A 92278-nucleotide genomic window follows, 5' to 3' on the forward strand; every position below is an offset into this window, starting at 1 on the left:
GCCGGCGCCGGGGCGGCGGCCGCCTGCGGAGCGGCGGCGGGCGCCGAGCCGATGCGCGCGGTACCCGCGGCGGCGGCCTGCTTGACGTCGTTCATCGTCACCGCGCCCTCGGCGCCGGTGGCGCGCACCAGCGCCAGGTCCACGCCCAGCTTGCGCGCCATCGCGCGCACCGCCGGCACGGCCTTGACGCCGCCCACGGCCACGGCCTGTTCGGTATGCACGGCGTTGGAGCTGACCATCGCGCCGACCACGGTGCCTTCGTCGGCGCGTTCGGCCGCTGCCGTGGCTGCCGGTGCAGGTGCAGCGGCAGGTGCCGGCGCGGCTTCGGCCGGCGCGCCATGGTGGTGGCCGGTGTCCTGGCCTTCGGCGCGCTGCGGCAGGTTGGGGTCGATCTCGAACTGGGCCAGCATGTGCCCGGTCACCACGATGTCGCCGGCCGCGCCAGCCAGCTTCAGTACCTTGCCGGAGACCGGCGAGGGCACTTCCACCACGGCCTTGGCGGTCTCCATCGACACCAGCGGCTCGTCCAGCTTGATCACGTCGCCTTCCTTGACGAACCACTCCACGATGGTCGCGTCCGGCAGGCCTTCGCCCAGGTCGGGCAGATTGAAGTTCTTGGTCTGGCTCATTTCAGGGGGTTTCTTCCAGTAGTTCCAGGTCGCGTGCCGGCAGCCAGCCGAGCGCGCCGTTGGCGCGTTCGGCCCACCACCAGCCACCGTGTTCGTGATGCAGTCGCACCAGTTCGCCGCTGTCCACGTCCAGCTCCTGCGCGGTGTAGTCGCGCAGCGCCTCGGCGCGGCCGTCGCCGAGCACGCGCAGCCACGCCACCGGCGCCCAGCCGGCGCGGTTGTCGGCGGTGCGTACCCAGGCGAAGTCCGGCCATTCCTCGTCGCGCACGCCGAGCTGGACGATCTCGCCAGCCCGGAAACGCAGCGGCACCGGATACTGGCTGCGGTAGGCGCTGAGCAGTCGCGCGCGCATGTCAGCCCGCCGCCACCGCGCGCCTGGCTGCGGCCACGATCCGCTCCACGCTCGGCAGGTACTTCATTTCCAGGCGGAACAGCGGGATGTGGGTGTCGTAGCCGGTGACGCGTTCGACCGGCGCCAGCAGGTCGTACATCGATTCCTCGGCCAGGCGCGCGGCGATCTCGGCACCAAAACCGGCGGTCTTGGGCGCTTCCTGCACGATCACGCAGCGGCCGGTCTTGGCCACCGACTCGGCGATGGTGGTGAAATCCAGCGGGCGCAGCGTGGCCACGTCGATGACTTCGGCGCTGATGCCTTCGCCGGCCAGCTTGTCGGCCGCTTCCAGCGCTTCCTTGACCTGCGCGCCCCAGGTCACCAGGGTCACGTCGGTGCCGTCGCGCAGTACGAAGCACACGTCCAGCGGCAGCGCCTCGCCGTCGTTGGCGACCACTTCCTTGTACTGGCGGTAGATGCGCTTGGGCTCCATGTAGATCACCGGATCCGGCTCGCGGATCGCGGCCAGCAGCAGGCCGTAGGCGCGCTGCGGGCTGGACGGCAGCACCACGCGCAGGCCCGGCACGTTGGTGAAGATGGCCTCGTTGGCTTCGCTGTGGTGTTCCGGTGCGCGGATGCCGCCACCCCACGGCACGCGCAGCACCATCGGGCAGTGCAGGCGGCCGCGGGTGCGGTTACGCAGGCGTGCGGCGTGGCAGACGATGTGGTCGACCATCGGGTAGACGAAGCCGTCGAACTGGGCCTCGGCCACCGGCTTCATGCCCTGCGCGGCCAAGCCGACGGTGAGGCCGGCGATGGTGGTCTCGTCCAGCGGGGTGTCGAGCACGCGCTGCGCGCCGAACTGCTGCTGCAGGCCGGCGGTGGCGCGGAACACGCCGCCGTTGACGCCCACGTCCTCGCCCAGCACCAGCACCGACGGGTCGTGCTCCATCTCCCAGGCCAGCGCCTGGGTCACGGCTTCGATCAGGGTGATGGGAGTGGCGGTCATGGTGGTTTCTCCGCTGGCGCCTGCGGCGCCGTGGTCGCTGACGGGGTCGTGGCCGGCGTGCGCGCCAGCGCTGCGCTTCATGTCATCCATGGCGCTGCTCCAGGGCGATGGCGGCGGCGCGCTGGGCCAGCAGGTCCGGCGGCGGATCGGCGTACAGGTAGTCGAACATGGCTTCCACCGGCTGCACCGGGCAGTTGAGGTAGGCATTGACCTCCTCGTCCACGCGCGCGCCGCATTCGGCGATCCAGTTCTTCTCTTCTTCCTCGCTCCACACGCCCTGCGCGGTCAGGTATTTGCGCAGGCGGATCAGCGGCTCCTTCAGCCACGCGGCCTTGACCTCGGCATCGTCGCGGTAGCGGCGCGCGTCGTCGGCGGTGGTGTGGTCGGACAAACGATAGGTGAGGAATTCCAGCACCGTGCCGCCCTGGCCGGACAGGGCGCGCTCGCGCGCCTGCTCCATCGCCGCCAGCACCGCGATCAGGTCGTTGCCGTCCACCTGCAGGCAGAACAGGCCGCCGGCCAGGCCCTTCTGGGCCAGGGTTTCGGCGCCGGTCTGGGCCGCACGCGGCACCGAGATCGCCCAACCGTTGTTGACCACGCACAGGATCAGCGGCAGCTGGTAGGCGCCGGCCGAGTTCACCGCGGCGTAGAAGTCGGTCTTGGAACTGCCGCCGTCGCCGCACACGGTCACCGCCACCTGCGGCTTGCCCTGCAGCTTGAACGACAGCGCCGAGCCGGCCGCATGCAGGCACTGGGTGGAGATCGGCACGCAGATCGGGAAATCGCGCACCGCATCGCTGTTGCGGTCGTAGTCGCTGCCGCGCTCGTCGCCGCCCCAGTACATCAGTACGTCGCGCGGACGCACGCCGCGCATGAACATGGCGCCGTACTCGCGGTAGCTAGGGGCGAACACGTCGCCGGGCTTCATCGCCGCGCCGATGCCGACGTGGGCCGCTTCATGGCCCAGGCAGGAGGCGAAGGTGCCGAGCTTGCCGGTGCGCTGCAGCGCCACGGCCTTGGTGTCGAACACCCGGGTGGCCAGCATCTGCCGGAACATCGGCAGCAGCGCGCGGGGATCGCGCAGCGAGGGTGGCAGGTCGTCGCGTACCAGGGCGCCGTCGGCATCCAGGTACTGCAGGTATTCGATTTGGAACTGGGCGGAAACCGTCATTGCAGCAACACCTTGGACAGATGGTTTCAAATGATAGGAATTGCGCATGGTAAGGAATCGGACCGGAAAAGCCGTCCTGCGCCGCAGCACGAATTTCCGCACGCCAGCCCATGCACGGTCCCGACAGCACATGGATGCTGCGCATTCAGCCTGTCGCGGCGACCGCGGACGGATTGTCGCGCCGGTTGCGGTTGCAAGTGTTGGCATTCCGTTTGCGCGCCGGCGGCGGCCGGCCGCCGCGCTGCGTTACCCTTTGCGCCCCGCGCAGATGGCAAGGCCGATGACCGTAGAACAGAACCAGCGTGAGCTCGAAGCCGGTATCCATACCGACCTGCACGGCCGGCTCACCTATGGCGGCTACCTGTGCCTGGACCGGCTGCTGTCGGCGCAGCAGCCGCTGTCGAACCCGGCGCACCACGACGAGATGCTGTTCATCATCCAGCACCAGACCTCGGAGCTGTGGCTGAAGCTGCTCGACCACGAACTGCGCGCGGCCATGGGCTTCCTGCAGCGCGACCAGGTCTGGCAGTGCCGCAAGGTGCTGGCGCGCGGCAAACAGGTGCTGCGCCAGCTGACCGAGCAGTGGTCGGTGCTGGAGACCCTGACCCCGTCGGAGTACATGGGCTTCCGCGACGTGCTCGGGCCGTCCTCGGGCTTCCAGTCGCTGCAGTACCGCTGCATCGAGTTCCTGCTGGGCAACAAGAACGCGGACATGCTGCTGGTGTTCGGGCACGACCCGGACGGGCAGGCCAGGCTGCGCCAGGCGCTGGAGGCGCCGAGCCTGTACGAGGAATTCCTGCGCTACCTGGCGCGCTTCGGCCACGCCGTCCCGCCCGCCTACGAAGGCCATGACTGGACCCTGCCGCATGTCAGTGATCCGGCGCTGCGCCCGGTCTTCGAGAACATCTACCAGGACACCGACCGCTACTGGCGCGAGTATTCGCTGTGCGAGGACCTGGTGGACCTGGAGAGCCAGTTCCAGCTGTGGCGCTTCCGCCACATGCGCACGGTGATGCGGATCATCGGCTTCAAGCGCGGCACCGGCGGGTCCAGTGGGGTGGGTTTCCTCAAGCAGGCGCTGGAGCTGACCTTCTTCCCCGAGCTGTTCGAGGTGCGCACCAGCATCGGCGGGGAACCGGCGGCCCCGGCGGGGGCCTGAAAGGCCTGCGTATTCAGCGCGGCGGGGACGGCCGCCGGCTGCTTCCGGCCGCCAACGCCGGGCTGGCGGCGGCGATCTGGCCGTTGCGCTGTGGATTTGACGTGAAGCCGGCGCTTCGGTGATCCTCGCCCGTCGTGCCGATTCCGGCCGACTTCATTTGCCTTTTTTGCCCAACGAAACATTCAGGGGGAACCCCGCATGAGCGCTGCCGCGCCGAATTCCGCAACGACCCCGGCGCCCGTGCCGGAGTTCAAGAACCTCCTCGGTCACCCGCGTCCGCTGTGGATGCTGTTCATGACCGAGTTCTTCGAGCGCTTCGCGTTCTACGGCATCCGCTGGGCGCTGACGCTGTACATCGTCGCCCAGTTCTCCGAAAGCCAGGCCGGGGCCAGCAAGCTCTATGGCGCCTACCTGGCGCTGGTCTACGCCGCGGCGCTGTTCGGCGGCTTCGTCGCCGACCGCATCATCGGTTACCAGCGCTCGATCCTGATCGGCGCGGCGGTGATGTCGCTGGGGCTGTTCCTGATCGCCATTCCCGACGACCAGGTGTTCCGCCTCGGCCTGGCTACGGTCATCGCCGGCAACGGCCTGTTCAAGCCCAACATCTCCAGCATGGTCGGGCAGTTGTACGGGATCAACGATTCCCGCCGCGACTCGGGCTTCACCATCTTCTACATGGGCATCAACGCCGGCGCGCTGGTCGCCCCGGTGCTGACCGGCATCCTCGCCGAGAACGTGTTCGGCACCGAGGCCATGCCGGCCTACAAGTACGTGTTCATCGCCTCGGGCATCGGCATGCTGGTCAGCCTGGTGTGGTTCTGGATCGGCCGTCGCCAGCTCGGCACCATCGGCGCCGCCCCGGCCGGGGCCGGCATCGGCCGCACCATCGCCGTGCTGATCGGCGCGTTGGTCGCCGTGCCGGTGGCCTACGGCCTGCTGTCGATCGACGCCGGCATCCTCGGCTGGATCCTCGGCGCGCTGTTCACCGTGCTGTGCGTGATGATCCTGGTCGAGGGCGTGCGCGAGGGCAGGGTCGCGCGCGACCGCTCCATCGCCATGCTGATCATCTTCGTGTTCAACGTGCTGTTCTTCATGTTCTTCGAACAGGCCGGCAGCTCGTTCAACTTCCTGGCGCAGAACATCGTCAACCGCGACCTGTCCGGCTGGATGTTCCCGGTGGGCTGGTTCCAGTCGGTGAACTCGGTGGCCATCCTGGCGCTGGGCCCGATCTTCGTATGGCTGTGGACCGCGCTGGGCTCGCGCAACCCGTCGATCCCGCGCAAGTTCGGCCTGGGCCTGATCTTCAACGGCCTGGCCTTCCTGCTGCTGATGTACGCGCTGTCCTCGCTGGTCGACGGCGCCGGCAAGATCCCGTTCTGGACCCTGTTCATGGTCTACGTGATCCAGACCGTCGGCGAGCTGTGCCTGTCGCCGATCGGCCTGTCGATGACCACCAAGCTGGCCCCGCTCAAGGTCGTCGGCCTGGCGATGGGCGGCTGGTTCCTGTCCACCGCCATCGGCAACAACCTGTCGGGCATCTTCGCCGCGGTGGTCAGTGGTGAAAGCGGCATGACCGTCGAATCGGCCCTGAAGGGGTATACCTTCGGTTTCTGGTCGCTGCTCGGCGCCGGCGTGCTGCTGTTCCTGATCGCGCCGCTGGTGCAGAAGCTGATGCACGGCGTGAAGTGAGGAAGCAACGATGAAGCGGATGTCCGGCGGAATCTCCCTGCTGCTGGCCGCGGCGCTGGGCGGCTGTTCGCAGCCGCCGGCGCAGCCGGCGGAGAAGGTGCAGCCGCTGGACACTTCCGAGCAGAAGGCGCCGGTGGCCGATACCAGCCAGCCGGTCGCCTCCGGCAATACCCCGGCCGCGGCCGACATCGCCGCGGTGGCCGCGCTCAACGCGCGGTTCGATCCGGCGCGGGATCCGGTCGCCGACCTGGAGACCGCCAAGGTCGAGGCCCAGCGCGGCGGCAAGCGGATCGTGCTGGACGTGGGCGGCGAGTGGTGCTCCTGGTGCCACCTGATGGACGCCTTCATGGAGGGCGACTCGGAGATCCGCCGTTTCCGCGATGCCCACTACGTGTGGATGAAGGTCAACTACAGCGAGGACAACGAGAACGCGGCGTTCCTGTCGCGCTTCCCGGCCATCACCGGCTACCCGCACCTGTTCGTGCTCGATGCCGAGGGCCGGCTGCTGCACTCGCAGTTCACCGGCGAACTGGAAAAGGGTAAGGGCTACGACCGCGGCAAGTTCTTCGCTTTCCTCAAGGAATGGGCGCCGCCGGCAGCGCCCTGACGGAGCGGGGGATGAAGGGAAAGACGGCGCCGCAGGGCGCCGTTTTCCTTGCGGGCTTCATTTCGGCGCGGGCCTGCCGTTAACGGGAGCATTCCCTTGCTCGCCGGGGCCGACTCCCCATGCCGTTTCCTTCCGATGCCACTCCTGAAGCCGCCGTCCCGGCCGCCACCGATGCGGCCGGCACGGGCCTGCCCACGGTGGATGCGCTGATGGACGAGCAGCCGCCGGCCGATGGCGACGCGGCGCCGCCGCACTACCGCCTGCCGCAGGCGGCGGTGCCGCCGAACATCATGTTGCAGGCCGCGGTGGCGCGGCTGGTGGAGCAGAAGGAGCGGATCGACCTTCTGGCCCGCGAAGGGCTGCTCGATGGCCTCTTCCCCGCCGAATGGAGCGCGATGCCGGGCAACGAACTGCGCGCCTTCGTGGCCTCGGTGGTGCCGTTCGCCTCGGACAGCGTGCGCGGCGAGACCGTCGCCGCGCGTGCGCCACTGAAGTACCTGCTGGGGCAGTCGCACCGCTGGGGCAAGGCCGACGTCGCCGAGCCGCGTTCGCTGGGCGCGTTCCTGGCCAGCGACGAGCGCGCCGGCGCGGGCGCGGCCGACGCGGCCGAGGTGATGCTGCTGGGGCCGCTGGGGCTGGGCTGGGCGCAGGTGGGGCGCAGCCGGGTCGGGTTCCTGCGCGCGATGGGCGTCGAATCGCTGGCCGCGCGGGTCACCGCCTTGCCGTATCCGGCACCCGAGCAGCTGGCGCTGTACCACGTGACCGTGGCCGGGGTGGCGCAGGTGTGGTGCGTGCTGGACAGCCGCAGGCTGCGCGCGCTGTCCGCTCCTTCATTGACGGTCCCGTTGTTGACCGCCTATGGCGTGGCCGCACCGCAGGCATGGCCGGCGCAATGGCCGGATCCGGTCGAGGTGGAGGCCGAGATCGGCCTGGCGCGGGCCGGAAATGGCGCCCACGAGGTCGACCTGGTCCGGCTGGTGGACAAGATCCAGCGCAGCCGCGCCGGCGAGGCCTGGAGCAGCGCCAGCCTGATGCAGCTGCATACCTGGGTGCCGCGCTGGCGCTTCTTCCTGACCTCGTTCATCGGCCTGCCGGCGGCGCTGCTGCTGATCGCGGCGCTGGCCCTGCCCGGCCGCGTCGAGGCGGCCGCGGTGGCCGTGGCGCTGGGCTTCGCCGGCGGCGCCATCGCCGCGCTGGCCGCGCCGTGGATCTACGCGCGGCGCAAGTTCCTGAGCTGAGCCGGCCGCAGCGGGTCCGGCCCGATGCCGGGGCCAGCCCGGGGACGGGCGTGCGTCAGTCGATGCTCATCTGCGCAAGGCCGGCGTCGGCCAGCCGGGTGATGAGCCGCTCCAGCACCTGCTCCTCTTCCTCGGTCAGTACCGACATCAGCTTGCGGGTGATTTCCATCACCATCGGCGCCACGGTCTCGTAGACCTCGAAGCCCGCCGCCGACAGGGCCAGCACCGAGCGGCGGCGATCGTCGCCATGGGTCTCGCGCCGGATGAAGCCGCGCTCCAGCAGGCGCGCCACCGCGCGGCTGACCGCCACCTTGTCCATCGCCGTGCGATCGGACACCTCGCTCGCCGACGAGCCCGGGTACAGCGCCAGGATGGTGATCACGCGCCATTCCGGAATCGACAGGCCGTAGCGCTCGCCGTACAGCCGCGCGATGTTGCCGCTGACCCGGTTGGACAGGACGCTGATGCGATAGGGCAGGAACTGTTCGAGATCGAGCAGCACGTGCGAGGAGCGGAAGCTGGTGGACTTGCTGTAGTCGGAAGAGCTCATGTTGCAGTGCACCTTGATGGTGGTTTCATGTGAAACTATAACCTTCAGTCTCGACCCGCGTTCGCCGCGCGTCTTCCTGTATCCCGCCGCCGGCATCGGCGACGGCCCCACTTCCGGAGGCAAGCCATGAATACCCAAGTCCACGCCGCATCCAACGCGCCCAACCTGGGCATGCAGGTCACCACCTTCGAAAACCCGATGGGCATCGATGGCTTCGAGTTCGTCGAGTTCGCCGCGCCGGCAGGGCAGGCCGCCCAGCTGCACGACTACTTCCGGAACATGGGGTTCACTGCCGTGCTCCGCCACCGGCAGCGTGCTATTACCGTCTACCGTCAAGGCGGCGTCAACTTCCTCGTGAACGAGGAGCCGGACTCCTTCGCCGCCGACTTCGCCGCCAAGCACGGCCCCTGCGCCTGCGGTTTCGCCATCCGTTTCCAGAAGCCGGCCGCCGACGTGCTCGCCGCCGCGCTGGGCAATGGCGCCGAGGAAGTGAGCCTGCTGGCCGACACCCGCGCGGTGCCGGCGCCGGTGATCAAGGGCATCGGCGACTGCATGCTGTACCTGGTGGACCGCTACGGCGAGGCCGGCAGCATCTACGACGCCGACTACGTGCCGGTGGACGGCGCCGAGCAGGACCCGAAGGGCTTCGGCCTTACCTTCATCGACCACCTGACCCACAACCTGTACCTGGGCAACATGCAGCAGTGGTCGGACTACTACGAGCGCCTGTTCAACTTCCGCGAGATCCGCTACTTCGACATCAAGGGCGCCAAGACCGGCCTGGTGTCCAAGGCGATGACCGCGCCGGACGGCATCGTGCGCATTCCGCTCAACGAATCCTCCGACCCGAAGAGCCAGATCAACGAATACCTGGACGCGTACAAGGGCGAGGGCATCCAGCACATCGCCTGCTTCACCGACAACATCTACGACACCGTCGAGGCGATGCGCAAACATGGCATCGAGTTTCTGGACACCCCGGATACCTACTTCGACGTGGTCGACCTGCGCATCCCGGACAATGGCGAGGACGTGCCGCGCCTGCGCCGGAACAAGATCCTGATCGACGCCGACCCGGAGACCAAGCAGCGCAAGCTGCTGCAGATCTTCACCCAGAACTGCATCGGCCCGATCTTCTTCGAGATCATCCAGCGCAAGGGCAACGAGGGTTTCGGCGAAGGCAACTTCCAGGCGTTGTTCGAGAGCATCGAGCGCGACCAGATCAAGCGCGGCGTGCTGTAACGTTGGCGGTCCACTCCCCGAGGAACACGCGATGCTGACCGAACTGATCACCCTGTTGACCTGCGATGGCCTGGAAGGCGACGACCTGGCCGACTGCGTGGCCAGGATCGAGGCATCGCCGGCGGACCCGGAACTGGAGTGGATCGAAGGCGACGGCCCGGCGGCGTTCATGCAGTTCGCGATCCTCGCCGAGCTGGGCGATTTCGTCGCCATCGGCGACAAGGTCGACGAACTGCACGAAGAGATCAGCGAGCAGTTCGCCGACCCGCTGCCGGCGTTTCCGGGACAGGAAATGCCGGCGGCGGAGTACTTCCAGTGGCTGGACGGGCAGCTGGCCGCCCGGCCGACGCCCTACGAAATCCTGCTGTGGGGCAATCACTTCGATGACAACCTCTATGCCTTCATCGTCCGCCGCAAGGACACCGCACGCGTCCTCGACCTTGCCGGCGGGCTGGGGCTGCTGGCCGAGCGCGCGACCCGGCGCCAGCTGACCTGAAACCGCCTGCCCGTCAGGGCACATCCACGCGAGCGCAGCCATGTCCCAGAGCAACAACGCCTATCAATCCGGTTTCGGCAACGAGTTCGCCACCGAGGCGGTGCCCGGCACCCTGCCGGTGGGACGCAATTCGCCGCAGCGCGTGGCCCACGGGCTGTATGCCGAGCAGTTGACCGGCACCGCTTTCACCGCGCCGCGCGGCAGCAACCGCCGCAGCTGGCTGTACCGCATCCGCCCGGCGGCGATGCATGGCAGGTTCACGCCGTTCGAGCAGCCGCGCCTGCACGGCGACTTCAGCCATGGCGCGGTGTCGCCGGACCAGCTGCGCTGGAATCCGCTGCCGCTGCCGGAGGCGCCCACCGATTTCGTCGAGGGGCTGTACACCATGGGCGGCAACGGCTCCCCCGAGGCGCACGCCGGCGCCGGCATCCACCTGTACGCCGCCAACGCCGACATGCGTGGCCGGTACTTCTATGACGCCGACGCCGAACTGCTGATCGTGCCGCAGCTCGGCCGGCTGCGCCTGCGCACCGAGCTGGGCGTGATCGAGATCGAGCCGCAGCAGATCGCGGTGATCCCGCGCGGCGTGCGCTTCGCGGTGGACCTGCCGGACGGGCAGGCGCGCGGCTATGTCTGCGAGAACTTCGGCGCGCTGCTGAAGCTGCCCGACCTCGGCCCGATCGGCAGCAACGGCCTGGCCAACCCGCGCGATTTCGAAACGCCGGTGGCCGCGTACGAGAACGTGGAGGGCGATTTCGAACTGGTCGCCAAGTTCCAGGGCCGGCTGTGGCGCGCGGACATCGGCCACAGTCCGCTGGACGTGGTCGGCTGGCACGGCAACTACGCGCCGTACCGCTACGACCTGCGCCGCTTCAATACCATCGGCTCGATCAGCCACGATCACCCCGATCCGTCGATCTTCCTGGTGCTGCATTCGGCCAGCGACACGCCCGGCACCAGCAACCTGGACTTCGTGATCTTCCCGCCGCGCTGGCTGGTGGCGCAGGACACGTTCCGCCCGCCGTGGTTCCACCGCAACATCGCCAGCGAGTTCATGGGCCTGGTCCACGGCGCCTACGACGCCAAGGCCGAGGGCTTCGTCCCCGGCGGCTGCTCGATCCACAACTGCATGACCGGCCACGGCCCGGACGCGGCCACCTTCGACAAGGCCTCCAGTGCCGACCTGTCGCGCCCGGACGTCATCGTCGACACCATGGCCTTCATGTTCGAGACCCGTGGCGTGATCCGCCCGACCGAGCAGGCCATCGCCGCCGGGCACCGCCAGCGCGACTACCAGGCCTGCTGGAGCGGGCTCGCGAAGCACTTCCAGGGTTGAGCGGGGCGCCCTGGCACTTTCCGCCAGGGCCGGTCGAGCGTTTGGATGCACATGAGCTGTCGAGGCCCGCGAAAGCGGGAGGTGCAGTCGTGCCCGCTTCCCGATCTTTGCCTATTCTGGCCGTTTGCGTCAAATAGTGACTTATGTCACTGGCGCGAGGTGGGCTGGTTCTATCGATGGAGTGATGTTAGCTTTCCGTTGGGCTGCGGACATGGGGGCTTTGATGCTGCAACGGCATCAATAGGTGGGAGCCGCCATGCGTTGCCTGACACGGTGGCCTGGGGAAAGTCCGCCGCCGACGACCGTCACATCCATTTCAGCGCTTTTAGGGGAGTTTCATGAAGACAAGCAAATTGCGTGATGCGATTCTGGTTGCATTGGTCGGTTCCATGGGTCTTGCCGGCACGGCAATGGCGCAGGATGCGGCCAAGTCCGAGTCCGACGCTGCCACCAATCTCGATGCCATCACTGTCACCGGCAGCCGCATCAAGAGCCAGACCTTCACCGCATCCTCGCCGGTCACGGAAATCACCGCCGAGGAGTTCACGCAGGTTGGCGCCACCAAGGTCGAGGATCTGGTCAACCAGTTCCCGCAGGTCGATCTGAGCTTCGACAACTTCGCCAACAACGGTTCCTACGGTCATGCGACCATTTCCATGCGTGGCCTCGGCCCCGAGCGCACGCTGACCCTCGTCAACGGCCGTCGTCTTCCGGCCAGCCGCAATGAGATCGCCGACCCGTCGATCATTCCGGTGGCAGCGATCAAGCGGGTGGACATCCTTTCCGGTGGCGCTTCGGCCGTGTATGGCGCCGACGCCGTGGCCGGCGTGGTCAATTTCGTGCTGGACGACAAGTTCGAGGGCGTGAGCCTCAACCTCGGCTATTCGGCTTTCCAGCACAACAACGACGACAAGACGGTCCAGCAGCTCAACAAGGACAGGGGCTTTCCCTACCCGACCGGCAATTCGGGCCTGGATGGCACGAGTCATAGTGCCGAGCTGGTGCTGGGCAGCAGCTTTGCCGACAACAAGGGTCACGCCATGGGCTGGCTGACCTGGCGTGAAAACGAAGCGCTTTACCAGGCCGAGCGTGACTACTCCGCCTGCTCGGTATCGGCCACCTCAGCGGCCTGCGGCGGTTCCGGCACGGCCAACCCGGGCCGTTTCACGGTCAATCAATATGCAAACGGCGGCGTGGTCAATTGGCCGACCGGAAAGAACGCCAACTACGTCTGGAACGGCAAGAACTACCAGAACGGCACTTACCTGTACAACTACGCGCCGATCAACTTCTACCAGCGTCCGGACAATCGCGTCACCGCAGGCTTCATGGCCAGCTATGACATCAACGACTACGCCACGCCGTATGTCGAGGCCATGTTCCTTGAGCGCCGTTCCAGCACGCAGATCGCCGAATCCGGCGCTTTCGGCGTGCCGATCGTCGTGGACTGCAACAACCCGCTGATCGGCACCATGTGCGCCGATGCCGGCGTCGCCACCAGCCAGGCGCAGGTCACCCTGTGGAAGCGCAACGTGGAAGGCGGTCCGCGCATCTCCTCCAGTGATGACAGCACCTACCGCATCACGGCGGGCATGAGGGGTGGTTTGTTCGGCTCGTCCTGGACCTATGACGCTTCGGCGACCTTCGGCCGGACCAAAACCATCGATATCGGCAAGAACGACTTCCTCAACACCAATATCGCCGCTGCCGCGCTGGGTTGTACCGATCCTGTTTACGGCACCTTCCCGGGTTGCTCGCTGTACGACATCTGGACCGACAAGATCTCCAAGGAAGCGGCCGATGCGATGGCCGGCACCAGCTTCAGCATCTACAAGACCAGCTACAGTTCGCTGTCGGCCGTTGCCGACGGTTTCCTCGGCTGGGGTTTCCCGACCGCAGGCGGCGAGGAAATCGGTCTGGCGGTAGGTGCCGAGCGCCGCCATTACACCTACACCAGCGATTACGATGGCGATTCGGCCGCGGGCAACTTCGCCGGCGCCGGTGCCGCCAGCCTGCCGGTGGACGCGGGCAATACCGTGAACGACTTCTTCTTCGAAGCGGCGTTGCCGGTCTACGTGGGTGACGGCCTGTTCAACCGCTTCGACGTTTCGCTGGGTTATCGCTATTCGGATGACGAGACCTCGGGCAACTACGACACCTACAAGCTCGGCCTGAGCAGCGCGCTGTGGGACAGCAAGCTGCTGCTGCGCGGCGGCTACAACCGTGCCGTGCGCGCGCCGAGCCTGAACGACCTGTACTACTCGCAGCGCATCGCCCTGGATGGCGAAGAGGATCTGTGCGCCGGACCGAAGCCGGCCTACACCGCGGCGCAATGCGAGCGCGCCGGCGTGCCGACCTCGGCCTACGGCAACGTGCCGGTCAATCCTGCCGAGCAGTATTTCGGCCTGGTCGGCGGCAATCCCAACCTGGCGCCGGAAATTGCCGACACCTACACCGTTGGCTTCGCGGTCGAACCCCTCGAGAATCTGAACATTTCCCTGGATTGGTACGACATCAAGATCGAAGGGGCGATCGCCGGCATCGGCCACGAAACCATCCAGCGGCTCTGCCTGGAGAATGGCCTGTATTGCGACCGGATCAAGCGCGACGCGCGTGCGGGCAACTACGACCTGTGGATCGGCCAGGCGTCGGATCCGAAGTCCGGCTACGTCATCAACCTGCCCGACAACATCGGCGTCTACAAGCGTTCGGGCCTCGACCTGGCCACGAGCTATTCGTTCCAGTTCGGCCCCGGCCGCTTGAGCGCAAGCCTTGTGGCCAACTACGTCCTGAAGCAGTTCACCCAGTCGCTTGCTTCCGAACCGAGCACGGCCTTCGAGTGCAAGGGGCTGATCAACAACGACTGCGGAAACTCGCCGAAGTGGCGTCATATCGCCTCGGCGAACTATGCCTGGGACCGCTACACCGTGGGCATGCGCTGGCGCCATATCGGCGGCACCAGCTACAAGGACGTGAACGGCAACAAGCTGAGCAGCAACATCTGGCTGGGTAGCGGTGTTTCCACCTACAACTACCTCGATCTGAATGCCAGCATGAGCATCGGCCCGGCATTGATCTCCCTGGGCGTGAACAACGTGTTCGACAAGGAGCCGCCGTTCGTGGGTTCCGCCAGCTTCGCGGCCAATGCCAACGCCGTGGGTGGCTACGATCAGGCCGGCCGTTACATCTTCGGCAGCTTCAGCCTGAAGTTCTGATCGAAGCGTTACGTTTCATGGCAAGAAGAAGGCGGCGGGCTTGGGCCCGCCGCCTTTTTTTTGGTCCCTTCCGTGGCGACCGTCCGTGCGGTCGCGGCTGTTTCAGCCTTCGTCACCGTCCTTCGCCACCGGCTTTGCATCCAGTTCGCGGGTGAAATCCTTTGCCGCTTTCTGGCGCGCTTCCCATTGTTCCGGTGTAAGGCAAATCCGCTTCTTCATGCGGCTGCCGGTGATGTCTTCGTACTCGCAGATCCTGACCGGCTTGCCCTGCTTGGCCGGGGGGGCGGCTTCTTGGGCTTCGGGAGAATTTGCGGGAGCGCTTGTCTGCGCCGCTACCTGCCCGATGGGCAGCAGGCCGAGGGCCGCCGTTGCGAGCATCAGGCGAGCGGTGCGCCACGGCTGCGGTGTGTCAGTTGCAGGCGCGGACGATGGGCGGGCGGGACGAATGGAATCGACGTGCATGGCGGCATCTTCGGCTGGGTAAGGTAGGCCCGCCATGGGTTTGGCGGGGGGAACGGCATGACACCTCATGGTGCGCGAAAGCCATGCGCTGCGCCAGAACTCCAGGGCCGCCGCGGCTCCATGGGCTCGGGGCCTGCCTGGTGGGGCGTCAGTCCTTCGGCTGCACGTCGAAGGCGATGGTCAGCCGCGACTCGGGGTCGTCGAACGGCACGGTGCCGTGCCACATGTAGGAAGGGAACAGGGCCAGATGCCCGGGCCTGGGCTGGATGAGGCGACGAGGCGGCAGGTCAAGTCCCAGGCTTTCCAGCGGCTGCCCGAACTGTATCCAGCCTGCGCATGAGGTGGCGTCCGACGCCAGTACGCTGCCGGGCAGGGCCACATAGAAGGCGGAGCTTGCCCAGCCCTTGGTATGGATGTGGTTGGAATGATGCCCCGATGAGCGGAGTTTCACCGACCAGGAGCCGGCGAAGCGGATCTCGCGCCGTCTGCGCGAGAGGAACGGGTGCGTCGGGTCGACCGGCATTGTCGCCAGCCAGGTTTCGACAGCGTTGCTCAGGGCGGCCTGGGCAGCATCGATTACCGCGTCGCTGCGTCCGAACAGCTGGCCTGCCGTCTGTGTGCCGCCGCGCACGCTCTGGTTCACCGGCTCGCGGGTGGCACCGTGCATGGCATCGAGGGTTGCGGCCAGCGCATGCAGGAATGCGGGAAGATCGTTGAAACCGGGTGGGGGGTCGATCTCGACATAGCCGACCAGCCTTTCGTAATCGAACAACCAATGCTCGCGCTCGTCGCCGGCCAGCCGCCATGCCGTACCCAGGTGGCTCCAGCCTTCCTGGTTGTGCGGGTCGAGCCGGACCGCTTTTTCCGCGCACCTGGCAGCCAGGTCGAAGCGTTCCGTGCGGAATGCGTGCCGTGCGTGGGCGTTGAGGAATTCCGGCAGCACGCCCAATTCGCCGCGTGCCGCCGCGGCGTACAGCGGCGTGGCCTGCTCATGCTGTTGCAGCGTGTCCAGCGCATCAGCGGCGAACCAATCCAGCATGGCGTTTCCGGGTTCGCACCGGCGCAGCGGGGTAAGGAGCGCGATGGCCTCATCGGCGTTCTTGGTCGCCACCAGCATGCGCACGAAAGCCAGCTGCAGCGCCCGGTTGTCCGGCTGTGCCCGTGCCGCGGCGCGAAGCGCATCCAGCGGGTCTTCGCCCGGCGCCAGTGTCGCGCCGTTTTCCCAGAGCAGGTTCCCCAGGGTTTCGTGCGCAGGCGCATGGCCGGGATGCCGGGCGACCAGCCTGCGTGCACCGGCCAGTGCTTCGGCGGTGCGGCCCGCATCGGCCAGCACGCCGTTGATGGCGTCCTGCAGCTCGGGCGCATCGACGCCACGCCGGCGCAGTAATTCCTCTGCCTGCCGGTAGGCGGACAAGGCTTCGTCGATGCGCCCCAGCAAGCGCAGTACGGCCCCGAGGTCGACCCATGCGGAGGCCTGCTCCGGCGACAGGGCGAGCGCTTTGCGCAACACCGGTTCGGCTGCTTCCAGTCGATCCTGTGCGCGCAGCGCCTTGCCGTGGCGGGCGAGGGAAATTCCGTAATTGCGCGATACCGTGGCATTGCCCGGCAGCAGGGCCAGGGCGCGTTCGAACGCTGCATTCGCTTCCGCCTGGCGGCCATCGTCCGCCAGGCACATGCCCAGCAACTGCCATGCGTCGATAGCCTGCGCTGCCTGCTGGGTCAGCGCTTCGGCGATGGACAGCGCCTGCGCGCGCTGTCCGGACTGCAGCAGGCCCAGCGCCTGCTTGAAGCGCTGGGCCTGCGCTGGGTTCAACGGCTGGCCGTGCGGTGCGGGCATGGATGCTCAGCGCATGCGGCGCACGCCAAGGCGCACGCCTGCGGGTGTTACCAGCACATAGCTGCCCAACAGCCCCTTGCGCAGTTGTACGTTGTCGCCGGCCTGTACATGGCCGCTGCTGCGCGATTCGGCCTGTGTCCAGACCTGCCCGTTCTCGAGCGTGAAACTGCGTTGCCCGGCGCGGCCGTACTCCACCTTGACCACCCGGCTTTCGATCCGTTCCGGGGCGGCCTGCTCATGCGTCTGCCCCGGGTTGAGCAGGGGCTCGTGGGGTTTGGCCAAGCCGAAATCCGCCTGCGCCTTTTCCGCCGCCGCCGCATGCACGGCAGGCGGTGGCGGGAACGCCTTGTCGTAGCAGGCCAGCCGCGCGGCCGGCTCGGCTACGCTGGCGCAGGCATGAAGGATGGGTTGCGCCGCCAACGTCGGGGCGAGCAGGTACAGGAGCGAGGTCAACAGGCGGCGCATCAACATGGGCGGCATCGATCCTATGGAAGGGGCAGCATAACCGGCCGGTTCAGGCTCCGTCGTCCGCCATGCGCCAGCTACGCATCGCGCCAGCCAGTGCCGTCGCCATTTCGCGCTCGGCCACAGACAGCAGCGGGTTCCATACGTCGAACATCAGGATCACGCGCAGTGCGCTGCCGTCGTTGCGCGCTTCGTGTTCGAGCGTATCGTCGAACACCCAGCACTTGCCTTCCTGCCACTGTCGCCAGTCATAACCGACGCGGTAGTGGCAGCCGTCCGGCACCACCAGCGGAAGGTGCGCGACCAGCCGTGCATTGGTTTCGCCTGTATGCGGTGGAATGTGCGCGCCGGGCGCCAGCGCGGAGAACATGGCATTCGGGCAGAGGCCGGCTATTTCCACTGAATCCACCAAGGCCAGCGCTTCGGCGGTGCGCGGGCACTGCGCCAGATGTTCGTGTACCGGCTCGCCATGCGCATAGAGGTGGAAGCCGCTCCAGCTATGCGAATGGTTGAGCTTGTCCCACTGGTTGACCGGCGTGCCCGGTGGATACTGGATGTACGGCACGAATTCGGATCCGCGGCGCACGACCATCTCCTGCAACTCGGCCTTGATCGCATCGGTGCGCGATTCGAGCTCGCGCATCCAGGGGAACAGGGCATCGTCGTAAAAGGTGATCGCCGGCAGGCGCGGCACCTGCAACTGGTTGCAGACGGAGTGGTAGGGCCTGCTTTTTCCGGCGAGCAGGGAGATCGCTTCATCCCAGCGGCTGCCCAGCGCGGCATTCACGGCCGCGCGTTGCGCGCCGGTCTGGTGATGCAGGAATGCGGCGATCTCCTCGGTGTCCCGCGCGACGGCATCGCGCGCATGCTGCAGGCGCGCTTGCAGCGCGCGCGGCCATTGCTCCTGCGGCGGCGCCACCTTCATTACGTCGCGGAACACCGCTGCGGCGGCCCGGGAGCGTTTCTGTCGTTCAAGGAATTCGCCACGGGCCAGCAGGCCCGGCAGGAAATACGGGTCGATATCGAGCGCTGCGATGATGGCAGCCCATTCCTGTTCCGTACGCCCCGCCTCTCGGTGCACACGGGCAATGCTCAACGGAATCATCGGGTCGCCAGGTGCGCCCGCGCGCGCCTGCTCAAGCAGGTCGAGCGCGGCGGCCGAATCGTTGCGCTGGAACGCATGGACCCCGAGGCTGAAGAGGGCTTGCACATGGCCGGGATCGCGTGCGCGGACCTGCGCCCACAGGCGCTCCGCTTCCTGCCAGTGTCCGGCTGTCGCCGCCGCACCCGCCGCATTCACCAGTCCGGCCAACAGGTCGTTCATGCTTTCATGTCCATGAGCGCTCACGGGACGCTTTGGCGCATTCTAGGACAGGTCAAGTGGCAAGGCGGCCATTGGCGTTGCGGTCATGCCGGGTGCCGGATGGCCCGCGCTGCGGGGCGGATGGGCAGGGCGGAGCCGGGCAGGGCTGCAGCCATCCGCCACGGTCTTCATGTTCCAGATCCGTGGCCTGATCCGCCCGCCCGAACAGGCCATCGCCGCCGGAGCACCGCCAGCGCGACTGACAGGCCTGCTGTGGCGGGCTGCGCGGCAACTTCGCGCCGCCACGGGAATGGTTCAGGCCGGCAGCGGCGTCTCCAGCACCGCGGCCAGGTGCGACTCGGGCAGCACTTCGCGCAGGCGGTCGCGCACGCGCTGCACGTAGCCATCGGAGGTCATCGCGGGGAGCTGCGCCAGCGCCAGGCGCAGCGCATGCAGGGTGTCCGATTCCTCGCGCGTGGCCTGCAGCAGCTGGTGCAGGCGCGCCGCCGCCGGATTGCGCTGCAGTGCGAGCATGTCCAGCAGGTAGATGCGCGCGGCGACCAGCGAACGGCGCCGCGCCATGGCGGCGGGGGCGGCGTCCGCCGCCACTGTCGGCGCCGGTTGTTCCACGTGCAGGTAACCCTCGCGCTGCAACTGTGCGATCAGCGCCGGCGCATCGTCGCCGAGCAGGCTGCTCAGTTCGCCGAGGCCGCGCCTGCCGTCGCACAGGATCAGGGCACGGCGCTGGCGCAGGTCCAGCGGGGCGCGGTGGGCCTGGAGTGCGGCATGCGCGAGGTCGGTCTTGCGCGGTTGCATGGGCGGAGGGGCGATGCGGCGCGGAGCCCTGAGCCTGCCCGGCGCAGGTGAAAGCGTGATGACAGGGCGCGACCGCCCTGCGGCCTTCAGTCGCCGTCGCGATTTTCCGGCGGCGGTAGCTGTTCCTTGCGCGCACTGCTGTCTCCCGGCACTTCCGGCCGGCTTTCCATCATCAGCGACAGCGCGGCCTTGGCCATCAGGTGCGCGCTGATCGGCGCGGTGATGAACAGGAACACGGTGATCAGCAGCTCGCGCGGCTGCGGGTCCTCGCCGAGGAAGATGTGGTAGGCCACCGAGCACACCAGCACGCAGCCCACGCCCAGCGTGCTGGCCTTGGTCGGTGCGTGCAGGCGCTTGAAGAAGTCGGACAGGCGCACCAGGCCGAGCGCGCCGACCAGGATGAAGAAGCAGCCGGACAGCAGCAGCGCCGACAGCAGGACCTGGAGGAAGAGCATCATTCGACGATGTCCCGGCGCAGCACGAACTTGCTCAGCACCACGGTGCTGCAGAAGCCGAGCATGGCGATCACCAGCGCGGCCTCGAAGTAGACCGCCGAGTTGATGTACATGCCGAACAGCATCAGTTCGGCGATGGCGGTGACCGAGAGCGTGTCCAGGGCGAGGATGCGGTCGGGCACGGTCGGGCCGCGCAGCAGCCGCCACAGCGCCAGCAGCATCGCCAGCCCGACCATGTGCATGCACACCACCAGCGTGGTCTGGAAAACCAGGTGTCCGGTCACGGGAAGATCTCCATCAGCGGCGCTTCGTAGCGGGACTTGATCTCGGCGATCAGGGCCTGCGGGTCTTCCAGGTGCAGCACGTGCACCAGCAGGTGGCGGCGGTCGTCGGACAGGGCCGAGGACACCGTGCCCGGGGTGAGGGTGATCAGGCTGGTGAGCGCGGCGATGCCGTGGATGTTGCCGATGTCCAGCGGCACCCAGATGAAGCCCGGGGTGAGCCGGCGCTCCGGCCCCAGTACCTGTGCGGCGACGCGGAAGTTGGACAGCAGGATGTCCCACAGCATCACGCCCACCAGCCGCGGCAGCGGCCGCAGCGAGCCGATGCGGGCGAACTCGCGGTCCAGGCGCGCGGCGAACAGCGGGATCACCACGCCCAGCAGCATGCCCAGCAGCAGCTGGCCGAGGTCGAAGCTGGCCGACATCACCATCCAGAACGCGACCACGGTGATCGACAGCACGGGCGACGGGAACAACCGCCGCAGCAGGGACGGGCGCGCGCTCATGGCTGCCTCGATTGCGGGACGGTGCCGCGCACGTCGTGCAGGTACTGCTGCGGTGCCAGCAGCTGCGCGGCGATGGCGTCGGTCTGGCGCATCAGCGGCGCGGCGAACACGCTCATCGCCACCGCGCAGGCCAGCAGCAGGGAGGTGGCGGCGGTCTCGAACGGCCGCGCCGGTACGTCGGGGTCGGGCGGCGGTGCCGCATCCTCCTCGCCGGGCACGTGCCAGAACAGGCGGATGCCGCTGCGCACCAGGCCGATGATCACCAGCAGGCCGCCGCCGAGCACTACCGCCCACACCATGCCCGTATGTGCGGCCGGCACCGCCGACAGCAGCGCGGCCTTGGCCAGGAAGCCGGCCAGCGGCGGCAGCCCGGCCACCGCCACCGCGCCGACCAGGAACAGCAGGCCAGGCACGGTCTTGCCCGGCAGCGCTGCGGCCAGGTCGCGCTCGCCGCGTTCGCCGTTGCGGAAACGGCGGCGGCGGATCAGGTCGGCGACCAGGAACAGGGCGGCGGCGGTGAAGGTGCTGTGCGGCAGGTAGTACAGGCCGGCCGAGATCGTGCCGGCGTTGCCGAGCGCGAAGGCGATGAACAGCGTCGCCGCCGAGACCACCACCAGATAGGCCACCTGCACCCGCAGCCGGGTCGCCGCCAGCGCGCCGAGCGCGCCCAGCAGCAGCGTCGCCGCGCCGGCCCACAGCAGCCAGTCCGCGCCGTAGCCGGCCAGCGCGCCGGCGCCTTCGCCGAACCACAGCGTGCCCACCCGCAGCACCGCATACAGGCCGACCTTGGTCATGATCACGAACAGCGCCGCCACCGCCGCCGGCGCGCGCGCATACGACTCGGGCAGCCACAGGTACAGCGGCAGCAGCGCGGCCTTGGCGCAGAACACCACCAGCAGCAGGCCCAGCGCGGCCTTGGCCAGCTTCAGGTGCGAGGGCGGCAGCTCGGCGATGCGCTGGCCGATCTCGGCCATGTTCAGCGAACCCAGGGTGGCGTAGAGCATGCCCAGGGCGACCAGGAACACCGTCGAGGCCGAGACGTTGAACACCACGTAGTGCAGGCCGATGCGCAGGCGCAGGCCCCGGCCGCCGGACAGCAGCAGGCCGTAGGAGGCGATCAGCAGCACCTCGAAGAACACGAACAGGTTGAAGATGTCGCCGGTCAGGAAGGCGCCGTTGAGGCCGACCAGCTGGAACTGGAACAACGCGTGGAAGTGCGGCGCGCGCCGGTCCCAGCCGGTGCAGGCGTGCAGCAGGCAGGCCGCGGCCAGCAGCAGGGTGGTGCCGAGCATCCAGCCGGACAGGCCATCGGCGACCAGGGCGATGCCCAGCCGCGCCGGCCAGTCGCCGAGCAGGTAGACCATCACCTCGCCCTGGCTGGTGGCGGCGATCAGCAGCGCTTCGACCAGCGCCAGCAGCGCCATGCCGGACCAGGCCACGCTGCGCTGCACCCGGGGGCCGTAGCGGCGGTGCTCGACGAACAGCGACAGCGCCGCGGTCAGCAGCGGCACCAGGATCGGCAGGATCGGCAGGTGGTTCGTCATGCGCCGCCCCCGTGGCCTGCGTCGGGCTCATGCGCGTCGACATGGTCGCTGTGGTTGTCGCTGCGGCTGCGCATCGCCAGCACGATGCTGACCGCGGTCATGGCGAAGGCGATGACGATGGCGGTCAGCACCAGCGCCTGCGGCAGCGGGTCTGTGTAGTGCGCCAGGTCCGAGGCCACGCCGTCCTTGAGTACCGGCGCCTTGCCGCTGACCAGCCGCCCGGCGCTGAAGATCAGCAGGTTGGTGGCATAGGACAGGAAGGTCATGCCGAGGATGACGTCGAAGCTGCGCGCGCGCAGCAGCAGGTACACGCCGATCGCGGTGAGCACGCCGATCGCGCTTGCCAGGGCCAGTTCCATCAGTGCATCTCCCCGGTGCGCGCCGAACGGCGGTGGATGTCGATCTCGCCGTTGCGCGCGTTGCGCGTACGCGACGGCTTGATGGTGCCCATCATCGACAGGATCAGCATCACCCCGCCGAACACCACCAGGTATACGCCGGTGTCGAAGCCCATCGCGCTGGCCAGCGGCACTTCGCCGATCAGCGGCAGGTGCAGGTCGAGGTGGCCGCTGGTCAGGAACGGCACGCCGAACAGCATCGACGCCACGCCGCTGAGCAGGGCGATCAGCAGGCCCAGGCCGATGCAGCGGATGTAGTCGAAGCCGAAGCGCGATTCCACCGACACCGTGCCCTGGATCACGTACTGGATCAGCAGCGGCACCGCCAGCACCAGGCCGGCGATGAAGCCGCCGCCCGGCGCGTTGTGGCCGCGCAGGAACAGGAAGATCGACACCGTCAACGTCAGCGGGAACATGATCTGGGCAAGATCGGCCGGCACCGGCAGCTTGATCGGCGGGCCCGGCATGATCTGTTCCGGCGCCATCCGCGAGCGGCGCAGCAGCGCATGCACCACCAGCGCGGCGATGCCGAACACGGTGATCTCGCCGAAGGTGTCGAAGCCGCGGAAGTCGACCAGGATCACGTTGACCACGTTGTGCCCGTAGGCCTCGGGCAGCGCGCGCCGCAGCATCTCGCCGGCCATGGTGTTGGGCGGCAGGGTCATCATCGCGTAGGCCAGCGCGGCCAGGCCGCCGCCGGCGACGATGGCGATCAGCGCGTCGCGGCGTTTGCGCCACGCCGCGCGTTCGGGCGGCGACTGCGCCGGCAGGTAGTTCATGCCCAGCAGCATCAGCGCCAGCGTCACCGTCTCCACCATCAGCTGGGTCAGGGCCAGGTCGGGGGCGGACAGGAACACGAAGGCCAGCGCCACCATCAGCCCGGTACCGCCCATCACGATCACCGCCAGCAGGCGCTGCCGGTACAGGAACAGCGCGCCCAGCGCGCAGGCCAGCATCACCAGCCACAGCGCCCAGCCCAGCAGCGGCATCGGCTGCGCCGTCGGCCAGTCGGGGAGCGACGGCGCGGCGGCATAGGGCGCGGCGGCCACCACCACCGCGACCAGCACCAGCGCCAGCAGCATGCGCTGCAGGCTGCCGTTGGCCAGGGCATGGGTGAGGCGCTGGGCCAGCCCGAACAGCGCGTCCATGCCGCGCTGGAACAGCTGCTTGCCGACCGGTCGGTTGCTGGCGGCGTACAGGTCGGTCAGACGGCGCAGGCCGAAATACAGGGCGATGCCGCCGGCCACGCCGACCGCGCTCATCGCCAGCGGCAGGTTGAAGCCGTGCCAGATCGACAGGCTGTAGGCGGGCATGGCCGGGCCGAGGATGGCCTGCGCGCCGGCCTGCAGAACCGGCGCCACGGTCAGCGCCGGCGCGATGCCGACCGCCAGGCAGATCAGCACCAGCACCTCCACCGGCACCTTCATCCAGCGCGGCGGTTCGTGCGGCACCACCGCGATATCGAGCGGGCCCTTGCCGAAGAACGTGTCGTGGACGAAGCGCAGGCTGTAGGCCACGCCGAGGATGCCGGCCAGCAGGGCCGCGCCGCTCATCGCCGTGCGCATCCATTGCGGGCCGCCGGTGGCCAGCGCCTCGGCGAACAGCATTTCCTTGGACAGGAAGCCGTTGAGCAGCGGGATGCCGGCCATCGCCAGCGAGGCGATGATCGCCAGCGCGCTGGTGATGGGCATCAGCCGGCGCAGGCCGCCGAGCCGGCGCATGTCGCGGGTGCCGGTCTCGTGGTCGATGATGCCGGCGGCCATGAACAGCGAGGCCTTGAAGGTGGCGTGGTTGAGGATGTGGAACACGCCGGCCACCACCGCCATCGGCGTGGACAGGCCGAACAGCAGGGTGATCAGGCCCAGGTGCGAGATCGTCGAGTAGGCCAGCAGGCCCTTGAGATCATGCTGGAAGATCGCGTTCCAGGCGCCGATCAGCAGGGTGGCCGCACCGATGCCGCTGACCAGGTAGAAGAACAGTTCGCTGCCGGCCAGCGCCGGATGCAGCCTCGCCAGCAGGAACACGCCGGCCTTCACCATCGTCGCCGAATGCAGGTAGGCCGACACCGGCGTCGGCGCGGCCATGGCGTGCGGCAGCCAGAAGTGGAAGGGGAACTGCGCGCTCTTGGTGAAGATGCCGGCCAGCACCAGCAGCAGCGCCCACGGATACAGCGGGCTGCTGCGGATCAGCTCGCCGGAGGCCAGCACCACATCCAGGTCGAAGCTGCCGACGATGCGCCCGATCAGGAGTACGCCGCCGAGCAGCGCCAGCCCGCCGCCGCCGGTGACGACGAAGGCCATGCGCGCGCCTTCGCGCGCGTCCCTGCGGTGCGACCAGAAGCCGATCAGCAGGAACGAACTGATGCTGGTCAGCTCCCAGAACACCATCAGCAGCAGCAGGTTGCCGGACAGCACCATGCCCAGCATCGCGCCCATGAACAGCAGCAGGCAGCTGTAGAAGCGGCGCGCGCTGTCCTGTGCGGAGAGGTAGTAGTGCGCGTACAGCACCACCAGCGCGCCGATGCCCAACACCAGGCCGGCGAACATCCAGGCCAGCCCGTCCAGGCGCAGGGTGGCGTCCAGCCCGATCCGCGGCAGCCAGGCCCAGCTCTCGCGCAGCACCGTGCCATCGAGCACGGCCGGCGTCATCGCTCCCAGCAGCACCAGGCCCAGCAGCGGCGCCGCGCCGGCCAGCCACGCGGCGGCCGTACGTGACAGGCGGGCGTGCAGGGCGATGAGCGCGGCCATCAGGAATGGCAGCGCGAGCAGCAGGGGGAAAACGGATGTCATGCAGGGAATGCGGGATTCGCGAGCAGGTTTTGCAGTCTAACAGGCGCTTTTTTGCTACCGGAACCCCATACATGAACGGGCCGTTCGGGTTCCGTGCGTGCCGGCGAGCGCGCCGCGCCTGCCTTGGCGCCGGTCCGCGCAGGTGTCCGGCGGGTGGCTGCCCGATGGCCGGGGAGCGCGCCTGGTGGGGCATGGCGCAGCGGACGCGGCCACTGGCGCATCCGCGTGCAACGCGTGGAGCGATGCTTCGTTGCGCGTGCCGGGCGAGGGCATGCCGTGGGCAGGGACAGGTGGAGTTGGCGCCTGCCGGAGCGGCAGGCGGGCCTCACGGTTCCGGTTGTGGTGGCAGCGAGCGCGGATCGCGGACCAGCAGCGTGTCCGTTTCCAGGGTGGCGACCAGGCGCCGCGCGACACTGCCGATCAGCAGTTCGAACAGCGCGCCGCGGCCATGCGTGCCGACCACCGCCAGGTCGATGTCCTCGGCCTCGGCATGCTGGCGCAGCAGTCGCGCCGGATCGCCAGGCTCGATCACGGCCTGCACCTGGCCCGGCGCCGCCAGGGCCGGCAGGCCGGCCTGGAAATCGCGGGCCTGCTCGTTCGCGCGCAGCCGGGCCTGCGCCTGCAGCATCTCGCGGTCGCCGGCCAGCAGCGCGCTGCCCGGCGTTTCCAGCGCATGCACCAGCGCCAGCCGCAACGGCGGGCCGAACAGGTCCAGCGCCTGACAGGTCGCGTGGCGGGCGCTTTCCGAGAAATCCGTGGCCACGGCCAGGTTGCGGTAGGGCGCGCGTACGCGCCGGTGCACGACCAGCAGCGGCAGCGGGCAATGCCGGGTCAGCCACAGCACGCTCGAACCGAGTGCGGGCAGCTCGAACGCCGGATCGCTGGCGATCCCGGTCACGATCAGGCCGCAGCCGGCTTCGGCGGCGAGCTGCAGCAGGGCGCGGCCGACATGGCCTTCGCCTATGCGCACCTCCAGCGCGATGCCGTCGGCCTCGGCGCCCAGGTCGCGGCGCAACCGCCATTCCACGGATTGGCGGGCATGCTCGCGGACCAGCGGGTCGGGCGCGTCGAGGATGCCGGCGATCATCCGCTGCGCCGGCACCGGCGGAAGCACGGTCGCCACCACCAGCCGCGCATTCCATTGCCGCGCCAGCTGCAGGGCGCGCGACAGGGCGCGGTCGCAGCGCGCACTCAGGTCGGTGGCCAGCAGGATGGCGCCCGGCGGCGCGGAGCGGGAGTTCGGCATGGCGTCCTCGGCAGTTCGGTCGCGCCGAGTCTACCCGCTGGGCGTCAGCCTGTTCCGATCGCCTATCCTTTCGCCATGGAAGCAGGGCGACACGACCAAAAGACGCCGCGGCGCGCGCTGGTGTTCGGTGGCAGCGGACAGATCGGCGAGCGGGTGCTGGCCGGGCTGCTGGCCGATGGCTGGCAGGTCAGCGCGGTATCGCGCGCGCCGCGCGCGCCGGCACCGGGGCTGGCGTGGCGGCAGGGCGATCTGTCCGGCGACTGGCAGGACGCGTGTCCGTTCGACGCGGTGTTCAGCTGCGGCCCGCTCGATCACTTCGCGCGCTGGTACGCGGCATCAGGCATCGCCGCGCCGCGCGTGGTCGCATTCGGTTCCACCAGCGTCGAGGTCAAGGAGGATTCGAGCGAAGCGGCCGAGCGCGACGTCGCCCGCCGGCTGCGCGAGGCCGAGTCCCTCCTGTTCGCCACCGCGCGCGACCGCGGCGCGGCGGCGACGGTGCTGCGACCCACCCTGGTCTACGGCGCCGGCCGCGACGTCACGTTGACCGCGATCGCGCGGTTGGCGTCACGCGCAGGGGTGTTCGTATTGCCCTCCGGAGCCGATGGCCTGCGCCAGCCGGTGCACGTGCAGGACCTGGCCGACGCCGCGCTGCAGGTGCCGCGGCATCCGGCCACGGCCGGGCGCGCCTATGCGCTGGGGGGCGGCGAACGCCTGGGCTATGCGGAAATGGTGCGGCGGGTGCTGGCGGCGCTGCAGCCGCAACCGCGACTGCTGCGCGTACCGGCGCCCCTGTTCCGCACCGCGCTGACGCTGGCCCATGCCGCCGGCCGCCTGCGCGGCATGAACGCCGCCGCGCTGGCGCGCATGCGTGAGCCGCTGGTGTTCGACATCGGCCCGGCGCAGCGCGATTTCGGCTATGCGCCGCGTCCGTTCCTGCCGACCCGGGACATGTTCGGCCTGTAGAGCGGGGCAGCGTTCGGCCGGGGCATCACCGGCAAAGCCCCGCCGGGCGTCGCCCGGCGCTACAGAGCTGCAGGGCTCGTCCTGTAGAGCGGGCAGCGCCCCGCTGGGGCATCACCGGCAAAACCCCGCCGGGCGTTGCCCGGCGCTACATAGCCGCAGCGCTCATCCTGTAGAGCGGGGCAGCGCCCCGCTGGGGCATCACCGGCAAAGCCCCGCCGGGCGTTGCCCGGCGCTACATAGCCGCAGCGCTCATCCTGTAGAGCGGGGCAGCGCCCCGCTGGGGTATCACCGGCAAAACCCCGCCGGGCGTTGCCCGGCGCTACATAGCCGCAGCGCTCATCCTGTAGAGCGGGGCAGCGCCCCGCTGGGGCATCACCGGCAAAACCCCGCCGGGCGTTGCCCGGCGTTACAGGGGTATCCGCGATCCGGACGGACGGGCTTTCCCTCAAGGGACGGGCCGTTCAGTACTTCCAGCCGAACTGGCGGTACAGCTTGGCCAGTACCCAGATCGGGCCGATCAGCAGATACGTCAGGTCGGTGAGGAAACTGGGCCGGCGGCCTTCGATGTGATGGCCGATGAACTGCGCGATCCATGCCACCACGAACACGCCGATGCCGGAGAAAAGCAGGCCGCGCAGGCCGATGCGGTCTTCCAGCAGCCGGCACAGGCAGCCGGAGATGAAGAACAGGATCAGCATGCCGATGCCCAGCGGCCGCGACAGGCGGTTGTAGTACGCCCAGGCGCCGAACATCGCCAGCGCCGCCCAGATGCCGTACTGGAACCACGGCAGCAGCGGCGGGATGCACCACAGCAGGGCGATCACCGACCACGCGATGGCCGGCACCGCGACCACGTGGATGGCCTGGTTGGTGGCATTGCGATGGTCGCCGGAGTAACTGGCGAACCAGCGGTCGATGGGGCGTGCGGCGCTCATGTCCATGCTGCCTCTTCTCCCGGCGGGGCGTGTGGGGCGCGCCCGGGCGGGCGCGCCGGTGGTCAGTCGATGTGGATGCCGGCCAGCTTCTGCAGGGCTTCGGCGTACTTGTCGCGGGTGCGCGAGATCACCTCGGCCGGCAGCTCCGGGCCGGGGGCGGTCTTGTTCCAGTCCAGCGTTTCCAGGTAGTCGCGCACGAACTGCTTGTCGTAGCTCGGCGGGCTGGTGCCGACCTCGTACTCGTCGGCCGGCCAATAACGCGAGGAATCCGGCGTCAGCATCTCGTCCATGATGTACAGGCGGCCGTCGGCGTCGGTGCCGAACTCGAACTTGGTGTCGGCCAGCAGGATGCCGCGCTCGGCGGCATAGGCGGCGGCGAACTTGTAGATGCGCAGGGTGGCGTCGCGCACCTTTTCGGCCAGGTCGGCGCCCACCGCCTTGACCATCGCATCGAAGTCGATGTTCTCGTCGTGGTCGCCCACCGCCGCCTTGGTGGACGGGGTGAAGATCGGCTCGGGCAGCTGCTGCGCCTGCTGCAGGCCGTCGGGCAGCTTGATGCCGCTGACCTGACCGGTGCGCTGGTAGTCCTTCCAGCCGCTGCCGATCAGGTAGCCGCGGGCGATGGCTTCCACCGGCACCGGTTTCAGCTTCTTCGTCACCACCGCGCGCCTGGCGTACAACGCCGGGTCCACGCCCTCGGGCAGCACGCTGGCCACGTCGATGCCGGTCAGGTGGTTGGGCATCAGGTGTTCGGTCTTGCCGAACCAGAAGTTCGACACCTGGCACAGCATCTCGCCCTTGCCGGGAATCGGGTCGGGTAGCACCACGTCGAACGCGGACAGGCGGTCGGTGGCCACGATCAGCAGGTAGTCGCCGGCAGGCGTGTCGGCGGGCAGACGTTCGCGCGGGATATCGAATACATCGCGCACCTTGCCGCGGTGGCGCAAGGGCAGGCCGGGAAGATCGGATTGCAGCAGCGTGGTCGGCACGGGCACTCCTGGAACTTGGCGATGAAGCCGTCGGCACAGGACCCGGGGGCCCGCGGCGGACGGCGGGCGGCCTAGTGTAAGGCCGTCCGGGGCCGCTGTGGCATAAAATGCGCGTCCGATCTGTCAAGGCCACAGCCCCACCCATGCGCTGGTACGGAAAACTGCTGGGATTCATCGCCGGCGCCCTGCTGTTCAGGCCCAACCCGCTGTTCGGCGCGGTGGTGGGCATGCTGCTGGGGCACGCGTTCGACAACGACTGGTTCAAGCTGGGCAAGGACCTGCCCTACCGCGAACTGGGCGTCACCCGCGATGCCACCGACGCCGAGATCGACCTGGCCTACCGCCGCCTGATTTCCCAGTACCACCCCGACAAGGTGGCCGGCGCCGCGCCCGAACTGCGCGCCCAGGCCGAAAGGAAGGCCCGGCAGATCAACGCCGCCTACGACCGCATCAAATCCCTGCGCAAGCGCTGAAAGGCTCCGACATGTCCAACTGCATCATCGCCCCGTCCATCCTCTCGGCCGATTTCGCCCGGCTCGGCGAGGAAGTCGACAACGTCATCGCCGCTGGCGCCGACTGGGTCCATTTCGACGTGATGGACAACCATTACGTGCCCAACCTGACCATCGGCCCGATGGTCTGCCAGGCGCTGCGCAAGCACGGCGTGACCGCGCCGATCGACGTGCACCTGATGGTCGAACCGGTGGACCGCATCGTGCCGGACTTCGCCGAAGCCGGCGCCAGCCTCATCAGTTTCCATCCGGAGGCCTCGAAGCACGTCCACCGCACCATCCAGCTGATCAAGTCGCACGGCTGCAAGGCCGGCCTGGTGTTGAACCCGGGCACGCCGGTGGAAGTGCTGGACTGGGTGCTGGAAGACCTGGACCTGGTGCTGCTGATGTCGGTCAACCCCGGCTTCGGCGGCCAGGCCTTCATTCCCTCCACGCTGGACAAGCTGCGCGCGGTGCGGGCGATGATCGACAAGCGCGGCAAGCCGGTGATCCTGGAAGTCGACGGCGGCGTGAAGGCCGACAACATCGGGCAGATCGCCGCGGCCGGCGCCGACGCCTTCGTCGCCGGCTCGGCCATCTTCAACGCCCCGGACTACGCACAGGTGATCGCGCAGATGCGCGGCAACGTCGCCGCGGCGCGGGGCTGAGGCAAGCAGGCCTCTCCCTCTGCGGCTGGGCATGACATGAGGCTTTTCCTCCAGGGCCGGCACTTCGCAGCCTTCTGTCGGGGGACGATATTGGCGTGCCTCATCTGGAGCGGAAACTCGCAGGCCCAGCCAGACCCGGCATCGGTGGTCGAAACCCTCTGCGCCAAGCGTGTGGTCGCCTTGGGAGAACTCCCCAGCCATGGCGAGGCATCGGCATTCCGGTTCAAGGCCGAGGTGGTGCGGAGGCTGGTCGATCAGTGCGGGTTCGATGCTGTCCTGTTTGAAGCGCCGATCTACGATTTCCTGGGCTTTGAGCATGCCTTGGAAGAAGGAGCCGCCGGGCAGCGGCAACTGGACAATGCGATCGGCCGGTTCTGGTGGGTGCAGGAACTCGCCGACTGGCGTCGATGGTTGATGGTCTCCTCGATGCAGCGCCGGGTTTTGGTCGGCGGCCTGGACGATCAGGTCAGTGCGACAAGCGTTTATGCAATGACGGTGCTTCCGGCGCTGGTAGGGCGTCGATTGCCGGGTGACGAGGGCATGGCATGTAAAAATGCCGTGGAAAGAAATCTGCTCTGGAGCTATGACGACAGCGTCCCCTATGACGCTGCGGAACAGCGGTTGCTGGACGATTGCGCGCGGCACGCACGGGATTCCGTGGTTCGGTCTTTGAGTGAAAACGAACCGCATATGCTTGGGAATCTAGCCACCTATCATCATCGGACCGCAGGAGGAGCATCGGTTGTCCCGCGCGACGATGTGATGTATCGGAATGTGCTCTGGTACCTGGAGCGGCTACCCGGGGATGCGCGGATCGTCATCTGGACCGCAAACGTGCATGCTGCCCGCAAGAGCGTTCCGGAGCGGGCGTCGTCGATGGGCGCGTTGCTGGCAGAGCGGTTCGGTGGCGATTTCGCCGCCATTGGTGGAACCGCACTGGATGGTTGGTCGCGGATGGCTGGAGGACCTGTGCGGCGGTTGGCACCAGTTCCCTCCATTGCACTGGAAAGAGAAGCGTCCGCGGCTGCCGGTCCGGTGGACTATCTGGACGGCACACGCTTGAGTGCGATGGGGCGGGTCGCCTCACGGTTGTTCGGGGAATTCCGCGTCGAGAGCTGGGGTGACTATTTCGACGGCGTATTCATCGTCCGTGACGAGAAAGGTCCGACGCCAGGCTGGGAGTAACAGGGGACAGCCCGGTGCGGTGTTGGCAGAATGCGGCGTTCCCTGCTGAGCGAGGTTGAGATGCCAAAGTTGAACATCCGTCCAGCCGTCGCCGATGACGCCGGCCTGATCCTGCATTTCATCCGCGAACTGGCGATCTACGAAAGAGCCGAATCGTCGGTGCAGACCGACGAGGCCGGCATCCGTGCCAGCCTGTTCGGCACCGGTGCCAAGGCGCAGGCGCTGGTCTGCGAGCGCGACGGCAAGGCCATCGGTTACGCGGTGTATTTCTATAACTACTCCACCTGGCTGGGCCGCAACGGCATCTACCTGGAAGACCTGTACGTCAGCCCGGAACATCGCGGATGCGGCGCGGGCAAGGCGCTGCTGCAGCACATCGCGCGGTTGGCGGTGGCGCAGGGCTGCGGCCGTTTTGAATGGTCGGTGCTGGACTGGAACACGCCGGCGATCGATTTCTACCGCGCCGCCGGCGCGCTGCCGCAGGACGAATGGACCGTGTACCGGCTGCAGGGCGATGCCCTGCGGCGGTTCGCCGAAGGCTGAAACACGCGGACTCCGGGCGCTGCCCGGCGCTACAGAACCCGCCGCCTTGTAGAGCGGGGCAACGCCCCGCTGAGGCTTTCCCGGCGAAGCCCCGCGGGCGCTGCCGACGCTACAGAACCCGCCGCCTTGTAGAGCAGGGCAACGCCCCGCTGAAGCTTTCCCGGTGAAGCCCCGCCGGGCGTTGCCCGGCGCTACAGAACCTGCCGTCTTGTAGAGCAGGGCAAGGCCCACCCTGCGGGGCCTCACAAGCTCCGCCGGACGCAGCTCGTCATGCGCCTCGCGTACTCCGCATCCAGGAAGTGATGGGAATAAAAAAAAGGCCGTGGCGTCGCCGCCACGGCCGGGGGAATTCGTGGGAGGCTGATCCTGCCTCCATCCATCATCCCTGCTATGGCCTTCCATTCTCCGGACGGGCGATGACGCGACGATGACGGCAGCATTGCCGCTTCGTGGCAGTGGCGGACATTACAGAGCGTTCATGCGTGCGCCACGTTCCCGTTAGCCGGCGTGGCGCAACCTGTCCTCGATGGTTGGAAACACCATCCTCCTGAACCTCCACCCTGCAGCCAGCCCAAAGGATCACGCATATGAAGACCTCCGCCCTTCTCCTCGCCGTCGGCCTGACCCTGGGCGCCGGCACCGCGTTCGCCGCGCAGTCGACCGCCCCGGCCACGCCCGCCACCCCGGCGGCGCCGGCCACGCAGATGGCCCCCGCCGCCAAGATGGCCGCCGCGCCGGCCGCCAAGCACCACGGCAAGAAGCATCACCACCGCGCCGCCACCGCCAAGCCGGCGGTCGCCGCCCCGACCTCGGGTGCGGGCAGCAAGTAAGTTCCTGGCTCGGGATGGCCACGCCGGTCCATGGGCCGGCGTGGCCCGCCTGTGTCCGGTCCGGTCAGCGTGACGGAGGGCAGGGCAATGAACGCGAATATCCGCCGCCTGCATCGGGCGATGGCCTTGGTCCTGCTCGCCGTCCTTGGTGGCGCGATGGTGGGGGGCGCCGTTGCCGGGCCTGTCACCCCGCCGGTTCCCAGTTCCAGTTCTTCCTCTTCAAGGCCGCCGCCCGTGGTGGCGAAGGCGCCGCCACGCTGCCTCAAGCGCAGCGCCCTGGGCAAGTGCGAACGCCGCGCGCCAGCCACCGGCCGCCGCAATCCGCCCGCCGTCCCCGCCGCGACGCATTGAGCCGGACCGCGGGCCTGCCAGCGGCGCCGCCGCCGGCGCTATGCTTCCTCCACCCAGGCCACACACACGCCTCCATGCGCATACTGGTCGTCGAGGACGATACGCAGATTTCGGCATTCATCGCCAAGGGGCTGCGCGAGGACGGGCACGTCGTCGACTGCGTGGACAACGGCCGCGACGGCCTGTTCATGGCCACGACCGAAGCCTATGCGGCGGTCGTGCTGGACCGCATGCTCCCCGGGCTGGACGGCCTCACCGTGCTGCGCACGCTGCGCGGTGCCGGCAATGCGGTGCCGGTGCTGCTGCTGACCGCGCTGGCCGACGTCGACCACCGCGTCGAAGGCCTGCGCGCCGGCGCCGACGACTATCTGGTCAAGCCCTTCGCCTTCGCCGAGCTCAGCGCCCGGCTTGATGGGTTGTCGCGCCGCAGTCCGGCCGCGTCGCAGGCCGCGCCGTCGACGCGGCTGCAGGTCGCCGACCTGGAACTGGACCTGCTGCGCCGTGCCGCCTCGCGCAGCGGCCGCGCCATCGAACTGCTGCCGCGCGAGTTCATGTTGCTCGAATACCTGATGCGCAACGCCGGCCGCGTGGTCACCCGCACGATGCTGCTGGAGTCGGTGTGGAACTACCACTTCGATCCGCAGACCAATGTGATCGACGTGCACATCAGCCGCCTGCGGCAGAAGATCGACCACGGCTTCGCCACGGCGCTGCTGCACACGGTGCGCGGCGCCGGCTACCGGCTCGGCGATTGATGCGCCTGCTGCGCTCCACCACCTCGCGGCTGGCACTGGCGGTGTCCATCGCCTTCCTGCTGTCCTTCATTCTGCTCGGCACCGGCATCTACGCCGCGGTGTCGACCCTGCTCGAACGCGATGCGCACGAGGTCGTACGCACCGATGCGGCCGGGCTGCGCGATCTCTACCGCCACGCCGGTTACGCGCGGCTGCGCGAGGAACTGCTGGGGCGCATCCAAACTCCGGACGATCCGGACATGGTCTACCTGCTGCTGGACGCCGACGGCAGGGTCATCGCCGGCACGCTGGCGGCCCTGCCCGGCTGGAGCGCGAGCGCGCATTGGCTGGAGTTCATCGACGAGGAGTCCGACGACGACCCGCGGGTGATCGCGCACCAGCAGCTGCTGGACAACGGTCAATACCTGGTCGCCGGCCTGCGCATGCGCTCGGAAGACGGCTTCCTGCGCCTGATCCTGCATTCGGCACTGGCGGCGCTGCTGGCCGCGGCGGTGATGGGCGCGATGGTCGGGCGCTGGACTTCGCGCTGGGTGGCGCGGCGCCTGGGCAGCCTGGACCGCACCGCCGAGCGCGTGGCCGCCGGCGAAATGGACCTGCGCGTGCACAGCGACGGCAGCGGCGATGCGTTCGACCGCGTCGCGCTGCGCTTCAACGGCATGCTGGACCGGATCCAGGCGCTGCTCGACGCGGTCCGCCATGCCACCGACCACATCGCGCACGACCTGCGCACCCCGCTGAGCCGCCTGCGCACGCGGCTGGAATCGATGCGCGACGTACCGGCCATCGCCGGCTCGCCGGCGGCGCTGGCTGAACTGGAGGCGGGGCTGGCGGAAACCGATGGCCTGCTGCAGTCCTTCTCCGCGCTGCTGCGCCTGTCGCGGATCGAGGCGCAGCCGGCGACCGCCGGCGATGCCTCCGTCGTGGATCTGGACCGGTTGATCGACGATGTGGTCGAGCTCTACCAGCCGGTCGCCGCCCAGCGCGGCATGCGGCTGCGCGTCCTGGGCGAACCGCTGCAGGTGATGGGCGATCCGGACCAGTTGTTCCAGGTGCTGGTGAACCTGCTCGACAACGCGCTCAAGTACGGGCCGGCCGGCGGTACCGTCACCATCGCCATGGCCGCGGCGGGCGAGCAGGCCGAACTGAGCATCCGCGATGAAGGCCCCGGCATCCCTGAGGGCGACCGCCAGCGCGTGTTCGATCGGTTCCAGCGCCTGCAGGCCGACCGCAGCCAGCCCGGCACCGGGCTGGGCTTGAGTCTGGTGCGCGCCATCGTCGCCCGCCACCGCGGCACCATCGTCCTGTCCGACGGCGACGCCGGGCCCGATGGCAATCCGGGGCTGTGCGTGACCCTTCACCTGCCGCGGCGGCATTCACCTGCCATGGATTGAGGTGGGCGACAACCGCGGCATGGCGGCCCGAAAGCACCATGGGACGGGCGTGGAAAGTTGCCCCTGCAAGTGTTCCGTGGCGCTGCCGCGGCACCCGCGGCCGCCCATTTGCGGTACAGTTGCGCGGTGTCCAATCTGACGACCAAGCGTTCCCTTTCTTCCGCTCGCCGCTGGTGGCGATGGTGGCCCGTTGCCGTCGTCCGTACCGCCACCACCGATTTCCGGAAGGAAGACCGTCTTGATCACGTTCGAGCAGTTCCAGCAGCAGGCCGCTGAAGGCCATACCCCCGGCTCCCGTAATTTCGTTCCCGTCGTCCGCGAAGTGCTGTCCGACCTGGACACGCCGCTCTCGGTCTACCTGAAGCTCGCCGACGGTCCGCATACCTACCTGTTCGAATCGGTCGAGGGCGGTGAACGCTTCGGCCGCTATTCGATCATCGGCCTGCCGGCGCGGCGCATCTACAGCTTCCGTGGGCATACGCTGGAAGTCAGCGAGCTGGGCGAAGTGGTCGAACGCCGCGAAGTGGCCGATCCGCTGGCCGAAGTGGAAGTGCTGCGCAACCAGTATTCGGTGCCGCAGCTGGAGGGCCTGCCGGGCTTCACCGGGGGCCTGGTCGGCTGGTTCGGCTTCGAGTGCATCCAGTACATCGAGCCGCACCTGGGTGCCGGCGACAAGCCCGACGAACTCGGCACGCCGGACATCTACCTGATGCTGTCCGAAGAACTGGCGGTGTTCGACAACCTCAAGGGCCGGCTGTACCTGATCGTGCATGCCGATCCGACCCAGCCGCAGGCCTGGGCGCGCGCCAACCGCCGCCTCGACGAACTGGCGCATCGGCTGCGCCAGGCCGGCGCCGGCTACCCGCAGGCGCAGGTGTCCGACGCCATCGACGAGCAGGATTTCCAGTCCTCCTTCACCCGCGAGCAGTACCACGACGTGGTGCGCAGGGCGCAGGACTACGTGCGCGCCGGCGACATCTTCCAGGTGGTGCCGAGCCAGCGCCTGCGCGTGCCGTTCCGTGCGCGGCCGATCGACGTGTACCGCGCGCTGCGCGCGCTGAATCCGTCGCCATACATGTATTTCATCGACGTCGGCGGCACCCAGGTGGTGGGCTCCTCGCCGGAGATCCTGGCGCGCCTGCGCGACGGCATCGTCACCGTGCGCCCCATCGCCGGCACCCGCCCGCGCGGCGCCACGCCGGAGCTGGACAAGGCGCTGGAAGTCGAGCTGCTGGCCGATCCCAAGGAGCGCGCCGAGCACGTGATGCTGATCGACCTGGGGCGCAACGACGTCGGCCGCGTCGCCGAGCCGGGCACGGTCAAGGTGGGCGAGCAGTTCGTGATCGAGCGCTACAGCCATGTCATGCACATCGTCAGCGAGGTCACCGGCACGCTGAAGGCCGGGCTGAGCTACAGCGACGTGCTGCGCGCCACCTTCCCGGCCGGCACCGTCAGCGGCGCGCCGAAGATCCGCGCGCTGGAGATCATCCGCGAGCTGGAGCCGGTCAAGCGCAACGTGTACTCCGGCGCGGTCGGCTACATCGGCTGGCACGGCGACGCCGACACCGCCATCGCCATCCGCACCGCGGTCATCCAGGATGGCTACCTGTACGTGCAGGCCGGCGGCGGCGTGGTCTACGACTCGGACCCGGACGCGGAGTGGCACGAGACCATGAACAAGGGCCGCGCGCTGTTCCGCGCGGTGGCGCAGGCGGCGAAGGGGCTTTGACCCTTGCCTCAGCGCCGCCGGTTTCCGACGTAAATGCCGTTCCACTCGCCATGACAAGGAGTGCCACATGAAGTTTTCCCGCATGTTGCTGTGGTCGGCATTGCTGGTTGCCGTGGTTCCGCAGGCGTGGGCGCAGGCCAACTCGGTTCCCTCGCAACCGCATCTGCTGGTGAAGGGGGATGCAAGCCGCAAGGTGATGCCGGATCGCTTCGTGGTGAAGGTCGCGCTGGAATCGGTTGACATGCAGACCGATATCGCTCGCCGCAAGGTTCAAGCCAATGCCGAGCGGATCATGGGTTTGTTCGCCAAGCATCGTGCCATCGCGGAGACGGTGCGCATGGATAACCTGAGCATCGAGCCGTCCACACGCTACAAGGAGGATGAGGAAGTGTTCGCGGGCACGGCTGTCAGCCGTGACCTGGAAGGCGCCTTCGAGAATCCAGAGCAGTTGCGGGACTTTCTTGCCGAGTTGAAGGCCAGCAAGGAGATTCAGGTGCGCACCGCCACCCCGAAGTACTCGGGTGAGCTACGCCTGCGTGCCGAACTCAAGGCCGAAGCGGCAGCGCAGACGCGCGCGTCGGCCAAGGGGCTGGCGGATGCCTATGGGGCGAAGATTATTGGCCTTTATACGATTTCCGACGTCGCCCCCAGTTTTGCCTATGGCGTGCAGGCCGGCAGCTGGCCAAACGTCAATAGCGGCGGCGATTTCTACGAGCGTGGCGGCTCGCTGGATCGGGTGCAGGTGTCCGGTAGCCGCAACCAGGTTACGGCTGCATCTGCATCTGCAGCTGGCGAGCTGCTCACGGCCGCGCCCATCACCTACACCGAAAACGTCTACGCCATCTTCCTGATTAGCGACGGAAACTGAACCATGCTGTTGATGCTCGATAACTGACATCGGAATCCAGTGCGGTCCAGAATAGTCCGCGAACAACATCTAAAGCATTGATCTTAATCGACTGATATCCGTGCTCGTCCGTATGAGTCCATGGCAAGGCGATGAAAAAGCGGGTACGGTAGGGGGTATTGAATCACCGATACCCGCAGATGCCGCTCACCGACGCGAAGATCAGAACGACGAAGCCAAGCCTGAAGCCGCAAAAGCTCAGTGACGGTGCGGGTCTTCATTTGGAGGTGCGCCCGAGCGGCGCCAAGTTGTGGCGGTATCGCTATCGGATAGATGGGCGAGAGAACCTGTACGCCCTCGGCGAGTATCCAGAGATCTCGCTGCAAGAAGCTCGGGCTGAGCGGGAGCGAGCTCGAGCCCTGGTGAAGCAGGGCGTCCATCCCTCCCACGAGCGATCTCGTAGTCGCGCAAGTTCAATCGCGGCGAACAAGGACACCTTTAAGGCTTTGGCAGAAGAGTGGATATCAGAGGGCCGACCTCGTTGGACTGCCTACTACGCTTCACAGATCGAGTCCTATTTCGCTAGAGACGTCTATCCGAAGATCGGTAGGAGGCCTATGCGCTCTCTGACCTCGGTCGACGTGATGGATGTGATCAAGGCGATATCCGGCAGAGGCGCCAAGGCTGCAGCTATCAATGTCCGGCAGTGGATATCTGCCGTTTTCTGCTACGCCGTTGCGAATTTGAGGGCGGACTCTGATCCGGCTGCTGCGTTACGGCGGACGATCATTCGAGATCCGGTTGAGCATGCCAGGTCGCTGTCGGATCAGGAGTTGCGCCTGTTCTTCTCGCGGCTATCGGACTTCAAGGGGAACCGTACCACTGCGATTGCGCTTCGACTCCTCATGCTGATGTGGACGCGCACGGCAGAGTTGAGGAAGGCGGAGTGGGTCGAATTCAACATTGCGGAGCGGCTGTGGACCATTCCGCCGGGCCGGATGAAGCGGCGCAGGAAGCACCTTGTGCCACTCTCGGATCAAGCAATAGAGCTTCTTCTTGAGCTTAGGGAGATCACTGGCGCAGGGCGGTACCTGTTCCCTAACAATCGCCGTCCGAAGGAAGTGATGAGTGCAACAACGATAAATCGGGCGCTTGAACACATGGGGTTCGCCTCTGGAGAAGTCACTGGCCATGACTTTCGAGCAACTGGCTCTACGCACATGCTTGAGCTTGGTTATCGCAAAGAACACATCGATGTGCAGCTTGCCCATGCGAAGAAGAGCAGAACAGACGCCGCCTACGATCACGCGATCTATCTTCCGCAACGAACGGAGATGCTTCAGGCGTGGGCCGCGAAGCTCGAAGTCATGGAGCAAGACTCCGAAAGCATGGTCTGAGCGATAAGTGATTCAAAATAATTTCAGATCCATAACACCTGATTGAGACTGGAAGATCAGTCTTGCGTATGTGCGCTCCGCATGCGGCGCACAGGTACAGGTGTCGATATGAGAGGAAAGACTGAAGTTATCTACTTTGCGCTGGTGATAGCGGCATCAATGCTCGCCACGATTGCACGCTCTTACAAGGTTCCCGGGGTGAACTCCTCGGGCTGATTCCAAGCGAGAAAAAGATCCCACAAGGCCCGGGCATTGCCCGGGCCTTGTGCTTTTTGTGCGCCATAAAAAAATAGGGATACTTCTATGCACTACGTGGAGAACATGGCCTACGTTGGAGATCGGCCTTGGCATGGGTTGGGAAGCAGGCTGAATAAAGACCAGTCGATCGAGACCTGGAAGACCGCAGCGGGTATGGACTGGGCAATCAACGAGGCAGAGGTCGAGTACAGAAGTGCGTCATGTGGCGAATCGGACACCCATGGGTATCCAGAGCAGAAGGTGCTTTACAGATCTGACACGTTGACGCCGCTGGCAGTTGTCTCAAAACGCTATCAAGTCGTCCAGCCTGAGGAAGTACTCGAGTTCTATCGAGATCTTACGTCCCTACATGGCTTCGAGCTCGAGACGGCGGGTGTACTGAAGGGAGGCAGGAAGTTTTGGGCGCTTGCCCGAACGGGTCAGTCCGAGACCCTTTCGAAGCAGGATAGGGTTGATGGCTATCTGCTACTAGCCACAGCGTGCGACGGCACGCTGGCTACTACCGCGCAGTTCACGTCAGTGCGTGTGGTTTGCAACAACACCCTTCAGATCGCCGTGGGAGAAAAGGCCGGGGCTGTGAAGGTGCCACATCGAAGCCAGTTCAGACCTGAGGTCGTTAAAGAGCAGCTGGGTATCACTGTTGCTGGCTGGGACGTGTTCGCCAAGAACATGCGACTACTGTGTGAGACACCCGTAGATCCTGATTCCGTGGATGGACTTCTGCGACGAGTTCTGACTTATGGCGCCACTGGCGAGTCAGTTGTCAATGAGCGGGCTGTTGCTCATGTACGAGCGCTTTACGAGGGCGGAGGACGTGGCTCCCTGCTTAAGTCGAGCAAGGGAACTGCATGGGGGGTTCTTAATAGCGTTACTGAGTTCGTAGATCACCACCGACGAGCGAGAAGCGACGATCACCGTAGGGATGCAGCGTGGTTCGGAGAAGGCCAAGTCATCAAGCGTCGTGCTTGGGATGAAGCTGTAAGGCTGATCGGCTGATGGTGTCGATCCAAGGAAGATCAGATGATCTAGGGCTCAGCTCGACGTCAAGCGCAGCGTGTAGGTCGAGGAGGCTAGAGGACCGTGCAATCGCGCGCGCGCTCGGCATCATTGAGCGAAGAGCTGCTTCAGATGGCTGCCTGATGAGTGACCCTGAGTCAGCTGCACAGTTCTTCCGTCTGCGATTGGCGAGTGAGCCCAGGGAGCACTTCGAAGTTGCTTTCCTTGACAATCGGCATCGACTTCTTGCCGTCGAGAGATTGTTCTCCGGGACAATTGATCAGTCGGAGGTGCATCCGAGAATCGTTGTGCAGCGAGCGCTTGCACTGAACGCAGCTGCGGTGATGCTGGCTCACAACCATCCCAGTGGCGACGTACAGCCGTCCAGTGCCGATCGGTCGATTACAGGTCGGCTAAAAGGCGCGCTAGCTTTGGTCGAGATCCGCCTTTTGGATCATTTCGTAGTCACCAACCTTGCAGCGGTCTCTATGGCCGCCAAGGGGATGGTCTAGCTGTGCAGGCGCGATCGGGGGCCAAGGACGGCCCCCCGCCAACCCTGGAGAGGTGCGTTCCCAGGTCCGAGGGATAGGTCTGCGTGTCTCCGGCGCGTCTGCAACAGGCGCCGATCTATGAATGCTGCTGACTTGGCTTGTCCATGGTTCGGGTATGCCATGCGGCAGCAGCGGCTGATCAGCTCGCGCGGGTAGTCATGAGACGATTCCGCAAGTCATTGATTTATATAAAAGAAGAGCTCGATTAGACGAGCCTGCAACGGTGGCTGTGCGACTCCAGTTCTAACTCGCTGCAAATTTGACGCAAATTTCTGCAGCGAAATCGATTCCGAAATGCACTGAACTGGACACAGCTCGAGCAGACCTCGAGCTAGGAACCGGCCGGATTCCTTCAGTCCTGATCAAACACTTGTAGGAATCGAAATGAACACTAACGAGACTGCGTACCGCAGCAACGCTAAACGAAACATGGACTCGCCGGATGTCGTGCGTACGACAGATCCCGGTGCGGTTTGGCCAGACAGTCCAACTCTGCGACTTCGGGGCCTGCTCAAAGCGACCTCCCTCGGTCGTAGCAAAGCTTTCGAACTGATGAAGACGGATCCCGACTTCCCTCAAGGCATCCCGCTTTACGACAGCGATCGGTCCCCGAAGTTCTATTGGACTCATGAAGTCATGGCGTGGATGGAAGCGCGCGCTGCGAAGTTCCGTGGTCACAAGGAGGGGAACTGAGCATGGCTAGCATGATCGAACAGCTGGGCGGAAGCACGAGCGCGCTGTCTAAACTGGAGTTGGCTCTGAATCAGAAGGCTGCCAACGGCAAAGGAAAAATCGAGCGGGACTTCAAAGAGGCATACCAAGTTTTCGAGCAGCACATGGCTCGAAAAGTACGCAAGAGTGTGCTGCTGGTGGAGTTCAACGCTGCCTACGGACATGCGGTCAACTTGGTTCAGTTCCGTAAGCTCTTGAGTGCCGAGCGTGAGATTCGCTCGGCGTCTGGCGAGCTGGTCGCATGCGAATCATGCCGGCAGCCGCTCCTCATCAGCGCTGAAGATGATGCGAACGATCCGACTGAGGACGCGGAGGATGCTCGATGAACAGCGTGCCTCGAGCGTTTGCTCCGGACTATCCCTTGGCGTCCTTCCATCACATCGTGCGGGAAACAGCCTTCGAGCTCGTTCGTAACGTGCAGGCACCAGACGCGATGATCGGCATGGCTCTCATCAACGCGATCTCGATGGCTTGCCAGGGCTCGATCGACGTGAAAATGCCGACTGGTCAGATTCGTCCAGTCTCGCAGAACATCCTTCTCGTTGCGGAATCCGGTGAGCGGAAGTCCACGGTGTCATCGTTGGTGCTCGCTCCTTTTCGCCAGGCTGACATGCAGGAACTCACCGAACATCGCTCGAAGATGGAGATCTTTCAGGCGGAGTATGGTTTGTGGATCGCTAAGGGGAAGGGGCTGCGCACAGCGGTCAGCAGGGCAACGGGCAAGGGACGTCCGACAGCGGATCTGGAAGCGGCCATGCTTGAACATGCTCGCTCTGTTCCGACCAAGCCAAGGCTGCGTCACTTTCTGCGCCAGGACATCACGGCCAAGGCAATCATGGAAGCGTTGCAAGGTGATGGCGAGTCGATAGGGATCACGACGGATGAAGGACATATGCTCTTCAAGAGCGAAGCCATGTCACATCTTGGGCTTCTCAATCGGCTTTGGGATTCCCCAGAAGCGCTTCCGCTTGACCGCGCCGAGAACGAGCACCTGCTTGCGATGAACCCTCGCGTCTCAGTCAGCATCATGACGCAGCACGCTCCGTTGAAGCAGTTCTTGGACCGGCGAGGATCGGTAGCCAAGGGGAGCGGGCACTGGGCCCGATACCTCGTCGGTTGGCCTCGCTCAAAGATGGGGTATCGGCATGTCGGGTCAGAGGAGTCCAGTTGGGTGCATCTGCCGATCTTCCACGCTCAGATCGAGGGCCATTTGAACAAGTATCGCGAAATGCTTAAGACGGGATCAATCGAGCGCGAACTGATTGGCTTCTCAACTGACGCAACCTCGCGATGGGTTGATCTCGCCGGTCAGACCGAAGCAATGTTGCGGCATGGCGAGTACCTGAACGACATCAACGACTTTGCGGCCAAGGTCATGGAAGTTCTCGCACGCCTTGCCGCGGCCATGCAGTACTTCAGCGGCGAGCGCGGTGACATCACCTTGGACACCCTGAATCGCGCGTTCGAAATCGTTCGTTGGCACGTTGACGAGTACAAGTATCTGTTCTCTCCGCAGTCTGTGATCCCCCAGCACGAGGTCGATGCGGATGCGACAGCTACGTACTTGTATGAGCGCGTCTGGCAAGGTCCATTCTCCGACACGCATGTTCTTAAGAACGATGTTCTGCGCAATGGCCGAGTGCGCGACAAGACGCGCCTCAACGCCGCGTTGGAGTTGCTGGAAGCCCGGGGAGGCATCTCGATCGTGAAGGACTATCGGAGCAGGAAGATCTACCTGCAGCTGTTGAACGCGTTCTTTCGCACGATGAAGACCTAATCAGAGCCGCGCTATAAGCTTGGGCTCCAGCTTCCAGCTGGAGCCTTTTTTTTTCTTCTGACCCAGTCGAGCGTGGGCGATTCCGCGACAAAATCGCGGAATCACGAGGATTCGAGGGGTGATCCTAGCGGTTGCCAAATGCGCTAGCGGCGCCCAGGCTACGCCGGCACAAGACGTACTGCTCCCTCTCTGCGTGTGCCATATCCTTGACGAAGCGCTGTCCCAAGTGGCGTTCGGGCTGACGCTTGAGGCCCTGGTCGCGAAGGCTCCGATGATCTACGCGCTCGTGGTAACCGTGGTCAGCAAGAAACTGGTTCTGCGTCTGAGCCACAAGCATGCGAGTCGCAGTGACTTGCTGCGATAGCTCTGCCGGACTCCTTCCGCCGCTGTCCTTTCGGCGACCACCTGCTTCGGGTTGTTTCGCGTTGAAGCGAGAGAACGTTTGTTGCGGTGACCGATCGAGTCCATCTGGGACTCTGTCCGAGATCATTAGGTGGATATGCGGATTGTGGATGCCTTCCAGTTTTCCTTCTGGCGAGTGGATAGCGTAGTGATAGGGTTTGCTCCCGGCCAGAGCGCGGACGAGACGTTCAGCTAAGGCGATCAGTTGTTGGGGTGTAAGCCCGTTGGGCAGGGCGATCTCATGTTCTCGGTATGCGGAGCCGTTGCTGCGCTCGTAGCGGTCGGCCATGCCCCAGAACATGTTGGGGTCCATTTCGGCCCAGGCCGGCATGTTGCCGTAGCCTGAGTGGATCAGGTCGCTATGCACTCCATGAGCGCCGAGACGTTCGATGTAACAAGCGTGTCGGCGCGCGCTGCCCTTCTTGCCGCTTTTAACGCTGTGGTGAAAAGTTGCCATTTCTGTTCTCCCAAGAAAAAAGCCGACGAGATCGTTCTCGTCGGCTGCCTGGGAAATGGGAGTGCAACGTTTTGCGTCAGTTCTAGGAGAAAGGGTAAGTGCGCGTGCAGTTACCCCTTCCACCATCGCATCATTTCAGTGAGATGTTGTCGGTGACGTTGTTGAGCTCTACATTTCCATATCAATAGCGTAGGTGGAGTAAGAATTTACTGACTAGCGTTCAGAACGTAGTCCGTGGATCCACTCATACTGGATATGTTCTCTACCGTGCTCGGTGACGAGGCTCTGTGCAGCTCCCACCATATGCTCGCGATACTGGGCGGTGAGTTCGTGAATGGTTCTGGGATCTAGAGATCCATAGATCTCCAACAGAAGCTTCGACTGTTCGGCCTGCACTCTCATGTGAGAGGCGCTCACATGCGCCCTTCCTACCAGTGCGTGGCAGTACCAGAGCGTGCGCTCGCAGTAAACGAACTGGGCGGGGGGTGCAACGTACTTTTCCTTGCCGGCAAGGTATGCGTCGAGTTGCTTCTGCGGAGATGAGAGTTTGGATCCATACCGACGCGACTTCTTCTGCTTGGACTTCAGCTTGCGCTGATGCAGGACAGAACAGAAGGCTGCGACAACGTGCACTACACCGATAGGTTTGGGGTTCTGATCGCTTGGCAACTTGATGGACGCAAGGTACAGAGCAAGAGCGCATGTCGCTCTGCGCAGGTCCTTACCAAGGATGTCGCGCTTGCCATACGAATATCCTGTGGCTGCTGCGACGAGTCCGGCAAGATCTGACGCATGGTCATTGCAGAACGAAGACACCTCTTCGATCGACATGAACGGCGTGTCGCCCTTGATGACGATTCCGTCTACTGCCGGCAATGATCTGCAGATCTGACTGAAGTCCACGAGGACATTGTCGATGCGCTTATCATTGGGTATCAGGCGGTTCGTCGTGATCTCAAAATTCAGTGAATGGAAGAACTCTAAAGATCTCAGATAGACGTACGCGGCGAGGTGCAGGCTCTGCTCCTTAACGGGGAGGTTCGAAGAGCGCCAGAACTCCTGGGTCTTCGCAACAAGGTAGTCGTCTGCCTGGAGCAGGATTGCTCTGTCGTTGTCCAAATGGAAGTGGGTGAGCAAGACCTTGTCGATCGACTCGTTTGTTTGCTGGTAATGGGCGTGCGGTGTGATCGGAGAGCTGAAGAGCAAATCAACCTGCTTCTTATCCTCTTCGCTGATCTCCAGCTCAAGGTCGTTGATGATGTTTTTCTTCGCATCAAGGACCTTTCGACTTTCTTCATTGGGCGGTGAAGTCAGGATGTTCATCACGGCTTGCGAATCGATGCCGGGCGGCTCGAGTAGGCTGACCAAGTGAGTCCCACTGTCGTAGCTGTAGGTGTGGAGCGTCTTGATGGTTTTGATGTCTGATAACGGATGTAGCTCAGTTATGCTCGTCAGTGGCTTGCCGGAGATCGAGCGAAGGAGCCGCAGAACCGGCGTCAACTGACGCACGCTCATCTGCTTTCCATCCTTGTCGATGGACTTCCCTTGCGGAGTAGTGTTGCGCTCGTAGGTCAGCTCTTCTAGTAGCTGTTTCAGGGTGCCGGTTTGAGCGCCATCACTGGAGGATGCGTCTGAAAAGTCGAAGCGCGCCGTGCGCGGCGGCTTGCTCTTGTTCTTGGTCTTATCGGTTCGTGTTGTGTCCATCGCTCAGGGTCCTTTCTTGCTCACGGTCAATCGACGTTGCGACGGTGATGCCGATATCAAGGGTCCTAGCTGGAAATATTTTGAGCTTGCGTGGGCTCGGGTGCAGCGGGGAGGTGCTGGTCCTGAGCGGTACGCCGTTGGCGAGCATTGGCCAGCGCGAGGGCGCATCGGAGACATGGGGCGTACGTTCTGCGATCAGACCAGTCCGATCCGGTTTGCTGCAATCGACGCGCAACTTGAGCATGCTACCGTCGCTCGTCTGACACCACCGCAGTTTGCGCTGGTGCAACAGAAGTGATGCGATGACGAAGGTTCCGTCGGCAGGTATGTGGAAGCGCTGCGGCGCGATGCTCTCGAACGCATTGCACGGGCGCATCGCACGGCGCGGCCTGTCTGTTGCTCGAGCGCGGCGTCGTACTCGGTGGCAATCTCGGCAACGATCTCACCGCCGAAGTGGTGACCGCACTCGACGCCAAGATCACCACCGTGCAGGTGTCGCTGGATGCGCCGGGGGCGTGAATCTGGGCGTTCCCGTTGACGAGGACGCCGAAGAAGTAGCCGCCTCGTGCATGAAATGAGGCGGCTGGGCTGCTCCGGTCGCAAAGACGTCTCGCCAATACCGCAGCGCAAGACGATGAGGCAATCATCATCTGTAATGTCACGGAGCTCAGACGCGGCCGTCGCCAAGCCGCCATTGTTAGATAGGCCGCCGAACCAACCATCTGCCGTGGCCACATGTTCTAATCGGAAAAAATAGTACTAGCCTGCAGAGGGGGAGCAGCGTGAGTTGGAGCGACTACGTTGATGCGGCCCAGAGGAAAGCGGCAATAGCCAATTTTCATTGCGATCAGCTCAGGCTCGCCCTGGCGGATTGCAAGGCCCCGCATGACGGTCGCCCGGACGTTGCAACTCAAGCGTTCTTTGAAGGTGTAGTGGTCGCAGCAGTGTCAGCGATCGACCAAGTGGCTCAGGCCGCCAACTCTGCTCTCAGATTAGGGCTTAGTTCGGGCAACCTGTTCGCAGGAGCCTCGCCCGAAATCGAATCGCGCGTGCCCGAATTTAAGGACTGGCGCGAGGACCCTATCGGCCGGGATTTGCGTCGGCTTCGGACTCGAATGGTCCACTACAGCTACTGCAAGTCAGCAACCTCTGCACCTTCTTGGCAAGTCGAGGTGGTCGATGCCAACTACGCGGGACCGCGCGAGCTGCTCGCATACGCAGAAGCTGCCGCAGCTTACGCTCAAAGACTTGGCGCGATCGCAGAGAGACTCCGGCTGTCTCTCGCTGCCAACAGCTGAGCTGCCGGCTATTAACCAAAAAAGCTGACGCTGCTCCGCGAACGCTCCTGCAGCGCGCGATGGCGACCGGATACGCTTTCGCCTGATCAACCGTGCACGCGACCGAGGACACCGTGGCGCTTCCAGACATCCGCTTTTCCCTCATTCGTCCTTTGGATGGGTCGCAACACACGGCCTTCGAAGAACTGTGCTGCCAGTTGGCGGCTACCGAGCTAGAGAACGACATCAATGACTACCTACCAACCTACTAGGCCTGACGATTTCCGGCTGCATTACACAGGAGCGCTGGTCGCCGGTGACTTCTCGGATACCGTCGGCCACAGCCTGCTGCCGCTAGGGTCCGGCTTCTTCGTCGCACCCTTCCTCGTACTCACGGCACGCCATGTCATCGACGAGGTCTCTGAGCAGTTCCACGGCTGCCGCATCCACGAGATCGTCGGCAACATGGAGTTCGGTGTGGATTTTTCGATACAGCATCCGCGCCACGGCCAAATGAAGTGGGCCGTGACCGGCTACGGATACACGCCGACCATCGACGTAGTGGCCCTGTGGGTCGACCTGCGCGAGCCAACCGAATTGCCGGCGGACTTCGTATGGGACTTGCCAACCCTGTCCCTTGCGCAAGCGAGCGTCGACCAGTCGGTCAACGCGCTCGGCTATCCGCAATCCACGCATCGCCTGGATGAGCAGGGTCATGCCCGAATCGGCTTCAATCCCCACGAATCCGAGGGAACCATCGCCGCGATCCACGAGCTCAGCCGAGACTGCGTCATGCTTCCATACCCGTGTTTCGAGGCGAGCTGCGTCACTAAGGGGGGAATGAGTGGTGGGCCGGTTTTCTCGGCAGACAGTCACGTGGTCGGAATAGTCGGGTCCAGCTTCGAACTGGGGGAGAGCAACGAGCCGGAGGTGTCCTATATCTCGGCCGTCTGGCCCGCGGTTGGCATCGAGTTGAGGCACACTGCCGCTCCGGTGACGGCGACGACGAGGCCCTATCTACTCCAGGAGCTTGTGAATGTCGGCGCTATTCACGCAGTCGATCGCTTCACCTCGGTCGATGCGTCAGGCAGGGTCACGTTACGCGTTCCGGACTGATTCGCGATCTCGATCGGCGATATCTCGCGAAGCCTAAGGGTTCAGCTTCCGCTTAGGGCCAGGACCTCGCCTCCTCTAGCCACCATGAGCACCCCCAACTCCTTGCCCGATCGTTGTCTGCTTCTTGCCTTGAGCAGACATCGCACTCCACCTTGCCGATGTGACGCGACAAGCGTCAGAACTTCCCAGCATCGTAGTCGCGGAGGAAGTCTGCCAATGGAACAAGGGTTGCGGGCGGCTTGTGGCCGGGACGCATTGGTGACTGCTGCCCTCGCGCTGCGATCCACCGAGTCATGAACCTCTTAGCTTGTGACTGCGACGCTGCAGTTCCCTCGTACACTCGACCTCTCCATGCAAGGCTGTACTGACCGCTCGGTTGGACGCGTCCTACGGGGTGTCCTTGGTAGGTCAGTAGCCAAAGCCCCGAAACATTGGACCACGCATAGCTAGACGCCTTTCGATGCGCTGGTGCCTCGATCTCTTCACGCAGGAAGGGGTCCGTTTGCCATTCCATCAGGCGAGTCTAGGGCTACCCCCGACCGCGTGCCGTGAGCCATCAGGACCGGCTGCGCAAGTGGATCGCGACGCTTCGATCACGCTGGATCTTGGACGGCGCAGAGGTCCTCCTGGGCGCGGACCCGTTCGAGGGCGCGGGAAGGCACTGCGACGCTGCGCTCTCCCCAAGGCGTTGAGATAGTGACGGGCGTGAGGGTTTCCGCGGCCACTCTACTCGCCAGCGCTTGCGCGACAGCGATTGCTCCCAAGCATCCTTCAAATGCCTCTTGGTGAATCCCCTCAGCGAAGACCTCATAACGCCCACCAGGCAAAGCTCTAATCTCGATCATGGCGACCTCAATGCTCAAGGTCATTGCAGCGTCGACCATCAGCGGCAATGCCTGCCATCAGCTCAAGCACGCCACGTGTGTCAGAACTCTCTGACTGCGAATCCCAGGGCGATCGAACTAGCCTCAGGCCCCCTTAGCGTCGCTGCAGGTCACGATTATTGGCTTTTATGCGGAATCGCATAATTGCCAATTATCAGTGTTGGCGACTCTCTCGATGTATCCCGTTCCAACGGTCACGCAGCTTCTCTGTGCTCGTAGTACGGGTGCCGCTTGTCATCGAAGATGGCGTAGAGCGCCTCGAGATTGCCTGGATCTGGTCTGAGCCAACCATCCAAGTGCTCGGGCTTGATGTTGATGATGGTCCGGTCATGTCCAGCTGCTGCAACCTCCGGTTCTGGCTCGTCGGTGATCGCGGCGAACGAGAGTAGATCAGGCTCTACGCCCTTGGGGTCAGTCCAGTGTGACCACAGACAAGCAATGAGCATCGGTTCGCCAGTACGCGGCAAGAATTCCAAGGTCCGGTTGCGACCGTCGATATCGACGTGCTCGTAGAATCGGTCGGCGACAATGACACCGTGCGTGTAGCCGAACTGGCGCTTCCAGAAGCCTTCCAGGTTGTCGCGTCTGGCGTTGTATGTGCCGGGCTTCTCGATATCGAATCGCGAAGGGAGGCCCGCAGGACGACACTGGTAGCGCATCGGCTTAACCACCCGCTGCCCGTCCTCCCACACCATCACCGGGCAGTAGATGCCTGGATAGATCCGTGAGTCTTCGGGCAGCGTGACTGTGCGCTTGAGTGTCTCCAGTCGACGTTTGGCGTTGGCCACGGCGTTCCCACCGATTCGGATGTCCTCACGAGCCTTCTTCGTCTCCCTCGTCAGCAACCTTCGCTCCGCGTCGGCCACGCGCTTCCGCTGCGCGAACATCTCCTGCTCGAGCGCGGCGATCGCGGCAGTGTCCGCTTCTCGCAAGTTGGCCTGAAGATCGGGCGGTCCAATCTCCATCAGCTCACGAATCGCCGCGCGAGGCGCCTTCGTCTTCAGCGGGTTGAGTCCGCGATCCCACCAGAACGTTTTGACATAGGTCTTCAGATCCATCACGGCACCGAACTCGCGCTTGTACTGCTTGAACTCGGCATGGACTTGGGCGGAATAGCACATGGGCTGCATTCCTCAGGGACGTTGGGGCGAGCGTAACGCTGAGAGGGAGCGGTCTCGGGTGATGAGACCTATCAGCACTTCAGCAATGGGAGGTCGCGTGCGCGTGTCGTGTAGTGAGGTGACAGCAAGTTCTGGCGCATGCCCCACGCCGGTCGGCTTTCCCAGCCCGTCGCGGCCAGCCCTGCGGCACCGCGGCCGAACTTGCGATTGATCCCGTCCAACGCCGCCATGAGCTTCGGGTTGCCCGCAACCGCCGGGGTGAAAAGATCGCCTTGGCGCTGCTCTGGGCGCGACAAGTCCATCAGCATCACGCCGGCCTTCTTGTAGCCGATGCCTGGCTTGAGCATGCCGCGGAGCAGCTGCGTCACTACCGATAGGATTAGCCGCGAGTCGTCGGTCGCAGCAGGCATGTTGATCGTGCGACTGGGGCTGTGCTGCGGCAGCTCAGCTCGAAACCTGTCGCTGAGAGCGAAGATGCCCAAAGCGCCAGCCACCAGGCCCTCACGGCGCAGCTTCTCGCACGCGCGAACCCCAAAAGTCGCCAACGCCTGCGCCACGGCCTCGTGATCCTCTACGCGATCGGCGAAAGATCGGCCGACCATGATTTGCTGCTTGTCCGGAGCAACCTCTTCCAGTTCGATGCAGGGGTGGCCCTGCAGTTCGCGCTGTGTGCGCGCCAAGGTCACGCCGAACTCTTGGAGGATGCTGTCGGGTGACCGCCACGCCGAGCGCTTCGAGAGACTTGAAATACAGAGGATCGGTCCTGCTGAGCGTGCGTGCGGCAGCAGGCAGTGCGTCGAACTCTGTTCGCCCTTCGACGATGAGGACGTACTTGGCCAGCAGCGCCTCGCAGAAGCGCGCACGGAACTCCGCCTTGTAGGCTTTCGGCTTGATCGCTGGCGGCAGGCTGGCAGGGGTGGAGGTCATCACGCCCCCGGTCCGCTTGAGCACTTTGATTTGAGCCGGTTCGAACTCCTCGAGCACGTACGGCGAGTGCGAAGTGAATAGGGCCTGCGCCGACTTCTCACGCACGCTGTTGATGATGCGCTTCTGCGTGTGGGGAGGCAGCGCCGTCTCAGGCTCTTCCATGGCGAAGATTACGTTCTGCTTGAGATCGGCAATGATGGACAGCAGCGCGAGCACCAACGTATTGATGGTGCCTGTGCCCTGGTGCTGGTACGGCGCAGCGTAGCTGCTGCCATCTAGGCGCTTGGTTCCCGTACCCATGAACACTGTCAGCGTGCGGCGCAGCGTCTCGCGAGTGAGATCCGAGACGCGCATGTGCGGATCTTCTGCCCAGTCCGACGGGACGAACTTCTTGATCGAAGCCTGCACCGCGGCCAGCAGCGTGGTGACGCCGAGCTCAGGCTTGTCGGCTACGGGGAGAACGCGTAGCGAATCAAGCAACTCCTCCCACATCCTGAGGCGAGAATCCTGAAGGCGCAAAATTACGTCCAACAGCGATCCACGTTCCAGGCTGAGCGCGCGCGAGCCGGTGCGCACCGTGCGTAAGTATAGGAAGCCGCATTTTCGCTTGTCGGTGGCGCGAAATGTTTGGTATTCGCCGGCGCCGATGGGGGCGGGCAACGCAAAGAACGTATTGCCGAGGAAGTCATCTTCCTCCGAATCGTAGGCGCCACGGAAGAAGACGCGCAGCGCGGGCCCGACCCCAGCGGCATCCGCGCCCTCCACTGGCGGACCGGACAGTAGCGTCTTCGTGTTGGTGTTCCACCATTCTAGATGCTCCCGGAAGTGTCGAAGCTGCTCCTCGTTGAGGTCAGCGACGATGACCTCGACTACCAGCGGGATCGGCTGACCTTCGGCGTTGAGGTATTGGCCTGCATAGAAGTCGTGTTCGTCGACAACAGGACGTCGGGAGAGCCGCTCTGGGCCCAATACGAGATCAATCGCCTCAAGCAGCGTGGACTTGCCCGCGTTGTTATCGCCAACGAGCACGCTGTGACCGTCGAAGTGAACGACGCCCTGCACAATCCCTCGGAAGTTCTCGATCTTGGCCTGAACAATCTTCACGAAGCTCCCCCCTTGTGGCTCGTTAGTTCGGCCGAGGAGATGCATACGTGGTCTGCCCCAATAGAGCAAGAGGCCGGCCACTCTACTCGTCGGGGCCGCACCCGAATTGCGCTCTAGTATTCGTGGCCATCTACAGGGCGGCCTCTTTTCTTTAGTTCTTGGTCACTGTCCCCTTGGTGGGAAGCAGCCACCGAGCCGGCGTCTGCTAATGGCCGGAAGCCGACCTGCGTTGACTCTTCTTATCGGCTGACATTGTGGAGTCTCCTACCGAGGAGAATCCTACGCCATCTCAACGTGTGCCATGGAACAAGGGAAAGCTGGTCGGCCAGAAAGCGCCCCTCAGGCTTAGCGAGATCTGGTCCATCCGTGTTCGGCTACAACTGAGCGACAGCGCCGGTGACCTAGCGCTATTCAACCTGGCCATCGATTCCAAACTGCGGGGCTGCGACCTTGTCAGCCTTAGGCTGAGGGACGTGTCCCAGGGTACCGCGATCGCCAAGCGCGCAATCGTGCTACAGCGGAAGACTGGCAGGCCCGTCCAGTTCGAACTGACTGACCTGACCAGAGCATCCGTCGCGGAATGGGCACGCCAAGCTCAGCTCACATCTGGCTCCCACCTGTTCCCCGGGCGGTCGGATCGGGCCGCCCACCTCTCGACCAGGCAATACGCGCGGATTGTCTCAGTGTGGGTTACCGCCATCGGGCTCGATCGCCAGGCGTATGGAACGCACAGCATGCGCCGGACAAAGGCCTCGCTCATCTACCGACGCACCAAGAACCTGCGCGCTGTCCAGATCCTGCTAGGGCACACCAAGCTCGAGAGCACGGTGAGGTATCTCGGAATTGAGGTTGAGGATGCCTTGGAGATGGCGGAGCAAACAGAGGCCTAACTCGGTATGCGCGACCTCCGCACCTCAAGTTTCGTAGGCCGCCTTCGGCCTAAAGCGCGGCCGAGATCTACCGCTCCTCTGCGCCCCTTCCGATAAGTACATCCGTTGCGATCGTCGTCTGGATCCACTCCTCGTAGTACTTGAGGCGCACCCCATAGTTGGTTTGTCCGTACATGCCTGGGTGAATCTCCATCCGGTTGCCGTCGACACGCTTCCATGAGGTGATTCCGGCAACGTGCCACTCGTTGTCCACAGCGACCAGCATGGGGCCGCCGCTGTCCCCATTGCCGGCCGAGGCCTCTAGGGGAAGTGCAGCTGGCGGTTTGTCGAAGGTGTAGGAGATCCACCGACCATCCGAGGCGGTTATCTGGTTGTAGCCCTGGCGTAGGTCTGTCCGATTCGGGCCGTGCGGATGGTGCCCCTCCGCTCCCGTGCCGGTAGCGCCCGGGCCCATGATCCGGACGACTTTACCTAGCGCCGATCCACTGTAAATGGCCGCGGGCACGACATCGCGGACCGGTTTCGAAAGGTGGATTAGAGCAATATCGTCCGAGGAGGCGATGAACTCCAGGAATGCCGCCCAATCCCCCGACTTGATTGCCGAATCAGTCATCTCCTGAGGCGGCTTCTTGTAGCCCGGATGGATGACAACGCGACTGACGGCATAGGGAGTACCACCGACGACAACGACGTCCATCGCAGGCTGCCAACTGATTACGTGCGCGGCAGTGAGCACCCACTGTGGCGCGATGAGGACTCCATGGCCTTCACCGGGTACATCGGCAAGCGCCGGAAATTCAGAGGCAGCCATCCGATACTGCAGGTCCGGAATGTCATCTCGTATGACGACAGCGCTCGCGCTGAAAGAGATCATTAGGATCAGAAGAGCCGCGCGGCGCATTCGCAACATCCGTTGTCGTGAAAGCCTATTGTGGCCTCGAAAGCTCGCCAGCGGCTAGATACGGGCCTCGAGATGGCCGCTTTCGGCCAGAAGCGGACACTCGTCTTTGCGCTGCAATTGCCGTGTAACCACTACTACTGCGCTAAGGTTTGCGAGTCAAAGTGAGCGGTTGGTCTTGCTTGAAGAACAATTCAGCGCGGTCCCATGACCACGTTGAGATCGCCGCCCTGCGGCATGCCGCCGCGACGCTGCACGGTGCCGTCGGCATCGCGGAACACCAGCGCAGGGGTGCCGCCGAAGCCCAGTTCCATCATCAGCATCTGGTTCGCGTCGAGGACGCGGCGCACGTCCGCCGGTACCGTCGCGGACGGCGGAATGCCGCCCTGCGCGTAGGCGCGCTCGTTGCGGGCGAGGGCTGCGCCCGGGTCGGCGTCGCCGAGGATCGCGGCGACCTTGTTCGCGCTGTCCTCCTTGATCACGCCGACCAGCACGTGTCGGATCTGCACCTTGCCGGCGTCCACCCAGGGCCGCGCCGCCTGCCAGAAGCGGTTGCAGTAGGGACAGTTGGGATCGCTGAAGGCGTAGATCACCCGCGGTGCATCCTCGCGGCCGTCGCGCACCCATTGTGCGGACTCGAGTTGCGTCCAGGTCTTCTCGCCCATGGGTTTGGCGACGAGCGCCTGCAGACGGCCAGCATCGATCTCCTCGCCGTTGGCGTCGACGCGCGTGCCGACGATCGCCTCGCCACTACCGGTGACATAGACCGCGATCGGGCGCTGGCCGGCGACGCCGGCGAAGCCGCGCAGGCCGGCACCGGCGTTGAACTCCTCGACGATCTCCAGTCCCTGGTCCTGCAGCGCGTCGAGCACGGGTGGGCGCCCGCCGTCCTCGGCATGGCTGCAGGCGGTGGAGGCAAGCGTTAGTGCGCCGAGCGCGGTGGCGGTCAGTAACGGAAAACGGGACATGGTCACTCCGTGGAGGCGGGGGAAACGTTCGGATGCGCGTCGAAGCGACGACGCAGGGTGTCGGCGAGACTGGCGCGGGTCAGTTCGCCCATGTGGGTGTCGACGAGGCCGCCGTCGGCATCGAAGAACAGGGTTGTAGGCAGGCCGCGGCTGCCGAAGGTGCGCATGATGTCGGAGCCGGGATCGCGCAGCACGTCGCTGAGCGCGAGGTTCTCGGCCTCCAGGAATCGTTGGATGGTGGCGGCGTCCTCGCCCTGGTTGGCCAGGATGAAGCGCACATCCGGATAGCGCGCCTGCGCCTCGGCCAGCGCGGGCATTTCGCGTCGGCACGGTGGGCACCACGTCGCCCAGAGATTCACGACCACGGGCGTGCCGGTATAGGCCGACAGCGCTTTCGGCGTGCCGTCCAGCGTGACCAGCGGCGTGTCCGGCAGCGGCGGCGCCGAGTGCTGAAGCAGCGTCAGCGTGCCGCTGGCGGCCAGCCATACCGCCAGCCCCGCGGCCACGCCGAGCAGAGTCGGCCGTCGCAGGACGCGCATGCTCCGAGTGCGCCACAGCAGGAAGCCCACGGCGGCAGGCAATCCCGCCCACCACGCGAAGCCGCCGTCGCCGATCGAGATCACCGACCACGGCGCGGCGGCGTACTGCGGCCACCAGCGCAGCACATAGCCGAGACGGGCGGCAAGCAGGCCGACGAACAGCGCGTCGACGACAAGTGCGCCTGCAGTTTTCGAGGGCGCTTCCGGCAGACGGCGAGCACTCAAGCGGGCCATGACAAAGGCTGAGACTGCAGCGAGCAGCGCCACCACGATCGTAATTGGAAATGGGCCCAGACCGATCACGGGACACCTGCCGCGTCGAGCTGAGCAATGAAACCGCGTGCATCGACTTCGCCAACCGTTCGCTGAGCGCGACGCTCGCGTCCGTCCGGTCCTATGAGGATCAGCGTTGGTGGGCCCAGCACGCCCCAGTGCCGAAGCAGAGCCTGGTCAGTTGTGTCGTGCGAAGTGACGTCGGGCCGGAGGATTTGCATCGACGCTAGGCGCTCAGCGACTTCGGGATGACCGAATACCTCGCGTTCGATGACGTGACAGGACACGCACCAGTCAGCGTAAACATCAATAAGCGTCCAGCGTCCGGACTGCGCCGCTTCGGCGATGCGGGCATCGACATCAGCGATGGATTTCACCTCGATGTAGTTAGGCTTAGCGGACGACGTCGCAGCTACAGAGGAGCCGCCGCCCAGAGCTTCCAGCGGCCGCAACGGAGCACTACCTCCCGATGCTGCGCCGACCAACATCAATGTTGCCCAGAGTCCAGCAAAGAGCGCGCCGAAGCGCAGCATCCAATGCCCCGACGCTGCCGGCGTCACCGCACTTGCCCAAGCAAACAGCCCAACGGCCAATCCCAGCAGCCATGCGCCCCAAAGCGCCATTACGATTGGTGCCGCCAAGAACCGCGCCACCATGACGATTGCCAAACCCAGCATCACGAAGCCAAACGCAGATTTCACGCGGTCCATCCAAGGTCCAGGCCGGGGTAGCACTCGTGCACCGAACACAGCGATTAAAACGAGCGGCAGACCCATGCCGAGCCCGAGCGCGAACAGCGCGAGACCTCCAGTGACCGCGCTTCCAGTTTGACCTATGTAAAGCAATGCGCCAGCCAATGGCGCGGTCATGCACGGCCCCACTAGCAGGGCCGACAGCAGGCCGAGAGAGGCCGCGCCGAGCAGGCTGCCGCCCCGGCGCGTTTCGCCGGCCTGCGCAACACGGTTAGAAAGCGTTGATGGCAACCGCAGTTCGAAGAGGCCAAAAAGTGATGCAGCCAGCAGAACGAACAGCGCCGCAAACAGTCCCAGCAGCCAAGGCGCCTGCAGCGCAGCCTGCAGGTTTGCACCGGCTAGTCCAGCCACGACTCCGACTGCCGCATACGCGGCTGCCATCGCCAGAATGTAGGACGCCGATAGCGCGACCGCGCGCCGTGGTCTGGCATCACCACCGACAATCAAACCGGACACGATAGGAAGCATTGGCAACGTACAAGGTGTGAATGCCAGCAGCAGGCCGAAGCCGAAAAACAGCAGGGTGCCTGCAACCGGGCCAAGACTGGCGAGGCGCTGCGCAGTGGCTTGGTCTTCGCCGAGGGCGGGCGGCTCCAGTGCGCGTACTGGCGGCGTCGTCACTGGCGAGGCGGCAGGTGCCACCACGGCATCACTCTTTGTCTCTGACACCTGCGTCGCGGCGTCGGCCGCCGGCGCCGATGGCGAAGAGCTGGATGCGCTTTTAATCGCTGGTGTGGCGGTCAACAGGGCGGGCTGGGTCGTTTTCGCCACGGGATCCGCGGCCGCAGCGCCTCGCGCCGGGCCGGAGACTGCGGCGGGCATTGTGGCGTCGGAAGCCGCAGCGTCCGCGCGACGCTCAGTCGCGCTGCCGGGCAGCGTTAACACTAGCGTCTGTGGCGGGTAGCAGATACCTGCCTCGGCGCAGCCCTGCCAGCGCAGCTGCAGCGGGCCACGCGCATTGCCTGGAAACGTAATGGGCAGCGAGCCGGTGTATATCTCGGTGTCACCGAAGAACTCATCGCGGTGAGGTATGCCGGCAGGCGTGCGTAGCGTGACTTCAGCGCCATCCGCATCGACCAAACGTAGTGCATGCCGATAGAGGTAGTGCGCACTGGCAATGCGCCCTTCGATTGCCCAACTGTTCCCTTCCTGCCGCACGGTGCCGGGCACAAAGACCTGCTCCGCCGGCAGGAATTCGCGCTCTGCGCTGCTCTGCCACAGAGGAAAACCGGTGCCCGCCCACGCAAGGGTGACGGTGAATATCGATAGCAGGAGGATCGTGAGGCGACGACGCAAGACATGTACCTGAAGCGTGGACGACGCACACCATCACCTCCACCGCTTAAGTGGGACTTAAGTGGCGTGCGGCTGGCGTCTCGCTGCGACAGCGACTAGCATAGTGACCTCCATGTACTCGAGATCCGGAATGCGCGTACTGGTTGTCGAAGATGATGCGTTGATTGCCGCCGGTCTTGTCGCCGGCCTTTGCGCGCAAGGCATGGCGGCACGTGCTGTGGTCAGTGGGGCCCAAGCTGAGGCGGCCTGTCTCGATGAGATATTCGACGCGCTCGTACTCGATCTGGGATTGCCTGATGTCGATGGACTGACGTTGTTGGCCGCGTTGCGCGCGCAGGGGATCGCGGTCCCGGTCGTGGTACTAACCGCGCGCGATGCAATCGAGCACCGCATCGCTGGCCTCCATGGGGGCGCTGATGATTACCTGGTCAAACCTGTGGATCTGCGTGAGCTCGGCGCGCGCTTGCATGCGGTAGTGCGCCGCGGGAGTGGGCGCGCGGTGCAGCAGATTGAGGCAGGCCCGTTACGGATCGAACCCCATGGCGGCCAAGCATGGCTCGATGGAGAGACTGTGCCGCTGTCGCGGCGCGAGATCGACCTGCTGACACATCTGGCCGACGCGCGTGGCCGCTGGCTGTCAGCGGACTTACTGCGCGAGCGGCTGTATGGGTTGGATGCCGATGTCGGAAGCAATACGCTCAACGTTCACATCCACAACCTGCGCCGCAAGCTCGGCAGTGAAGCGGTTGAGAGCGAACGCGGCTTGGGATATCGCTTGGGCTGGACGCCGCGGTGAGCCTGCGCCTGCGGGTGGTGCTGATCGCCGGACTGGCGCTGTCCATGCTTTGGTCGGGGGCGGCGGCGTGGCTGGCGCACGACCTCCACCGCAACCTCGATCGCACCTTGGACCATCGACTCGCGATGTCGGCGCGCATGGTCTCAGGCTTGCTGCAACGCTCGGCTGTGCAATCTGCAACAGCCACCCCAATGCTCTCGGGCGCAGTCAGCGTCGGCGGGGGTCAGGGCATTGCCTGCCAGATCCGCTCATTGCGCGGCGAAGTGCTGGCCGCCACCGGCGATGCTGCGCTGGCGGGGCGCATCGTGCCCGCGGCGGGATTCGCCGATGTGTTCATCGACGGCGCGGCCTGGCGGACCTACACCTTGCAGGCCGGCGACTTCCTCGTCACGACAGCCGATCGAAGCGACGAACGCGACGCACTGGTGCGTGGGCTGCTGACCGCCGCAGCCGTTCCGATGGGGCTAGCGGTCCTTGGCGGCCTGCTGGCGCTGTGGATCGGCATCGGACGCGGGCTGCAGCCGCTTGATGCCCTGCGCCGAAAGCTGCAGAACCGAGACATCGAGGCCACGTCGCCGCTGGACGATCGTCGGGCGCCGCGCGAGCTACAACCACTACTGCAAGCGCTCAACGGGCTGCTCGAACGTCTCGCTGCTGCGATCGCCCAGCAGCGCGCCTTCACCGACGCCGCGGCTCACGAGTTGCGCACGCCGTTAACCGGCATTGACACCCATTTGCAGATCGCTCGCATGGGCGGCGATGCCAATGTGCCGCATGCACTACGGCAGGCTGACCAAGGCGTGCGACGCCTGGCGCGCACGCTCGACCAAATGCTGGCGCTTGCGCGCGCCGAGTCAGCCGTTCCTGAGGGCGATGCTTGCGATTCGATTCAGAGTGCGCTTGAAGACGCCCTCGCCTGGCTGGAGCCCGCGGCGCGCGGGCGAATCGTGCGCGTCGGGGCCGACGATCGTGCGACCCCTATCCCGCACTCGATGCTCGCAACGGCCGTGCGCAATTTGCTCGACAACGCGCTGCGCTATACGCCTGACGAAAGCATCGTGCAGCTCGGGATCGTTTGCGACGATGGCGAAGGCAAATGCCGCATCACCATCGCCGATCGGGGGGACGGAATGACATCTGCACAGATCGCACAGGCCGGCCAGCGCTTCTGGCGTGGCGATGCGGAACGGCCCGGCCGCGCGGGCGCAGGCCTCGGTATTTCAATCGTACGTGCGATCGCCGCGCGGCACGGCGGCCGTCTCGACCTAGCGCCACGAGCTGGTGGCGGTCTGGTCGCGACATTGCTGGTGGCAATCACCTGACCGCTTTATGGATTGGTATCGTCGAGGCGCACGCAATTCAACTGCGCCACGGCGCTCAGGCCTCGGGAGGTGTGAACTGTCCAAGCGGAATCCGCAGATAGCGTCGCCCGTTGGCTTCCGGCTCCGGAAGGCGGCCACCGCGGATGTTGACCTGTAGCGCGTGCAGCATCAGCGCAGGCAGCGGAAGAGTCGCGTCGCGCGCTTCGCGCGTACGCACGAACGTCGCTTCGTCGACAGCGCCGGCCAAGTGGATGTTGCTCGCACGCTGCTCAAAGACTGTGCTCATGCAGGCCGGATCGCGGCCGTCCTTGCCATAGTCGTGGCCGACGAACAGTGCGGTGTCAGCCGGCAGTGCGAGGATACGCTTCAGCGTGGCATAGAGTTGGTGCGCGTCGCCGCCAGGAAAGTCGGCGCGCGAGGTGCCGCTGTCGGGCATCATCAGAGTGTCGTGAACGAATGCGCTGCTTCCGATTACATAACTAATTGACGCCATTGTGTGGCCTGGCGAGAACAGCACCCGAGCTTTCAGTGCGCCAATCTCGAAGACGTCGCCGTCGGTAAACAACCGGTCCCACTGCCGGCCGTCGGTGTTGAGATCGTCGAGGCCGTAGAGATCCTTCCACAACGCTTGCACACCGGTTACGCGCTCGCCGATAGCCATTGGGGCGTCCAGACGCTCCTTGAGGTACGGAGCGGCGGACAGATGATCGGCGTGTGGATGAGTGTCGAGGATCCAAACGACCTTGAGCCCCTCACGCTCCACGTGCGCGAGCAGCGCGTCAGCGTTGGTAGTCGCGACATAGCCCGCTTTTTCGTCGAAATCGAGCACTGGATCGATAATCGCGGCTTGACGGCTGGCGGGATCGGCGATCACGTATTGGAAGCTGCCAGTCTTCTTGTCGTACAACGAATGGACGATGGCGTCCTCGCGTGGATGGCGCTGTAAAGGCATGGCTCCTCCTTGGGTGTCGTTCAACGCACGATGCGTGCGAAGCGCGCGGCCTGACTGGCAGGCGCGTGCGTCGGAATGGATGGCGTCGCGGCAATGGGGGCGCTACCGAGTGCAGGCAGGCTGACAACATTGCTGCAGAAGATCGCGTGCAACGCGCTAAGTAAGATCCGCAAACGTGGATCGGCGATCGAGTAATGAATCGATCTTGATTTGCGCCGTGCCTTGACTAGGTCGTTGCGTCGTAGTTCGGCGAGTTGTTGGGACAAGCCTGGCTGACGCAAGCCTAGATCGCGTTCGAGATCGGCCACGGACGGTTCGCCTTGGGAGATCTGACACAGCAGCAGCAGACGCGTGGGCGTCGCAATCATGCGCAGAAGCTCGGCGACTTCCGGTACGTGCGCCTTCATGGCCTCCAGATCGGCGGGCAACATGGTCATGGCGCCCGCCAGCGGAAATACCAGGCCTCGTTATCGGCCGGCTGCACGGCGAGTACAGCATCGGCGTCCAAGGCAACAGGTTCGAGTAAGCGATCGCCAGGCTGCCATCCCTCTGGCGTCGCAGCACTTTCGCTATCGGCTGTCTGCAGCGCGGTAACGAGTCGCAGCAATTCCTCGACCGAACGGCCCACGTCCATCGGGTACCAGCTCATCGCGCGCACGATGCCTTGGGGATCGATCACATAGGTGACGCGTGTCGTCGCACTATCACCGGCCGCGGGATCGACCATGCCGTAACCGCGGGCGATCGCCATCGACGGGTCTTCGATCACCGGAAACCCGATCGTCACGCCGAAGCGCGCATGGATATCGCGTAACCAGGCCAAATGCGAGAACAGACCGTCGACCGACAGCGCGAGCAGTGCGCAGTCGAGGGCTTCGAAACGCGGCTGTGAACGGGCAAAAGCGATGAATTCGCTGGTGCAGACCGGCGTGAAGTCGGCCGGATGCGAGAAGAGCAGCACCCAGCGACCACGGTAGTCCTCCAACGCGATATCGCCACGGGTGGTGCGGGCACGAAATGCGGGTGCCGGCTCGTGCAATCGGAGCGGTGAATGGGCAGGCGTATCAGGCATGAAGTCGGTGTTGTCCTCAGGGCGCTCCACGCTAGCGATGAGGGAGCGCGATGTCGATGTGGAGGACTAATACTTGCACAGTTACGTAAACTATGAAAATGTAGTTCCGAACACGCCAGGGTCCAATGTCATGCCGCCTCTCTCGACTCCATCTTTTGAAGCCCGCGATGCGCCGTTGGATCAGGCCTGCGCATTGATCGAAGAGGCGATAGCGGCAGCTCGTCCTCGACCGGTTGTGGTGTCGTTCTTCGACTCGACAACGTCTACGGTGAGTCATGTTGTGCGCGATCCCGACAGCGAAGCGTGCGCGATTGTCGACAGCGTGCTTGACTTCGATGCGCCTAGCGGTCGGACAAAAGACGAATCCGCACAGCGTCTCGTCGATTACGTCGGCGACAACGGCTTGAGGGTCGAGTGGCTGCTTGAAACCCATGCTCACGCGGATCATTTGTCGGCGGCGCCGTTGCTGCAGGCGCGTGTGGGCGGCAGGCTCGCGATCGGCGCGCACATCACTAGCGTGCAGGAAGACTTTGGGAAGATTTTTAACGCCGATACGCGATTCGCGCGTGACGGCAGCCAGTTCGATCAACTGTTCGCCGACGGCGACCGGTTCCGCATCGGCGGGCTAGAGGCCGTCGCACTGCACGTACCGGGCCACACGCCAGCCTGCATGGCTTATGTGATCGGTGATGCGGTGTTCCCCGGGGACACGCTGTTTATGCCCGACTATGGCACCGCACGCTGCGACTTTCCCGGCGGCAGTGCGGCCACGCTGTACCGCTCTATCCACCGTCTGCTCGCGCTGCCAGACGCGGCTCGCGTGTTTTTGTGCCACGACTACAAAGCACCGGGACGCGATGAGTTTGCGTGGGAGACAACAATTGGCGATCAGCGCACGGGCAATGTCCATGTGCGCGAAGGCGTTACCGAGGCAGCGTTCGTCGCTATGCGAGAGGCACGTGACGCGACGCTGTCGATGCCGAAACTGATCCTGCCGTCTGTGCAGGTGAATATGCGCGCCGGCCACCTGCCCGAGCCCGAGGACAACGGCGTGCGCTACCTGAAGCTGCCGATGGACGCGTTGTGAACGTCGCCTCGTTGCACTGGGGTTGGCCGGTCGCCGGCGGATTGATGATCGGCATCGCGGCCGCGCTTTACTTGATCGTCGCCGGCCGGGTGATGGGCGTGTCCGGCATGCTGGCCAGCGCGACCAGGCTCAGTCCGAATGGCGCGCGAGCGCAATCGGCACTGTTCATCGCGGGCCTGCTGGCGGGTACGGCGGCTGCGCTGGCTTGGATTCGCACACCTTCATTCGAAGTCACCACGTCGTGGCCGATATTGGTCGCCGGTGGGTTGCTGGTCGGCTACGGCACTAGGCTGGGCTCTGGATGCACCAGCGGCCACGGGGTCTGTGGCCTCGCACGTTTATCGCCGCGTTCGCTTGCCGCCACGGGTGTGTTTATGGCGACCGCAGCGGTGAGCGTTTTCGTCATGCGGCATGTGATCGGCGGTGGCGAGTGAGTCGCGCGATCGCGTTGATATGCGGTCTTCTGTTCGGCACGGGTCTGGTGATCTCGGACATGGTCAATCCTGCGCGCGTGCTGGCGTTTCTTGACGTTGCAGGCAGCTGGGATCCAACGCTGGCGCTGGTCATGGGCTCGGCATTGGTGCCCTCGGCGCTGGCCTATGCATGGCGCCGACGCCGTCAACGCCCACTGGCGGCGGCCAGCTTCCATGTGCCTGATAACCCGAGTATCGACGCGCGGCTGCTAGGCGGTGCCTCTCTATTCGGCATTGGCTGGGGTCTGGTTGGCCTATGCCCCGGGCCAGCGGTTGCGGCCCTCGTCACGCTGCAATGGCCGTTCCTCACGTTCGCCGCTGCAATGCTCGCTGGTATGACTATTTATCGCGTACTTCATGTGCGAACTGCTTGATCTCGGAGGAACTTTAATGCCTTACACCAGAATCGACGACCGCCTGTCCGTCGCATCCCAGATCGCCGTCGCCGACATCGCTGGGATAGCTGAAGCCGGCTTCACCACGCTGATCAGTAATCGGCCGGATGGCGAGGCAGACGACCAACCAGAGACTGCTACGCTCGCTGCCGAAGCGGAGCGCCACGGTTTGACGTTCGTGCACCAGCCAGTGGTCGGCAGCGCGATCGGCCCTGCCGACGTTGATGCCTTCGAAGCCGCGCTCGCACAGGCAACTGGTCCGACTCTCGCGTTCTGCCGAACAGGTACCCGCTCGACCACGCTGTGGGCGCTGGGTCAGGCGCGTCGACGTCCAGCTAGCGAGGTGCTGGCCGACGCGCAGAGCGCTGGGTACGACCTGTCCGCGTTGAGGCCGACACTTGAGGCGACCGCACCGGCGCCGACCCAGGTAACACGCGACGCGTTCGACGTGGTGGTGATTGGCGGGGGCGCCGCTGGCCTAGCGACGATGGCCAGCTTGCTGAAGCGCCGCGCGAACCTTCGTATATGCGTGGTCGATGCCGCCGATCAGCATGCCTACCAGCCTGGCTGGACTATGGTTGGCGCAGGCGTTTTCAACCTCGATGAAACACTCCGGCCGATGGCTTCACTGATTCCAGATTGCGTGACATGGAAGCGGACAGCGGCAGCGGAATTTGACTGCGAGCGCAACGAGGTGTCGCTGCAGAACGGCGAGTGTGTTGGTTACCGCGTGCTCGTGGTGGCGCCAGGCTTGACCTTGGATTGGGACGGCGTCCCGGGCCTGCGCGCCGCGCTGGGAAAGAACGGCGTGACATCCAATTATCGGCAGGATCTCGCGCCGTACACGTGGCAGCTTGTACAGCAATTGCGAGGCGGCCGTGCGCTCTTCACCCAGCCACCTATGCCTATCAAGTGTGCGGGAGCGCCGCAGAAAGCGATGTACCTGTCTGCTGACCATTGGCGGCGACAGGGCGTGTTGGGCGACATTGATATCCAGTTTCATAACGCGGGTGCAGTGCTGTTCGGGGTCGAGGCCTACGTGCCCGCGCTGATGCGTTATATCGAACGTTACGCGATAGGACTGAACCTCGGCTCGCGTTTGGTCGCGGTCGACGGCGAAGCGCGGACTGCAACATTCCAACGCCAAACGCCTGATGGCGTGAAATCAGACCAAGTACTTGGCTTCGACATGCTCCACGTCTGTCCGCCACAACGTGCGCCAAGCCTCGTACGTGACAGCGCCTTGGCCAATGAAGCCGGCTGGCTGGACGTCGCGCCGGACACATTGCGTCACGTGCGACATGCCAATGTCTTCGGTTTGGGCGACGCCACGAATACACCTAACGCAAAGACGGCCGCAGCGGCGCGTAAGCAAGCGCCGGTGGTGGCGGAAAATGTACTCGCGACTCTAGACGGTCTTCCACTGCCCGCCGCTTACGACGGCTACGGTTCGTGCCCGTTGACCGTAGAGCGCGGGAAAATCGTTCTCGCCGAGTTCGGCTACGGCGGCACTTTGATGCCGACCTTTCCACGCTGGCTCATCGACGGCCGCGAGCCTTCGCGGCTGGCGTGGCATCTCAAATCAGAAGCGTTGCCGGTTTTGTACTGGCACGGGATGCTGAAGGGGCGCGAATGGTTGTGCACACCACAGCCACGAGTGTCGAAGGCAGAGGGCTAAGCGGGAATGGACTTCATGCAGCTGGTGCTGGGTGGCCTGTCAGGTGTCTTGGTGGGATTCACCCTCGGACTTGTCGGTGGCGGCGGCTCGATCCTGGCTGTGCCTCTGATGGTCTACGTGGTAGGTGTCAACAATCCCCACATCGCAATAGGCACCAGCGCGCTCGCGGTTGCAGCCAATGCAGCTATGAACCTGGCAAACCACGCGCGCCGCGGTAACGTTCGCTGGGATTGCGCAGCTGTATTCGCGGCTGCAGGTGTGATTGGGGCCTACGGTGGCTCGACGCTGGGCAAGGCGATCGATGGCCAGAAGTTGCTGTTCTTGTTCGCGCTGCTGATGCTCGTAGTCGGCGCACTCATGCTGCGTGGGCGCGGTGAGGGCGGTAAGACGGATGTGCGCCTAGATCGCACCACCGGTCCCCGCCTGGCTGGATTAGGCGGCCTCGCTGGGGCGTTATCCGGCTTCTTCGGTATCGGCGGCGGCTTCCTGATAGTTCCCGGCCTGATTGCAGCTACAAGGATGCCAATGCTGCTGGCGATCGGTAGTTCACTCGTCGCGGTCACCGCGTTTGGGCTGACGACCGCGCTCAACTACGGGCGGTCAGGGCTAATTGATTGGACGCTGGCTGGTGTGTTCATCGGAGGCGGATTGGTTGGCGGCTTGATCGGCGCATCCGTCGCAACCCGCTTGGCTCAATCTCGCGGAACTTTGAACACAATTTTTGCGAGCTTGGTCTTTGTGGTGACCTTGTACATGCTCTATCAAAGTTTTATGGCGATGTAGCTCAAGGATTTCCCCCGCGAATCGCGTTGCGGCGCTTACCCGTTTCGGGCCGCCCCAGCATTTGGTTCGGTCATCCACTCCATCGATCTTGGCAGGAATCTGCTGACTTGGATCGTTGATTGCTTTGAAGGGCAATGTCATGAAGTACACCTCGCTATTCCTTATTCTTGTCGCACTCGCAGGCCCCAGCTGCGCATTTGCCACCGCATCGGCCATTCTTCCCGCAGTCGCTGACGCGGTTTCGCCTTCCCCGGGCGTCGTGTCGGCAGGTCGGCTAACGGCCGAGGACATTGCACGTGTCTACGATGCTGGAATACGTCACGTCATCGACCTTACTCCGGACGCGGAGACTCCTGATTTTGACGAGGCGGCTTCAGTCCGTGCGGCCGGCTTGCGGTATTCCAACCTGCCATTGCGCGGCGCAGTCGACCTCACCCGAGAGAACGTATTTGCGTTCGACTCAATTGTTCGGAATGCACAGCGACCCCTGCTGGTTCACTGTGCTAGCGGCAACCGCGTCGGCGCGATAGCGGCGCTTAGAGCCGCATGGGTGGATGGAGTGGAGACGGACGAGGCCATCGCGATCGGGAGAGCCTGGGGCCTTAAAGGGTTGGAGGAAGAGGTGCGCCGCAAGATTGAGGCTGCTGGCCCGTAGAGCAGGACAAGCGAGACGCTAACTAGCCAACGGTCAGGATATGCCGGGAAATTTTCGTACTGCGGTGTCGCGGACAAAGACTCAAACTACATATCCTTGAATAATTCGTGAAAGCGTTTCCTATGCCTACGTTTTATGCCGACGTGAGCGTAACGGCGCGTTGCACGTTTAAAGCGGCTATAGCGGCGCTGCAAGATCAGCGTTCTTCAGGCAAATGAGAGATCTTGCGAGAATCTATTCATGATTTGTCTGCAGCCAACGCTTAGACATTGGCCGACCCTGTGTCCGCTTCTGTCCGGAAGCGGACGTCGAAAGTCGCGCCATTGACCGCAGCTCTACTGCATAGGCCCAATGTTTTGATCAGCTGATGTTCTTTCCTAAGCGGGGAAGCGCCTTGATGTAGACCAACTCGCTCACGAGTTCGATCATCGTTTGGGTGACGATCACCGCCGGGATGAGCGGTAGCGCCCCCGGGATGGCGAGCCCTAGCGGGAGAACGACCAGTGAATTTCGGGTGCCAGTGCTGAACGCGATCGCGCGTCCTTGGTCCGCAGGCAACTTCGCGGCGCGCGCCACCAGCCACCCGAGCAGCGGCGCGGCCACGGCGAACACCACGTAGAAAGGCGCAGCCTGCAGCACCGCGTCCAGTGCCGGGCCGAGTTGCGGTGCGACGGCTGCGATCACCACGAATAGCACAGCCGCCGTTGCCGGTACCGGGAGGACGCCCAGGCCCGGAAGCGGACATAGTTGGAGCTCCCGAGCCCCCTGTAAAGACAGCAAAGTGCGCTGGGCGTAAGCCGGCAGAGCGGCTGGATAACCCAAGGGTGTGAGCCGCGACGCGCGCACGTGCTGTAAGACAAGCATGCAGAGGCGCTATATGCCCCGGAGTAGGACAACTACCGAAGTTGAAGTCAGCAGAGCGCTTGAGCTTCCTCGGAACTAACCAGGTCTCTGAGAAAATCAGGCTGAGATCTCGCCGCTCTTGATCGCGGCGGTCACCGACTCCTTGATTGCCTCAAGGCTCGAGTAGCGCGGGTTATAGCCGACACGGGTTCGCGCCTTCTCAGTTGAGAACGAGTGCCTCCGCGTGATGTGCTCCTCAGCATGATGGGCTTGAGCGGGCGACTGTGTAGCCTTCCAGGCCTCGAGCGGCTGAAACTCGATGTTCGGCTCGTGCCCGAACCATCGGTACAACGCCTCCGCATAGCATCCATACTGTGGTCTTCAGACACAGCGATTGTAGGGCAGGGTTCCACAACTGGGCGTGCTTGATCACTTTTTGAGGTGGTTCAGAACCCTGCCTCGCGGAGGACTGACGTTGGCCAGTGTGGATTGAGGTCAATAAGCGATCATGCTGTTGTCGGCTGGATGCTCTGGGAACGGCCGAGGTGGGAAGGTGATCAGGTCCACTGGCAACTCAACAAAGTCGTCCACACCCTTGTGTCGATACGGGTTCATCTTGTGCTGAGGTGGAACACCATCGAACACGTAATCTCGATCGGTTAGAGCGAAACCTAGCGGAAAGCACTTCATCGACCACAGGATGCTGTTCTGCCTGGTCACTAGGTTCATGATTCTCGCGTCCTTGGTGAGCACCACAGTGGGGAAGGGGAACAGCCAGTAGTGCAGGCTCAGCATGTCAGGCAAAGGCAACGCTGGATCCAGTAGGTAGTCCCGAAGCGGCTGCGTGATGTCGCCCTTCTTGTATCGGTTGACCCCTTGAGCGCACAGATGGCCGATCACCGATCGCATCACCCGTTGTGGCCTGATTCTGACGAACTGCACCCCTGGAATGTGCAGTGATGTCTTGGGCAGTGCAGTCACCGCATCCACCAAACGGAGCAACTCAGGGTCATACAGCGTGCCCAAGACATCACGATTGCACCTCTCGCATAGCGATCGAAAACGCACACCGTCGTTGACCTTCTGGTACTTGTGCCGCTGACTCTCCTTCAGGGGCTCCATCACCTCCATCACCTGCATGGGCACACAAGGTGCCCAGCCCTTAGGTGGGGTGTGATCAACAGTCATGGGGCCACAGGTGCCGCAGATGTTGCATTCGCCAACTTGTGGACCGCGAGTGACCTTGAGGGTCATGGATCGTCCTTGATTTGTTGGTTAGCGCGTCTTGTCGATCAGCCAGTCCACCAACCCGAACTTCACGATCAGTTTGGACACTTCAGTGCGTCCGAGCACACGCACGCTAGCGTCAAGCGATATCAGTTCCACATCACTGTTGTGCACAAAGAACATCAACTGATTTCGATCGTTTGCGGCTTCGATGTAGGTGTTGAGCGTGGCTTGGTTGGAGTCCGCTTTAACCTGTGCGAACGCCTTCTCGCCTGTGAGGGGCAGCTCAAGGGTGAGATCCACCGTCTTCTCATTCCCGCCTAGCCGATCGGTGCGCCTCCACCCTCCTGCCGACAGCAGCAGATCGGCCAAGATCTCAAAGTCCTGCCACTGAAGTTCACGGATGAGGCCGCGCACTTCTCCAACGAGGTGATCACGCGCCTCTTCCACCTTCAGGCCTTGAACAGAGCGCTCGCCATTGATCCGACGCAACAAGTGATCTGCTGCGCCGACAAGGCACGTGGTGCCTTGGAACATGCTCACCACATTGACCGTGCCGGGCAGCGTACTGCGCGATAGCGTCAGTCTGTTGGCGTCGAGACAGGACCACTTCCCTTTAACCTTGCGGTAACTGGACTGGCGCTCATCACCGACAGGCACAGCTTCGCCCGGTTCCAAGAAGCACCAGTACAGATTGCTTCTGTGAAACGTCACCCAAAGGGTGGTGCCGTCGTCCTCGAAGTACGCACGCAAGGAATTGGTAGCTGTGGTGGCAGTCTTCTTGCTGTGTGGCTTCCACTCTCGGCGCGCTTGAACGGGCTGGAATCGGGCGTGCCGTTCAACCACTCGTTCATCTTTGGCGTCGCCGGATCGTTGGGGGCGAGCATCGAGTACGCCTTGAACACGCACTTGCGCTGCAAGGCCACGTCAGGCGACACCATGCGCGCGCAGCTCATCCAGTCCGCAACGGCGGCGTGGATGACACGCGGATCGGCCTTCCCTGCGGCCTGCACCGGGCCGGCGGCCACCGTCTGGCCCAGCTTGTCCACCTCGACCACGTAGGGGATGAACTTCGACTGGCTGCCGATGTGGATCACGCCACCCACGCCGGCCAGCGCGATCAACAGCGACAGGATGCCGATCACCTGCCAGGTTTGGCGCTGCGAGACGACGCCGCCCACGTGATCGTTCCAGGTGCGGCGCGCGGCCAGGTAGGGGTTCTCGGCCTCGCCCGCACGGCGGCCGCCGGCGAGCGGTTCCTTCGAGCGGCGCGGATCGCGCGGCTCGGCGGAGTTGGCGGGCTTCTTGAAGATCAAGCCCTTGAGGGTGTCGGCGATGCTCATGCGGCCTCCAGGTAGTCGTTGAGATTCAGCCCACGGCCGGCCAGCCACTCATGCACCCATTCGTGGCCGAACTTGGCTTCGAGGCTCTTGATGGTGGCGACCGATTCCTTGTCGGACGCACCGACGAAGGCCAGGGCCATCGGCCCCAGGGCAAGGTCATAGAGACGGCGGCCGTTCTCCGAGACGTAGTAGTACTGACGCTTCGGAATGGCAGTCGCCAGGATTTCGATCTGACGCGCGTTGAGGCCCATACCCGCGCGACTTGCCCGCCATCACGCCCGACAGCTTCAAGACCCACCTGCGCGCCGAGCAGCGCCTTGCCGACGCCGCCGCCGGCAAGGTCGAGCTGGCCGGCGACGAGGCGGCCAAGCTCAAGGCGTCGATGTTGAGCGGCGCGCAGATCGCGGCGCTGTCCACGATGAAGCAGCACACCGACTTCAACGACTTGGCGCACAAGAGCGAGCTGGGCATCGAGGGCGTGAAGCGGCAGATCGGCGCGGCCATCAGCCAGGTGCAGCGCGACGAGCAGCAGCACCAGGAGCAGAAGCACGTCGAGAAAAAGCAACAGCAGATCGAGCAGCGCCCACGGCGGGCCGCTCGCATCGGATAAGTCGAAAAATCCGGCTAAAGTGGCCGAGCTGCACATCAGGCCGCGCGGTTTTCCTCCCTGATCGCCGGCGCGGTTTCTTCCTCCCTGAACCGCATGCAGACTTGCCGCCTCGGACACCCCGAGGCGGTTTTTTTTCGCCTCGCTCGGGGTCTCCTCGTTTTCAGTGCAATAAGTGACGGTACGCAAAGCTAGCACTGGCGCGGGGGTGGTCTGGGTAGACCGTTGATTTCATTGACTTTCCTGTTCGCTTTGTAAACGGGTATGGTGGCCTCCCACTTTTGAGGTTCACGATGCAGGGTTGGCACACAACGTTTTTGGGGATGCGTGGGCTCCCCCGCGATATCAGCGACTTCGAGATGAAGGCATTTTTCACCTTCGATGGTGCCGAGCGCGACGCAATCAATGCACGCCGAGGTGATTCCCACAAGCTTGGTCTGGCGCTCCATATTGGTTTCCTGCGCATGAGTGGGCGTTTGCTCGGTGCCTTTCGGGTAATTCCAGTAGCCTTGTGGCGCCACCTTGGCAACGAGCTTGGCATTGCAGCACCAGAAGTCGCCTCGCTGAGAGCCATGTATGAACGCGGGCGCACGCTATTCGATCACCAACAAGTAGCCTGCACGGTCCTTGGATTCCAGTGGATGAGCGAGCACCAGCGCCGCTCACTGGTACGTGAACTGCGCGACGAAGTGGCGCGCTGCGCCGACCGCGATCAGCTACTCGTGCGGGCGCGTCAATGGCTGTACAAGAACAAGCTGGTGATCGTGCACGAGCGGGCAATTCGGACACTGATTGCGGCGGCACTTGCCCAGCTTGAAGTTGAAACAGGCACCGCCATCGCCGCCAGCGTTGATCCAGCAACACTTGATCGCTGGCGAGCCTCAGTTTCAGAGCTGCGCCCAGATGGACAAACCCAGCAGAGTTGGCTATGGGCTGCACCGGCGAAACACTCAACCCGCCAAATCAGCGAGGTACTGGAGCGCATCGACCTGCTTTACACGCTGGACGTTCATAAGCACCTGGCAGACATCCCCGATCTCATCTTGCGCCGCTACGCGCGCCGACTTGTCTCCAGGCCGCCCTCAGCCGGAGCCAAGATCAAAGAGCCAGCGCGCACCGTGGAGGTCGCATGCTTTCTTCGGTATTGCCTGTTCACCACCACAGACCAGTTGATCCTTATGGTGCAGCGCCGGATCGCCGATCTGTGGCGTCAGGCTGCCGCCGATGTCCCCGCTACCGTCAATTGGGCCGCAATGTACAAAACGCTGCTCGGCGAACTTGTTGCCTTGAGCGCGCAAGGTGCGGTGCCAGATGCTGAGTTGCGTGCCCGTCTTGAAGCCTTGATCACCGAAACCCAGAAACGCAAACCACCGAGCAGGGCCTCCCTGGTCCGCGAGGGATTGATTGATGGAATTCGCCCCGTGCGGTCGTTGCTCGTCGCCATTGCAAAGCTGCCCTGGCAGGCCACCGGCGAGCATCCTGCCATCGAGTACCTTGCCAAGCTGCAAGCTTTATATCTCAAAGGATCCAGAAAGCTGCCAGTTGAAGTGGTGGCACCAAGTCTGGGAATGATCTGGCAGGTTTCGATCTCCAGCCCAGACCGGGAACGGGCGTTTCAGGCGTTGGAGGTGGCCACCCTGTTTGCCCTGCGCCGCGCGGTGCGCAATGGCTCGGTCTGGATTGAGCACAGCCTGAGCTTTCGGGGTCGTGCGCGCTTGTTCTTCACGGACGAGCGTTGGCAGGCAGAGTCCAAGAAACACTATGCCCGTCTATCGTTACCCAGCAAGGCTGCCACTTTCTTGAAGCCTTTGCTGGCCAGAGTAACTGCCGGTGTCGATGCGGTGGCCGCTGCAGCCCGCAGTGGCGTACTGCGCGTGGATGATGAACTCCATTTGTCGCCATTGCCCGCAGAGGACGAAGACCCAGAAGTGACCAAGCTGCGCGCGGCTTTGGATCACCGCATCGGTGAGGTTCAATTGCCGGAAGTGATTCTGGCCGTTGACGCCCAGGTGCGCTTTAGCTGGATCATGCTCGGACGTGAGCCGCGCTCTACCGACGAGCTGCTGATGGTCTATGCCGGCATCATGGCCCACGGCACCAGTCTGACTGCGGTCGAATGCGCGCGCATGATTCCGCAGCAGAAGGCGGCGCGGCAGTGCTGCCTCAACTTCGGGTGTCACGTCTGTGCTCCTTGAAGAAGCGGCGCCGTCGGTCTGTGCCGGCGGCGCCGCCTTGAGAGGTCGTCCGGCGCACCCACGATCAGCGGGTGCACCTGCTGCTTAGCGCTGACTTCAGCTCAGTTCGCCGCCGAAGCGCTGCACGCCCTTGCCGGTGGCAAAGTTGTGCAGTCCGAAGCTCGGGAAGGTGCCGCGCAGGCCTTCGAACTTGCCGGTGGAATCGACCACCTTGTGCATGACGGTGAGCGAGACCTCGTCGATGCCCGGCACCTGGATGCCTGTGGCGGTGTCGACCGTCGAGATGCGGCTGCCGTCGCGGCTCATGAATTCATGAACCATCGTGAAGCTCGCGCGGCCGTCGACGAACTTGATTTCACTGGTGGCCTTGGCCCAGATCGGGCCGTCGAAGTCACCGTCGCCGGTGGCCAGGAAGGTTTCGATATGCGGCAGGTATTGCAAGGCGGCGAAAGCGCCGATGCTGAGGGGCTTGGACATGATGCACTCCTAGGTTGGTGTTGGCCTGATGAATAGGCCGCGGGGACGGACGCTGCCGACGCTCGTCACGCCGGCAGCACCGGGATCACTTGCTGTTGCTCAGGCGGAAGCTGATCACCTTGGCAGCGTCCGTCTTGGAAGCGTTGACGACCTGCGTGTCGGGTGCGCTCTTGGGCTGATAGAACGTTTGACCCGTCAGATAGACGATCGGCGCTTCACCGCGCACTTTGACGCTGACCGCACCCTTGTCGTCGTATTCGTGGCGGTATAGCTTGCCGCCGCGCCGGCTGTCCATCACGTAGGGCGGATCGGCGTAGACGAACTCGGAGCCGGTGAACTGGTGGGACTCCAGCCAGGCCACGGCGTCGCCGTGGTGCAGCTCCAGGCCGGGCACGTCGAGCTGCTGCCAGACCTCGATCACCTCGGGATCAACGTCGATGCCGACGCTGCGGGCAGCGGGCCGCTTGCGCTCCAGGATGTTGCCGCCGCCCAGGTGCGTTTCGATGTACGTGTCGTGAGGCGGGATGTTGTTGATGATCGTCTGGTAGACGCCGGCACCGCCCTTGCCGCCGGGGTATCTCATGGCCTTCTTCCTGGAGTAAATCGGGACTTGGCCAGCATCGTCAGAAATGGCGATGCTGTCAAGGGAAGCCGGCCGGGCCTGCATCGTCAGAGCCGACGATGCGAAGCTGCTGGAGCGTCCTGCAGCACCGCCAGGAATGGCGATGCCGGATCGCTCAGTAGGTGGGGATGTAGACCACCTCAATGTCCACGCGCTGGTTCTCGCGCCGGCCCTCGGCCGTCGAGTTGTCTGCCACGAAATCGGCGGCCGATGCGAAGTTCACCATGATCTTGAGCGGCGAGACGCCGCGCGCCACCAAGTACGACCTGGCCGAGAGCGCACGGCGTAGTGCAAGGGCCTCATCGGCCGCGCTGGGCCGTAGTGTGCTGGTGCGCCCGCTGATGTAGATGATCGCCGCATTCCTAGCGTCGGCCAGCAGCTCCAGGGCCTCTGGCGTCGGCTGGAATGTCGCGCTGCTGTCGGGGAAGGACACCGATACGCCGGACTTGATCGGCGTGCCGAAGTTGCCGGCGTCGCCGGCGGCCAGTGCGCTTTGCGCGCTGACCAGGAACGCCAGAGAGAGGGCCAGAAGAACGGGTTTTCGCATGGGGCAGGACTCCAATCAGAAGAACAGGTAGCCGGCCTTGCTCATGGGGATGCGGATCAACCAGAGCGAGGCCAGGTGCAGCGGGTAATAGGCGTAGAAGGCCCAGCGCAGGCGCGGCACGCGCACATCCACCCGCGAGGCCAGGAAGAGCACCGGCAGGGCTGCCAAGGCCCACAGGTTGCGATTGACGAACCACAGGGCCGCGCAGGCCAGCACCGCGACCGCCGCGGCGGCCCAGCTCGGCCGGCGCGTGTACGACCACACCGCCAGGCCGAAAGCCACGGCCGGCCACCAATATTCGACCGAGCTGCCGCCGACCAGGAACACCACGCCGGCGGCCGCCAGGTGCAGCTTGCCGCCACGTTCGACCAGGTAAGCCGTGGCCGTGACGACCAGCAGCGTGAACATCACGTTGAGCGGCCACCAACCGGCGTACAGGCCGCCGAGGGCCACGAAGGGCACGGAGGCCAGCGCGCCGAACATCGCCAGGCGCGACATGGTGCGGCCGTACACGCCGCGTTCGAGCGTGCCCGGCCGGGCCAGGTTGTAGGCCAGGACGAACACGAAAAGGGGGAGCGCCACGCGGCCGGCCTCGAACAGCACCGGCAGCGTCGCGTTGAACAGGTACTTGTTGACGTGATCGCCGGTCATGAGAACCAGTGCGAGCCACTTCAACGCTTCGACGGTTCCATCAGGAATCCGCAGGGCCTTCATCAGCGCCGGCCCCCGCGAATCGCGTAGGCGCGCAGCACCAGGAAGATGATGTAGAGCGCTGGCAGTGAGAGCACGAAGGCGATGGGCTTGCCGATCCACGCCGGCAGCGCCCACAGCAGAAGGCCCAAGGCGAAGATCGGGCCGAGGCCCAGCAGAAGCAAATCGAGCTGGTTCTTGGCCTGTCCTTCCGCCCACTTGCAATAGGCTTGAAGCAACCGGCCGACGCCCAGCGTGTACCGCATCATGAAGGCGTGGAATTTGTCCATGTTTAGCCGCTAAATCGGAAGAGCCGGCCTACTCGGCCGACCCCTCGCGTGAAGTGTTGAAAGACACCGTGCGGGGCACGTAGCCGGCCACCGACACGCTGCGAGCTGCTGCGGCCGCTGGGGCGGCCTGCTGGGGTGCTGGTGCCGGCCTGGCCGCCGGCGTCGCCCGCTGGGCCACCGTCGCGGGCTGGCTGGGCGTCGAGGGCGTGGCCCCGGCCTTCGTCACGTCAAGCGTGACGAACCGAGCTTCGAGCCAATCGGCCCACTTCGACGCCTTGCGCATCAAGTCGGCCCGGTACACCGCGTTGTACTGCGGCGTGCGCGAGTGGTAGTTCGCCGCCTTCGTCCAGAGGTCGCCCTTGTCGTTGCGGATGTGCATCCGCAGCCGCCAGGCGGCCAGGTCGAACGAGTAGCAGCCGGCAGCCGCCACATCGTTCGCCGTGATGCCGTATCGGGCCAGGTCGCCCAGGTACGCGGTGTTGAACTGCATCGGGCCAACGTCATGCGTGCCATTCGAGTTGCGCACCCACTGGCCCGGCTTGCCGCCCTCTTTCTCGGCGACGGCCAACACGATGTTGACCGGCACCTCGTACTTGACGGCGGCCGAGATCGAGCAGACGACGCGCTCCTGGAGCTGCGGCGGCAGATCGGCGAAGAACGGCATGCCCTCCCCTCCCTCAGTTCAGCCAGGACTGACGGCGGCGCTCTTCGTCCTCGCGCCGGATGCGTTCGTTGTACTCGGCCAAGGCGCGGTCATAGTCGCGCGCTTCGACCCAATACCCGCCCCGCTCTGGCGTCCCGACATAGCGCGGCAGCGTGCCGCTGCTGGCGAAGTCGGTGTAGGCGTGGCCGGTGTAGGCCCCGCAGTAGTCAGGCAACTGGTTGCTGATGTACGTGCGCCCATCGTCGTAGCCGCCCGTCCACATCACCAACGTCGAGTTCAGCGACTGCGCGTCGCAACGGCCAGCGCCGCGCGAGATCGCCGACACGAGCGACTGCATTTCCGGCGTCTGGCTCGCCACCGGGCAAAGCTGGAGGAAGTTCAGGCGGGCGCGGATCGTGTCCGACAGCTTGCGCTTCGTGATGTTGAAGTACCGCGACAGCGACGGCGTGCATTCGCTCGGGCGCGTGCCCGACGACAGGCACAGGATCGCCTCGCAGGCCAGGCGCGTGTCGCCGGTCAGCACGTCTTGCGCGCTGGCCGTGCCGGCGGTCGATCCGAGGGCTGCCACGAGGGCGGCCAGGGCAAACAGTTTCTTCTTCATGGTTGGACTCTCCTTGGTTACGCAGTTGTGCCGTCGCGGCCTTGCTCGCGGTTGGCGAACGCAGCTACTTCGGACTCGGGATCGGCATCGGCGGGGCCGCCTGCCAGGCTGTTGTCGCCGAAGCTCGGCGCGGGCTGCTGGTCGGGCACGTCGATGTTCTCGGCCGTGCCGCTTCCTTGCGCCTTGATCGCGGCGGCGATCTTTCCGCCAGTGGTGTCGGCGATCCGCTCGGCTGCGGCTTCGCGCAGGCTCGCGGCTTTGGCCTTGGCAACATCGGCGGTTCCCTTCGCCAAGTTCGCGCCGGCGTCGGCGGCGATGCGGCCGGCCGTGCCGAGGGCCGATGCGGCCGATGCGAGCAAGCCGGGGCCGGTGCTGCCCGGTGCGGCCTGCTGCCCTTGCCCTGCCCCGCCGGCGGGCTTGGGTTCGTTCTTGGCGGCCTTGTCGGCACTGCTGCCGGTGCTGGCCGTCGAGCTGCTGCCCTGGCCGCCGGCGTCGGCTTTGCCGCCGCCCTTATCGCCGCCCTTCGAGCTGCCCGAGCTGCTGCCGGTCGAGGGGCTGCCGCCACCCGACGAAGAGCCACCGCCGGAGCTGCCGCTAAAGCCCGCAGCCTGAGCGAAGGGCGTGCTGCCGGTGCCGGCGTCGCCGCCGCCGCCCGCACCGCCGCCCGAGCTGCCGCCGCCCGAGAAGGCCGACATAACGTCCGTGCCTGCCGACACGTTCTCATTGGCCTTCGAGAAGGCGGCCATGACGGCAGAGGCACCACCGGCGGCCGAGGCTGCGCCGGCGGCCAGAGCGGCGCCGCCGGTCGCGGCCGCTGCTGCTGCCATGCCTGCGGCACCCAACGCAGCGCCTGCACCGAACTGGCCGATGCCGGCACCGCCCACGCTCGCGCCGGTGATGATCCCGGCGATGAGCGGCGGAATCTTGTTGACCAACGCCAAGAGGATGATGACGACGATCAGCATCACGCCCATTTCCTTGAGGCTGATGCCGGCGCTCATGCGCGAGTAGTAGTCATCGAGGAAGGTCTTGCCGATGCCCACCAGGAGCACCATTGCGAAGAGCTGCGCGGCCACGCCCAGGACGACCTTGTAGTAGTTGATCGCCATGTCGGAAGTCCAGCGCGAACCACCGAAGCCGAGGAAGAACACGCCGCCGTAGGCGAGCACCCAGCCCGACGCGAGCAGCAGAAGCATATTCACACCGACCAGGGCCAGGATGACCAGGATCGCCACGGCCATGAGGATGCCGGCCATGCTGTCCACCGGCGACCACACCGAGGACTGATCCATCACCTTGTCGAAGATCGCAAAGCCCACGTCCACGATGCCCGAGGGCGACAGAGCATTGCCCAGGCCCGTCGCGTTGCCGGCGAGCTGCCGCAACGACGCATAGATGGACGAGGCGAAGTTAGGGCCGTTGGTCAGCGCCCACCAGAAGAAGCCGGTAAAGATCGTGAAGCGGACGAACTCCGCGAAGAACTCGCCAATGTCGGCCTTGCGCAAGGCCATCATGCCGAACGTCCAGACCATCGAGATCACAACCAGCGTCCAGAAGAGCCAGGTTGCGGCCGTGGTGATGACACCGGCCCAGCCGCTCGCGGCGGCCTGGTAGCGATCCAGCACGCTATCGAACACGCCGGCGTTGTCGATGGCCGCGTGGGCATCGACCGCGAAGAACGCCAGCCAGACGAACAGCGGCAGGGCGAGGGTTTTTAGATTGGCTGGCATTCTCATCGTCAGCACCTCACCATTCGCGTTTCGGGCTGGGCTTGAAATCCCCACCACGACGCAAGCACAGCGACGAAAAAGCCTGCTGGACGCCCTTGTCCTCGATCTTGGCGATGTTCTCGGGCTTGCAGTTCTCGTCGTTCACTTCCGGCATGGGGGCCGTGGCCGGCTTGTTGTCGCAGCCGGCGACCAAGGCCGCCACGAGGGCGGCCGAGGCCAAGGACAGAGCCTTGATTGCTTTCATGAATCCCCCTTACCAGGTGCGCGCCGGGCTGGCCCGGTAGCTGCCCTGGCGCAGTTGTGCGGCCGCTGCCGCCTGCTGGGCTTCCTTGTCGGCGTCGGCCTGCATCTTGGTTGCCATCGCGTTCTGCTGCGCGATCAGCAGGCCACGAATCTGCAAGAGCTGGTTGGCCTGCTGGCTGGCGAGCTGGTTGGCGTAGCCGATGGCCTGCATTTGGCCCTGCGCGCCCTGCGCTGCCGATTGAAGACGCTGCAACGTCGCTGCATCGGCCGTGAGATTCGTTTGCTGCCTATCGAGGCCCTTGAACAAGGCATCGTTGGCCTTCTTCTGCGACTCGCTCGCGAGCTGGGCCACATTCCGAAGTGCTGCGCGTTCCGCGTCGGAGCACCCTGCCGCCGTAAAGCACGGCGAGTTCTTGTAGTAGTTCACGTCCTGGAACTTGCCGATGTAGCTGTCCAGGCTGCCGAGTTGGGTCTTGTAGTAATCCAGCGTGTTGACCGCGTTCATCAACCCGTTGATGGTCGATTGCGCCTGATCCCAGATATACGCGGCCGGGGCCATCGTGTTCTGGAGTTGGTTTTGATACTGCTGGAGCTGGGTGCTGTACTGCTCAATTTGCTTGAGCGTCTGGGCCACCGATTCGATGGCCGTCATGATGTTCTGCGACAGGTTGGTGCCGTCGATGACGGGGATGCCAGCCTGCACAGGTGTGACCGCCAGCGTGCTCGAAACAGCAATGACGAGGGCCAATTTAGCGGCTAAAAACTTCGGCTTCATGGTGCTTTTCTCCTATGGCGTTAGTAATCGAAGGAACGGTACGGCTTGGAAAACGTCATGTCCTTCGTGACCACGACGTTGAAGCGATACCCCGGCCGAATTTCCAGCGTCGGCGAAATGCTCAGGTTCTTGGCGATGAGTTGCGCCGTAACCTGGCCGAGCTGCTGGCCGAGGGCTTCGCTTAGGGCACTGCTGGCGCTCGGTGCGCCATAGGTGTTTGTGGCCTGGTTCTGGCGTTGGCTGTAGGTGATGCCTGCTGTCACGCCGGACATGAGGAAGGCCGAGCCGAACAGGCGCACATAGTGGTTGTTCACCTGGTCGTGGAAGCCCGCGTATCCCGCGCTGTCCGCGCCTGGCATCGCGCCAATGTCCATCGCCTTGCCATCGGGGAACACGATGCGTTGCCACGCAACCAGCACGCGCGCTTGGCCGTAGGCCACGTCGCTCGAATACGAGCCGACGAGGCGCGATCCCTGCGGGATCAACAGGTGCTTGCCGGTCGGTGTGTCGTACACGTCCTGCGCGACCTGGGCCATGATTTGGCCCGGCAGATCGGAGTTGATGCCCGAAATGAGCGTGGCCGGCACGACGAAGCCCGCGCGCAGCTCGAACGGTGTGCGCGGCGCTTCCGGCTGCGAATCCAGCTTCCAGCGGTCGCCCTGCCCACCTTGGCCGAACTGCGCCATGCTGTTGCGCCCGCCGCCGCTGGTCGAGGTTTGCAGGAGCTGCGGCGCACCGCCCGCGCCCATGCCGCCGGCGGCCGGAGCCGCGCCGCCACCACCGACGCCCATGCCGCGAATCTGCGCCAGGCGTGCTTGATAGGCGGCGGTCGGATCGTTGCTGCGCTGCGCGTCGATTTGCTGCTGCACCGCTGCGATGCGGTTCAGCATTTCATCGCGCGTCTGCGGCGTGCCGGTGTAGGTGCTCGGGCCACCCGGCGCGGAGCCGTTGCTACGCGGGGCATCCACGCGCACGGTGGTCTCGGCCTTCACGGCTTCGCCGAACATCTGCATCTTCGCCATGCGGATGCGCTGGGCCTCGTCGTCGTTCACCGGCTGGCCCGGGTTGCCGGGGTTGGCCGGCGGGGCCGGCGGCGCGTCCGGGTTGGACGGCCGCGCGATCTCCAGCGGAGCCGACGCCGGGCCGGTCGGCATGTCGGGCACCTTGAGCGGGCTTGCCGGCTCGATCAAGCCGCCGGTCTTGTCGCCTGCGATCTCCTTGGCGAACATCGACGTGTTGCCGGCCTTCTCCTTGGGGCCGTCCGCCGGCGCGTTCTGCTTGGCCGCGCGATCCGCCGCGACCAGGGCCATGACCAGCACGAACGACAGCAGGACGCCGCCGAGGATGTACATGGGCATGTTGTTGACGCGACGGACGCCCGCCTTCTTGGACACTTCGCCAGGCGAAGCGTCAGGTGCCATCTGATCGGCGTTTTCTGTCATGGCGTCACTCCTTGCGCACCCAGTACCCGGCCGGCGCGAACGTGCCGTTTTGCGCCAGGTAAGGGCGGGTGATGGATTGATTGCCGACCATCAAGGTCAGGCGGTACAGGTTCGAGTCGCCAGCCTGGTCGAGCACGTAGCGCAACGGCAGGCCGCCCGACGCGGCCGTGGTGGCCGGTGCGCTCGCCTGCGATGCCGCCGAGGCCGGGGCCTGCGTGGAAGCGCCGGCCGGGGCGTACTCCAGGAGGGCATAGCCCTTGTCGCGCAGCGACTTGACGAGCGCCTGGCCGAACGGATCGGGCGTCGGCTGTTGCAGCTCCAGGCGCGTGCGCGCCGGCGCGTACAGCGTGGCGAGCTGCTGCACCGCGTCGGTGGCGAGCTTCTGCTGATCGAGCGCGGCCGACTGGACGAAGTTGCCGTACTGGCTGGTGGTTGCGCAGCCGCCGAGGCCCAGGGCGAGGGCGAGCAGCGCGAGAGAGACGATCTTGCGCATGGTCACTTCCTCCGGCTGATGGTCACGCGGTCTTGGCTACTGCCAACACCGGCAATCAGGATCGCGCGGTCAAACACCGTGTCCACGATGTAGCGATTGCCCTGCACGCGGTAATTGACCAGCACCGTTTCGTCGTCGGTGAACAAGCCGCCCTCTTTGCGCACGACCAGGAGCGTCGGCGCTTCGGTCTGCTGCATCGTGCCGGGCATTTCGATGATGGTCTTGCGGCCATCGTTGTAGACGCGCACAGGCTTCCAGCTCGCCGACCCGGACAGCTCATAGTCGAACGAGAGATCGCCCAGGTACTCGCCCGTCGCCGGCAGGGTGTTGTCGGTGCGTTCCTGCTTCTCGCGGCGCTGGATCGCGTCCCACTTGGCTTGCGCTTCCTCGGGGTACGTGAACGAGACTTGCGGCATGTACTCGGTGCGATGCGAGCGCAGGCGGAAGTGGTAGCTGCGGCGGTTCGTGGTCACAACCAGGCTGGTTTCGAGGCCCACGTCCATCGGCTTGATGATGAGGTGCTGAACCTCGGTCGCGCCGCTGCCGGTGATGGCCGGTTCCACCGTCCACCTGGCCGTGTCGCCCAGGTTGATCGAGTTCACTTGTTCGCCGGGCTGCAAGGCCACGTCGCACACCTGGAGCACCGCGCAAACGATGCTCGGCTGCTGCGCGCCGTACACGAACTTGATGGCACCGCCCGAGCCGGCCACCGGCTTGATGCCGGTCGCCGACCCCGCTTCCCACCGTTTGGCGATGGCGAGCGCCGCGCGCTCTTGAGCGGTCAGCGTCGGGTTGGTCTTGTTGAAATACTTGTCGGCAATGTCGTCGCCAGGGGCGGCCAGAGCCAGGGAGGGCACCGCCACAGCAGCGCCCACGATCAAAGCGGAGAGGGTTTTCTTCATGGTGGATGACCTCGAATTCATTGGATGCGGGACCAGGAGTAATCACGCACGTAGATGCTCAACGGGTTGTTCCGCAGTTGCTCATCGGTGGTGTTGGGCGTGACCTCGGCGATGTAGGTAGTCACGAGCGCGCGCCAGGTGACGGGCTGACCTTTCAGCGTGCCTTGGCGGTCGCGCGTGGTTTCCACCCACTCGACTTGCCAGGTGTCGGGCGTTTGCGGGATGACGGTCTTGATCTCGACGCTGACCATTTCCTTCTCCACTGGCATCGGTCTTGCCACCCTTGAGCCAATCCTCACGGATCTTCTCCCAGTTGCCTTGGCGCATCTCCTCCAACTGTCCCAAGTGCCCTGACTCGAAACCGAAGCGCAGGATCTGCTTCTCATCGATGCACTCGTGCTCCCATGACCCTTGGCGTCCGAGTTTGACGAAGCGCACTGAGGTGGGGTGGATGGGGAACTGCTTACTGCTCATCAGTGATCCTCCGGGTTCTACCCCGTTTCGACGGACGGTTTGATTAAGGCTGAAAAGGATTGATTCCGCCTCGCCACTCTACGGCGCATGCGCGGGTTGTGGACCACACGCACATTCGCACGCGCCCTTGGGCCCGGCCTGCGGCTGAGCCAGCCATAGAATCCACTTGTTGAGACTTCGAGACAGCGGCACATCATCCCGACGGGATAGTCGATTTGGCAGCGATCAATCACCCTGTACCGTTCGGTGACTGCTTCGCGAAGTACGCTGCCGCGTCTCCTAAAAAATCCCGCTCCCTGGTCACCCTCGACAACTCGCGCTTGAGCCTGGCCACTTCTTCATCCCGGGGCATCCCGCCGCCCGGGAACGACTTGCCGCCCTCAGCATCTGCCTCGCGCACCCAGCGGGTGAGCATGTTCGGATTGACGCCGACCTCCAGTGCGATCTGACGGCAGCTGGAATTCGACCGCCGCACCAGGTCGACGAGCTCCCGTTTGTACTCGGGGCTGGAACGCTTGCGCTTCGACATAGACACTCCTTTCGCTCAGTGTGAGCCTTGGTGGATGTGTCAGTGAAATCGGGGCAGAACCCCCTCGTCCCCATGTTCAGGTGCGTAGTTCCAGCACTATGATTGTGCGAGCGCGTACTTTCCAGCCCGAACTCTAACGGGCTGGAGCGACTGCAGATACGAAGTGCTGCAGGAGCGGGAGGGGCGATCGCGATCAGCCGGCCACTTGGACTCAATGCCGAAGCGGAGTTCGATTGATCCATGAAATCAGGGAGGAAGAAATGCGCATTGAATCCGTAACCATCGCTGGCTTTCGTTGCTTCGGCCCAGAGCCGACCAAGGTGGCGATCTCTCCTGAGATTACCGCTATCGTAGGAACTAATGGAGCTGGCAAGACTGCCTTTCTGCAAGCCCTGACGAAGCTTTTCGGCGTCACTCGCGCTCAGCGCACCATCCAGCTCTCAGACTTCCATCTGGGTGCCGGAAGCAATCCAGATGATCGAGAGAAGAGAACCCTCTTCATCGACGTCCTTATCGGTCTGCCAGAGCTGATAGACGGTACTGCGACCCCAGAAACCATCGCTCCGACGTTTCGACACATGCTCGTTGAGCGGAAAGATGAGCATCCGGTGTGCCGCATACGTCTCGAAGCGAACTGGGAAGACGACGGCACAGTCGAGGGCGAGGTGACGCAGGAGCTGGTCTGGGTTGAGACGCTCGATCCGGTCCCGGCCGTAGACAAACGCCACCCGTTGTCGGCATTGGATCGTGGGTTGATCCAGCTTTACTACACACCAGCCAGTCGAGATGCGACGGCCCAGATCAAGGCGACGACCGGCGCGCTCGCATCGCGTCTGCTTCGTGCAATCGAGTGGTCAGACGAGACTGAAGAAGCCGTCCGAGAAACGACAACGAATTTAGCCACGGCGTTCGAGGATGAGACTGCGATCGCCGCGATTGGCAAGGCGATACAGAAGCGCTGGTCCAGCCTTCATGATGACGATGTCGACCAGAAGCCCAAACTTAGCCTCGTAAGTCGGCGGTTCGAGGAGGTCGTCAACAAGATTGCCGTCATCTTCCAGCTCGGGCCTGACGGCCATGAACGCGGCCTCGATGCACTGAGTGATGGGCAGAGATCCCTGTTCTACTTCGCCCTCGCGGCCGCCGTGTTCGACCTCGAACGCGAAATCGTGCAAGGCACGGTCATAGGATTTCGACATGACTCGCTCCGCAGCCCATCGCTCACGATCTTTGCCCTTGAAGAACCAGAGAATCATCTGTCGCCGTATTACTTGGCGAGAATCATCGAGCAGGTGCGCTCGTTGACGGATGAGCGAAGCGCACAGGTAGTTATCACAAGCCACTCGCCCGGTGTGTTGAGTCGCGTGAAGCCCCACGAAGTTCGCTACTGTCGGTACACACCACTCACTCGCACTTCCACGATCAAGAGGATAACGCTGCCTCCCAAAAGTGATGAGGCGGGCAAATTCGTTCGCGGCGCCATGCTTGCCTACCCCGAACTCTACTTTGCTCGATTCGTGCTGCTTGTAGAAGGGGATTCAGAGCGGATTGTTCTGCCAATTCTGGCCGATGCTCTCGACCTGCTGATTGATCCTGCATTTGTCGCGATCGTTCCCTTAGGCGGCCGTCACGTGCACCATTTCTGGCGACTGCTTAGCGAGCTTGGCATCCCATATGCGACCCTTCTGGACCTGGACTTGGGAAGGGGTGGAGGTGGGTTTGGTCGCGTGAAGACAGCCATCCAGCAGTTGATTGGCATCGGGGCTCCCAAGCCCATCCTTCTCGCAGCGAGCGGAGGGGTGCTGAGCGACTCAGACCTCGCAGCCATGCACGGATGGGATGAGCAGTACCTGGATGGGTGGATCGATCACCTGAAGCAGTTCGGTGTGTACTACTCAGCGCCGCTCGATCTCGACCTTGCAATGCTGCAGGCATTTCCAACAGCTTATGAAGCCATCATCCCTCCAGGGGGCGGTCCCGAGCTGACCGTAGAGAAGGCAACGGAAGTTGTTCTAGGTGTAGCTGGTAGTGGAATTGCGTCGTACGGCGGGGACTACAAGGTGTACCCGCACATGTTTCCTGCATATCGCTACCACTTTCTGACGAACAGCAAGCCTGCGACACATCTGGCTGCGTTGACTCACATCAAAAAGGCAGAGGCTCAATGTGAGATGCCTCCTGTACTGAAGGATCTGCTCAAGCACATCGCCAAGTCCTTGAAGAAGGACTGAGTCGTGCAGATCTCAGCTCGACGGATCGCCCCAGATTCTTGGCAGCCAACAGGCGTTGAAGCCCTGGAGCCGAATGCCTTGGATGTTGTTCGATCGGACAACAATCGCTCTGTTATCGCCGGTCCTGGTGCGGGGAAGACTGAGCTCCTCGCGCAGCGCGCCGCGTATTTATTGCAAACCGGGGTGTCGCCTTCTCCGAGGCGGATCCTCGCCATCAGCTTCAAGCGAGACGCAGCCTCCAATCTTGCGGCTCGAGTGCGCAAACGTTGTCATCGTGCGCATGCTGAGCGCCTGGATTCGATGACATTCGACGCCTTTGCCAAGGGACTGCTTGATCGCTTCGGTCAATCTCTACCTACTCGGTGGAGGCCGCGGTCAGACTTCGAGATTGTTTTCCCAACGCCGAGAGACTATCGGGATTTTCTTGGTCGGGAGATTGGCCCGCCGCCGCCTATCGTAGGCACCTATGCCGACATCCAGGCGATCTCCGCTGAGACATTCGAAAGGCGGCATCTGGTTGGATCGCCATTGCCCGTGGACGGATGGATCAGCCCTACGCCGCAGCAGTGGGCGGCCGATTGCGTGTGGCAGCGTGCGCTTCACCAGCGGCCTAAGACCTTCCTTTCGTTTCCGATGATCGGGAGGCTCGTTGAGCTGATGTTGCGCACGAACCCGATCATCCGAGACGCTCTCAAACTTACCTATTCGCACCTGTTTCTGGATGAGTTCCAGGACACCACGCAGATTCAGTACGACCTTGTCCACACCATCTTCTCTGGCTCCGAAGCAGTGATTACTGCCGTTGGTGACAACAAGCAGCAGATCATGCGATGGGCGATGGCTATGGACGACCCTTTCGACGTGTTCGAGCAGGATTTCTCCGCGCTTAGAACGCCGCTTTACAACAACTACCGGTCATCGCCAGATCTTGTCCGTATCCAGCATGTGTTGGCTAAAGCATTGGATGATCGTGCGGTTGCACCAGTTTCGAAGACCGCCGGCAGTGTTTCCGGTCAAAGCTGCGCTGTTCTGAACTTCTCAACGCCAGAGCTCGAAGCTTCGAAGCTAGCGGCCACAGTTTCAAGTCAGATGCAGCTTCACAACCTGACTCCACGCGATTTTGTCGTGCTTGTCCGACAGAAGGCAGCCGAGTATGCAGAAGTTCTCGGACCCGCATTTGCCCTTGCAGGCATTCCTCTGCGCAACGAAGCGGACAAGGTGGGAAAGGTCCCGCTGCAGGACCTGATATCTGACCCAGTTTCGGAGATCGTATTCCAGATACTACGTTTAGCTTGCTCCAAACGATCAGGAAAGAGCTGGACGGCGTGTCAAGCTGCTCTGCTCTCACTGCACGGTGTGCAAGTAGAGGATGAGAGAGGCCAAGCCAAAGTGACTCGCGAGCTCGACCAGTACGCGATCAATCTTAAGATGCAGAATCCGCGGCCGCCAACATCCGAGACAGAAGCTCGCCGCCTCGTCGACTCCATTCTCGACTTTGTGGGGCGTGCGAAATTGATCGCCGCCTATCCCGCGTACGGACATGGAGGTTGGCTTGAAGAGGTGATCGAGTCTGTATCGGAGCACCTCTTGGCGTCGTCAGCACAAGTGGCAGATTGGTCCGCCGCACTCGATAGCTACGAGGGTGCTCATGCAGTACCGTTGATGACAATCCACAAGAGCAAGGGCCTTGAGTACCACACGGTAATATTCGTAGGCTTGGATGACGGGGCTTGGTGGAGCTTTACGAAAGACCAGTACGAAGCGACTGCTGGCTTCTTCGTTGCTTTCACACGCGCGAAGCAACGCGTCCTCTTTACCTACTGCGCAAGACGGGGGGGCAAGCGAGTAATCGCGACGCTGTATGGACTCTTGGAGGCGGCGGGGGTCAAGAAGTTCAATGGTGACTGATCAAGCGCGAGTCGAGTTGCAGTGTGTGGTTGTAGGCGGTAAGGACCGCTTTCGGCCGATAGCGGATGTACAGAGGTGTTGACCACGTTTCCAACGTGGTCGGAGCTTAGTTGAGCAACTCTAGCGAACCGCACTCGGCGCCGTTCAAAGTTCAAGCTCGGAACTTCAGGGCTTGGATAATCACCTTCAAGGCCGGCGTAACCTGCCGGCTCTTCGGGAAGTACAGGTGATAGCCCGGCATGACGGGGCGCCAGGCGTCCAGCACGCTGACGATTCCGCCCGACGCCAGCATCGGCGGGGACTGCGACCGCAGCAGATCCGCGAGACCATGCCCCGCCACCGCGGCTTCGAGAATCAGCTCCGGACGGTTGAACGCCAGACGTCCCGACACGCGCGTGCGCGTGGCTCGGCCGTTGCGCACGAATTCCAATGCCGGAAAACCGCCGAGTGATGGCAGCCGCCGGTTGATGCACTGGTGGTTCACGAGGTCGGCCCGTGTGTCCGGAGCGACGTGCACTGCCAGATACGCTGTGTCTTGCGCGGAGGCTGCCGCCGACGAAAGGTCATGAGAAGATGAACCCGCGTGTAGCTTCCTGACGGCAGCGCGGGTATCAGAAGAAATTGCGGGTATCCAAGCGGGTACGTATCCGGAAACTGAGGATTCTTGGCCTTTAAAATCAATTGGATGCATCGTTAATGCTGCTGATGATCGACAACTACGACAGCTTCACCTTCAACCTCGTGCAGTACCTGCAGATGCTGGGTGCCGAGGTGAAGGTGGTGCGCAACGACGCGCTGAGCGTCGAGCAGATCGCCGCGCTGCAGCCTTCGCACATCGTGGTGTCGCCGGGGCCGAAGACGCCCGACGACGCCGGCGTGTCGCTGGAGGTGATCCGCCGGCTCGGGCCGTCCATCCCGGTCCTCGGCGTATGCCTGGGCCACCAGGGCATCGGCCAGGTCTATGGCGGCCGCGTGATCCGCGCCGGCAACATCATGCATGGCAAGACCTCGCCGATCCGCCATGAAGGCAAGGGCGTGTTCGCCGGCCTGCCGGACCGCTACGAGGCCACCCGCTATCACTCGCTGGTGGTGGACAAGAACGCGCTGCCGGCCGAGCTGGAAATCACCGCCTGGACCGAGAATGCCGATGGTTCGATGGAGGAGATCATGGGCCTGCGCCATCGCGAATACCCGGTGGAAGGCGTGCAGTTCCATCCCGAGTCCATCCTGACCCAGCACGGCCACGCGCTGATGAAGAATTTCCTGGACCGCACGTGCTGATCGAACCGGCGCAACTGCTGCTGTTCATGCTGGCCGGGTGGGTGTTGAACCTGACGCCGGGTCCGGACGTGCTCTACATCGTCAGCCGCTCCCTGCGCGGCGGGCGCCGCGCAGGCTTTGCCGCCATCGCCGGTATCAGTGCCGGTTGCCTGGTGCATGTGGCGCTGGCGTCGCTGGGGCTGGGCGTGCTGCTGGCAACCTCGGCCACCTTGTTCACGGTGATCAAGTGGGTCGGCGCGGTCTATCTGCTGTGGGTGGGCGTGCGCCTGCTGCGCAATACCGGCGAGTCGACCCTGCAGGCCGATATCGCAGCCAACAGCGGTAGTGCCGGCTCGTGGTGGCAGGTATTTGCCGGTGGCTTCCTGACCAATGTGCTGAACCCGAAAGTGGTGCTGTTCTTCCTCGCCTTCCTGCCGCAGTTCATCGCCCCGACGGTGCAGAACAAGGCCTTGGCGTTCGCCTTGCTTGGGCTGGTGTTCACCGTCAACGCGCTGCCGATCAATGCCGCCTATGTGCTGGCCGCCGACCGCGTGCGCAGCAGCCGCTGGGCCGCGCGTGGCATGCAGTGGCTGGACAAGCTGGCCGGCGTGCTGTTCATCGGCTTCGGCCTGCGCCTGGCATTGACCGCAAGGCCGACACCGTGAGCCTGGAAGACTTGCGCCTGTTCGTGGTGATGCTCGGTGGCCGCCATGCGCGCGCCAATACCGAAGTGCATGACGTGGTGTTCGCGGTAGGGCCCGGCATCGAACAGACCTACCCGCAGCTGCGCCAGCAATGGTTTGGTGAAGCGGCCGGCCTGCACCTGGATTCGTGGATGACGGTGGATGGCGTCGAGGACTGGCAGGTGCGCCTGTCGCCGGACGCGCCCGCCGCGGATGCGCCGACGCTGTTCTTCGTCAACCTTGGCGGTTACGTCGATGGCCAGTTCGGCGAGGACCACCGATACCTGCTGGTGGTTGCCGCCAATGCGGTCGAGGCCAAGCGCAAGGCGCTGGCACAGGCCGCCGCGCAGTGGATCAAGCCGCACCGCGATGCCCTGCTGGAAGTGGACAGCTGCTTGCCGGTAGGCCCGATCGGCGGCCTGCACGTGCAGCTGCTGCGCGGGGCGCACGCGGGCATCCACAGCCAAAGCGACTACATCGTTATTTCCTGATTTCTGGAGTTGTCATGACCATCACCGCGCAGGAAGCCCTGCAACGCACCATCGAACACCGCGAGATCTTCTTCGACGAGATGGTCGACCTGATGCGGCAGATCATGCGCGGCGAGGTTTCCCCGACCATGACCGCGGCCATCCTCACCGGCCTGCGGGTGAAGAAGGAAACCGTCGGCGAGATCGCCGGCGCGGCCACGGTGATGCGCGAGTTCGCGTTGCCGGTGGCGGTGGCCGACAAGACCCATCTGGTCGACATCGTCGGCACCGGCGGCGACGGTTCGCACACCTTCAACATCTCCACCTGCTCGATGTTCGTGGTCGCCGCCGCCGGCGCCAAGGTGGCCAAGCACGGCAACCGCAGCGTGTCGTCCAAGTCCGGCAGCGCCGATGCGGTGGAGGCGCTGGGCGCGGTGATCGAGCTCAATCCCGGGCAGGTGGCGCGCGCCATCGAACAGACCGGCATCGGCTTCATGTTCGCGCCGATGCACCACCCGGCGATGAAGGTGGTGGCGCCGGTACGCCGCGAGATGGGCGTGCGCACCATCTTCAACATCCTCGGCCCGCTGACCAATCCGGTCGGCGCGACCAACATCCTGATGGGCGTGTTCCATCCCGACCTGGTCGGCATCCAGGCGCGCGTGCTGCGCGAACTCGGCGCCGAACGCGCGCTGGTGGTGTGGGGCCGCGACAACATGGACGAGATCTCGCTGGGCGCCGGCACCCTGGTCGGCGAGCTGCGCGACGGCAAGGTGCGCGAGTACGAGATCCACCCGGAAGACTTCGGCATCGCCATGTCGGCCAGCCGCAATCTCAAGGTCGCCGATCCGGAAGAGTCCATCGCCATGCTGCGCGGCGTGCTCGACAACCAGCCCGGCCCGGCCAACGACATCGTCGCGCTCAACGCCGGCGCCGCGCTGTACGTGGCCGGCGTGGCCGACAGCATCGCCGACGGGCTGGCGCGCGCGCGCCCGGCCCTCGCCCCCGGCCGCGCCCCCGCGCCCCTGGGGCAGTACGTCGCCCCCCCC

92 protein-coding genes and 5 pseudogenes are annotated in these 92278 nt (G+C 64.5%); 45 read left to right on the plus strand and 52 right to left on the minus strand.

Annotated elements, in window-relative coordinates:
• The 4 genes from QMX80_RS01605 to pdhA form a co-directional block, all read right to left on the minus strand.
• On the minus strand, positions 1 to 629 hold a 629-nt coding region (locus QMX80_RS01605), incomplete at its 3' end, for a biotin/lipoyl-containing protein (protein ID WP_282274844.1).
• 1 nt (position 630) lies between these two features.
• Positions 631 to 981: an SH3 domain-containing protein gene (locus QMX80_RS01610; protein ID WP_055766473.1), complete on the minus strand. Its 351-nt coding sequence runs from the start codon at positions 979 to 981 to the stop codon at positions 631 to 633.
• Position 982: 1 nt separating this feature from the next.
• On the minus strand, positions 983 to 1969 hold the full coding sequence (locus tag QMX80_RS01615; protein WP_282274964.1) for an alpha-ketoacid dehydrogenase subunit beta: 987 nt from the start codon (positions 1967 to 1969) through the stop codon (positions 983 to 985).
• A gap of 82 nt (positions 1970 to 2051) precedes the next feature.
• A complete protein-coding gene (gene pdhA / locus QMX80_RS01620) occupies positions 2052 to 3140 on the minus strand; it encodes a pyruvate dehydrogenase (acetyl-transferring) E1 component subunit alpha (RefSeq protein WP_273081046.1) in 1089 nt (362 codons plus the stop codon).
• A 280-nt stretch (positions 3141 to 3420) separates the two neighbouring features.
• Here pdhA and QMX80_RS01625 point away from each other — a divergent pair, with 280 nt between their 5' ends.
• From QMX80_RS01625 to QMX80_RS01640, 4 genes are all read left to right on the plus strand, one after another.
• Positions 3421 to 4299, plus strand: coding sequence for a tryptophan 2,3-dioxygenase family protein (locus tag QMX80_RS01625; RefSeq protein WP_055766463.1), 879 nt, complete (start codon positions 3421 to 3423; stop codon positions 4297 to 4299).
• A 198-nt stretch (positions 4300 to 4497) separates the two neighbouring features.
• Positions 4498 to 5988 (plus strand): oligopeptide:H+ symporter, encoded by a 1491-nt coding sequence (locus tag QMX80_RS01630; protein WP_055766460.1) that lies wholly within the window; start codon positions 4498 to 4500, stop codon positions 5986 to 5988.
• 10 nt (positions 5989 to 5998) lie between these two features.
• Positions 5999 to 6595 (plus strand): thioredoxin family protein, encoded by a 597-nt coding sequence (locus QMX80_RS01635; protein WP_055766456.1) that lies wholly within the window; start codon positions 5999 to 6001, stop codon positions 6593 to 6595.
• 119 nt (positions 6596 to 6714) lie between these two features.
• On the plus strand, positions 6715 to 7833 hold the full coding sequence (locus QMX80_RS01640) for a hypothetical protein (protein ID WP_055766454.1): 1119 nt from the start codon (positions 6715 to 6717) through the stop codon (positions 7831 to 7833).
• Positions 7834 to 7888: 55 nt separating this feature from the next.
• Here QMX80_RS01640 and QMX80_RS01645 read toward each other — a convergent pair whose 3' ends face one another.
• Positions 7889 to 8383, minus strand: coding sequence for a MarR family transcriptional regulator (locus tag QMX80_RS01645; RefSeq protein WP_055766452.1), 495 nt, complete (start codon positions 8381 to 8383; stop codon positions 7889 to 7891).
• Positions 8384 to 8509: 126 nt separating this feature from the next.
• Here QMX80_RS01645 and hppD point away from each other — a divergent pair, with 126 nt between their 5' ends.
• The 4 genes from hppD to QMX80_RS01665 all read left to right on the plus strand — a co-directional run bounded on the left by hppD (position 8510) and on the right by QMX80_RS01665 (position 14672).
• A complete protein-coding gene (gene hppD, locus QMX80_RS01650) occupies positions 8510 to 9625 on the plus strand; it encodes a 4-hydroxyphenylpyruvate dioxygenase (protein ID WP_282274859.1) in 1116 nt (371 codons plus the stop codon).
• Positions 9626 to 9656: 31 nt separating this feature from the next.
• On the plus strand, positions 9657 to 10121 hold the full coding sequence (locus QMX80_RS01655; protein WP_282274860.1) for a hypothetical protein: 465 nt from the start codon (positions 9657 to 9659) through the stop codon (positions 10119 to 10121).
• 40 nt (positions 10122 to 10161) lie between these two features.
• Entirely contained in the window at positions 10162 to 11457 is a 1296-nt protein-coding gene (hmgA, locus tag QMX80_RS01660) for a homogentisate 1,2-dioxygenase (protein WP_282274862.1), read from the plus strand.
• 389 nt (positions 11458 to 11846) lie between these two features.
• On the plus strand, positions 11847 to 14672 hold the full coding sequence (locus tag QMX80_RS01665) for a TonB-dependent receptor (protein ID WP_282274863.1): 2826 nt from the start codon (positions 11847 to 11849) through the stop codon (positions 14670 to 14672).
• Between the two features lie 102 nt (positions 14673 to 14774).
• On the opposite strand, the gene QMX80_RS01670 is transcribed toward QMX80_RS01665, so the two are convergent.
• From QMX80_RS01670 to QMX80_RS01725, 12 genes are all read right to left on the minus strand, one after another.
• On the minus strand, positions 14775 to 15134 hold the full coding sequence (locus QMX80_RS01670; protein WP_282274865.1) for a hypothetical protein: 360 nt from the start codon (positions 15132 to 15134) through the stop codon (positions 14775 to 14777).
• Between the two features lie 148 nt (positions 15135 to 15282).
• A complete protein-coding gene (locus QMX80_RS01675; protein WP_282274867.1) occupies positions 15283 to 16971 on the minus strand; it encodes a putative 2OG-Fe(II) oxygenase in 1689 nt (562 codons plus the stop codon).
• Between the two features lie 6 nt (positions 16972 to 16977).
• Positions 16978 to 17442 (minus strand): hypothetical protein, encoded by a 465-nt coding sequence (locus tag QMX80_RS01680; RefSeq protein WP_282274869.1) that lies wholly within the window; start codon positions 17440 to 17442, stop codon positions 16978 to 16980.
• Between the two features lie 43 nt (positions 17443 to 17485).
• Positions 17486 to 18760: an aspartyl/asparaginyl beta-hydroxylase domain-containing protein gene (locus QMX80_RS01685; RefSeq protein ID WP_282274871.1), complete on the minus strand. Its 1275-nt coding sequence runs from the start codon at positions 18758 to 18760 to the stop codon at positions 17486 to 17488.
• Positions 18761 to 19054: 294 nt separating this feature from the next.
• A complete protein-coding gene (locus tag QMX80_RS01690; protein ID WP_282274873.1) occupies positions 19055 to 19555 on the minus strand; it encodes a hypothetical protein in 501 nt (166 codons plus the stop codon).
• 86 nt (positions 19556 to 19641) lie between these two features.
• Positions 19642 to 20013: a Na+/H+ antiporter subunit G gene (locus QMX80_RS01695; protein WP_282274875.1), complete on the minus strand. Its 372-nt coding sequence runs from the start codon at positions 20011 to 20013 to the stop codon at positions 19642 to 19644.
• On the minus strand, positions 20010 to 20294 hold the full coding sequence (locus tag QMX80_RS01700) for a K+/H+ antiporter subunit F (protein ID WP_055766417.1): 285 nt from the start codon (positions 20292 to 20294) through the stop codon (positions 20010 to 20012). Before QMX80_RS01700 ends, QMX80_RS01695 begins: the two co-directional genes overlap by 4 nt.
• A complete protein-coding gene (locus QMX80_RS01705) occupies positions 20291 to 20797 on the minus strand; it encodes a Na+/H+ antiporter subunit E (RefSeq protein WP_282274878.1) in 507 nt (168 codons plus the stop codon). The genes QMX80_RS01700 and QMX80_RS01705 overlap by 4 nt, the downstream gene beginning before the upstream one ends.
• Positions 20794 to 22341 (minus strand): monovalent cation/H+ antiporter subunit D, encoded by a 1548-nt coding sequence (locus QMX80_RS01710; RefSeq protein WP_282274879.1) that lies wholly within the window; start codon positions 22339 to 22341, stop codon positions 20794 to 20796. The genes QMX80_RS01705 and QMX80_RS01710 overlap by 4 nt, the downstream gene beginning before the upstream one ends.
• Positions 22338 to 22700, minus strand: coding sequence for a Na+/H+ antiporter subunit C (locus QMX80_RS01715; RefSeq protein WP_055766408.1), 363 nt, complete (start codon positions 22698 to 22700; stop codon positions 22338 to 22340). Before QMX80_RS01715 ends, QMX80_RS01710 begins: the two co-directional genes overlap by 4 nt.
• Entirely contained in the window at positions 22700 to 25528 is a 2829-nt protein-coding gene (locus QMX80_RS01720) for a monovalent cation/H+ antiporter subunit A (RefSeq protein WP_282274883.1), read from the minus strand. The genes QMX80_RS01715 and QMX80_RS01720 overlap by 1 nt, the downstream gene beginning before the upstream one ends.
• 325 nt (positions 25529 to 25853) lie before the next feature.
• The gene (locus QMX80_RS01725) at positions 25854 to 26774 is read right to left on the minus strand and encodes a universal stress protein (RefSeq protein WP_273081026.1); all 921 of its coding nucleotides are present in this window, start codon (positions 26772 to 26774) and stop codon (positions 25854 to 25856) included.
• A 75-nt stretch (positions 26775 to 26849) separates the two neighbouring features.
• On the opposite strand from QMX80_RS01725, the gene QMX80_RS01730 reads away from it, so the two are divergent.
• Positions 26850 to 27737 carry an NAD-dependent epimerase/dehydratase family protein gene (locus QMX80_RS01730; RefSeq protein ID WP_282274884.1) on the plus strand — a complete coding sequence of 296 codons (888 nt, stop codon included), beginning with the start codon at positions 26850 to 26852 and terminating at the stop codon, positions 27735 to 27737.
• 461 nt (positions 27738 to 28198) lie between these two features.
• Here the strand turns inward: QMX80_RS01730 and QMX80_RS01735 are convergent, their stop codons facing one another.
• Both QMX80_RS01735 and QMX80_RS01740 read right to left on the minus strand, forming a co-directional pair.
• Positions 28199 to 28678, minus strand: coding sequence for an Mpo1-like protein (locus QMX80_RS01735; protein WP_055766397.1), 480 nt, complete (start codon positions 28676 to 28678; stop codon positions 28199 to 28201).
• 56 nt (positions 28679 to 28734) lie between these two features.
• Positions 28735 to 29661, minus strand: coding sequence for a phosphoribosylaminoimidazolesuccinocarboxamide synthase (locus tag QMX80_RS01740; RefSeq protein WP_055767375.1), 927 nt, complete (start codon positions 29659 to 29661; stop codon positions 28735 to 28737).
• Positions 29662 to 29804: 143 nt separating this feature from the next.
• Between QMX80_RS01740 and QMX80_RS01745 the strand changes: the two genes are divergently transcribed.
• From QMX80_RS01745 to QMX80_RS01820, 16 genes are all read left to right on the plus strand, one after another.
• Positions 29805 to 30134, plus strand: coding sequence for a DnaJ domain-containing protein (locus tag QMX80_RS01745; protein WP_055766393.1), 330 nt, complete (start codon positions 29805 to 29807; stop codon positions 30132 to 30134).
• A gap of 11 nt (positions 30135 to 30145) precedes the next feature.
• Positions 30146 to 30820, plus strand: a complete 675-nt coding sequence (gene rpe / locus QMX80_RS01750) for a ribulose-phosphate 3-epimerase (RefSeq protein WP_055766391.1) — start codon at positions 30146 to 30148, stop codon at positions 30818 to 30820.
• A 144-nt stretch (positions 30821 to 30964) separates the two neighbouring features.
• Positions 30965 to 32005, plus strand: coding sequence for an erythromycin esterase family protein (locus QMX80_RS01755; RefSeq protein WP_282274890.1), 1041 nt, complete (start codon positions 30965 to 30967; stop codon positions 32003 to 32005).
• 60 nt (positions 32006 to 32065) lie between these two features.
• Positions 32066 to 32548, plus strand: coding sequence for a GNAT family N-acetyltransferase (locus tag QMX80_RS01760; RefSeq protein ID WP_282274893.1), 483 nt, complete (start codon positions 32066 to 32068; stop codon positions 32546 to 32548).
• Positions 32549 to 33135: 587 nt separating this feature from the next.
• Positions 33136 to 33378 carry a hypothetical protein gene (locus tag QMX80_RS01765; protein ID WP_152984122.1) on the plus strand — a complete coding sequence of 81 codons (243 nt, stop codon included), beginning with the start codon at positions 33136 to 33138 and terminating at the stop codon, positions 33376 to 33378.
• Between the two features lie 87 nt (positions 33379 to 33465).
• Positions 33466 to 33729, plus strand: coding sequence for a hypothetical protein (locus QMX80_RS01770; protein ID WP_282274895.1), 264 nt, complete (start codon positions 33466 to 33468; stop codon positions 33727 to 33729).
• A 74-nt stretch (positions 33730 to 33803) separates the two neighbouring features.
• Complete coding sequence (locus QMX80_RS01775; protein WP_282274897.1) at positions 33804 to 34484, plus strand: response regulator transcription factor; 681 nt, start codon at positions 33804 to 33806, stop codon at positions 34482 to 34484.
• Positions 34484 to 35875, plus strand: coding sequence for a sensor histidine kinase (locus QMX80_RS01780; RefSeq protein ID WP_282274899.1), 1392 nt, complete (start codon positions 34484 to 34486; stop codon positions 35873 to 35875). The genes QMX80_RS01775 and QMX80_RS01780 overlap by 1 nt, the downstream gene beginning before the upstream one ends.
• 238 nt (positions 35876 to 36113) lie before the next feature.
• The gene (gene trpE / locus QMX80_RS01785; RefSeq protein WP_055766379.1) at positions 36114 to 37604 is read left to right on the plus strand and encodes an anthranilate synthase component I; all 1491 of its coding nucleotides are present in this window, start codon (positions 36114 to 36116) and stop codon (positions 37602 to 37604) included.
• Positions 37605 to 37671: 67 nt separating this feature from the next.
• Positions 37672 to 38472, plus strand: coding sequence for an SIMPL domain-containing protein (locus QMX80_RS01790; RefSeq protein WP_282274902.1), 801 nt, complete (start codon positions 37672 to 37674; stop codon positions 38470 to 38472).
• A gap of 179 nt (positions 38473 to 38651) precedes the next feature.
• A complete protein-coding gene (locus QMX80_RS01795; protein ID WP_282274904.1) occupies positions 38652 to 39848 on the plus strand; it encodes an integrase arm-type DNA-binding domain-containing protein in 1197 nt (398 codons plus the stop codon).
• Between the two features lie 303 nt (positions 39849 to 40151).
• Entirely contained in the window at positions 40152 to 41102 is a 951-nt protein-coding gene (locus QMX80_RS01800) for a DUF932 domain-containing protein (protein ID WP_282274905.1), read from the plus strand.
• Positions 41103 to 41110: 8 nt separating this feature from the next.
• Positions 41111 to 41614 (plus strand): JAB domain-containing protein, encoded by a 504-nt coding sequence (locus QMX80_RS01805; RefSeq protein ID WP_345782339.1) that lies wholly within the window; start codon positions 41111 to 41113, stop codon positions 41612 to 41614.
• 423 nt (positions 41615 to 42037) lie between these two features.
• Complete coding sequence (locus tag QMX80_RS01810; RefSeq protein ID WP_282274907.1) at positions 42038 to 42346, plus strand: AlpA family phage regulatory protein; 309 nt, start codon at positions 42038 to 42040, stop codon at positions 42344 to 42346.
• 11 nt (positions 42347 to 42357) lie between these two features.
• Positions 42358 to 42711 carry a hypothetical protein gene (locus QMX80_RS01815; RefSeq protein ID WP_282274908.1) on the plus strand — a complete coding sequence of 118 codons (354 nt, stop codon included), beginning with the start codon at positions 42358 to 42360 and terminating at the stop codon, positions 42709 to 42711.
• On the plus strand, positions 42708 to 44162 hold the full coding sequence (locus QMX80_RS01820; RefSeq protein ID WP_282274909.1) for a YfjI family protein: 1455 nt from the start codon (positions 42708 to 42710) through the stop codon (positions 44160 to 44162). Before QMX80_RS01815 ends, QMX80_RS01820 begins: the two co-directional genes overlap by 4 nt.
• A 124-nt stretch (positions 44163 to 44286) precedes the next feature.
• On the opposite strand, the gene QMX80_RS01825 is transcribed toward QMX80_RS01820, so the two are convergent.
• The gene (locus QMX80_RS01825) at positions 44287 to 45147 is read right to left on the minus strand and encodes a MobA/MobL family protein (RefSeq protein WP_282274911.1); all 861 of its coding nucleotides are present in this window, start codon (positions 45145 to 45147) and stop codon (positions 44287 to 44289) included.
• An 87-nt stretch (positions 45148 to 45234) separates the two neighbouring features.
• Complete coding sequence (locus QMX80_RS01830; RefSeq protein WP_282274912.1) at positions 45235 to 46725, minus strand: hypothetical protein; 1491 nt, start codon at positions 46723 to 46725, stop codon at positions 45235 to 45237.
• A 396-nt stretch (positions 46726 to 47121) separates the two neighbouring features.
• On the opposite strand from QMX80_RS01830, the gene QMX80_RS01835 reads away from it, so the two are divergent.
• The 3 genes from QMX80_RS01835 to QMX80_RS01845 all read left to right on the plus strand — a co-directional run bounded on the left by QMX80_RS01835 (position 47122) and on the right by QMX80_RS01845 (position 49118).
• Positions 47122 to 47244: a hypothetical protein gene (locus tag QMX80_RS01835; RefSeq protein WP_282274914.1), complete on the plus strand. Its 123-nt coding sequence runs from the start codon at positions 47122 to 47124 to the stop codon at positions 47242 to 47244.
• A 263-nt stretch (positions 47245 to 47507) separates the two neighbouring features.
• A complete protein-coding gene (locus tag QMX80_RS01840; RefSeq protein WP_282274916.1) occupies positions 47508 to 48023 on the plus strand; it encodes a hypothetical protein in 516 nt (171 codons plus the stop codon).
• Positions 48024 to 48251: 228 nt separating this feature from the next.
• Entirely contained in the window at positions 48252 to 49118 is an 867-nt protein-coding gene (locus QMX80_RS01845) for a serine protease (protein WP_282274918.1), read from the plus strand.
• Between the two features lie 1078 nt (positions 49119 to 50196).
• Here the strand turns inward: QMX80_RS01845 and QMX80_RS01850 are convergent.
• The 3 genes from QMX80_RS01850 to QMX80_RS01860 form a co-directional block, all read right to left on the minus strand.
• Positions 50197 to 51123 carry an SOS response-associated peptidase family protein gene (locus QMX80_RS01850; protein WP_282274921.1) on the minus strand — a complete coding sequence of 309 codons (927 nt, stop codon included), beginning with the start codon at positions 51121 to 51123 and terminating at the stop codon, positions 50197 to 50199.
• A gap of 71 nt (positions 51124 to 51194) precedes the next feature.
• The gene (locus QMX80_RS01855) at positions 51195 to 51680 is read right to left on the minus strand and encodes a DUF4113 domain-containing protein (RefSeq protein WP_282274923.1); all 486 of its coding nucleotides are present in this window, start codon (positions 51678 to 51680) and stop codon (positions 51195 to 51197) included.
• The gene (locus QMX80_RS01860) at positions 51625 to 53154 is read right to left on the minus strand and encodes an AAA family ATPase (protein ID WP_282274925.1); all 1530 of its coding nucleotides are present in this window, start codon (positions 53152 to 53154) and stop codon (positions 51625 to 51627) included. Before QMX80_RS01860 ends, QMX80_RS01855 begins: the two co-directional genes overlap by 56 nt.
• Before the next feature lie 296 nt (positions 53155 to 53450).
• Between QMX80_RS01860 and QMX80_RS01865 the strand changes: the two genes are divergently transcribed.
• Positions 53451 to 54044 carry a tyrosine-type recombinase/integrase gene (locus QMX80_RS01865; protein ID WP_282274927.1) on the plus strand — a complete coding sequence of 198 codons (594 nt, stop codon included), beginning with the start codon at positions 53451 to 53453 and terminating at the stop codon, positions 54042 to 54044.
• Between the two features lie 67 nt (positions 54045 to 54111).
• Here QMX80_RS01865 and QMX80_RS01870 read toward each other — a convergent pair whose 3' ends face one another.
• The 4 genes from QMX80_RS01870 to dsbD form a co-directional block, all read right to left on the minus strand.
• A complete protein-coding gene (locus QMX80_RS01870) occupies positions 54112 to 54918 on the minus strand; it encodes a trypsin-like serine protease (protein WP_282274929.1) in 807 nt (268 codons plus the stop codon).
• Positions 54919 to 55136: 218 nt separating this feature from the next.
• On the minus strand, positions 55137 to 55910 hold the full coding sequence (dsbG, locus tag QMX80_RS01875; protein WP_282274930.1) for a thiol:disulfide interchange protein DsbG: 774 nt from the start codon (positions 55908 to 55910) through the stop codon (positions 55137 to 55139).
• Between the two features lie 2 nt (positions 55911 to 55912).
• Entirely contained in the window at positions 55913 to 56752 is an 840-nt protein-coding gene (locus QMX80_RS01880; RefSeq protein ID WP_282274932.1) for a TlpA disulfide reductase family protein, read from the minus strand.
• A complete protein-coding gene (dsbD, locus tag QMX80_RS01885; RefSeq protein ID WP_282274934.1) occupies positions 56749 to 58770 on the minus strand; it encodes a protein-disulfide reductase DsbD in 2022 nt (673 codons plus the stop codon). The genes QMX80_RS01880 and dsbD overlap by 4 nt, the downstream gene beginning before the upstream one ends.
• Before the next feature lie 130 nt (positions 58771 to 58900).
• Between dsbD and QMX80_RS01890 the strand changes: the two genes are divergently transcribed.
• The gene (locus QMX80_RS01890; RefSeq protein ID WP_282274935.1) at positions 58901 to 59566 is read left to right on the plus strand and encodes a response regulator; all 666 of its coding nucleotides are present in this window, start codon (positions 58901 to 58903) and stop codon (positions 59564 to 59566) included.
• Positions 59563 to 60888, plus strand: a complete 1326-nt coding sequence (locus QMX80_RS01895) for an ATP-binding protein (RefSeq protein ID WP_282274936.1) — start codon at positions 59563 to 59565, stop codon at positions 60886 to 60888. The genes QMX80_RS01890 and QMX80_RS01895 overlap by 4 nt, the downstream gene beginning before the upstream one ends.
• Positions 60889 to 60943: 55 nt before the next feature.
• Here QMX80_RS01895 and QMX80_RS01900 read toward each other — a convergent pair.
• The 3 genes and pseudogenes from QMX80_RS01900 to QMX80_RS01910 all read right to left on the minus strand — a co-directional run.
• Positions 60944 to 61792, minus strand: a pseudogene (locus QMX80_RS01900) (MBL fold metallo-hydrolase); the annotation flags it as partial.
• Positions 61793 to 61971: 179 nt separating this feature from the next.
• Positions 61972 to 62247, minus strand: a pseudogene (locus QMX80_RS01905) (metalloregulator ArsR/SmtB family transcription factor); the annotation flags it as partial.
• A 26-nt stretch (positions 62248 to 62273) separates the two neighbouring features.
• Complete coding sequence (locus QMX80_RS01910; protein WP_282274938.1) at positions 62274 to 62912, minus strand: peroxiredoxin; 639 nt, start codon at positions 62910 to 62912, stop codon at positions 62274 to 62276.
• Between the two features lie 130 nt (positions 62913 to 63042).
• On the opposite strand from QMX80_RS01910, the gene QMX80_RS01915 reads away from it, so the two are divergent.
• The 6 genes from QMX80_RS01915 (at position 63043) to QMX80_RS01940 (ending at position 67983) form a co-directional block, all read left to right on the plus strand.
• On the plus strand, positions 63043 to 63999 hold the full coding sequence (locus QMX80_RS01915) for an MBL fold metallo-hydrolase (protein WP_282274966.1): 957 nt from the start codon (positions 63043 to 63045) through the stop codon (positions 63997 to 63999).
• The gene (locus QMX80_RS01920) at positions 63996 to 64433 is read left to right on the plus strand and encodes a YeeE/YedE thiosulfate transporter family protein (RefSeq protein WP_282274939.1); all 438 of its coding nucleotides are present in this window, start codon (positions 63996 to 63998) and stop codon (positions 64431 to 64433) included. Before QMX80_RS01915 ends, QMX80_RS01920 begins: the two co-directional genes overlap by 4 nt.
• Positions 64430 to 64846: a DUF6691 family protein gene (locus QMX80_RS01925; RefSeq protein WP_282274940.1), complete on the plus strand. Its 417-nt coding sequence runs from the start codon at positions 64430 to 64432 to the stop codon at positions 64844 to 64846. The genes QMX80_RS01920 and QMX80_RS01925 overlap by 4 nt, the downstream gene beginning before the upstream one ends.
• A 16-nt stretch (positions 64847 to 64862) precedes the next feature.
• Positions 64863 to 66545 carry a bifunctional protein tyrosine phosphatase family protein/NAD(P)/FAD-dependent oxidoreductase gene (locus tag QMX80_RS01930; RefSeq protein WP_282274941.1) on the plus strand — a complete coding sequence of 561 codons (1683 nt, stop codon included), beginning with the start codon at positions 64863 to 64865 and terminating at the stop codon, positions 66543 to 66545.
• 6 nt (positions 66546 to 66551) lie between these two features.
• Entirely contained in the window at positions 66552 to 67328 is a 777-nt protein-coding gene (locus QMX80_RS01935) for a sulfite exporter TauE/SafE family protein (protein ID WP_345782337.1), read from the plus strand.
• A 139-nt stretch (positions 67329 to 67467) separates the two neighbouring features.
• Complete coding sequence (locus QMX80_RS01940; RefSeq protein ID WP_282274944.1) at positions 67468 to 67983, plus strand: sulfur transferase domain-containing protein; 516 nt, start codon at positions 67468 to 67470, stop codon at positions 67981 to 67983.
• Positions 67984 to 68343: 360 nt separating this feature from the next.
• Here QMX80_RS01940 and QMX80_RS01945 read toward each other — a convergent pair whose 3' ends face one another.
• The 5 genes and pseudogenes from QMX80_RS01945 to QMX80_RS01965 all read right to left on the minus strand — a co-directional run.
• Positions 68344 to 68667, minus strand: a complete 324-nt coding sequence (locus QMX80_RS01945) for a hypothetical protein (RefSeq protein WP_282274945.1) — start codon at positions 68665 to 68667, stop codon at positions 68344 to 68346.
• Between the two features lie 654 nt (positions 68668 to 69321).
• Complete coding sequence (locus QMX80_RS01950; protein ID WP_282274946.1) at positions 69322 to 70080, minus strand: hypothetical protein; 759 nt, start codon at positions 70078 to 70080, stop codon at positions 69322 to 69324.
• Positions 70081 to 70101: 21 nt separating this feature from the next.
• Entirely contained in the window at positions 70102 to 70806 is a 705-nt protein-coding gene (locus tag QMX80_RS01955; RefSeq protein WP_282274947.1) for a hypothetical protein, read from the minus strand.
• On the minus strand, positions 70764 to 71396 hold the full coding sequence (locus QMX80_RS01960; RefSeq protein WP_282274948.1) for a VirB8/TrbF family protein: 633 nt from the start codon (positions 71394 to 71396) through the stop codon (positions 70764 to 70766). Before QMX80_RS01960 ends, QMX80_RS01955 begins: the two co-directional genes overlap by 43 nt.
• Positions 71393 to 71647: pseudogene (locus QMX80_RS01965) on the minus strand (conjugal transfer protein TrbE); the annotation flags it as partial. The pseudogene QMX80_RS01965 and the gene QMX80_RS01960, both read right to left, overlap by 4 nt.
• Between QMX80_RS01965 and QMX80_RS01970 the strand changes: the two are divergent.
• Both QMX80_RS01970 and QMX80_RS01975 read left to right on the plus strand, forming a co-directional pair.
• Positions 71647 to 72006 (plus strand): annotated as a pseudogene (locus QMX80_RS01970) (DNA primase); the annotation flags it as partial. The pseudogenes QMX80_RS01965 and QMX80_RS01970 sit on opposite strands and share 1 nt — an antisense overlap.
• Before the next feature lie 290 nt (positions 72007 to 72296).
• Positions 72297 to 74141, plus strand: a pseudogene (locus QMX80_RS01975) (Tn3-like element IS1071 family transposase); the annotation flags it as partial.
• 153 nt (positions 74142 to 74294) lie between these two features.
• Here the strand turns inward: QMX80_RS01975 and QMX80_RS01980 are convergent.
• From QMX80_RS01980 to QMX80_RS02050, 15 genes are all read right to left on the minus strand, one after another.
• Positions 74295 to 74675 (minus strand): hypothetical protein, encoded by a 381-nt coding sequence (locus QMX80_RS01980; RefSeq protein WP_282274950.1) that lies wholly within the window; start codon positions 74673 to 74675, stop codon positions 74295 to 74297.
• Positions 74676 to 74760: 85 nt separating this feature from the next.
• Positions 74761 to 75258: an SAM-dependent methyltransferase gene (locus QMX80_RS01985; RefSeq protein WP_011655360.1), complete on the minus strand. Its 498-nt coding sequence runs from the start codon at positions 75256 to 75258 to the stop codon at positions 74761 to 74763.
• Between the two features lie 154 nt (positions 75259 to 75412).
• Positions 75413 to 75844, minus strand: a complete 432-nt coding sequence (locus QMX80_RS01990) for an OmpA family protein (RefSeq protein ID WP_001665065.1) — start codon at positions 75842 to 75844, stop codon at positions 75413 to 75415.
• Positions 75845 to 75859: 15 nt separating this feature from the next.
• Positions 75860 to 76558, minus strand: a complete 699-nt coding sequence (locus QMX80_RS01995) for a TraX family protein (RefSeq protein WP_011114053.1) — start codon at positions 76556 to 76558, stop codon at positions 75860 to 75862.
• A complete protein-coding gene (locus QMX80_RS02000; RefSeq protein WP_010890140.1) occupies positions 76558 to 76824 on the minus strand; it encodes a hypothetical protein in 267 nt (88 codons plus the stop codon). Before QMX80_RS02000 ends, QMX80_RS01995 begins: the two co-directional genes overlap by 1 nt.
• Before the next feature lie 28 nt (positions 76825 to 76852).
• Positions 76853 to 77488 (minus strand): transglycosylase SLT domain-containing protein, encoded by a 636-nt coding sequence (locus QMX80_RS02005; protein WP_011114052.1) that lies wholly within the window; start codon positions 77486 to 77488, stop codon positions 76853 to 76855.
• Positions 77489 to 77501: 13 nt separating this feature from the next.
• Complete coding sequence (locus QMX80_RS02010) at positions 77502 to 78089, minus strand: TrbM/KikA/MpfK family conjugal transfer protein (RefSeq protein ID WP_010890138.1); 588 nt, start codon at positions 78087 to 78089, stop codon at positions 77502 to 77504.
• A gap of 17 nt (positions 78090 to 78106) precedes the next feature.
• A complete protein-coding gene (trbL, locus tag QMX80_RS02015) occupies positions 78107 to 79825 on the minus strand; it encodes a P-type conjugative transfer protein TrbL (protein WP_011114051.1) in 1719 nt (572 codons plus the stop codon).
• 10 nt (positions 79826 to 79835) lie between these two features.
• The gene (gene trbK, locus QMX80_RS02020; protein ID WP_000644148.1) at positions 79836 to 80063 is read right to left on the minus strand and encodes an entry exclusion lipoprotein TrbK; all 228 of its coding nucleotides are present in this window, start codon (positions 80061 to 80063) and stop codon (positions 79836 to 79838) included.
• A gap of 9 nt (positions 80064 to 80072) precedes the next feature.
• A complete protein-coding gene (trbJ, locus tag QMX80_RS02025) occupies positions 80073 to 80837 on the minus strand; it encodes a P-type conjugative transfer protein TrbJ (protein WP_010890135.1) in 765 nt (254 codons plus the stop codon).
• Positions 80838 to 80857: 20 nt separating this feature from the next.
• Positions 80858 to 82279 (minus strand): TrbI/VirB10 family protein, encoded by a 1422-nt coding sequence (locus tag QMX80_RS02030; protein ID WP_282274952.1) that lies wholly within the window; start codon positions 82277 to 82279, stop codon positions 80858 to 80860.
• A 4-nt stretch (positions 82280 to 82283) separates the two neighbouring features.
• On the minus strand, positions 82284 to 82772 hold the full coding sequence (locus QMX80_RS02035) for a conjugal transfer protein TrbH (RefSeq protein ID WP_006122479.1): 489 nt from the start codon (positions 82770 to 82772) through the stop codon (positions 82284 to 82286).
• 2 nt (positions 82773 to 82774) lie between these two features.
• Positions 82775 to 83674, minus strand: a complete 900-nt coding sequence (gene trbG / locus QMX80_RS02040) for a P-type conjugative transfer protein TrbG (protein ID WP_006122480.1) — start codon at positions 83672 to 83674, stop codon at positions 82775 to 82777.
• 17 nt (positions 83675 to 83691) lie between these two features.
• Positions 83692 to 84060, minus strand: coding sequence for a VirB8/TrbF family protein (locus QMX80_RS02045; protein WP_345782338.1), 369 nt, complete (start codon positions 84058 to 84060; stop codon positions 83692 to 83694).
• A 317-nt stretch (positions 84061 to 84377) separates the two neighbouring features.
• Entirely contained in the window at positions 84378 to 84677 is a 300-nt protein-coding gene (locus tag QMX80_RS02050) for a transposase (protein WP_282274954.1), read from the minus strand.
• 233 nt (positions 84678 to 84910) lie between these two features.
• Between QMX80_RS02050 and QMX80_RS02055 the strand changes: the two genes are divergently transcribed.
• Both QMX80_RS02055 and QMX80_RS02060 read left to right on the plus strand, forming a co-directional pair.
• Complete coding sequence (locus QMX80_RS02055) at positions 84911 to 86908, plus strand: AAA family ATPase (protein ID WP_282274955.1); 1998 nt, start codon at positions 84911 to 84913, stop codon at positions 86906 to 86908.
• Positions 86909 to 86911: 3 nt separating this feature from the next.
• Positions 86912 to 88816: an ATP-dependent helicase gene (locus tag QMX80_RS02060; protein WP_282274956.1), complete on the plus strand. Its 1905-nt coding sequence runs from the start codon at positions 86912 to 86914 to the stop codon at positions 88814 to 88816.
• 151 nt (positions 88817 to 88967) lie between these two features.
• On the opposite strand, the gene QMX80_RS02065 is transcribed toward QMX80_RS02060, so the two are convergent.
• Positions 88968 to 89507 carry a LysR substrate-binding domain-containing protein gene (locus QMX80_RS02065; protein WP_282274958.1) on the minus strand — a complete coding sequence of 180 codons (540 nt, stop codon included), beginning with the start codon at positions 89505 to 89507 and terminating at the stop codon, positions 88968 to 88970.
• 5 nt (positions 89508 to 89512) lie between these two features.
• Between QMX80_RS02065 and QMX80_RS02070 the strand changes: the two genes are divergently transcribed.
• The 4 genes from QMX80_RS02070 to trpD form a co-directional block, all read left to right on the plus strand.
• Positions 89513 to 90097, plus strand: a complete 585-nt coding sequence (locus QMX80_RS02070; RefSeq protein WP_282274960.1) for an aminodeoxychorismate/anthranilate synthase component II — start codon at positions 89513 to 89515, stop codon at positions 90095 to 90097.
• Positions 90091 to 90741, plus strand: a complete 651-nt coding sequence (locus QMX80_RS02075) for a LysE family translocator (protein WP_282274961.1) — start codon at positions 90091 to 90093, stop codon at positions 90739 to 90741. Before QMX80_RS02070 ends, QMX80_RS02075 begins: the two co-directional genes overlap by 7 nt.
• Positions 90738 to 91250: a DUF1543 domain-containing protein gene (locus tag QMX80_RS02080; RefSeq protein WP_235504257.1), complete on the plus strand. Its 513-nt coding sequence runs from the start codon at positions 90738 to 90740 to the stop codon at positions 91248 to 91250. The genes QMX80_RS02075 and QMX80_RS02080 overlap by 4 nt, the downstream gene beginning before the upstream one ends.
• Positions 91251 to 91264: 14 nt before the next feature.
• The coding region (gene trpD, locus QMX80_RS02085) for an anthranilate phosphoribosyltransferase (protein WP_282274963.1) at positions 91265 to 92278 on the plus strand (1014 nt) is incomplete at its 3' end.

It is taken from the genome of Stenotrophomonas sp. PS02297 (assembly GCF_029959705.1).
Lineage (GTDB): Bacteria > Pseudomonadota > Gammaproteobacteria > Xanthomonadales > Xanthomonadaceae > Stenotrophomonas > Stenotrophomonas nitritireducens.

Bases quoted from the DNA above. Each gene is read 5' to 3' on its own strand.
- QMX80_RS02035 (WP_006122479.1), bottom strand. From the start codon at position 82,772: ATGCGCAAGATCGTCTCTCTCGCGCTGCTCGCCCTCGCCCTGGGCCTC.
- QMX80_RS01800 (WP_282274905.1), top strand. From the start codon at position 40,152: ATGCACTACGTGGAGAACATGGCCTACGTTGGAGATCGGCCTTGGCAT.
- QMX80_RS01695 (WP_282274875.1), bottom strand. From the start codon at position 20,013: ATGATGCTCTTCCTCCAGGTCCTGCTGTCGGCGCTGCTGCTGTCCGGC.
- QMX80_RS01745 (WP_055766393.1), top strand. From the start codon at position 29,805: ATGCGCTGGTACGGAAAACTGCTGGGATTCATCGCCGGCGCCCTGCTG.
- QMX80_RS01960 (WP_282274948.1), bottom strand. From the start codon at position 71,396: ATGAGCATCGCCGACACCCTCAAGGGCTTGATCTTCAAGAAGCCCGCC.
- QMX80_RS01990 (WP_001665065.1), bottom strand. From the start codon at position 75,844: ATGCGAAAACCCGTTCTTCTGGCCCTCTCTCTGGCGTTCCTGGTCAGC.
- QMX80_RS02070 (WP_282274960.1), top strand. From the start codon at position 89,513: ATGCTGCTGATGATCGACAACTACGACAGCTTCACCTTCAACCTCGTG.
- QMX80_RS01635 (WP_055766456.1), top strand. From the start codon at position 5,999: ATGAAGCGGATGTCCGGCGGAATCTCCCTGCTGCTGGCCGCGGCGCTG.
- QMX80_RS01995 (WP_011114053.1), bottom strand. From the start codon at position 76,558: ATGAAGGCCCTGCGGATTCCTGATGGAACCGTCGAAGCGTTGAAGTGG.
- QMX80_RS01645 (WP_055766452.1), bottom strand. From the start codon at position 8,383: ATGAGCTCTTCCGACTACAGCAAGTCCACCAGCTTCCGCTCCTCGCAC.
- trbL (WP_011114051.1), bottom strand. From the start codon at position 79,825: ATGAGAATGCCAGCCAATCTAAAAACCCTCGCCCTGCCGCTGTTCGTC.
- QMX80_RS01625 (WP_055766463.1), top strand. From the start codon at position 3,421: ATGACCGTAGAACAGAACCAGCGTGAGCTCGAAGCCGGTATCCATACC.
- trbG (WP_006122480.1), bottom strand. From the start codon at position 83,674: ATGAAGAAAACCCTCTCCGCTTTGATCGTGGGCGCTGCTGTGGCGGTG.
- QMX80_RS01735 (WP_055766397.1), bottom strand. From the start codon at position 28,678: ATGGACATGAGCGCCGCACGCCCCATCGACCGCTGGTTCGCCAGTTAC.
- QMX80_RS01935 (WP_345782337.1), top strand. From the start codon at position 66,552: ATGGACTTCATGCAGCTGGTGCTGGGTGGCCTGTCAGGTGTCTTGGTG.
- QMX80_RS01655 (WP_282274860.1), top strand. From the start codon at position 9,657: ATGCTGACCGAACTGATCACCCTGTTGACCTGCGATGGCCTGGAAGGC.
- QMX80_RS01985 (WP_011655360.1), bottom strand. From the start codon at position 75,258: ATGAGATACCCCGGCGGCAAGGGCGGTGCCGGCGTCTACCAGACGATC.
- QMX80_RS02065 (WP_282274958.1), bottom strand. From the start codon at position 89,507: ATGCATCCAATTGATTTTAAAGGCCAAGAATCCTCAGTTTCCGGATAC.
- QMX80_RS01690 (WP_282274873.1), bottom strand. From the start codon at position 19,555: ATGCAACCGCGCAAGACCGACCTCGCGCATGCCGCACTCCAGGCCCAC.
- QMX80_RS01775 (WP_282274897.1), top strand. From the start codon at position 33,804: ATGCGCATACTGGTCGTCGAGGACGATACGCAGATTTCGGCATTCATC.
- QMX80_RS01765 (WP_152984122.1), top strand. From the start codon at position 33,136: ATGAAGACCTCCGCCCTTCTCCTCGCCGTCGGCCTGACCCTGGGCGCC.
- QMX80_RS02045 (WP_345782338.1), bottom strand. From the start codon at position 84,060: ATGAGAAGCAGATCCTGCGCTTCGGTTTCGAGTCAGGGCACTTGGGAC.
- QMX80_RS01615 (WP_282274964.1), bottom strand. From the start codon at position 1,969: ATGACCGCCACTCCCATCACCCTGATCGAAGCCGTGACCCAGGCGCTG.
- QMX80_RS01685 (WP_282274871.1), bottom strand. From the start codon at position 18,760: ATGAACGACCTGTTGGCCGGACTGGTGAATGCGGCGGGTGCGGCGGCG.
- QMX80_RS01725 (WP_273081026.1), bottom strand. From the start codon at position 26,774: ATGCCGAACTCCCGCTCCGCGCCGCCGGGCGCCATCCTGCTGGCCACC.
- QMX80_RS01705 (WP_282274878.1), bottom strand. From the start codon at position 20,797: ATGAGCGCGCGCCCGTCCCTGCTGCGGCGGTTGTTCCCGTCGCCCGTG.
- QMX80_RS01710 (WP_282274879.1), bottom strand. From the start codon at position 22,341: ATGACGAACCACCTGCCGATCCTGCCGATCCTGGTGCCGCTGCTGACC.
- QMX80_RS01940 (WP_282274944.1), top strand. From the start codon at position 67,468: ATGAAGTACACCTCGCTATTCCTTATTCTTGTCGCACTCGCAGGCCCC.
- QMX80_RS01610 (WP_055766473.1), bottom strand. From the start codon at position 981: ATGCGCGCGCGACTGCTCAGCGCCTACCGCAGCCAGTATCCGGTGCCG.
- QMX80_RS01870 (WP_282274929.1), bottom strand. From the start codon at position 54,918: ATGATCTCTTTCAGCGCGAGCGCTGTCGTCATACGAGATGACATTCCG.
- QMX80_RS01890 (WP_282274935.1), top strand. From the start codon at position 58,901: ATGCGCGTACTGGTTGTCGAAGATGATGCGTTGATTGCCGCCGGTCTT.
- QMX80_RS01830 (WP_282274912.1), bottom strand. From the start codon at position 46,725: ATGGACACAACACGAACCGATAAGACCAAGAACAAGAGCAAGCCGCCG.
- QMX80_RS02050 (WP_282274954.1), bottom strand. From the start codon at position 84,677: ATGTCGAAGCGCAAGCGTTCCAGCCCCGAGTACAAACGGGAGCTCGTC.
- QMX80_RS02005 (WP_011114052.1), bottom strand. From the start codon at position 77,488: ATGCCGTTCTTCGCCGATCTGCCGCCGCAGCTCCAGGAGCGCGTCGTC.
- QMX80_RS01825 (WP_282274911.1), bottom strand. From the start codon at position 45,147: ATGGTGGAAGGGGTAACTGCACGCGCACTTACCCTTTCTCCTAGAACT.
- QMX80_RS01910 (WP_282274938.1), bottom strand. From the start codon at position 62,912: ATGCCTGATACGCCTGCCCATTCACCGCTCCGATTGCACGAGCCGGCA.
- QMX80_RS01720 (WP_282274883.1), bottom strand. From the start codon at position 25,528: ATGACATCCGTTTTCCCCCTGCTGCTCGCGCTGCCATTCCTGATGGCC.
- QMX80_RS01730 (WP_282274884.1), top strand. From the start codon at position 26,850: ATGGAAGCAGGGCGACACGACCAAAAGACGCCGCGGCGCGCGCTGGTG.
- QMX80_RS01820 (WP_282274909.1), top strand. From the start codon at position 42,708: ATGAACAGCGTGCCTCGAGCGTTTGCTCCGGACTATCCCTTGGCGTCC.
- QMX80_RS02000 (WP_010890140.1), bottom strand. From the start codon at position 76,824: ATGGACAAATTCCACGCCTTCATGATGCGGTACACGCTGGGCGTCGGC.
- QMX80_RS01815 (WP_282274908.1), top strand. From the start codon at position 42,358: ATGATCGAACAGCTGGGCGGAAGCACGAGCGCGCTGTCTAAACTGGAG.
- QMX80_RS01760 (WP_282274893.1), top strand. From the start codon at position 32,066: ATGCCAAAGTTGAACATCCGTCCAGCCGTCGCCGATGACGCCGGCCTG.
- QMX80_RS01980 (WP_282274950.1), bottom strand. From the start codon at position 74,675: ATGTCCAAGCCCCTCAGCATCGGCGCTTTCGCCGCCTTGCAATACCTG.
- QMX80_RS01845 (WP_282274918.1), top strand. From the start codon at position 48,252: ATGACTACCTACCAACCTACTAGGCCTGACGATTTCCGGCTGCATTAC.
- QMX80_RS01770 (WP_282274895.1), top strand. From the start codon at position 33,466: ATGAACGCGAATATCCGCCGCCTGCATCGGGCGATGGCCTTGGTCCTG.
- QMX80_RS01810 (WP_282274907.1), top strand. From the start codon at position 42,038: ATGAACACTAACGAGACTGCGTACCGCAGCAACGCTAAACGAAACATG.
- QMX80_RS01715 (WP_055766408.1), bottom strand. From the start codon at position 22,700: ATGGAACTGGCCCTGGCAAGCGCGATCGGCGTGCTCACCGCGATCGGC.
- hmgA (WP_282274862.1), top strand. From the start codon at position 10,162: ATGTCCCAGAGCAACAACGCCTATCAATCCGGTTTCGGCAACGAGTTC.
- QMX80_RS01675 (WP_282274867.1), bottom strand. From the start codon at position 16,971: ATGCCCGCACCGCACGGCCAGCCGTTGAACCCAGCGCAGGCCCAGCGC.
- QMX80_RS01780 (WP_282274899.1), top strand. From the start codon at position 34,484: ATGCGCCTGCTGCGCTCCACCACCTCGCGGCTGGCACTGGCGGTGTCC.
- QMX80_RS01680 (WP_282274869.1), bottom strand. From the start codon at position 17,442: ATGTTGATGCGCCGCCTGTTGACCTCGCTCCTGTACCTGCTCGCCCCG.
- QMX80_RS01930 (WP_282274941.1), top strand. From the start codon at position 64,863: ATGCCTTACACCAGAATCGACGACCGCCTGTCCGTCGCATCCCAGATC.
- QMX80_RS01790 (WP_282274902.1), top strand. From the start codon at position 37,672: ATGAAGTTTTCCCGCATGTTGCTGTGGTCGGCATTGCTGGTTGCCGTG.
- QMX80_RS01795 (WP_282274904.1), top strand. From the start codon at position 38,652: ATGCCGCTCACCGACGCGAAGATCAGAACGACGAAGCCAAGCCTGAAG.
- QMX80_RS01950 (WP_282274946.1), bottom strand. From the start codon at position 70,080: ATGACCCTCAAGGTCACTCGCGGTCCACAAGTTGGCGAATGCAACATC.
- trbJ (WP_010890135.1), bottom strand. From the start codon at position 80,837: ATGAAGCCGAAGTTTTTAGCCGCTAAATTGGCCCTCGTCATTGCTGTT.
- QMX80_RS01640 (WP_055766454.1), top strand. From the start codon at position 6,715: ATGCCGTTTCCTTCCGATGCCACTCCTGAAGCCGCCGTCCCGGCCGCC.
- dsbG (WP_282274930.1), bottom strand. From the start codon at position 55,910: ATGTCCCGTTTTCCGTTACTGACCGCCACCGCGCTCGGCGCACTAACG.
- rpe (WP_055766391.1), top strand. From the start codon at position 30,146: ATGTCCAACTGCATCATCGCCCCGTCCATCCTCTCGGCCGATTTCGCC.
- QMX80_RS01630 (WP_055766460.1), top strand. From the start codon at position 4,498: ATGAGCGCTGCCGCGCCGAATTCCGCAACGACCCCGGCGCCCGTGCCG.
- QMX80_RS02030 (WP_282274952.1), bottom strand. From the start codon at position 82,279: ATGACAGAAAACGCCGATCAGATGGCACCTGACGCTTCGCCTGGCGAA.
- hppD (WP_282274859.1), top strand. From the start codon at position 8,510: ATGAATACCCAAGTCCACGCCGCATCCAACGCGCCCAACCTGGGCATG.
- pdhA (WP_273081046.1), bottom strand. From the start codon at position 3,140: ATGACGGTTTCCGCCCAGTTCCAAATCGAATACCTGCAGTACCTGGAT.
- trbK (WP_000644148.1), bottom strand. From the start codon at position 80,063: ATGAAAGCAATCAAGGCTCTGTCCTTGGCCTCGGCCGCCCTCGTGGCG.
- QMX80_RS02010 (WP_010890138.1), bottom strand. From the start codon at position 78,089: ATGAAGAAGAAACTGTTTGCCCTGGCCGCCCTCGTGGCAGCCCTCGGA.
- QMX80_RS01915 (WP_282274966.1), top strand. From the start codon at position 63,043: ATGCCGCCTCTCTCGACTCCATCTTTTGAAGCCCGCGATGCGCCGTTG.
- QMX80_RS01665 (WP_282274863.1), top strand. From the start codon at position 11,847: ATGGGTCTTGCCGGCACGGCAATGGCGCAGGATGCGGCCAAGTCCGAG.
- QMX80_RS01850 (WP_282274921.1), bottom strand. From the start codon at position 51,123: ATGTGCTATTCCGCCCAAGTCCATGCCGAGTTCAAGCAGTACAAGCGC.
- QMX80_RS01670 (WP_282274865.1), bottom strand. From the start codon at position 15,134: ATGCACGTCGATTCCATTCGTCCCGCCCGCCCATCGTCCGCGCCTGCA.